The 115343-nt window shown below is 72.9% G+C and carries 70 protein-coding genes and 2 pseudogenes (2 of these 72 cut by a window edge); 28 read left to right on the top strand and 44 right to left on the bottom strand.

Features of this window, described 5'->3' with window-relative positions:
- The 8 genes from ACZ516_RS06535 to ACZ516_RS06500 form a co-directional block, all read left to right on the top strand.
- Positions 1 to 861, top strand: the 3' portion of a protein-coding gene (locus ACZ516_RS06535; protein ID WP_358911873.1) for an NAD(P)/FAD-dependent oxidoreductase. Its footprint begins 252 nt before the window's first position; only the last 861 of its 1113 coding nucleotides appear in the window; its start codon lies beyond the left edge, outside the window; the stop codon is at positions 859 to 861.
- A gap of 62 nt (positions 862 to 923) precedes the next feature.
- On the top strand, positions 924 to 1496 hold the full coding sequence (locus tag ACZ516_RS06530) for an ester cyclase (RefSeq protein ID WP_469008841.1): 573 nt from the start codon (positions 924 to 926) through the stop codon (positions 1494 to 1496).
- Between the two features lie 133 nt (positions 1497 to 1629).
- Positions 1630 to 2196, top strand: a complete 567-nt coding sequence (locus tag ACZ516_RS06525; RefSeq protein ID WP_358578311.1) for an ester cyclase — start codon at positions 1630 to 1632, stop codon at positions 2194 to 2196.
- A gap of 106 nt (positions 2197 to 2302) precedes the next feature.
- Positions 2303 to 3817, top strand: coding sequence for a phytoene desaturase family protein (locus ACZ516_RS06520; protein WP_469008840.1), 1515 nt, complete (start codon positions 2303 to 2305; stop codon positions 3815 to 3817).
- 59 nt (positions 3818 to 3876) lie between these two features.
- The gene (locus tag ACZ516_RS06515; RefSeq protein WP_469008839.1) at positions 3877 to 4425 is read left to right on the top strand and encodes an ester cyclase; all 549 of its coding nucleotides are present in this window, start codon (positions 3877 to 3879) and stop codon (positions 4423 to 4425) included.
- 28 nt (positions 4426 to 4453) lie between these two features.
- The gene (locus tag ACZ516_RS06510; protein ID WP_469008837.1) at positions 4454 to 5848 is read left to right on the top strand and encodes a cytochrome P450; all 1395 of its coding nucleotides are present in this window, start codon (positions 4454 to 4456) and stop codon (positions 5846 to 5848) included.
- Complete coding sequence (locus ACZ516_RS06505; protein WP_469008836.1) at positions 5848 to 7332, top strand: cytochrome P450; 1485 nt, start codon at positions 5848 to 5850, stop codon at positions 7330 to 7332. Before ACZ516_RS06510 ends, ACZ516_RS06505 begins: the two co-directional genes overlap by 1 nt.
- Positions 7333 to 7573: 241 nt before the next feature.
- Positions 7574 to 8248, top strand: a complete 675-nt coding sequence (locus tag ACZ516_RS06500; protein WP_358697270.1) for an RNA polymerase sigma factor — start codon at positions 7574 to 7576, stop codon at positions 8246 to 8248.
- On the opposite strand, the gene ACZ516_RS06495 is transcribed toward ACZ516_RS06500, so the two are convergent.
- The 14 genes from ACZ516_RS06495 to acpS all read right to left on the bottom strand — a co-directional run bounded on the left by ACZ516_RS06495 (position 8213) and on the right by acpS (position 20753).
- Positions 8213 to 8503: a hypothetical protein gene (locus tag ACZ516_RS06495; protein ID WP_469008835.1), complete on the bottom strand. Its 291-nt coding sequence runs from the start codon at positions 8501 to 8503 to the stop codon at positions 8213 to 8215. The genes ACZ516_RS06500 and ACZ516_RS06495 overlap by 36 nt on opposite strands.
- 123 nt (positions 8504 to 8626) lie before the next feature.
- Positions 8627 to 9589, bottom strand: coding sequence for an ACP S-malonyltransferase (gene fabD, locus ACZ516_RS06490; RefSeq protein ID WP_361083043.1), 963 nt, complete (start codon positions 9587 to 9589; stop codon positions 8627 to 8629).
- Between the two features lie 92 nt (positions 9590 to 9681).
- Complete coding sequence (locus ACZ516_RS06485) at positions 9682 to 10215, bottom strand: flavin reductase family protein (RefSeq protein WP_469008833.1); 534 nt, start codon at positions 10213 to 10215, stop codon at positions 9682 to 9684.
- An 11-nt stretch (positions 10216 to 10226) separates the two neighbouring features.
- The gene (locus ACZ516_RS06480) at positions 10227 to 11318 is read right to left on the bottom strand and encodes a 3-oxoacyl-ACP synthase III family protein (RefSeq protein ID WP_469008832.1); all 1092 of its coding nucleotides are present in this window, start codon (positions 11316 to 11318) and stop codon (positions 10227 to 10229) included.
- Between the two features lie 14 nt (positions 11319 to 11332).
- Positions 11333 to 11734 carry an acyl carrier protein gene (locus ACZ516_RS06475; protein ID WP_358578289.1) on the bottom strand — a complete coding sequence of 134 codons (402 nt, stop codon included), beginning with the start codon at positions 11732 to 11734 and terminating at the stop codon, positions 11333 to 11335.
- Positions 11735 to 11839: 105 nt separating this feature from the next.
- A complete protein-coding gene (locus ACZ516_RS06470) occupies positions 11840 to 12034 on the bottom strand; it encodes an acyl-CoA carboxylase epsilon subunit (protein ID WP_358578287.1) in 195 nt (64 codons plus the stop codon).
- The gene (locus ACZ516_RS06465) at positions 12031 to 13635 is read right to left on the bottom strand and encodes an acyl-CoA carboxylase subunit beta (protein ID WP_469008830.1); all 1605 of its coding nucleotides are present in this window, start codon (positions 13633 to 13635) and stop codon (positions 12031 to 12033) included. Before ACZ516_RS06465 ends, ACZ516_RS06470 begins: the two co-directional genes overlap by 4 nt.
- Complete coding sequence (locus tag ACZ516_RS06460) at positions 13632 to 14399, bottom strand: SDR family NAD(P)-dependent oxidoreductase (RefSeq protein ID WP_361083036.1); 768 nt, start codon at positions 14397 to 14399, stop codon at positions 13632 to 13634. Before ACZ516_RS06460 ends, ACZ516_RS06465 begins: the two co-directional genes overlap by 4 nt.
- Positions 14396 to 16813 carry a beta-ketoacyl-[acyl-carrier-protein] synthase family protein gene (locus ACZ516_RS06455; RefSeq protein ID WP_469008829.1) on the bottom strand — a complete coding sequence of 806 codons (2418 nt, stop codon included), beginning with the start codon at positions 16811 to 16813 and terminating at the stop codon, positions 14396 to 14398. Before ACZ516_RS06455 ends, ACZ516_RS06460 begins: the two co-directional genes overlap by 4 nt.
- Before the next feature lie 2 nt (positions 16814 to 16815).
- Positions 16816 to 18111 carry a beta-ketoacyl-[acyl-carrier-protein] synthase family protein gene (locus ACZ516_RS06450; protein WP_361083032.1) on the bottom strand — a complete coding sequence of 432 codons (1296 nt, stop codon included), beginning with the start codon at positions 18109 to 18111 and terminating at the stop codon, positions 16816 to 16818.
- Positions 18108 to 18509, bottom strand: coding sequence for a 3-hydroxyacyl-ACP dehydratase FabZ family protein (locus tag ACZ516_RS06445; RefSeq protein WP_469008827.1), 402 nt, complete (start codon positions 18507 to 18509; stop codon positions 18108 to 18110). The genes ACZ516_RS06450 and ACZ516_RS06445 overlap by 4 nt, the downstream gene beginning before the upstream one ends.
- Positions 18506 to 19840: a beta-ketoacyl-[acyl-carrier-protein] synthase family protein gene (locus tag ACZ516_RS06440; protein ID WP_469008826.1), complete on the bottom strand. Its 1335-nt coding sequence runs from the start codon at positions 19838 to 19840 to the stop codon at positions 18506 to 18508. The genes ACZ516_RS06445 and ACZ516_RS06440 overlap by 4 nt, the downstream gene beginning before the upstream one ends.
- A 59-nt stretch (positions 19841 to 19899) precedes the next feature.
- Positions 19900 to 20361: a hotdog domain-containing protein gene (locus tag ACZ516_RS06435; protein ID WP_361083028.1), complete on the bottom strand. Its 462-nt coding sequence runs from the start codon at positions 20359 to 20361 to the stop codon at positions 19900 to 19902.
- Between the two features lie 2 nt (positions 20362 to 20363).
- The gene (gene acpS, locus ACZ516_RS06430; protein ID WP_358578271.1) at positions 20364 to 20753 is read right to left on the bottom strand and encodes a holo-ACP synthase; all 390 of its coding nucleotides are present in this window, start codon (positions 20751 to 20753) and stop codon (positions 20364 to 20366) included.
- Positions 20754 to 20923: 170 nt separating this feature from the next.
- On the opposite strand from acpS, the gene ACZ516_RS06425 reads away from it, so the two are divergent.
- Together ACZ516_RS06425 and ACZ516_RS06420 are read left to right on the top strand one after the other, a co-directional pair.
- Positions 20924 to 21619, top strand: coding sequence for a MerR family transcriptional regulator (locus ACZ516_RS06425; protein WP_469008823.1), 696 nt, complete (start codon positions 20924 to 20926; stop codon positions 21617 to 21619).
- Positions 21620 to 21754: 135 nt separating this feature from the next.
- The gene (locus ACZ516_RS06420; protein ID WP_469008822.1) at positions 21755 to 22678 is read left to right on the top strand and encodes an APH(6)-I family aminoglycoside O-phosphotransferase; all 924 of its coding nucleotides are present in this window, start codon (positions 21755 to 21757) and stop codon (positions 22676 to 22678) included.
- A gap of 93 nt (positions 22679 to 22771) precedes the next feature.
- Here ACZ516_RS06420 and ACZ516_RS06415 read toward each other — a convergent pair whose 3' ends face one another.
- Positions 22772 to 24376 (bottom strand): peroxidase family protein, encoded by a 1605-nt coding sequence (locus ACZ516_RS06415; RefSeq protein ID WP_469008821.1) that lies wholly within the window; start codon positions 24374 to 24376, stop codon positions 22772 to 22774.
- Between the two features lie 44 nt (positions 24377 to 24420).
- A complete protein-coding gene (locus ACZ516_RS06410; RefSeq protein ID WP_469008819.1) occupies positions 24421 to 25728 on the bottom strand; it encodes a cytochrome P450 in 1308 nt (435 codons plus the stop codon).
- A gap of 302 nt (positions 25729 to 26030) precedes the next feature.
- Here ACZ516_RS06410 and ACZ516_RS06405 point away from each other — a divergent pair, with 302 nt between their 5' ends.
- The gene (locus ACZ516_RS06405; RefSeq protein ID WP_361083020.1) at positions 26031 to 26978 is read left to right on the top strand and encodes an acyl-CoA desaturase; all 948 of its coding nucleotides are present in this window, start codon (positions 26031 to 26033) and stop codon (positions 26976 to 26978) included.
- Positions 26979 to 27182: 204 nt separating this feature from the next.
- Positions 27183 to 28418 carry a beta-ketoacyl-[acyl-carrier-protein] synthase family protein gene (locus ACZ516_RS06400; protein WP_469008817.1) on the top strand — a complete coding sequence of 412 codons (1236 nt, stop codon included), beginning with the start codon at positions 27183 to 27185 and terminating at the stop codon, positions 28416 to 28418.
- 60 nt (positions 28419 to 28478) lie between these two features.
- On the opposite strand, the gene ACZ516_RS06395 is transcribed toward ACZ516_RS06400, so the two are convergent.
- From ACZ516_RS06395 to ACZ516_RS06385, 3 genes are all read right to left on the bottom strand, one after another.
- On the bottom strand, positions 28479 to 28775 hold the full coding sequence (locus tag ACZ516_RS06395) for a hypothetical protein (RefSeq protein ID WP_469008816.1): 297 nt from the start codon (positions 28773 to 28775) through the stop codon (positions 28479 to 28481).
- A gap of 51 nt (positions 28776 to 28826) precedes the next feature.
- The gene (locus tag ACZ516_RS06390) at positions 28827 to 31043 is read right to left on the bottom strand and encodes an acetoacetate decarboxylase family protein (RefSeq protein ID WP_469008814.1); all 2217 of its coding nucleotides are present in this window, start codon (positions 31041 to 31043) and stop codon (positions 28827 to 28829) included.
- Between the two features lie 187 nt (positions 31044 to 31230).
- On the bottom strand, positions 31231 to 31785 hold the full coding sequence (locus ACZ516_RS06385; protein WP_469008813.1) for a helix-turn-helix domain-containing protein: 555 nt from the start codon (positions 31783 to 31785) through the stop codon (positions 31231 to 31233).
- A 177-nt stretch (positions 31786 to 31962) separates the two neighbouring features.
- Between ACZ516_RS06385 and ACZ516_RS06380 the strand changes: the two genes are divergently transcribed.
- The 3 genes and pseudogenes from ACZ516_RS06380 to ACZ516_RS06370 all read left to right on the top strand — a co-directional run.
- Positions 31963 to 33093: an arylsulfotransferase family protein gene (locus ACZ516_RS06380; RefSeq protein WP_469008810.1), complete on the top strand. Its 1131-nt coding sequence runs from the start codon at positions 31963 to 31965 to the stop codon at positions 33091 to 33093.
- Positions 33090 to 34490: a uracil-xanthine permease family protein gene (locus ACZ516_RS06375; protein WP_469008808.1), complete on the top strand. Its 1401-nt coding sequence runs from the start codon at positions 33090 to 33092 to the stop codon at positions 34488 to 34490. The genes ACZ516_RS06380 and ACZ516_RS06375 overlap by 4 nt, the downstream gene beginning before the upstream one ends.
- 37 nt (positions 34491 to 34527) lie before the next feature.
- Positions 34528 to 34804 (top strand): annotated as a pseudogene (locus ACZ516_RS06370) (histidinol-phosphate aminotransferase family protein); the annotation flags it as partial.
- An 83-nt stretch (positions 34805 to 34887) separates the two neighbouring features.
- Here the strand turns inward: ACZ516_RS06370 and ACZ516_RS06365 are convergent.
- From ACZ516_RS06365 to ACZ516_RS06300, 14 genes and pseudogenes are all read right to left on the bottom strand, one after another.
- Entirely contained in the window at positions 34888 to 36138 is a 1251-nt protein-coding gene (locus ACZ516_RS06365) for a lytic transglycosylase domain-containing protein (RefSeq protein WP_469008806.1), read from the bottom strand.
- A gap of 36 nt (positions 36139 to 36174) precedes the next feature.
- Complete coding sequence (locus ACZ516_RS06360; protein ID WP_469008805.1) at positions 36175 to 36927, bottom strand: hypothetical protein; 753 nt, start codon at positions 36925 to 36927, stop codon at positions 36175 to 36177.
- A 25-nt stretch (positions 36928 to 36952) separates the two neighbouring features.
- The gene (locus ACZ516_RS06355; RefSeq protein WP_469008803.1) at positions 36953 to 37501 is read right to left on the bottom strand and encodes a nuclear transport factor 2 family protein; all 549 of its coding nucleotides are present in this window, start codon (positions 37499 to 37501) and stop codon (positions 36953 to 36955) included.
- 34 nt (positions 37502 to 37535) lie between these two features.
- A pseudogene (locus ACZ516_RS06350) lies at positions 37536 to 38174 on the bottom strand (hypothetical protein); the annotation flags it as partial.
- Between the two features lie 440 nt (positions 38175 to 38614).
- Positions 38615 to 39133 (bottom strand): hypothetical protein, encoded by a 519-nt coding sequence (locus ACZ516_RS06345; RefSeq protein ID WP_361083000.1) that lies wholly within the window; start codon positions 39131 to 39133, stop codon positions 38615 to 38617.
- On the bottom strand, positions 39130 to 40425 hold the full coding sequence (locus ACZ516_RS06340; RefSeq protein WP_469008801.1) for an MCE family protein: 1296 nt from the start codon (positions 40423 to 40425) through the stop codon (positions 39130 to 39132). Before ACZ516_RS06340 ends, ACZ516_RS06345 begins: the two co-directional genes overlap by 4 nt.
- Complete coding sequence (locus ACZ516_RS06335; protein ID WP_469009606.1) at positions 40422 to 41591, bottom strand: MCE family protein; 1170 nt, start codon at positions 41589 to 41591, stop codon at positions 40422 to 40424. The genes ACZ516_RS06340 and ACZ516_RS06335 overlap by 4 nt, the downstream gene beginning before the upstream one ends.
- Before the next feature lie 146 nt (positions 41592 to 41737).
- A complete protein-coding gene (locus ACZ516_RS06330; protein WP_469009605.1) occupies positions 41738 to 42784 on the bottom strand; it encodes an MCE family protein in 1047 nt (348 codons plus the stop codon).
- Between the two features lie 110 nt (positions 42785 to 42894).
- Complete coding sequence (locus tag ACZ516_RS06325) at positions 42895 to 43998, bottom strand: MCE family protein (protein ID WP_361082996.1); 1104 nt, start codon at positions 43996 to 43998, stop codon at positions 42895 to 42897.
- Positions 43995 to 45041 (bottom strand): MCE family protein, encoded by a 1047-nt coding sequence (locus tag ACZ516_RS06320; protein ID WP_469008800.1) that lies wholly within the window; start codon positions 45039 to 45041, stop codon positions 43995 to 43997. Before ACZ516_RS06320 ends, ACZ516_RS06325 begins: the two co-directional genes overlap by 4 nt.
- Positions 45038 to 46291: an MCE family protein gene (locus ACZ516_RS06315; RefSeq protein WP_361082992.1), complete on the bottom strand. Its 1254-nt coding sequence runs from the start codon at positions 46289 to 46291 to the stop codon at positions 45038 to 45040. The genes ACZ516_RS06320 and ACZ516_RS06315 overlap by 4 nt, the downstream gene beginning before the upstream one ends.
- Position 46292: 1 nt before the next feature.
- Positions 46293 to 47099 (bottom strand): MlaE family ABC transporter permease, encoded by an 807-nt coding sequence (locus ACZ516_RS06310; protein WP_469008799.1) that lies wholly within the window; start codon positions 47097 to 47099, stop codon positions 46293 to 46295.
- A gap of 5 nt (positions 47100 to 47104) precedes the next feature.
- A complete protein-coding gene (locus tag ACZ516_RS06305) occupies positions 47105 to 47869 on the bottom strand; it encodes an MlaE family ABC transporter permease (protein WP_358698325.1) in 765 nt (254 codons plus the stop codon).
- On the bottom strand, positions 47866 to 48936 hold the full coding sequence (locus tag ACZ516_RS06300) for an ABC transporter ATP-binding protein (protein ID WP_469008797.1): 1071 nt from the start codon (positions 48934 to 48936) through the stop codon (positions 47866 to 47868). Before ACZ516_RS06300 ends, ACZ516_RS06305 begins: the two co-directional genes overlap by 4 nt.
- Positions 48937 to 49498: 562 nt before the next feature.
- On the opposite strand from ACZ516_RS06300, the gene ACZ516_RS06295 reads away from it, so the two are divergent.
- From ACZ516_RS06295 to ACZ516_RS06275, 5 genes are all read left to right on the top strand, one after another.
- Positions 49499 to 50131, top strand: a complete 633-nt coding sequence (locus ACZ516_RS06295) for a hypothetical protein (RefSeq protein ID WP_361082987.1) — start codon at positions 49499 to 49501, stop codon at positions 50129 to 50131.
- Positions 50132 to 50231: 100 nt separating this feature from the next.
- Positions 50232 to 51821, top strand: coding sequence for a DUF6801 domain-containing protein (locus ACZ516_RS06290; RefSeq protein WP_469008796.1), 1590 nt, complete (start codon positions 50232 to 50234; stop codon positions 51819 to 51821).
- Positions 51822 to 51893: 72 nt separating this feature from the next.
- Positions 51894 to 52841, top strand: a complete 948-nt coding sequence (locus tag ACZ516_RS06285) for a hypothetical protein (RefSeq protein ID WP_467466088.1) — start codon at positions 51894 to 51896, stop codon at positions 52839 to 52841.
- Positions 52842 to 53054: 213 nt separating this feature from the next.
- Complete coding sequence (locus ACZ516_RS06280) at positions 53055 to 54263, top strand: PucR-like N-terminal domain-containing protein (protein ID WP_361082981.1); 1209 nt, start codon at positions 53055 to 53057, stop codon at positions 54261 to 54263.
- 47 nt (positions 54264 to 54310) lie between these two features.
- Positions 54311 to 55552: a glycosyltransferase gene (locus ACZ516_RS06275; protein WP_361082979.1), complete on the top strand. Its 1242-nt coding sequence runs from the start codon at positions 54311 to 54313 to the stop codon at positions 55550 to 55552.
- 246 nt (positions 55553 to 55798) lie between these two features.
- On the opposite strand, the gene ACZ516_RS06270 is transcribed toward ACZ516_RS06275, so the two are convergent.
- Positions 55799 to 55942 (bottom strand): hypothetical protein, encoded by a 144-nt coding sequence (locus ACZ516_RS06270; RefSeq protein WP_358587283.1) that lies wholly within the window; start codon positions 55940 to 55942, stop codon positions 55799 to 55801.
- A 207-nt stretch (positions 55943 to 56149) separates the two neighbouring features.
- Entirely contained in the window at positions 56150 to 59332 is a 3183-nt protein-coding gene (locus tag ACZ516_RS06265) for an RHS repeat-associated core domain-containing protein (protein WP_469009603.1), read from the bottom strand.
- A gap of 517 nt (positions 59333 to 59849) precedes the next feature.
- Here ACZ516_RS06265 and tap point away from each other — a divergent pair.
- Together tap and tpg are read left to right on the top strand one after the other, a co-directional pair.
- The gene (gene tap, locus ACZ516_RS06260) at positions 59850 to 62069 is read left to right on the top strand and encodes a telomere-associated protein Tap (RefSeq protein ID WP_469008794.1); all 2220 of its coding nucleotides are present in this window, start codon (positions 59850 to 59852) and stop codon (positions 62067 to 62069) included.
- Positions 62070 to 62075: 6 nt separating this feature from the next.
- The gene (gene tpg / locus ACZ516_RS06255; RefSeq protein WP_469008793.1) at positions 62076 to 62633 is read left to right on the top strand and encodes a telomere-protecting terminal protein Tpg; all 558 of its coding nucleotides are present in this window, start codon (positions 62076 to 62078) and stop codon (positions 62631 to 62633) included.
- Between the two features lie 43 nt (positions 62634 to 62676).
- Here tpg and ACZ516_RS06250 read toward each other — a convergent pair whose 3' ends face one another.
- Positions 62677 to 64128: a serine hydrolase domain-containing protein gene (locus tag ACZ516_RS06250; protein ID WP_469008792.1), complete on the bottom strand. Its 1452-nt coding sequence runs from the start codon at positions 64126 to 64128 to the stop codon at positions 62677 to 62679.
- 214 nt (positions 64129 to 64342) lie between these two features.
- Here ACZ516_RS06250 and ACZ516_RS06245 point away from each other — a divergent pair, with 214 nt between their 5' ends.
- On the top strand, positions 64343 to 65080 hold the full coding sequence (locus tag ACZ516_RS06245; RefSeq protein WP_469008790.1) for a TetR/AcrR family transcriptional regulator: 738 nt from the start codon (positions 64343 to 64345) through the stop codon (positions 65078 to 65080).
- Positions 65081 to 65176: 96 nt separating this feature from the next.
- On the opposite strand, the gene ACZ516_RS06240 is transcribed toward ACZ516_RS06245, so the two are convergent.
- Positions 65177 to 66271 carry a hypothetical protein gene (locus ACZ516_RS06240; RefSeq protein WP_469008789.1) on the bottom strand — a complete coding sequence of 365 codons (1095 nt, stop codon included), beginning with the start codon at positions 66269 to 66271 and terminating at the stop codon, positions 65177 to 65179.
- A gap of 138 nt (positions 66272 to 66409) precedes the next feature.
- The gene (locus ACZ516_RS06235) at positions 66410 to 66607 is read right to left on the bottom strand and encodes a hypothetical protein (protein WP_358585787.1); all 198 of its coding nucleotides are present in this window, start codon (positions 66605 to 66607) and stop codon (positions 66410 to 66412) included.
- Between the two features lie 177 nt (positions 66608 to 66784).
- Between ACZ516_RS06235 and ACZ516_RS06230 the strand changes: the two genes are divergently transcribed.
- A complete protein-coding gene (locus ACZ516_RS06230) occupies positions 66785 to 67390 on the top strand; it encodes a dihydrofolate reductase family protein (protein ID WP_469008788.1) in 606 nt (201 codons plus the stop codon).
- 15 nt (positions 67391 to 67405) lie between these two features.
- Here ACZ516_RS06230 and ACZ516_RS06225 read toward each other — a convergent pair whose 3' ends face one another.
- Genes ACZ516_RS06225 through ACZ516_RS06200 form a run of 6 tightly spaced genes read right to left on the bottom strand, consistent with a single transcriptional unit; the run spans position 67406 to position 72436 of the window.
- Complete coding sequence (locus ACZ516_RS06225) at positions 67406 to 68524, bottom strand: HAD-IIIC family phosphatase (protein WP_361082966.1); 1119 nt, start codon at positions 68522 to 68524, stop codon at positions 67406 to 67408.
- 5 nt (positions 68525 to 68529) lie between these two features.
- Positions 68530 to 69507 carry a 3-oxoacyl-[acyl-carrier-protein] synthase III C-terminal domain-containing protein gene (locus ACZ516_RS06220; RefSeq protein WP_358585791.1) on the bottom strand — a complete coding sequence of 326 codons (978 nt, stop codon included), beginning with the start codon at positions 69505 to 69507 and terminating at the stop codon, positions 68530 to 68532.
- Positions 69504 to 70604, bottom strand: coding sequence for an acyl-CoA dehydrogenase family protein (locus ACZ516_RS06215; RefSeq protein ID WP_469008787.1), 1101 nt, complete (start codon positions 70602 to 70604; stop codon positions 69504 to 69506). The genes ACZ516_RS06220 and ACZ516_RS06215 overlap by 4 nt, the downstream gene beginning before the upstream one ends.
- Positions 70597 to 70878 (bottom strand): acyl carrier protein, encoded by a 282-nt coding sequence (locus ACZ516_RS06210; protein WP_127911399.1) that lies wholly within the window; start codon positions 70876 to 70878, stop codon positions 70597 to 70599. The genes ACZ516_RS06215 and ACZ516_RS06210 overlap by 8 nt, the downstream gene beginning before the upstream one ends.
- 14 nt (positions 70879 to 70892) lie before the next feature.
- Complete coding sequence (locus ACZ516_RS06205; RefSeq protein WP_358585794.1) at positions 70893 to 71558, bottom strand: O-methyltransferase; 666 nt, start codon at positions 71556 to 71558, stop codon at positions 70893 to 70895.
- Positions 71558 to 72436 (bottom strand): 3-hydroxyacyl-CoA dehydrogenase family protein, encoded by an 879-nt coding sequence (locus ACZ516_RS06200; protein ID WP_469008785.1) that lies wholly within the window; start codon positions 72434 to 72436, stop codon positions 71558 to 71560. Before ACZ516_RS06200 ends, ACZ516_RS06205 begins: the two co-directional genes overlap by 1 nt.
- Positions 72437 to 73544: 1108 nt before the next feature.
- On the opposite strand from ACZ516_RS06200, the gene ACZ516_RS06195 reads away from it, so the two are divergent.
- From ACZ516_RS06195 to ACZ516_RS06180, 4 genes are all read left to right on the top strand, one after another.
- Positions 73545 to 96809 carry an amino acid adenylation domain-containing protein gene (locus tag ACZ516_RS06195; RefSeq protein ID WP_469008784.1) on the top strand — a complete coding sequence of 7755 codons (23265 nt, stop codon included), beginning with the start codon at positions 73545 to 73547 and terminating at the stop codon, positions 96807 to 96809.
- A complete protein-coding gene (locus tag ACZ516_RS06190) occupies positions 96806 to 105994 on the top strand; it encodes an SDR family NAD(P)-dependent oxidoreductase (RefSeq protein ID WP_469008783.1) in 9189 nt (3062 codons plus the stop codon). The genes ACZ516_RS06195 and ACZ516_RS06190 overlap by 4 nt, the downstream gene beginning before the upstream one ends.
- Before the next feature lie 16 nt (positions 105995 to 106010).
- Complete coding sequence (locus tag ACZ516_RS06185; protein ID WP_469008781.1) at positions 106011 to 109625, top strand: beta-ketoacyl synthase N-terminal-like domain-containing protein; 3615 nt, start codon at positions 106011 to 106013, stop codon at positions 109623 to 109625.
- Positions 109626 to 109703: 78 nt separating this feature from the next.
- On the top strand, positions 109704 to 115343 hold the 5' portion of the coding sequence (locus ACZ516_RS06180) for an amino acid adenylation domain-containing protein (protein WP_469008780.1). The gene runs 360 nt beyond the window's last position; 5640 of the gene's 6000 nt are visible here — the first part of the coding sequence; the start codon lies at positions 109704 to 109706; its stop codon lies beyond the right edge, outside the window.

Here is a 115343-nt window from a genome sequence, read left to right as displayed (position 1 = left end):
ACCGTCATCGACATGGCGAGCTGGGGGGAGCGCGTCGGATTCCCCGCGCTCAGCGTCACCCGGCCCGAACTGCTCACCGTCCTCGCGGACGCGTGCGGGGCCGACATCCGCTTCCGCTGCGAGGTGGCCTCGGTGACCCCGCAGGGCGGCGTCCGGCTCACCAGCGGGGAGGAGCTGCGAGCCGACGTCGTCGTCGGGGCCGACGGTGTGGGCTCGGCGGTACGCCGCTCCCTGCTCCCCGCCCACCAGAACACGCTGGACCAGCCCATGATCACCGGCTGGCAGGGAGTGGTCCCCAGACCCTGGCCGGGCGGCATCGCACTGGACATGATCTTCGGGCCGACCGGAGCGGCCGGCATCCTGGGCCTTCCCGGCGACCGCACGTACTGGTTCCTGCAGGCCCCGACCGTCCGAATGCCGACCGACGGATCGCCCTACACCGAGGGCTGGTCCCCGGTGATCAAGGAGTTGGTCGCGGCCACCCCTGCGGACTCGTTGTGGCGGGACGACATCCGGGACCGCAAGCCGGTCTCCGACTGGGGGCGCGGAGCGGTCACGCTGCTCGGCGACGCCGCCCACACGATCATGCCGAACCTGGGCCAGGGCGCCTGCCTGGCGATGGAGGACGCGGCAGTACTCGCCGTGCGCCTCGCGGCGGCCGGTGAGGCGACGGCCGCGCTGCGCGACTACGAGAAAGCACGCTTCCCCCGGGTTCGCGGCATGTACGTCAACGCCCGGCGCGCCGCCCGCATGCAGCGCCTCTCTCCGTTCGTACGGGACGGGCTGCTGTCCGTCGCCCCGTTCGCCCTCAGCCGCATGTTCACCGGCCCGGGCAGGCCCATCCCGGGGCTCGCCCCGTAGCCCGCAAGGACCGTGCTCTCCACCCACCCGGTGAAGGAACACCTCATATGAAGGAACACCTCATGGCGAAGCCCGAACAGACCGAACAGACCACGAGCCCCGGACAGACCGCGCAGCCTGAACGGGAGGAACTGAAGGAGCTGGCCGCCCACATCGCGGACCGGGTCTGGAACCACGCCGATCTCGGCGCCATAGACGAGTACTTCCTGCCGCACTTCGTCGGCCACTTCCCGGGCCTTCCCGACGTGTACGGGCCCGCGGACTTCAAGAAGATGGGCGCAGATCTGCGCAAGGCGCTGCCCGACCTCCAGGAGCGGATCCTCGTGCAGGTCCAGGAGCGCGACCGCGTCTTCATGCAGGCCGTGCTCACCGGCACGCACCGGGGCGACCTGATGGGCATCCCGCCCACCGGCGTGGCCACGGTGCTCACCGAGATGATCATTCTCCGTTTCGAGGGCCGGAAGGTCGCCGAGCTGTGGCAGCAGGCCGATTACATGGGCGTGATGGAGCAACTCGGCGTGGTGCCGCCCAGGGACGCGGGTCCGCTCGGCCAGATCGCGCACACCTTCAAGCTCATGGGCCGGTTCGGCGTCCTCAAGGCGAAGGACGCACTGCGGCAGCGGTCCGCCGCGTGAAGCGCCGGCCCCACAGCTGACCCGTGAGCCGCACCGTCGGCCATGGAGACCACGGACATCACGAACATCACGGCATCACGGAGACCACGCAAGCGCACGGGGCGTGAGGCCCCGGCGGAAGGAGCACGCCACCATGACCAGCACCACCTCCTCTTCGGGACAGGCCGCGGCGGCCGAAACCGTCCCCGGCCGCCGCGAGCCGAAGGACGCGGCCCATGAACTCCTCGAGCGCTGCTGGCGCGTCAAGGACGTGACGGTGCTCGACGACATGGCCGACCCCGCGTGCACGTACACCCTGCCCGGCCACCCGCGCCTTGACAACAAGCAGTTCCTCGACCTGATGCAGCAGATATGGCGGGCCAAGCCGGACCTGCGCATCGACCTGCTCGACATGATCGCCGAAGGCGAATGGGTGGCCAGCCGGGTGCGGTTCAGCGGGACCCAGACCGGAGAGCTGCTGGGCATCCCGCCGACCGGCCGCTTCGTGTCCATCGACGAGATGATCCTTGAGCGCTGGGACGAGCATGGACGCCTGCTGGAGTTCCACCAGGAGGCGGACTTCGTCGGCATGCTGACCCAGCTGGGCGTGGTCCCGCCGAAGGAGGCCGGCCCGCTCGGTCAGCTCGCCCACACCTTCACCAGCGCCGCACGGTTCACCTGGCTGCGGCGCAAAGCCCGCCGCACCGGCGGACGTCAGTAGGGCCCGAGGCGTATCCCGGGACGTCCCGCGCGGATCTCTACCTGAGAGACCGGTCGCCGAGCCGGCCGTGAAGACCAGCGAAGCACCTCGATCCCTTGGGAGAGTCATGCCGACGAAGGAACCACCCGCCACCGAGGACGACTACGACGTCATCGTCGTCGGCAGCGGCCTGGGCGGCCTGGCCGCCGCCGCCTTCCTGGCCAAGTTCGGACGGCGCGTCCTGGTGGCCGAGAAGGCACAGGGCATCGGCGGCTACGCACACGCCTTCCGGGCCGGTGAGCGCTACTACGACCCGGCCATCCACGTCGTGCCCGGCGCCGCCGAGGGCGGCACCATCGACGTGCTGCTGCGCTACCTCGACGTGCGCGAGATGTGCGAGTTCGTCGAGTCCGACGCGCTGTACCGGGTGGTGATCGACGACGACGTGCTGGACGCGCCGTTCGGCTCCGAGGCATTCATCGCCGCGCACACCGCGCTCTTCCCGCACGAGGAGGCCGGCATCAGGGGCTTCTTCGGGCTCTGCGAGAAGTTCCTCGAGGAGGCCCACCAGGTGCCCCTCCAGCTCTCCCCGCAGGAACTGGGCGCGGCGGTCGAAAAGTTCCCCACCCTCTTCGGGAACCGGATGTCCACCCTCGGCGACGTCATGGACCGGTTCATCGAGGACCCGCGCTGCAAAGCCTTCTGCAGCGCGGGCTGGCCCTACATGGGACTGCCGCCCTCGCAGCTGTCCTTCGAGCTGTTCGCCCGCTTCCTCTACACCCAGATGCACGGCCTCTACCACTGCAAGGGCGGCTTCCAGCACCTCGTCAAGGCCTTCACCACGGCGATCGAGCGCGACGGCGGCAAGATTGTCACCAACTCCGGCGTCGAGAAGATCGTGGTGCGGGACGGCCGTACGGAGGGCGTGGTCCTGGCCGGCGGGCAGGAACTGCGCGCACCGGTCGTGATCTCCAACGCGGACGCCACGCACACCTTCCACGACCTGGTGGGCCTCGAACACCTGCCGAAGGCGTACCACCGCAGGCTGCGCTCCCTCAAGGGCTCCATGTCGATGTTCGTCGTGTACGCCGCGACGACCTTGGACATCGCCGCCGCCGGCGGCGCGCACGAGACCTTCATCTACGACAGCTACGACCACGACGCCAACTTCGCCGGCTTCTCCGCGGGCGAGGCCCCGGCCACCGTGGTGGTCGTGCCCACGCTCCTCGACCCGAGCCTCGGCCCGCCCGGGGAGCACCTGGTCACCTCGACGGCACTGGCTCCCTACGAAGGCCCCGAGCCCTGGGCCGAGCTGAAGCCGAAGCTGGAGGCGAAGTACCTCGACCTGATCGAGCGGCTCTATCCGGGGTTCAAGGACAAGCTCACCTTCGTCAGCAGTTCGACGCCGCTGACCCTGGAGCGCTTCACGGGCAACCACCGCGGCGCGGCCTACGGCTGGGAGAACACCCCGGCACAGGCCGGCAGCAAGCGGCTCACCTACCACACCCCGATCGAGGGCCTGTATCTCTCCGGTCACTGGGCGCAGGCGGCCAGCGCGCTCCGGGTGATCGTCTCCGGCAGCCACACCGCCCAGCAGATCCTGCGCGCCGACGGTGTCACCGACGTCGGCCCGGAGCTGTGAGCCGCGGGCCATCCGCGGCCCGCACCGCATCGCACCGACTCACCGTCCTGGAGGACCTCATGTCCCGCCCCGCCTTCATCGACACCCAGACCGCCGCCAACTTCGACGGCTCACTCGACAAGGCCTACTACGAGATGGCCCGCCGCTACATCGAGGAGGTCTGGGACAAGAACAACGCCGAGACCGAACGCGAACTGCTCGCGGCCGACTGGCAGGACCACATGCCGCTGCCGGGCTGCCCGCAGGGGCCCGCCGGACACCGCGCCGCCGTCCAGTTGATGCACGACGCCTTCCCCGACCTGCGCTTCTCGCTCGACGACGTGACCATCATGGGCGACAAGGTCGTCGACCGCTGGACCGCGACCGGCACCTTCCGCGGTGAGCTGTACGGCTTCCCCGGCACCGGCAAGCGGATGACGATGACCGGCCTCGACTTCCACGTCGTGCGCGACGGCAAGTTCGCCGAGCTGTGGCACGAGGAGAGCACCGCGTCGATGGTCGAGCAGTGCGGGATGGCGCCCGAGCCGGGCAGCGGCCTCGGCACCATCCTCAAGCTGACCTTCGGCAACATCCTGCACGTCGCCAAGCACAAGATCCGTACCCGTTGACCCCGCCACACCAGCAGAGCGAGGCACCATGAGTCCGACTTCGAGCGGCCGCCCGCGCCAGGCCCCGGGCCCGCCGGGGTATCCGGTGGTCGGCTGCGGCCCCGACCTCGTCCGTGACCTGGTCGGCACCTTCACCCGATCCTGGCGGGAGTACGGCGACATCGTCCGCTTCCGGCTGCCGGGCAAGCGCACCCTCTTCCTGCTCGCGCACCCGGACCACATCAAACACGTCCTCGACGACCGGCAGCCCAACTACCCCAAGGACCCCTTGTCGGTCGGCAAGTTCGAGCCCTGGGTCGGCCAGGGCCTGTTCACCAGCAACGGCGAGTTCCATTTCCGGCAGCGCCGGCTCGCCCAGCCCGCCTTCAAGGGATCCCGGATCTCCGGCTTCGGGCCCGCGATGGTCGAGGCCACCAGCGGTCTGGTGCGGGAGTGGCGGGGGCGCGCCTCCCGCGAGGAGACCTTCGACATCACGCCGGAGATGTTCCGGCTGGCACTGACGATCGTCATGCAGACGCTGTTCAGCACCGATGTCAGCGACCGGGCGGGAGAGCTGGCCCGCGCGGTGCGCATCTGCAACGCCTACACCAATGTGCGGTTGCAGCGCTTCGTGGAGCTTCCGCAGTCACTGCCGAGCAAGGCCCGCACACGGTTCCTGCGGGCGCGCTCCACACTCGACTCCTTCGTCTACGGGCTCATCGCCGACCGGCGCAAGGACCCGGCACCCCCGGACGACCTGCTGACCCGCTTCCTGAACGCGCAGGACGACCAGACCGGCGACCGGATGTCGGACAAGCAACTGCGCGACGAGGTCGTCACGATGTTCCTCGGCGGATACGAGACGACCGCGCTGTCGCTGGTATGGGCGTTCTCGCTGATGTCACGGCACCCGGAGTCGGAGCGCAAGGCGCGCGCCGAGGTCGCCGAGGTGTGCGGGGACCGCGCGCCCGCGGCGTCGGACCTGCCCAAACTGCGCTACCTGCGGGCCTTCTACCAGGAGGTGCTGCGGCTCTACCCGTCGGTGTGGACCATGTCGCGCAGTCCGGTCGAGGACGACGAGATCGGCGGCTACCACATCCCCGCCGGCTCCCAGGTCTTCATCAGTCCCTACCTGATGCACCGTCACCCGAAGTTCTGGGAGAACCCGGAAGGTTTCCGGCCCGAACGGTTCGAGAAGAGCGCGACCGGCGGCGCGCCGCTGTACGCGTACATCCCCTTCTCGCGCGGCCCGCGGCTGTGCCCGGGATCGTCCGTCGCCGTCCTGGAGGCGCCGCTGGTGATCGCCCGGATCCTGCAGGACTACCGGCTGACACTGGCCGGCGGGCACGTCTGCGAGCCCACGTCCAATGTGTTCCTGTATCCGCGCGGCGGCATGCCGATGCGGCTGCAGCACCACAAGGCAGCCGTCGAAGGAGCCGTGTGATGCCGGGGCGAAGCAGTACGGACACGCGGCGGCGCCCGCCGGGTCCGCCGGGCCTGCCCCTGCTCGGCTCCGCGCTCGACTTCCGCCGCAACCCCTTGGAGACCTTCGTCAGAGCCTGGCGGGACCACGGCGACTTGGTGCGGTTCCGGGGACCGGTGCCGGTGGTGCTGGTCACGCACCCCGACGACCTCAAGCACATCCTGGCGGACAACTTCGAGAACTATCCGCACCCCGACGACTTCAACCGCAAGGTCGGGGTCTCGGTCGGCCAGGGCCTGGTCACCACCGAGGGCGAGGTGTGGCGCGCCCAACGGCGCACCGTCGCACCGACGTTCCGCAGGGAGCCGCTGGAGCGGTTCGCCGGCGTGATGGTGGACAGCACGCAGCGGATGCTGGACCGGTGGGACGGACTCGCGCGGCGCGGCGAGTCGATGGACGCCAGGACGCAGATGCAGAGCCTGACGCTGGAGATCCTGGCCCGGTGCCTCTTCCAGGCGGACTGGTCACGTGACGCGCTGGCGCTCGGCTCGGCGGTCGCCGTCCAACTGGAGCACATCAACGCCAAGTTGATCGCCGTCGCGGACATCCCCGAGAAGGTGCCGACCCCGCGCAACCGCCGCTTCACCGCCGCCCGCAAGCTGCTCGACGAGACGGTGTACCGCCTGATCGCCGAGCGCCGTGCCGGACCGGCCGACGGCGAGGCACAGGACCTCCTGTCGATGCTGATGCGCACCCCCGACCCCGAGACGGGCCGGCTGATGACGGACGAGCAGCTGCGCGACCAGGTGATGACGCTGTTCATCGCCGGGCACGAGACGGTGGCCGCAACCCTGTCGTGGATCTGCCATCTGCTCTCCACCCGCCCCGCCGAGACCGACCGGGCCAGGGCCGAGGTCCTCCAGGTACTGGGGGGCCGGCCACCGACGATGGAGGACCTGCCGCAGCTGAAGTACCTGAAGCTGTTCATTCAGGAGGCGCTGCGCCTCTATCCGCCCCTGTGGCAGGTGGCGCGGATGCCGCTGAAGGACGATGTGCTGAGCGGCTATCACATCCCCGCCGGGTCCTTCCTGCTGCTCAGCACGTACATCACGCACCGCAATCCGGAGTTCTGGGACAACCCCGAGGGGTTCGACCCCGAGCGGTTCACCCGCGAGCGCTCGGCGGGCCGGCCCCGATACGCCTACGTGCCCTACGTCGGAGGTCCCCGCAACTGCGTCGGGATGGCCTTCGCCAACATGGAGCTGACCATCGTGGTCGCTTCCCTGCTCCAGCGGTTCCACCTGGACATGGTGCCGGGGCACCCGGTGGTGATGCAGCCGGACATCTCGCTGCGCGCCAAGCACGGCATCCGGATGACGCTCCGTCCGGTGACGGACCGCGCCCCCGGGGCGATCACGGCACCGGACGTCGCACTGCCGGACGTCACCCCGCCCGACACCGCGGCCCGCTGCCCCTACCGAGCAGTGGAGGCGGGGAAGGAATAGCCGGAAGTCTGCGATGCGTCGCGCGCCGGGCCGCCCCAAGGGCGGCCCGGCCAGACGCGTTTGCCGTCTGTTCCCAGCCGCGCGCCGGCCCGCCCTTTCCCAGGTTAAGAGGGAACCATTCCGGGGTGGATTGCGCCTAAGTAAGCGTTGACACTGCGCCTTGTGGCCGCCGTATAGTTGATGCCTGTAGTGGGGAACTGTGGCTTGAACCTGTTCCTCGCGTGAGAATGACGGGGGAGAAATGGAAGGCCTTGCTCTGCATGAACTCGTAGACGATTGTCTGGATGGGAACCAGGAGAGCTGGAACCGCATCGTCGACCGCTACACACCGCTGATTTGGGCCATCGCCCGCGGACACCGGCTGTCCGCTGCCGACTGCGAGGACGTCAGCCAGACCACCTGGATGCGCGTCATCCAGCACCTGGGGAAGCTGAGGGATCCGGAGAAGCTGGCCCACTGGATCTCCGTCTCGGCCCGCAGGGAGAGCCTCAAGCACATCCAGAAGGCCGGCCGGAGCACGCCGATGGAGGACCCGGAGGTGTTCGACCGGCCACGGCCGTCGGCGAACCAGCCGGAGGAGACGGCGCTGGACCGCGAGACCCGTGACGAGGTGCTTCTCGCCTACTGCTCCCTGTCGCCCAAGTGCCAGGCGCTGCTCGGCCTGCTGGTGGCCGAACCACCGATGTCCTACGACGAGGTGAGCGCCACACTGGGGTTGGCCCGAGGCTCCATCGGGCCCATGCGCGGGCGCTGCCTGCAGCATCTGCGGCGCGCCCTGGAGCGCGAGTCAGGCCGCACGGAACAGGCCAGAAAACTCTTCGACTCCATCAAGAAGATGGGCCTGCGGGCATTCGCCGAGGAGAGCGGCTCCGAACTGCGGTCAGCGCCCCGGTGCAGCCGGGTATCGACCGGCTGAGCCGGAAGGCCGGTCGTCGAGTGCGACCGGCGACTCCTCGTCGTCCATCGGGCCGTCGCTCACCGCGCGGTCATCCATCGCACGGTCATCCATCGCACCATCGTCCATCGCGGCTGCAAACGCTATGAAGGGAAAGAGGGCCTTGGCCTTCTCGGCCGCCGCCCGTGAGGGTATCCCGAGGGCATCTGAGAGTTTGCCCAGCGCCGCATCGTCGGCGTTTTCATCGGCGTCGTGCACCCCGGTCACCTCCACCATTTAGTTCGCTCCTTAACTAGATGGAGAGTAAAGGAAAGTCCCGCGAACCACAATACCGACCGGTATTTCGTTCGCGGGACTCGCCCCTTCCGGCCACCCCTCGGTATGCAAGGGCGAAGTCCGTCAGGCTGGTATCCGCAATTCCGGGGCCAGGGCCCGGAGCAACCGCTCGACGCGCCGGATCTCACCCGCCGGATGGCAGACGGCCTCCGGGAGCGTGGTGCGGCAGAAGCCGCTCAGCACCCGCCCGGGGCCCGCTTCGACGAACGTCCGCACACCGCTGCCCTCGATCGCCCGCAAGGTGTCCGACCAGCGCACCGCCCCGGCCAGCTGACGCCGCAGCAGGTGCTTGGCCTCGGCTCCCGAACGTATGCGGGCCGCCGTCACATTCGCCAGCACCGGCAGTACGGGGTCCGAGAACGCGACCTGATCCAGCTCGGCCGTGAACTCCTCCTCCAGCTCCCTCATGAGGCTGCAGTGGAAGGGCGCCCCGACCCTCAAGAGGACCGAGCGCTCCGCACCTTCCGCCTTGGCGGCCGCCATCACCGCGCGGACCGCCTCGCGCCGGCCGGACACGACGTGCTGCGCCGGGTCGTTGTAGTTGGCGACCTCCACGATCGCGCCCTCCCGCTGCCGTATGTGAGCGCAGAGCTCTTCGACCTGCTCCGCCGACAGGCCGATGACGGCCGCCATCGCTCCGGCCGTACGCTCGTTGACGCCGGCCATCAGCTGCCCCCGCCGGCGGACGAGGCGCAGGGCGTCGGTCCACTCCAGCACCCCGGCGCAGACCAGCGCCGCGTACTCGCCCAGGCTGTGCCCGGCCACCACGGACGGGGCGATGCCGTGGCCGCGCAGCACGTCCAGGACGGCGATGCTGGTGAGGAAGACGGCGGGCTGGGTGATGTCGGTGGACACCAGGTCCTCGGCGGAGCCCTCCAGGCACAGCCGCGACAGCTCGAACCCCAACAGGTCGTCCGCGGGGCGGTAGTAGCGCTCCAGCAGCTCCGGGTGGCGTGCGACCAGATCGCTGCCCATGCCGGGCCGCTGGGAGCCCTGCCCGGGGAAGAGGAAGGCGATGTCATTCATGAGTACCTCCGTGGATGTCCGGCGCGCCGTGTGCGACAGGGGGGCCGGCGCGTGGTCCGCGCCGGCCCCCTTTCGACCCGCGGCCGAGCGTGTCATCGCAGGGACAGGAACTGCCCTTGGTGGTAGACGAGCGGATCGGCCCGCTCGGCGAAGCCGATGCCGGTGACCTCTCCGATGAAGACGCTGTGGTCGCCCGCGGCGACCTCCTGGGCCACCCGGCACTCCAGATGGACGACGGCTCCCTCGAGCACCGGGACGCCCTTGTCACCGATGCGGTGCCGTACGCCGGCGAAGCCCGCGGCGCCCAGCGGCCGTCTCGACGAGGCGAACCAACTGGCCAGCTCTGACTGCTCGCGGCCCAGCACGTTCACGGTGAAGACACCGGTGGCGCCGATCGCCCGGGCCCCGCGCGAGGTGTGGGCCAGGCAGACCAGCAGCATCGGCGGTTCCAGGGAGACCGAGGCCAGCGAGGAGACGGTGGTCCCGTGCGGCCCGTCGGGGCCGCACGAGGTCACCACGGCCACACCGGTGAGGAACCTGCCCATGGCCTGCCGGAACCGTCCGGCGACCACCCCGCCGATGGTCGCTTCGGCCACGGTCGGCTGGGGGCCGGTAGGGGACGTCATGGCGATTCCCCTCAGCTCGCCGGAGCGGCCGCGGTCCAGTCCACGACGGCGCCCGCGTAGATCCACTTGGTGGACTCGACGCCGACCAGCATCAGCCGGTCGCCCGGCTTGACGCGGCCGGTGCGCCAGGCGTCGTCGAGGAAGAGCGGCACCGCGGCACAGCCCACGGCCCCCATGGTGGAGAGGCTGTCGAAGACCTTCCCGTCGAGCGCCTTCCACTCGGCGGTGTCCAACCCCAGCTCCTGGAGGGCGTCCAGCATCCAGCCGACATTGCCCTCGGGGATCAGGCACAGGTCGATGGACTCGACGTCCACCTTGCTGCGCCGCAGGGTGGCGCTGATCGCGTCGGTGACCATCACGGGTGTGAAGTCCCCGGCACCGACCACGTCGACCTTCAGGTCGACGAGCCGCTTGGCCTTGAGCTGCTCGTGGATCGGAGCGTGGGTGCCGCCGCCCACCGAGTGGATGCCGGCCTTGCGGTCGCCGCCGATGGCCTCCATCGCCGCGCCGAGCAGACCACCGGACCCGGCGGCCCCCTCGGCGCGCAGCACGATCGCCCCGGCGCCGTCGCCGAACATGTAGACCGGCATCCGGTCCCGCATCCGGATCTTGTACGGGTCCTTGCCGAGGAAGATCGGCGCCAGTACGGGAGAGATGGCCTCGCTCCCGATGACCAGCGCGGTCTTGTAGACGCCCGACTCCAGGTACATCCGGGCGACATCCAGGCCCTGGACGACCCCCGCGCCGCCCGAGCGGATCTCCAGCGTGGCGCAGCGCACCAGGCCCAGACGCTCCTGGACCATGTTGACCAGCGGCGGCAGCGGATAGTCCGGGGTACCGGTGGCCAGGATGATCAGATCGATGTCGCCGGGCTCCAGACCGGCCGAGTCCAGGGCCCGTACGGCGGCCTTGTGGGCCATGTCCGAGTTGTTCTCGCGGTGTTCGCCGGTGGCCGGGTCGATCATCCAGAAGCGGCGCTCGATGGAGAGGCCCTCGCGCACCTCGTCCGGCAGCGGCCCGACGAGGCGTGCGATCTCGTCGGTGGAGATCGGCTCACCGGGCTGATAGCCGCCGGTGCCGATGATGTGGACTGCTGCGGTCATCTGGTGTGTCCCCCTCAGACCGCGGCAAGCGCGGCGCGGTGCTCGACGAGCCCGACCAGGTTCTCGACGGTGAACAGGCCCATGACCTGGGTGGCCTGGAGCTTGCCGGCGAGTTCGTCGGTGTCGATCTGGGGCATGACCTTCTTCAGCTGGGCCAGGCCGACGGCGGAGACGATCTCGTTCTCGTCGCCGAACTCCTCGTCCGGTATGCCGCCCTGGACGTAGGCGGCCAGCTCCGCCGCCTGGATCTTGATGCCGAGCGAGCGCTCCAGGCGGAAGAGGATGTCGAGCAGATCGATCGACTCCGCGCCCAGGTCGTCCAGCAGGGTGGCCTCGGGTACGACCTCGTCGGTCTCGGCGCCCAGGGCGTCGATCACGGCTTCGGTCACGGCTTCGACGATGGTGTTGCGGTCCATGGATGGTCCTCCGGGACTCAGAGATTGCGGAACTGAGAGATGCAGGTGCGGCTTGGTGTTCTCGTACTGTCAGATCCGCCGGCGGGGACCGCGGATACACCGTGATCAGCGGGCCCAGGAAACGGGCGCCGCCGCCGGTGCGGAGCGCGGCACCGGCCAGGGGTCCGTGCGGCGCGCCGGCCTCGGGCGCGCGGGGGGCGCGGCCGGCGCCGTCGCCAGCCGGAGCGCCACCAGCACCGCGCACAGTTCCTCGGGGGTGGGGCGCCCGCTGACCACGGTCAGCTCCACGGGGCCGCTCACTGCGGCTGGTTCCCGTGCTTGCGCTCCACGAGCGGCACGTACTTGGCACGCAGCAGAGTCAGCGAGCGGATCAACACCGCCCGGGTGTCGCGTGGGTCGATGACGTCGTCGACCAGGCCGCGCTCCGCCGCGTAGTAGGGATGCATCAGGGTGCGTCGGTAGTCCTCGATCACCTCGGCACGCTCCGCCCGCGGGTCGTCGGCCGCGGCGATCCGCTTGCGGAAGACGACGTTGGCGGCGCCCTCCGCGCCCATCACCGCGATCTCGTTGGTGGGCCAGGCGAAGGACAGGTCGGTGCCGATGGAGCGGGAGTCCATCACGATGTACGCGCCCCCGTAGGCCTTGCGCACGATGACCTGGATGCGGGGGACGGTGGCATTGCAGTACGCGTACAGCAGTTTGGCGCCGTGCCGGATGATCCCGCCGCGTTCCTGATCGGCCCCCGGCAGAAAGCCCGGCACATCCACCAGCGTGACCAGCGGGATGTTGAAGGCGTCGCAGGTCTGCACGAACCGGGCGCCCTTCTCCGAGGAGTGGATGTCCAGCACGCCGGCCATCCGCATCGGCTGGTTGGCGATGACACCCACCGTGTGCCCGTCCAGCCGTGCCAGGGCGCAGACCAGACTGGTGCCCCAGCCCTCGTGCACCTCGAAGAAGTCGCCGTCGTCGACGATCTCCTCGATCACCCGGCGCATGTCGTACGCGGCCTGCGGGTCGACCGGGACGATGTCGAAGAGCGCGTCGCCCGGGCGGTCCGCCGGATCCTCGGGCACCTCCGCCGGCGGCATCTCCCGGTTGTTGGAGGGCAGTAGGGACAGCAGATGGCGCACGTCCTCGAAGCAGGACTCCTCGTCGTCGTGGGCGAACGCGGCGAGGCCGGAGACCTGGGCGTGCATGTCCGCGCCGCCCAGTTCGTCCTGGGTGAGCTTTTCGCCGGTGACGGCCTGGACCACGTCGGGCCCGGTCAGGAACATCTGCGAGGTGCCGCGCACCATGAAGACGAAGTCGGTCAGCGCGGGGGAGTAGGCGGCACCGCCCGCGCAGGGGCCGAGCACCACACTGATCTGCGGGATGCGTCCGGAGGCCCGGACGTTGCGGCTGAAGATCCCGCCGTATCCCGCGAGCGCGGTCACCCCCTCCTGGATGCGGGCCCCGGCCCCGTCGCACAGCGAGATCAGCGGGACGCCACTGGCCTCGGCCAGATCCATCACCTTGTGGATCTTCTGGGCGTGTGCCTCACCGAGCGCACCGCCGAACACCCTGAAGTCATGGGCGTACACCAGGACTTCCCGGCCGTGCACCCGGCCCCACCCGGCGACGACGCCGTCGCCGTGCGGGCGCCTGCGGTCCATGCCGAAGTCGGTGGCACGGTGTCGGCGCAGCGGCTCGATCTCGGTGAACGACCCCTTGTCCAGCAGGTGTTCGATCCGCTCCCGGACCGTCAGCTTGCCCTTGGCGCGCTGACGTTCGGTGGCGGCCGCGTCACCCGCGTACAGCTCCTCCTTGATGATCCGCAGTTCGTCCGCCCGCTGCTCCATCGTCTCGCGCGGCAGCTCGCCGGGGTCACCGGAGCGCAGCGCGGTCTCTTCGGGGCTGCTCATGGCCGCCCCAGACCCAGCGCGGTCATCGCGCCGCCGTCCACATTGACCAGCGAGCCGGTCATGTACGAGGACTCGGGGCCGCTCAGGAACCGGACCACGTCCGCTATCTGTTCGACCGCGCCGAAGTCGCGCATCGGGATCTGCTTCTTGATGGAGCGGCCGGTGGCGCCCTCCGTCAGGCCCGCGACCAGATCGGTGGGGGCGAAACCGGGCAGCACCGCGTTGACACGGATGCCGAAGCGCGCCGACTCCATGGCGCAGCAGCGGGTGAAGGCGTTCACCGCGCCCTTGGACGCGGCGTAGTTCGACTCGCCGACCCAGCCCCGCTCGCCCATGACGGAGGAGACATTGACGATGACGCCGGTGCCCTTGCTCATGAAGTGCGGCAGCACGGCCTTCGTGCAGTGGAAGACACCACCGAAGTTGACCTTCATGACGTCCAGCCAGTCGTCCATCCCCATGCTGAAGACGAGCGCGTCCTGGGCCACCCCGGCGTTGTTGACGAGGATGTCGAGGCCGCCGAGGTCGTCGATGCTCTGACGGACCATCTCCTCGGCGGCGGCAGGGACCGCCACGTCGCCGTGCACGGTGATCGCGCGCCCACCTCCCGCCTCGATCTCGCGGGCCAGCTCCTTGGCCGGGCCCTCGGAGCTGCGGTAGTTGATGGCGACAGCGGCGCCGTCGGCGGCCAGCCGGCGGCAGACGGCGGCACCGATGCCCCGTGCACCGCCGGTGACCAGGGCGACCTGTCCTTGGAGCTTCATCGGGCTTCTCCAGATGTCGTAGTGGTACGGCGTTCCTCCGCGCCGCAGCGCGCGGCCAGCGACACATGGGAGCCGCCGAGCGAGGAACTGTTCAGCAGCACCGGGCGGCGGTCGAAGCGGCCCTGGTGCAGGGCGAGCGCCAGCGTCAGCGCCCCGCCGACGCCCATCGGCTCGCCGAGGACGGTCTTCGGCGCGTGCAGCCGCGGGACCTTGTAGGGGTGGAACAGCCGCCGCACGGCCCGGCTCTCGGCGGTGTCGGCGGCGCTCAGCCCCGCCGAGGCGAGCCAGACGGCGTCCACCCCGGTCGGGGCCAGACCGGAGTCCTCCAGGGCCGCGCGCATGGCACGCTCCAGACCCCGGCCGCGCGCGTCCCAGAGCCGCGCCCGGCTGGCGTCGGACGCCATGCCGTGCCCCAGCAGCTCGCCGAGAAGGGTGGTGCCGCGCGCGATGGCCGCCGAGCGCCGCTCCAACACGAAGGCGACACTGCCCTCGGCGAGCGTGAACCGCCCGTCGGCCGCCTCGCCCGGCCTGCGCCCGGAGGCCGCGCCGAGGGCCGTGTAGGCCCGGCCCACCTGGTCGGTCAGCGTGTCGGTGACCGTGCACACCAGGGCATCGGCGTGTCCGGCCGCCAGCAGATCGGCGCTATAGGCGAGCGCGGCGGCGCCGGTGGCGTGGCCGACCGAGAGCGTCGACGTCGGGCCGCGCAGCCCGAGATGGAGCGCGACCTGCCCGGCCGCCTGGTTGTAGACGGTGTTCGGGAAGACGGACGGGTCGGCGGCCGCGGGCCCCTCGGCGAGCAGCGGGGCGGTGAACTTCTCCATCGCCTCCATCGGTCCCGTACCGGTGCCGAAGATGACGCCGAGCGCCTCGGCCGCCGCGCTGCCGGGCTCGAAGCCCGCGTCCGCGAGGGCTCTGGCGGTGGCGGCGACGGAGAACTGGGCGAGCCGGTCCATCCGGCGCCGCTCTCGCTTGGTCAGATAGGGGCCGGGGTCGAAGTCGACCCGGCTGCGGCGCAGTCCGTCCTCCCACTCGACCGGGCACTGGCCGCGGGTGTACGCCGACCAGACCTCGGCCGCCGTGGAGCCGGCCGGGTTGAGCAGTCCGACACCGGTGATGACCACGCGGTCGGTGTGCGGCCGCGGCGGGCGGTGGCCGTCCGCCGTCCTGGTCAGCACCAGGGAGGCGTTGGCACCGCCGAAGGCGAAGTTGTTGGAGAGCGCGGCACCGGTGTCCAAAGGCCTGGCGCGGCCCGGGACGTAGTCGAGCGGGCACTGGGGATCCGGCGTGCGGTAGCCGGCGGTGGGCGGCGCCACCTGGTCGGCCAGCGCCCGCGCCGTCACGATGGCCTCGGCCGCCCCGGCGGCGCCGAGCATGTGGCCGATCATGGACTTGGTGCTGGAGACCGGGGTACGGGCCGCCTGCTCCTCGCCGAGCGCGCGCCGGATGGCGTTGGTCTCGGCCGGGTCGTTCTTGGGGGTGCCGGTGCCGTGTCCGTTGACGTAGCCGATCTGCTCCGGGCCGATGCCGGAGAGCCGCAGCGCCGACTCGATGGCCCTGGCCGCGCCCCGGCCCTCGGGGTGCGGGGCGGTGGAGTGGAAGCCGTCGGCGGACAGGCCGTAGCCGGCGATGTCGGCGACGGCGGTCAGCCCGTGCTCACGGGCGAAGCCGGCGCGCACCAGGACGACCATGCCGCTGCCCTCGCCGAGCGAGAGTCCCTGCCGGCCCGCGTCATAAGGCGTGGCGGACTCGGGCGACAGCGACTGGAGCGCGTTGAACCCGGCGAAGCAGACGTCCGAGAAGGCGTCACTGCCGCCGGCGAGCACGGCATCGGCCCGGCCCGCGCGCAGCAGATCGGCGGCCAGCCCGATCGCATTGGCACCCGAGGCGCACGCGGTGTTCACGGCGAGCACCGGGCCCCGCAGCCGGAACGCCGCGCCCACCGACTCGGCCAGCGCCTGCGGCGTCACCAGCAACGCCAGCTCCGGGTCGGGGACTTCACCGTCCCGTACGGCTCTCAGCCACTCCCGTCCCGCGAGCAGCCCGGCATTGCAGGTGCCGAGCACCACACCGAACCGCTCGGGGGCCACCAGCCCGGTGGGCAGCGCCGCCATGGCCTCCTCTGCGGCCACCAGGGCGAGCTCGATCGAGCGCTCGCGGAAGCCCGCCGGATGCCGGTAGCCGCGCGAGGGCTCCACCGGATCGGTCACCTCGCCGCCGAGCTTGGTGTCGAGCCCGTTCATCTCCATGGCCTGTACGGGGCGGATGCCGACCTGCCCCTGCCGCGCACCGTCCCACAGGTGCCGGGCGGTGGGGCCCAGCGCCGAGATCGCGCCCACGCCCACCACGGTCACACCGCTGCTGCCGTGCTGTGGTGTGCTGTCGTGCTGTGGTGTGCTGTCGTGCTGTGGTTCCATCGTCAGTTCCCCCTCTGAGCCTGCTCGGTGGGGGCGCTCAGTACGAGCGCCGTCTGCTGCCCCTCGAGCCCGCGGCCGATCGCCACGGTGTGCCGCACCCGCGCCTCGCGGGCCTGCCTGCTCACCCAGTCCATCCCCGCGCACTGCGGGTCCAGCCGGTCGAGGCCGAGCGTCGGCGGCAGGGCCGAGCCGTCGACGGCCATCGCGCAGACCGCCGCGTTGAGCGCCCCCGCGCCCGCGACGAGGTGCCCGGTCGCCGGCTTGACGCTGCCCGCCGCCGTGGCGGAGCCGTGGCCGAAGACCCGGGTCAGCGCCCGGGCCTCGGTGCGGTCGCCGAGCCGCGTCGCGCACCCGTGGGTGGCCACGTAGTCGACGTCGCCGGCGTCGACCCCGGCCTCACGCAGCGCCCGCCCCACCGCGGCGGCCAGTGGCTCGCCGTCCGGGTGCGGGGTGACCAGGTCGGGGTCCTGGGTCGCGCCGAAGCCGCCGATCTCCGCGTACACATGGGCGCCGCGGCGCCGTGCGGACTCCCGCTCCTCGAGGACCAGGAAGGCCGAGCCCTCACCCAGCACCGAGCCACTGCGCTCCACGTCGTACGGACGGAAGGCGCCCGCCTCATTGCGGGGGGTGAGCACCCCGAGGCCGTCCATCTTGGACATCACCCACCAGGACGCGGCGTCGTCGAAGCCGCCGGCGATCACCACGTCGGACTCCCCGCGGCGGATCGAGCGGAAGCCGCGGGCGAGCGCCGTCACTCCGACGTCGGCGGTGCCGTGGTAGTAGGAGTTGGCGCCCTTGAAGCCGTGGGCATGGGAGAGGTGGAAGAGCGAGGCGGACTGCAGGCCCTCCACGAAGTACAGCGGGTAGAAGGCGGACGAGGCGCGCTCGCCGAGCTGCCGCAGATCCGCCCGGCCGTCCTCGCGGCGGCCCGCCAGGCTGCCGTTCAGCAGATGCTCCGGGTTGGAGATCTCCTTGTTGCCGCCGACGAACACCCCGGCCCGCTCCGGGTCGTACCCCGCCTCCGCGAGATCCAGCCCGGCGTCCTCGACCGCGAGCGCCGCGCCCGCGATGGCGAGCTGGTCGTTGCGCGTGGTCATCCGCAGGGACTTGCGGGGGGCGTACCGCGTGGGCTCGAAGTCCGCCAGTTCGGCGGCGACCCGGGTGGTCAGCGAAGAGGGGTCGTACCCCTGGATCGGTCCGATGCCGCTGCGTCCGTCGAGCAGCGCCTTCCACGTCTCGCCCCGGCCCTCACCGAGGGCGGTGAGCACTCCGATGCCGGTGACGGCCACCCGCCTCATGCCGCCACCTCGCTCTTGTCCGGCTCGGCCAGCTTGTCCAGGCGGAGCCCGCGTACGGTGGTGATGTCCCGGCCGGCCACGCTGACCCGCGCCTTGACGGTGACGGACGACGCGGTCGCCTCGATCACCTCGACGCTGATCTCCAGCCGGTCTCCGGGCTCGGCGAAATGGCGGTAGCGCACCCGCCGCGCCGCGCCGAGCGCCCAGCGGAAACCCTCGGGCAGCTCGGGAGCGGCGAGCCGGGCGGCCCGGACGATGTCGTCCAGGATCAGCACACCGGGCAGGACCGGGAACCGGGGGAAGTGCGTGGCGAACACCTGCAGGGTGCCCGGGACGTTCCGGGCGGCGACGGCGCGCTCGCCCTTCACCACATCGAGGATCTCGTCGAACGCTGTCATGCTGCCCTTCTTTCGCTCGGAGCCGCACTCGGCCCGTCCGCCGGCCGGCCGCTTCGTCCGTCGTCCGCTCCTCGGCCCGCTCCGGACGCGGCCGCGGCCCTGACCACGAAGCAGGCGTTGGTGCCGCCGAACGCGAAGGCGTTGACCAGGGCGGCGCGCACCGGGCGGCGCACGGCCCGGTTCGGCACGTAGTCGAGACGGAGCCGGGGGTCGGGGCGGTCGAGGTTGATGGTCGGCGGCACCAGGCCCTCGCGCAGGGCGCCGAGCGCGGCGATCAGATTGACCCCGGCCGCCGCCGAAGTGAGGTGCCCCGTCATGGACTTGGGGGAACTCACGCACAGCTCGCGGGCGTGTTCCCCGAAGAGCTTCTCGATGGCGAGGGTCTCGCTGGCGTCATTGCCGGGCGTGGAGGTTCCGTGCGCCGCGATGTAGTCGATGCCTTCCGTGCCGAGGCCCGACTGCGCCACCGCGTCGCGCATCGCGGAGATCGCGCCGCCGCCGTCCGGCGGTGAGTCGGTGATCCTGTACGCGTTCAACGACGTTCCGTAGCCGACGATTTCGCCGTGGATGCGGGCACCGCGCGCCACCGCGCTGTCCCAGTCCTCCAGGGCCGCGATGACCGCGCCCTCACCGAGGACGAAGCCCGAACGGTCGGAGTCGAAGGGGCGCGAGGCCCGCTCGGGCCGGTCGTTCCAGCGGTCGGTGATCGCGCCGAGCAGCGAGAAGCCGAGGACGTCCATCCAGGTCGTCAGCGCGTCGAAGCCGCCGGTGAGCATCTGCGCGCACTCGCCCTCCTGGATACGGCGGTACGCCTCGCCGATCGCATGCGCGGCGCCCGCGCAGGCGGTGGAGACGCTCACCATCGGGCCGCGGCAGTTCCCGGCCCCGGCGACCGCGGCGACTCCCACGTTCTGATTGCGCAGCAGCACGTCGCCGGGGGCCTGCCGGTACAGGTCGTGGAAGCCGCTCGTGCTCAACTGGTGCGACATGTCGACCAGTTCCTGGAGCGCGGGCCTGCCGACCGTGCCGGCCACGACCACCCCCCGGTCGTGGGGATCGGTGGCGTCCCAGCCCTCGCCCGCGTCGGCCACCGCTTCCTGGGCCGCGGCGAGTGCGAACAGCGCGGCGCGCGAGAGATGGCGCCGCTGCCTGGCGGGTGCCACCCTCCCCGGGTCGAAGTCCTTGACCTGTCCGGCGATCCGCACCGGGAAGGTCGAGGCGTCGAAGGTCTCCAGAGCACTCACGCCGCTGCGGCCCTCGGCGAGCCCCTGCCAAGTGCTCGCGGCGGTGTTGCCGAGCGGGGTGACGGCGCCGACGCCGGTGATGGCCACCCGCCGCACCGGCTCCGCCCGATTCGTCGTTGCCGCCGGGCCAGCCGGCCGTGTCCGGTTCATCGGCGCTCACCGCCGGCCGGCACCCGGGTGAGCCGCTCCATCGTCCGCCGCGTGTCCTCGGGGTCCTCCAGGTCCTCCGCGGGCAGCAGGGCGCACATCACGGCCTCGGCTTTCATCACCGTCCTGCCGTCCACCGACGCGGTGCCGGTGAGGACCGCCGTCTCGTCGCCCATGGACTCGACCGTCCCCTCCAGGATCAGGGTGTCCCCGGGGCGTACCGGCTCGTGGAAGGAGACCTCGTCGACCGAGAGGAGCGCGGCGCGGCGCCGCACCCCGGTGGTGGCGATGATCAGCCAGGTCCCGGCCTGGCAGAGGGCTTCCAGGATCAGCGGCTCGGGCATCTGGGGGCCCCTGCCCTCGTCCCGCCAGAAGTCCTCCAGCCACGAGGTCACTTTGCGGGCCCGGATGGCGCGCCCCGCATCCCAGGTGTCGATTCGGTCGATCAGATGGAAACGCATCGTCATCCTTCGTCTAGGAACATCACGGCGTGGGCGATGGCGTACGCCCCGCTGTGCGAGAGCGAGACCTCGACCGAGGCGGCCCCGGCCTTCGCCGCCCGGTCCCCGGCGCCGCCGGACAGCCGCACGCGGGGGCGCCCGAGCGGGGTGTTGACCACCTCCACGTCGGTCCAGCGGGTGCCGGGACCGAGCCCGGTGCCGAGCGCCTTCAGGACGGCTTCCTTGGCGGCGAAGCGTGCCGCCAGAGAAGCGAGGCGGTTGCGTTTGCCGGCGCAGTAGGCGCGCTCACGCCCGGTGAAGATGTCCTCTTCCGCGGCGGGATTGTCCGCCAGCAGCCTGCGGATCCGGTCCACTTCGACCAGATCCACCCCGACCGCGATCCGTGTCGCCACGCCACCCATCCCCCGTCAGTTGTTCCGTTCCGGCACTGCCCCTGAGAGATCCGGGCCGGGACGCCGCGGATACATCGGTGTACGGGTGTATCCAGGGCACGTGGTGGGCGATCTGTGGTGCGTGATGTGTGGTGGGGGAGTGAAGTCGCGGACGGGCGGGGGCGGGGTCGATGCGCATCGGCGAATTCAGCAGACGGGTCGGTGTGCCGATTCCGACGATCAAGTACTACCTCCGGCAGGGCCTGCTTCCCCCGGGCGTCCTGACCAGCCCCAACCAGGCCTCGTACGGCCCCCGTCACGAGCACCGGCTCCGGCTCGTACGCGCGCTGAGCGAGCTGGGCGGTGTCCCGCTGGCCCGGGTACGGGCGGTCCTGAAAGCGATGACGGAGCCGGACCCGTCGCCGCTCGGGGTGCTTCGCGCGCTACGGGAGCAGGACAGCGGGCCGGACCGCGAGCGGAAGCCGGTTCCGGGGCATCACCCCGAGCCCGAGCCCGAGCCCGAGCCCGAGCCCGACCCCCACCCCGACGCCGGTCCCGAGCACGACCGGTCCCGGGCGGTGGTCCTGGAGACCTTCACCCGCCGTGGATGGCGTACCTCCCCGGACGCCTCCGACGTACGGAAGCTGACCACCGCCGTCCTTGCCGCCCGGCGGCTGGGGCACGCGGACCTGGCGACGGCGGCCCTGGACGCGTACGCGGACGCCGGTGAGCGGACCGCCCGCGTGGAGGCCCGGTACATAGCCGAGGGCCGCGACCCGCGGCAACGGGCGGAGCGGGCGGTGATGGCCGCGCTCCTCGGCGAGGCCCTCCAAGCCTCGGTCCGCAGACTGGCGCTGGAGGAGGCCGTACGTGCCCCCACCCGGTAACCGCGCAGCACATCTCGCCGGCCACGCCCGACGCCGAGGCCGAGGCCGAGGCCGCCGACGGTCACCCACCCGGCTTCGGCACCGAGATTCGATAGGTTGCGCGGAAAGCACCCGCACCCTCCCGAGGACGTCGAGATGAGCAGGGCAAGACTGGTCGAGATCCCGGAAGCCCTGGCGTCGTCGTACGCCCACGCCTTCGGTGAGGAGGGGCAGGGCTGGACCGCCGCCCTGCCCGCGTTGGTGGCGGACTTACTGGACCGCTGGGCGCTGACGACGGACGGCGCACCCGCGTCGGGGGAGGCCTCGCTGGTGCTGCCGGTGCTGCGCGCCGACGGCACCCGCGCCGTCCTCAAGCTGCAGACACCCCGCGAGGAGACCTCCGCCGCCATCACAGGGCTGCACATCTGGAACGGCCGCGGAATCGTGCGGCTGCTCGACCACGACCCGCAGAGCAGCACCATGCTCCTGGAGCGGCTGGACGCGTCCCGTTCGCTGGCCTCGGTCGAGGACGACGACGCCGCCATGGGCGTACTCGCCGGGCTGCTGGCCCGGTTGGTGTCCGTCCCCGCGCCGCAGGGGCTGCGCTGCCTCGGTGACATCGCCGAGGCCATACTGGAAGAGGCACCGCGCGCGGCGGCGGCGCTGGCCGACCCGACCGACCGGCGGCTCCTGAACCACTGGGCGTCGGCGGTGGCCGAACTGGCCGGCGACCCCGGTGACCGGATGCTGCACTGGGACCTGCACTACGGCAACGTCCTCGCCGCTGAGCGTGAGCCCTGGCTCGCCATTGACCCGGAACCGCTCGCCGGCGACCCCGGCTTCGACCTGTGGCCCGCCCTGGACAGCCGGTGGGACGACATCGCGCCACAAGGGGACATGACGCGCGTCGTGCGCCGCCGCTTCGACCTGCTGACCGAAGCCCTGGGTCTGGACCGGGCGTGCGCGGCCGGCTGGACGTACGGCAGGCTGCTGCAGAACGCCCTGTGGGACATCGAGGACGGCCGCACCGCCCTCGACCCGGCCGCCGTCACCCTCTCCGAGGCGCTGCGGAACCACTGACCCCGGCCGCACCCGGGCCCGTGCACCTCGGATGAACCGGTGTATCAGCGGCCGGCCTGCCCCCCACCGGGCCGGTCCTCCCCCTGACCGCGCCTACCCCCTGACGCCCGGCGCCCGCTTCGTGCCGAGGGACACCAGATACCGCCCGTCGTCCTCCGGCAGGTTGCGGTGGACGACGTCGGAGAGCGAGCGGGTGGCGCGCAGGATCGCCAGGCCCTCCGCGGAGAAGGTCTGCGCGGTGAAGAGCCGCGGTGACAGCAGCGGGTTCGTCAGGGCCTCGGAGAACGAGTCGATGCCGATGATCCGCCCGAGCAGATTGCCGAAGAGGCTGCCGTGCCGGGCGTCCTCGGCGAAGAGGCCGACGTACAGGTCCAGGTCGTCGACACCGCCGTACATCTCGTGCAGCGCCTCGCGCACCACCGGGTCGCCCGACACCTGCCGCAGATCGCTCACGCGGGGAAAGCCGAAGTGCTCGCGGTAGTCGTTGTACGAGGCCACGTCCAGCTCGCGGCCGACCTCGACGCTGCGGGCCTCGATGGGCAGCAGCAGCGGATCGGTGTTGAACAGGCTCATGCGCCCGGCCGGCTGCCGGGAGAGGTCGTCGAACAGGGGGCCCATGCCCCGCTCCTCGACGATCCGGCCGTTGGCGAGCGTATGGAGCAGGGGAACGTCCCGGCCGGCGATGCGGTACGTCGACGGGATCAGGCTGTGCCAGCGGTACACCAGGCTGAACTCGATGGTCGACCAGTTCTCCCGGTGCCAGCTCGAGCGGACCGTCCGTGTCGGGTCCAGGACGAAGCGGAAGTGGAACGGGGTCAGGTGGTTGATGTACTCCTCCAGGACCAGCCGGATCGTCATCACCACCAGGATGTTGCGGGTGGTCTGGAAGACCCGCTCGTCGTCCCAGGCGGGGTACGCGCGCGCCAGCAGCCCCGCGATCCTGTTGTGCTCGCGCAGGAACAGCACGTTGACGAGCATCGGGCCGATGTGGGCGTGCGCCCGGTCCCCACCGGTCGCGAAGACGGTGTCGCGCAACGGCTCCGGCACGTCCTCCCAACGCACCGGCTTGAGGAGTTCGAACTCCTTCTTGATGCGTCCCTGGTCGCACAGCAGCGGCGGGAACTCGCCGCCGCCGACCGTGCGGCTCTTCAGCCGGCCGCCCTCGAACTCCCGCAGACACGCCGTCACCTGCTCGGACGCGCCGTACAGCTGCACCAGGTCGATGGTGTGCGGCGAGTCGGTGCGCCGAGGATCACCGCCCAGACCGTGCCCCCGCAGGAAGCCGTCCGTGAACCACTGGGCGAAGGCGGGCAGCAGGGCGGTCGACCGGGGGCACAGCTGCCCCGGCCCCGCCCTGCGGAAGAGTTCGGCCGCCCGCTGCGGTGCCGGTCGCCCCGGGTGCGGGGAGGTGTCCGGGGGCAGGTGCCGGCCGACGTACGAGCGGTCCGTCAGCGAGGGCCATGACGTGTACGGCGCCATGGTGCTGAGCGGGTTGGGCCGGGGCGGGGCCTTGAGGACGGCGACGTCGGTGAGCAGGGCGTTGGTCTTGAGGTGCAGCCACCGGTTGCCCTGCACCGCCCGCCACAGCGGCGCGTAATGGGTGAGGACGTGGGCCTCGACGCGGTTGCGCAGGCCGTCCCGGGAGGGATCACGGTCGTCTTCGCCCGGCGTTCGGCTCCGGCGCGGGATGGTGGTCATCTGGTGCCTGCTCTCCGGTCGGCGGCTGGGGGACGCCCGCACGGTCAGGACGGGGCCCCCGTGTCCGCCGTCACGGTGTAGTGCTGCGGATAGGGCGTGCCCCCGTAGTCCAGCGCGCGTTCGGCGCCGGGCAGCGGCCGGACACCGGGGCGCAGGAGCACCCGCCGCACCATCTCGGGGAGGATCGCCCGGGCCGGATACCGACCCACGCACGCGTGCGCCCCGTGGCCGAGCACCAGGTTGTGCACGGGCGTCCGGTCGGGCCGGAAGGCGTACGGATCCTCGACGACCGTCTCGTCGAACATCGCCGACGCCAGGTGCGCGTGCACCACGGTGCCGGGTGCGAGGCGGGTCTCGCGCGGGGTGCCGGCGGCCAGCACGTGCTCGCGCACGCAGAGCCGTGGCGTCGACGGGACGAAGGGGTGGAAGCGCAGTGCCTCCCAGACGTAGCCGTCGAAGGCGGTGGTGTCGTCCGCGGCGGCCGACCGCTCGGCGCGGGCCAGCTCCTCCGGACGGATCGCCAGTTCCTTGAGCGCGGTCGCCGCGCACTGGGTGGCGTTCTGCTGGTAGCCGATCAGGTAGCCGACGAGCTGGTGGTTGATCCGTTCCTCGTTCATCGGCCGGTCCGCTCCCGGCGGCAGAACCGTGCGCAGCATCCGGGTGAGGACGTCGTCCGGCACGTCGTGGCCGGGGTCCGCCGACAGCGCGGCGACCCGGCGGCGGATCACCTCGGCCATCAGCTCGTGCAGTTCCTTGCCGGCCGCCACGCCGGCGGCGTGCACCTCGGGGTCCCGGTCGGGGTTGACGAACACCGCGCGCTGCACGCGCTGCGACAGCAGGTGCAGGTCCTCCTCGGCCACGCCGGTGAAGCCCAGGTACTCCTGGGCCACCCGGGCCGCGACCGGGGCGGAGAACTCCTGGATGTAGTCGAACGTCTCCCGCCCCGCGGCACGGGCCGACGCGATCGCCCGGTCCAGGGCGTCGTCGGCGAGGCGCGCCGTGATCCGGCGCACCGGCAGGAAGTCCCGCGCGGGCAGCATGAGCTGGGCGTGCGCGCGGTCGTGCCAGTGGAGGTCGGCGCCGTCCCGGGCCAGCATGAACGGCCCGTGCAGCGCCTCCTCCAGGAGCGGGCCGTACACGCCCACGGTGAAGACGTCGGGCGTCGACAAGACCTCCACCACATCGGTCATCCGGGTGACGAAGACGCCCGCGGGCGTGGCGAACACCGGGCGCGCCGCGCGCAGCTCGCGCAGCACGGCCGGACCGTCCGCCTTCATGCGCTCCCGCAGGAGGGCCACGCGCCGCGCGGCGTCGCTCTGCGGGATGGTGTCGTACGCCGCTAGAAACTCCATGGGTGCACCCAGACGTGGCGGGGCGCCGCGGACCGCGGTCGCCGGCGGATTCGCTCTCAATTACGGCACGGAGTCCCCGAGCCCGCACCACGACCGGGTCACCGGTGTGAATATGCCCGGTGCCTGCCGGGCGGCGCCGCGTGCCGCCGCCCTCCATCCCCGACCGCGCCCCAGCATGGACCAGGACCGAACCCGCGACGGCAGGAGGCCGCACGCATGCTGGGACCAGGGCAACCACCGGGGACGTGCCCCCTGCCGGCGACGCCTGTCGCCCGCGCCCGCCGGAGCGCCGGAGCACCGCGGTGACGGCCACCCACGCCGCCGAGGCGGACGGGCCGGCGCACTCGGGGCCCACGGCCGGCACCGTCGCGGTCACCGGGGCGGAGTACACCGGATATCTGCTGGGCATCATCGTGCTGCCCTTCGTGGTGCTCGCCGCGGCCCTCCCCGTCGCCTGGGGACGCGGGGCGGGCGCCCTCGATCTGACGCTCGCGGCCGTCATGTACGTCATCTCGATCGCGGGCATCTCGACCGGCTACCACCGGCACTTCACCCACCAGTCCTTCAAGGCCGCACGCCCGCTGCGCATCGCCCTCGCGCTGGCCGGCGGCATGGCGATGCAGGGACCGGTCGCCCTGTGGGTGGCCGAGCACCGCCGCCACCACCAGTTCTCCGACCGGCCGGGCGACCCGCACTCGCCGTGGGCGTTCGGCACCGGGCGCCGTGCCCTGCTGAAGGGCCTGTGGCACGCGCAGATCGGCTGGTTCGCCCGGCGCAGGCGCGCGGACCTCGCCCACTACGCGCCGGACATCCTGAACGACCCCGACATCAGCCGGCTGGACCGCTGGTACTGGGTCACCGTCACCGTCTCGTTCGCGCTCCCACCGCTGATCGGCGGCCTGTGGACCATGTCCTGGTCCGGCGCCGCCACCGCCTTCTTCTGGGGCAGCCTGGTGCGCTACGCGGTCGTCCACCACGTCACCTGGTCGGTCAACTCCGTCGCCCACGCCTTCGGACGACAGCACTACCGCAGCAGGGACCAGTCGCGCGACGTCCGCTGGGTGGCGCTGCTGACCTTCGGTGAGGGCTGGCACAACCTCCACCACGCCGACCCGACCAGCGCCCGCCACGGCGCGCTGCGCGGACAGTTCGACGCGACGGCCGCCCTCATCCGGCTCTTCGAGCGCAACGGATGGGCCCACGACGTGCGGTGGCCCGACAAGGAACGGCTCGCCGCACGCCGGCTGTGACCCACGATGGAGTGAACGGCGGGCCCTGCGCGCGTGTCGTGATCACGGGGCGACTCCGGCGCAGCGGTGGGGTGGTAGGCAAGGACCCGTCCCGCACCGCCACGCGCCGCGCACCCGCGCCGTCCACCGGCCCCCGCCCCGGGGGCCGGTGGACGCGCGCTCGCACCGCGTGGGGCCGTGCCCCCTCACGCCCCGGAGGTTCCGTTGCACGCGTACGCGCGCACGCGTGACGTCGCCGTCACCGGCATCGGCCTGCTGTCACCCGCCGGAACCTGCGCCGAGAGCTCTTGGGCCACCCTGGTGCGCGGTGTGTCGGTGGCCCGTACCGACCCCGTCCTCGCCGGGCTGCGGACCGACTTCTCCTGCGCCGTTCCCGACTTCGGGGCCCGCACACGACTCGGCCACGCCACGGCCCGGCGCCTGGACCCGTACGCCCAGATGGCGGTGGTCGCCGCACGCCAGGCGGTGGGCGACGCCGGCCTGGATCCCCGGGAGTGGCACCGCGACCGCGTCGCCGTCGTCCTCGGCGTGGGCAGCAACAGCCTGCACTCGTACGAGAAGCCCTTCCGGCTGCTCCACGAGGACCGCGCCGACCGCGTCTCCCCGTACCAGGTCACCCGCAGCGTGCCCAGCATGGCGGCGGCCGAGGTCGCCCTGGACCTCGGGGCGCACGGCGTGAACTTCACCACCAGCAGCGCCTGCGCGTCCGGGGCGACGGCCCTGGGCACGGCGCTGGACCTGCTGCGGGCGGGGCGCTGCGACATCGTGCTGGCCGGCGGCAGCGAGTCGGCCCGCAGCCGGATGACGACCACGTGCTTCGGCCAGATGCGGGCCATGTCGTCCCGCCGGTCCGATCCCGGCACCGCCTCCCGCCCCTTCGACGTCGAACGCGACGGTTTCGTGCCCGGGGAAGGGGCCGCCGTGCTGATCCTCGAACGTCCCGAGGACGCCCACCGGCGGGGCGCCCGTGTACGCGGCTACCTCGCGGGCTACGGGGCCACCGCCGACGCCCACCACCCGGCCGCGCCGCACCCCGAGGCCAGGGGCGCCGAGGAGGCGGTGCACGCGGCGTTGCGGGACGCGGACTGCGCGTCCGGCGACATCGACCACGTCAACGCGCACGCCACCTCCACGCCGCTCAACGACCTCACCGAGGCACGCATGCTGCGGCGGCTCTTCCGGCACGACCCGCCGGTGACGGCGAACAAGAGCGTCATCGGTCATGCCCTCGGCGCCGCGGGCGCCATCGAGGCGGCGGTGACCGTACTGACCCTCCAGCACGGTCTCGTCCCGCCGACGGCCAACCTGCGCCGCCAGGACGCGGCGGCCGAGCTGGACGTCGTCTCGGGCGTGCCCCGGCCGGTACGCATGCGCACAGCGGTGAGCACGTCGTTCGGCTTCGGAGGCCAGAACACCGCGCTCGTGCTGCGCGCGCCCTGAGCCGGGCACCCGCAGGGGGTCGGCCGTGACCCGGTGGGTGAACAGGCGCAGCGGCGCCCGTCACCTCGGGCGAAGGCGGGCCCCGGGTCCGGCACCGGCCCGGGCGCCCGCGGACCGGGCGGTGTGCCTGCCCACCAGCACCGCGGCCGCCGCCAGGTCGTCGGCGGCCTGCCGGCAGCACGCCGCCTGCCGGTGCAGGGTGGGCACGCACCAGTCGGGCACACCGGGGCGCCCCTCCAACAGAGCCGCCTGCTCCAACAGGCGCGCCCCGGCGCCGGCCAGCCTCTCGGCCTCGGCCCGCAACCGGGCCTCGTACCGGGTGGGTCGGTCCTCGTGGCGTACGGCGTGCACGGCCATGGGCTCCCTCGCTCTCCTCGTCCCTCTCCGTCCCCGCTCCATCCCTCGGCCTCAGCGCGGCAGAGCCGCTCCGGAACCGCGCCGCGCCTGGTACTGCGGCGTGCTCAGTACGCACAGCGGGCGGGCCCCGTCCAGCCCCAGGGACCGCAACTGGCGCACCAGCGGCTCCTGCTGACCGCCCCCGTCCGGCGCGCAGCGCAGCCGCACCCGGGGGGCCGCGTGGAAGCGCTGGCGTCCGACACAGTGCACCAGCGACCGCAAGGTCGCCTCCGCCGTGCGCCCGTAGAGCACCGAGTCCATGTGCGGAGCCGGCACGTGCGGCCCGAGGCTGCCGGTCAGCCGGACCGGTGGCTCCGCCGTGGCCCCGCCGGGCCGCGCCGCCTCGTCCAGGGTGACGTGCAGCCGGTTGCCGGTCAGCCGGACATCGATCTGGGCGCGCGTGACCGGCTGGCCCCACAGCTCCCGGCTCGCCGCCTCGGCCTCCTCGGTGGTGACGGCCAGGGCAGTCACCTGCCGTCCCGTGCGCCGGGTGTCCGCCCGGCGCAGCAACTCGGCCAGCACCTCGTGACTCCGGGGCCGCCACAGGTCGTTCACCAGTACCGCCAGGCTCAGCTCGTTGTACGCGCCGAGGCTCACGCAGCGGTGCTCGTACGCGGAGAGCGCCACCAGAACACGCCGGCCGACCCGGCTCGGGCTCATCCAGGAGGCGTCGGCCAGCAGCCGCGCCGCCCTGTCGGGCTCCACGGCGAAGAAGGCCACCACGCTCGTCGAGTCGTAGTACAGCACCGGGGTCTCGACCGGGCCCGCGGCGGTGGCGGTCCGGGTCACCGGCACCGCCATCAGGGGATAGCCCTGCGGCGGGTTGGCCCGGTCCGTGAGATGGAAGACCTGCGAACGCACCACCGGCCCCTGGTAGGGCGACAACGCCTCGTCGATGTCCCGGCGGGCGTCCGGCAGGTCCTCCTCCAGGTTGGCCATGTACCTGCCCAGCGAATGGCACAGCGGGAACTCGTGGTTGGCGTCGACGTAGTCCACCTCGTACCAGTCCGGGTGCGGCGTGAACACCGCGCCGGAGCCCGCGCCCCGGCCGTCGAGCGTGGGCACGAGGTCATGCTGGTTGGTGACGCTCGCCACCCACGTACGAGGGTCCGCGGGCTTCTTGTTGTCGATGGGGGAGCCCACCGCCACCATGTGCGTCACCCGGAACCGCCGGCAGAAGGCGCTGTTCTGCGCCAGGTTCATCAGGGCGATGCCGCCCTCACTGTGGCCGATGAGGGCGAGCTCGGCGCCGGCGGGCAGCCCGTACTCCTCCACGGCCAGCAAAATGCCGCGCGTGTAGGGCGACTCGGGGTCGAAGAGATTGCTCCAGGCGCCCACGAAGTCCTGGGGCGAGTCGTTGCGCGGCTTGCCCGGCGCCATGCCCGGGGCATGCAGCACGTGCCGCACCACACCGTCCGGGCCCCGGACGTCCTGGATCAGGACCCGGCCATCGGTGCGCAGCAGATCGATGTTGCGGAGGAACCCCATGAAGGAGCCCTCCTCGGCGAGCGACCGGCGGTCCTCCTCGTCCAGCTCCACCGGCACCGCCGCGCCCTCACCGGCGTCGAAGGCCGCCAGATGGCGCGCGGAGATCCCGAACCACGGATCCGCGTGCAGCGCCTCGCCGGTCGCGATCTGCCAGCCGACCTCGTCGTTGAGAGGGTTCTCGTCGAGCAGCGCCCGGATCGCCGACAACTCCGCGAACAGAGGCGCGATCGTCGACATCGCCCGCTCCGCGCCCTTGTCCTTCATCAGCGCCCGCAGGGCGCGCAGCGCCTCCACGTCCCGGTCGCCCGTGACGGCGTCCATCAGGCGCCGCATCCCCGGGTCCCGCCCGAGCTCCGGATGCTCCTCCAGCACCGCGGCGGCACGCAACCGCAGCGACGTCACGGCGACCCGGTTCGCGAGGCTCTCCCCTCCGCACACCTCGCCGGCCTGGCCCATCCGTTTCAGCCACCCGCCCGCGGCCCCGAGCGCGAACCCCAGGCCCGAGGGCCGGGTCAGTGCCCGTACCAGCGCACCCTGCGCCGCGAGGCCACTGCGCGGACGCCGCGCGCTCGACCGGGTGAGCCCCGGATCGGCGAGCACGGCGCAGGCCTCGGCGGCGGCGCCCCGGATGTCCGTGGCGCTCCGCGACACCTCAAGGGCCGCCTCGCGCAGCAGACGCGCGGTGGCGACGGCGTCGGACCCGTCGGGGCGCTCCGCGCCGGCGTGGGGGTGAGTCGCCATGACGGCCCTCGCAGAAACGTGAAAACGGGCCGACCGGCTCGACCCTGTCCTGGGGACGATGATCGTGCCTTCCCCACCCCCGCGCATCCGGGCGACCCGGCGCCCTCCGGTCTCCGCGCCCTCCGGTCTCCGCGCCCTCCGGACTCCGCGGCGTCCGCCGGTGCGCCGGACGCGCGGCCTCGCGTCGTCAGGACTCCAGTACGTCCACGTGGTCGCCGACCGCCACCACCAGGACCCGGGTGTCCGCTCCGGTGGAGCGCCAGCGGTGCCGGACGCCCCCGGACAGCAGCAGCGTGTCCCCGCGCCCCAGCCGGTGGAGCCGGCCGTCGGCCTCCACCTCCACCGAGCCGTCCGCCACGTACATCAGTTCGTCGTTGCGGTGCCGGAACTCCCGGTCGGCCTCGTGCTCGCCGACGAACTCCAGCGCGTGCAGCTGATGGCGGCCGCGCACCACCGGGCGGACCCGCGCCTCCCGGTCGAGGCCGCTGTCCTCGGCGGCCCACACGACGTCGACCGTGCGGGTCTCGTCGGAGGCCGCGAGCAGCTGCACCGCCGTGGTGCCCAGCGCGTCCGCGATCCGTTGCAGGGAACGCATACTGGGCCGCGCCCGGTCGTTCTCGATCTGACTGAGGAACGGGGAGGAGAGCCCACTGCGCCGCGCCACCTCGGCGAGCGTCAGGTCGAGTGCCCGCCGCCGGCGGCGTACGGCGGCACCCACCCGCGGTGTGTTCGCGGCCTCCATGGTCTCCCGTCCTCCTCGCGCGGCGCCGTTCTGCCTGGTCGACGACGCGTACACGCACCTTACGCGGCCCGCGGCCGGCCTCCGGAGGGGGTTTCGCACTGCCGACACATGCCCGTCACACTCCGTCTCTATCGTCAAAGTCAGTTGTTCTCATCAAAGAAACTTTGACGCGAGGAGTTGGACGTGCCACCCGTCGACCAGAATTCACGCCGCCGCCGCCCCACCGGCCTCATCGCCCTCGACGAGAGAGCCGCGTACGACGGATACACCCTCTACGCGCCGCTCACCGGCACCGGAGAGGTCTACCTCATCGACCTCCACGGACGGACCGCCCATCAGTGGCACCTCCCCTGGCGCCCCGGTCGCCACGCCCGGCTCCTCACCGACGGAACACTGGCCTACAACGGCGTGCTGCCGGGCGAGGAGGCGCTCTTCCCGATGTGGCACAAGTACCGGGGAGGCGTCATGGTCCACGCCGCCCCCGACGGGACCGTGCTCCGGGAACACCGCGACCCCCTCCAGCACCACGACGCCCACCACCTCGACGACGGCGGCATCCTGTACACCGCCCTGGAACCCCTGACAGGAGCCGAGGCGGGAGCGGTGCGAGGGGGAGTGCCGGGCTCCGAGGCCACGGGCGGCATCGTCTGGGCCGACACCATCAAGGAGACCGGTCCGGACGGTGAACTCCGGTGGTCCTGGCGGGCGGCCGAGCACCTGGACCGCGAGGAGTTCCCGCTGCACGAGGCCTACGCCCGCGAACACTGGCCCCTGATCAACAGCGTCACCCCACTGCGGGACGGCAACATCCTCGTCAGCCTGCGCAGCGTCTCGGCCGTCGTCGTCATCAGCCGCGACACCGGCGAGGTCCTCTGGCGGAGCCGCCCCGGCACGGTCAGCCAGCAGCACGCCCCCACCGAACTGGACGACGGCCGGCTGCTGGTCTTCGACAACGGCGTCTTCCGGCCCGGCCACGACGTCCCCTACTCCCGCGTCATCGAGATCGACCGGGCCGACGGCGACATCGCGTGGGAGTACCACGACCCGGCCCGCGAGTTCTTCTTCGCACCCTTCATGGGCTCCGCCCAGCGCCTGCCGAACGGCAACACCCTCATCACCGACTCTCCCTCCGGGCGGCTGTTCGAGGTGACGAAGGACGGCTACTTGTGCTGGGAGTACGTCGTCCCGCACTTCGCCGGATACGCCGAGAGCGAGGTCCGGGGGCTGTTCCCGTCCGAGCCCAACGCCGTCTTCCGCGCCTACCGTTACGCCGCGACCGATATCCCCTGGCTGGGGGCGACAGGATGACGGCCACGCCCACCCCCGCCACCGACGCCACCACCGCCCGGTCGGCCGACGTGGTCGACACGGTGGACGCCAGGGTGCCCTTGCGGCGGCTGGTGCCCCTGTCGGTCCAGCACGTCCTGGCGATGATCGCCGCCCCGATATCCACCGTGTTCCTCGTCGCCGGCACCCTGAAGATGCCGCCGGGAGCGACCGCCTCGCTGCTCAGCGCCGTCCTGCTGCTGTGCGGCGCGGGCACCCTGCTCCAGTCCCTCGGCGTGTGGCGGATCGGCGGGCGCCTGCCGTTCGTCATGCTGCCCGGGGGCGCCGCGACCGCGCTGTTCCTCCAGATCGCGCAGGAACACGGCGCCCCCACCGCCGCCGGCGCCGTCCTCCTCGCGGCGGCCCTGCTCCTGGCCGTACTGCCGCTGTACGCCCGTGTCGTCAGGCTCTTCCCGCCACTGGTCATGGGCGTGACCGTGCTGCTCATCGGCATCGCGATGATCCGGGTCGCCGCCGGCCTCGTCACCGGACCGGACGGCACCGGCGAGCCGCGCACGGTGCTCCTCGCCGCGCTCACGGTCGCGGCCACCCTCGCCGCGTACGTTCTCCTGCGCGGTGTCTGGCGGCAGACCTCCGTCCTCATCGGGATGGCGGCGGGGGCCGTCGTGGCAGCGACCACCGGTCTCGGAACCTTTGCCCCCGCGGCCGGAAGCGGCTTCGCGCCGCCCGCGTTCCTGCCCTTCGGAACGCCGCGGTTCGACCTGGTGGCCGCCCTGCCGCTGCTCGTGTTCAGCCTCACCACGCTGGCCGAGATCACCGGACAGACCGTGCTCAACAGCGAGACGGTGGGCCGCACTCCCGCCCCCGAACGGGACGTTCCGCGCGTCGCCCGCGCGGACGCCCTGGTCTCCCTGGCCGGCGGGCTGTTCGGCACGTCCCTCATGGTCACCAGCGCCGAGAACATCGGCATCGGCCGGCTCACCGGGGTCCGCAGCCGCTTCGTGACCGCCGGGGCCGGAGTCCTCCTGGTCGCCCTCGGCCTGGCGACACCCCTCTCCCGGGCGCTGGCCGGCATCCCGGCGGCCGTCGTGGGCGGCTCCGCCCTCGTCGTCTACGCCGTGATCGCCGTGCTGGGCATCGAGATGCTCCGCCGCGCCGACCTGTCCGGCACGGGCACCGGCACCATGACGGCCGCGCTCGCGCTCACCGCGGGGCTGCTGCCGCTGCTCAGCCCGCATCTGTACGCCGGATTCCCCGCCTGGGCCCGTACGGTCCTGGGCAACGGCGTCGTCGCCGGCACCCTGACGGCGGTCCTCCTCTCCGCACTGCTCGGCCGCTTCCGCCCCGGAAAACCCGCCGTTGCGCTGCCGAGCGGGGGCGTTCGAACACCGCTCGACGCCAGCCCGTCGGGCACTTGACGCACACCGCCCCAGCACCCGACCTGGACCGGGCCGCTTCGACTCGGTCGACGAAGGAGTGGCGAACTTTCTCACGGTGACCCTGCCGCCGCGGGGACCGAGCGCGGCGCGACTGGTGGGGGAGTGCCGTGAGCACGACGTGTTCGCGTTACCTGTCGCCGATGCCCCCGCCGTACCAGGGACGGACTGTCCGGATCGCCGGCCGCGACACGGCGGAGAACGCGCGGATCGTGGCGGAGTGCCGAAGCGCCCTGGACGCGCGGAACGCGCCGGCCGCCGTGCCGGCGGGCGCGCCCGGGCCGGCCTCCCGGTGACGACGGTCGCCGCTCTCGTGCCGTACCTGTGCGGGGCGCCCCCGCCAAGGACGCCGACCGGTGGCTGCCCGGGGCCCCCACCCTCACCTCTCGGTAGCGGTCATGGAAGTGCAGGGCGGCTCCTGTTCCGGGGCCTTCGGGGAGGGGGCGGGGGATCTGCCGGGGTCCGGCGGGGGGCTCGTCGAGTCGGAGGGGCAGGGCTGTGTAGGTGATGGGTCGGTGGGCGTGGGGGAGGGGTCCGGGGTCGGGGAGTCGGACGGGGTGGGCTCCGGCGGCCGGGTGGGGTCCGGTTCCGTCGGGGTCGGGGATGGCCGCGGTGAGGGCGAGGACGGTGCCGGGTGCGAGGGTGTGGGGGTCGGGGTGGGCGTGCCGGGGTCCGGGCCGATGATGACGCCGCCGTCGCCATCCTTGCCGTCGCCCCCGCGACCTCCCTTGCCCCCGCGGCCGCCCTTGTCGGCCGGTGACGTGGCCGGCGTGTCGCCGCCGGCCCCGGGTGACGTCGGGATGACGCCCTTGCCGTCGGGCACGGCGTGCGTACCCCTGCGGTAGAACTCCAGCCAGGAGCGGACCAGTTCGAGATAGGGACGCGACTGGTTGTAGCTGAGGACCGCGCGGTCGAGGTCGGCGGGCCGGCTCAGGTCGCGGCTCCCGGCGCACAGGTAGTGCCCGGCGGCCAGGGCCGCGTCGAAGACGTTGTTGGGGTCATCGCGGCCGTCCCCGTTGCCGTCCGCGCCCCACCGCGCCCAAGTCGACGGCAGGAACTGCATCGGCCCCACCGCGCGGTCGTACACCGTGTCGCCGTCGTGGACGCCGCCGTCGCTGTCCCGGATCAGGGCGAAGTTCCGGCCGTCCAGTGCCGGGCCCGTGATCCGGCCGAGCGTGGTGCCGTGCCGGTCGACCGCGCCGCCGCGCGCCTGCCCGGACTCCACTTTGCCGATGGCGGCGAGCAGTTCCCAGGGCAGCGCGCAGCCGGGGTCCGTCCGGGCAACGGACCTCTCCGCGGCGCGGTACGCGCGCAACACCGTCCCGGGGATGCCGGCCGCGGCACGCTCCGGGGTCCTCCGCTCGGTGCGCGGCGGGGCGTCGGAGGACGTGACCTGCGGCGGGAGTTCGGTGTGGTACGAGCCGTCAGCGGGCGGGGCGAGTTCCGCGTACGGCGGGTCGGGGGCCGGGGCGGGCCGGTCGTCGGCGGCCGGACGGGCGCTCACGTGCTGCGGGAGCACTCCGGGGGCCTGGGAGGCGGTGAGCGCCGCCACCGCGCTCACGGCGATGGCGGTGGTCCGCAGACCCCTGCGGGTCCGGACGGGCAGGCGGCGGGCGCGGTGTTCGGGCATGGGCACTCACTCCCTGGTGGTGGGGCACGGGCGGGTTCAGCGGCGGAAGGTGTCGATGCGTGAGACGAGCCAACGGCCGTCGCGCCGCTGGACGTCGACGGCGAACATCGCCCCGGCGTAGGCGCCGTCGTCCCGCGCCTTCTTGTCGCCGGCCGTGCTGACGCTGCTCTGATCGGCGTAGACCAGGACGCGGGCCCGGTCGCCGTCGATGCGTTCGACCGCGCTGTCGGTGACCGTGGTGGTGATCACCGCCTTCTGCTTGTCGGCGCGGGCGCGGACGGCGCCGAGCAGTTCCCGGTGCTGGGCGACGGCACCTCCCGTCAGCCATTTCTTCGCTGCCTTGTCGAAGGCGCCGGGATGGGCGTGGTCGTACGAGAAGAGTGCCGCGACGGCCTTGGTCGACTGGCCCTTGATCTCGCTGGTGCGCGCGGTGTCGGACAGGGCCGTGTTACGGGCGGCCGGGTCGTCGCGGAGCGCCTGTGCGCGGGCGTGAGCCCAGCCGGCGAAGCCGCCGAGGAGCAGGGTCAGCAGGCAGAGGATCGCGAGCGTGCGGCGGGGCGGGGGCGCGGGATCGAGGGGGGACGGCGTTTCGTCGCGGGCTGCCTGCCGGGGGCGGGTGAGCCGCACCTTGTCGCGCCGGTCCTCGCTCCCCTTGGCGGCGCCGGCGGCGACCGGGGCGGGCGGAGTGCGGTCGCGGGAGTGGGAGGCGGCGGTGGGGGCCGGCGGGCGGCGGGCCTCGCGGGTCTGGCGGCGGCGTGCGTTGTTCAGGTGGTGGCGGGTCGTCGGCATCGTGTGTCGTCCTCTCCTCGGCCGGTCAGCCGGTCGGCGTGCCGCCGACCGGGGCCTGGCCCAGGGCGCTCAGCTTCCAGGTGCCGTCGGTGCGGGTCAGTTCGCCGAGCATGCGGCTGTCCTTGTCGGTGCGCTGCGCGCCGGGCGCCTTCACCGTCACCCGCAGCGCGACCAGCACTCGGGCCCGGCCGGCCCGGTCGTCGAGTTCGGTGAGGGCGCCGGAGAGCACCTTCGCCGTGGTCACGGTCTTCGCTTCCCTGACCCGGTCGGCGAACTCCGCGCGGCCGCCCGCCAGTTGCTCGCGCAGCTCGCCGGTGGTGGAGGACTCCCAGAGGTCCAGGCCGCGGTCGAGGCTGCGGTGGTCCAGGGTGTTGAGGTTCTGCACGGCCTGCTCACCGGCGGTGAGGGCGGCGTCGCGCTGCTCGGCGTACCCCGCGGAGCCGGCGTGGGCCGCGTCGTACCAGTCCCGGCCCGCCCACGCGGCGAAGCCGCCCGCGAGCAGAGTGAGCGCGAGGGCGAGCCCCGTGACCGGCAGCGCTCCCGGCCGGGCCGGGCCGCTGGTGCGGCGTCTCATCCGTGGTCCCCTCTCTTCGCGCCTTCGCGCTCGCTCAGCGCGTCTTGATGTCGACGATTCGCCACTGGTCGTCCTCCCGTCGCGCGGTCACCGTGAGCTGGGCCGCCGCGGAGGTGGTGCCGGCCTTGCCGCGGTGCGAGATCTGATCGAGGAAGACCAGCAACCGCGCGCTGTCACCGTCGAGTTCGATCACCCCGGTGCGGACCGCCTGGGTGCTCAGGGTGACGCGCCGCGCGGCGACGTCCGCGCGGATCCGCTCCATCAACTCCGTGTACTGGCGCTGCGCCCGCCCCGCGAGGACGGACCGCGCCGCGCGTTCGGTGGCCTCCAGACCGTCCGGCGTGTACGAGAAGACACGGGCGAGGGCGTTGTCGACGTCACCGGCGACCCGGGTCGTCTCCTCGGCGTCGGTCAGCGCGCGGTTCGCGGCGGACGGGGTGGACCTCGCCTGATGGGCGCCGTAGAAGAAGCCGCAGCCGGCGAGGACGAGCAGCGCGGCGCACACCGCGGGGACCAGCCGTCCGCCGAACCCACGCCAGCGCGCTCGGCCGCCGCGCACGCCCGCGGTCTCCTCCCGCGAGGCACCCCGGCCGGGCTCGGTGCCGGGGGCCGGGGCGGCGTTCGCGGTCGGCTCCCCCTGCCCGCCGGGGGCCGGGGTGGTGCTCGTGGTCGCGTCCCCCTGTCCGCCGGGGGCCGCGGTGGCGTTCGTGGTCGCCTCCCCTTGTCTGCCGGGGGCTGGGGCGGCGTTCGTGGTCGGCTCCCCTTGTCCGCCGGGGGCCGGGGTGGTGCTCGTGGTCGCGTCCCCCTGTCCGCCGGGGGCCGCGGTGGCGTTCGTGGTCGCCTCCCCCTGTCCGTCGGAGGCCGGGGTAGCGCTCGCGGTCGGCTCCCCCTGCGCGCCGGGCGCCGGGGTGGCGTCAGTGGTCGCCTCCTCCTGTCCGCCGGGGGCCGGGGCGGCGTTCGCGGTCGGCTCCCCTTGTCTGCCGGGGGCCGGGGCGGTGCTCGTGGTCGCGTCCTCTTGCCCGCCGGGGCCCACGTCCGGCCCGGTCCGGTCGGTGGGCGGTCCGTCACCCGGGCCCCGGTGGGCCCGGGGCCGTCCGAGGTGCGGCAGCCGTGTCATCGGCCCTCGCCCTCCTTCGCCGTCCGCGCGAGCGGTACCGCGCTCAGTGCCTTGACCTTCCACTCGCCCCCGCCCGTGCGGGCCAGCACCGCCTCCAGGCGCTTGCGGTCGACGGTCGGCCGCTTGCCCGCGCCGGGGGTGACCTCGACGCGCACGGTGGCGACGAGTTTGGCGGTGCCCGCGCGCGTGTCGAGGGCGGTGAGCGCGGCCTCGGTGACCGCGCCCCGCGCGGAGGCCCCCTTCCGAGGGGCGGTGGCGCCCAGTTCCTCCCGCAGCGGACCGGTCGAGGCGGCACGCCAGTCCCGGATGCCCGCCTTGGCCCGCCGCCGGGACGAGGCGTCGAGGGTGTTGAGCACGGCGAGCCGCTCGCGCCCGTCGGCCAGCGCCTCGTCGCGAGCACGGCCGTACGCGAGCGAGTCGTCGCCCCGTGCCTGCGCGTACGTCCACGCCCCGGCGCCGCAGAACGCCAGCGCCAGCGCGAGTCCCGCCCCGGCGACGACCCGCACCCGCCTCATCGGCCCGGCTCCGCGCCGAGCAGCCCCGGCAGCCCGGTCGCTCCGCCGCCGCCCGTGTCCGGCAGGGCCAGCGCGCCCGGCAGGCCCGCGCCCGACCGCGACGACGCCCCACCCCTCGTACCGCCTGCTCCGGGCGAACCGCCCGACGGCAGGGAGCCCGCCCTGGCCGGGTCAGGCACCGCGCCACCCCGTGGGGCGTGGGCGGACCCCCGTACGTTGACGCCGCTGCCGGCCGGAGCCGTGCAGGACGCGCCGGTGTTGAGGGCGGGGGCGGTGCCGAGGTCGAGGCCGGTGCGGTAGCGGGTGCCGCCGTAGCCGTCGGTGCAGGGCAGGGGCTTGAAGAAGGTGACGGCCAGGCCGAGTCTCATCTTTCCTCCGTCGACGGCGGTGGCGCCCGCCGAGACGGCCGCCGGATATCTCACGAGGAGTTCCTCGATGCCGCGCTGCCGGGTGACGGCCACCTCGGAGGTCGTGAGCAGGTTGGCGAGGACGACGCCCAAACTGGGGTCGAGATCCCGGAGCAGCCCGCTGACCTGCGTGGCGGCGTCCGGTGTGACGGTGAGCAGACGGCGCAGGTCGGCGTCGGAACCCTTGAGGGTGCGGGCGAGTTCCGTGGCACCCTCGGCGAAGCCGCGGATCGCCCCCGCCTCCTCTGCCTGGGTGCGCAGCACGGTCTCACCGTCGGTGAGCAGGCGGCTGGTGGTGGGCAGGTTCCGGTCGGCGGCCTCGATGAAGGCGCTGCCGTTGTCGAGGAGCACCCGCAGGTCGTCGCCGCGCCCCTCGAAGGTCTTGCCGAACTCGTCGACCACCGTGCGCAGTTCCTCCAGCGGAACGGACCGGACGAGGCCGTCCACACTGGTGAGCACGTCGGTGACGGGCGCCGGCACCTCTGTCTCGGACCGGGCGATCCGGGTGCCGTCGACGAGGTGGGGGCCGGAGTCGCTCTCGGGCCGCAGGTCGATGTACTGCTCGCCGACCGCGGAGAGCCCGGCCACCACGGCCCGCGTGTCGGCGGGGATGCGGGGGGCGGACTTCTTGATGCGCAGCTGGGCCACCACCCCGTCCGCGGTGAGGTCGATCGGACCGACCCGGCCCACTGAAACGCCCCGGTAGGTGACGTCGGAGTGGGTGAAGAGGCCGCCCGTGCGCGGGAGTTCGACCCGCACCGTGTAGTAGTCGGCGACGCCCACGTACCGGCCGAGGTCCGCGTAGCGGAGGCCGAGGAAGCCGAGGACGAGGACGGCGATGAGCAGGAAGGCGAGGTTCTTCAGACGTATGGCGAGGGTGATCATCTCTGTGCGCCTCCGTCCCCGGGGTCCCGGGTGGGCGTCGGTACGGACGGCAGGGGCAGCGGCGCCGACGGCGAGGGCGATGCCCCGCCGCCGGGCCGTTTGCCGGGCGCGGCGCCCCGGGGCGTGCCGGTGGGCGAGGGGGTGCTCCGCGGCACGAGGGGCGGGATGACCTGGGTGCCGGGGACGGCGGTCATGTGCAGATACACGTTGAGGTAGTCGCCCTTGATTCCGTTGAGCACCTCGTCGGTGAACGGGTAGGTGAGCAGCACCTGGAGGGAGTCGGGCAGGTCGCTGCCCGCGTCGGCGAGGGCCTTGAGGGTGGGGGCGAGCGCCTTGAGGTCGGCGACCATGTCGTTCTTGCTCGCCTTGACGGTGGAGACGGCGACGCCGGACAGCCGGTCCAGGGAGCGCAGCATGGTCAGCAGTGAGCCGCGCTGTTCGTGCAGGGTCTTCAGGCCGGGGGATAGGTCGGTCAGGACGGTGCTCACGTCGTCCTTGCGGCCGGCGAGGGTGGTGGCGAGCCGGTTGACGCCGTCGAGGGCGTCGGTGATGTCACCGCGGTGGTCGTCGAGGTTCCCCACGAGCTCGTCGACCCGCTTCAGCATGGAGCGGACCTCGGGTTCGCGTCCGCCGAGGGCCTTGTTGAGCTCCCGCGTGATGGTCTTGAGCTGGTTGACGCCACCGCCGTTGAGCAGCAGGGACAGCGCGCCGAACACCTCCTCGACCTCGGTGTTGCGGCCGGTGCGGGAGAGGGGGATGACACCGCCGTCGCCGAGGTCGCCCCCGGCGGACGACTTGGCCGGCGCGACGAGACTGACGTACTTCTCGCCGAGCAGACTGGACTGTTCCAGGCGGGCACCCGCGTCGCGCGGCAGCCGGACGTCGCCGTTGATCTCCATGGTGACGCGGGCCGACCATCGGTCGTCGTCGAGGCGGATGGCGGTGACCCGGCCGACGGCGACGTCGTTGACCTTGACCGCGGCGTGCGGCACCAGGCTGAGGGCGTCGGCCAGTTCGGCGGTGACGGTGTAGGGGTGTGAGCCGAGGTCGGCGCCGCCCGGCAGGGGCAGGTCCTCGATGCCGTCGAAGCGGGGAGCGGTGACGGTGAACGCGCCGAGGGCGAGCGCGAAGCCGAGGCCGAGGGCGAGCAGGCCGCCGAGGCCCATGCCGGCGGCGGCCCCGCCGGTGAGCACCCGGCGCCCTGCTGTGCGGTGCGGGGGCTCGACGCGATCCGCCTCGGCGGTCTCCACCTGGTCCGCGCCGCCGGTCTCGACCGGCCCCGACGCCCGTCCCCGGCGCCGTACGACGCGCTTCACCGTTCTCCCTCCCCCGAGGTCGCAGCAGAGGCCGAAGCAGAGGCCGAAGCAGAGGGAGAGGCCGAGGGCGGCTCCGGGGAGCCGCCGCCGGTCGCCGGCAGGGGCAGCAGGGGGCCGCCCATGCTGATCTCATTGAGGTCGGCCCGGCCGTCGATCCTGCCGGTGCCGGTGTCATAGGCGCCGACCAGGTTGCCCGCGGCGAGCGGCGCGACGTCCAAGGCCTCGGCCAGCGAGGCGCGCCGGCGCACCAGGGCCCGGGTGAGGGGCACGAGCCGCTCGACGTTCCCCTTCAGCTCTCCCCGGTTGTCCTTGATGAAGGTCTTCACCCGGCGCAGGGCGGTGCCGAGTTCCTTCAGGGCGCCCGCGAGGTCGTCCTTGTTGTCGGCGAAGTAGCCGACGACGGTGTCCAGCCGCTGCTGTGCCGTGCGTACGTCGGTGTCCTTGCCCTTCAGCATGGTGGTGAACGTCTGGAGGTTGCGCAGGGTGGCGAACAGGTCGTCGCTGGAGCCGTCGAGCGTCCTGGTGGCCTTGCCGAACTCCTCGATGCTCTTGCCGATGGCCGCGCCGTTGCCGTCGAGGTTGGCGGCACCGGTCCTCAGCAGCCCCGACAGGGCGCCCGCGGAGTTGGCCCCCTCCGGCCCCAGTGCCTTGCTGAGGTCGGTGATCGACGCGTAGAGCTGGTCGATCTCGACGGGGGTGCGGTTGCGGGAGGCGGGCAGTACGGCGCCGTCCGCGAGGGCGGGGCCGGCGCGGTAGGCGGGGGTGAGCTGGACGTAGCGGTCGGCGACCACGCTGGGCGCGACGACCAGGGCGCGCGCCGACTTCGGCACGCGTACGCCCTCGTCCAGCGCGAGTTCGACCTGGACCCGGGTGCCCTGGGGGTGGACCGACTCCACCTCACCGACCCGGACGCCGAGGACACGCAGGTCGGAACCGGCGTAGATGCCGACGGCACGGTCGAAGTAGGCGGTGATGCGGGTGCCGGTGGAGTCGAGGACGCGCACCGCGACGAGTCCGGCGGCGACCACGGCGAGGGCGACCACGGCCGCGAGGAGTTTCCTCCGCGTGGCGAGGTGCTTCCCCCGCGTGGTGAGGTGCTTTCCGTGCGCGGCGAGGAGTCTCGGGCGCGCCGCGAGGAGTGTTCCGTGTCTGCTCATCGCTCACCGCTCCTCCGGGCCGCCGCCGACTGCTCGGGCGGCATGCACGACGTCTTGGGCCGGGACCGCGCGGGCAGGTAGTCGCGCGGCACCACCCCGCACAGGTAGCTGTCGAACCAGCGGCCGTTGCCGAGGGTGTTGCCGACGAGCCGGTAGTAGGGGCCGACCAGGGCGAGCGTCTCGTCCAGCCGGCTGCTGTTCTTCTCCAGGACGGTGGTGACCCGGCCCAGCGCCTTCAGGGTGGGGCCGAGCTGCTTGTCGTTGTCGTCCACGAGGCCGGACAGTTCGGTGCCGAGGGCGCGGCTGCCCTTGAGCAGGGCGGTGATGGCCTTGCGCCGGTCCTGAAGTTCGCCGAGCAGGGGACCGGCGTCCTCGATGAGCGTCTCGAAGCTGGACTTGTTGTCCTTGAGCGTCTTGCTGAACTTGGCGCTGCCCTTGAGGAGTCGGGCGAGTTCACGGTCGCGCTTGGAGACGGAACGCGACAGGTCGGACAGGCCGGTCGCGGCCTTGCGGACGTGGGGCGGCGACTTCTCGAAGGTCCGCGAGATGGTCTCGAAGCTCTTGGCGAGCTGGCGGGTGTCGAGGGCGTCGGCGGTGGAGCCGAGGTCCTGGAACGCCTGGGTGACGTCGTACGGAGAGGTGGTCCGGGTCCGCGGGATGCGGCTGCCGGGGTCCTGTGCCGCGCCGCCGAGCGGGTCCAGGGCCAGGTACTTGTCGCCCAGCAGCGTCTTGATGGCGATGGCGGCGGTGGTGCGGTCGCCGAGCCAGGCGTCCTCTACCTCGAAGGTGACCTTCACCCGGTCGCCGTCCAGGGCCACGCCGGTGACCCGGCCGACCTTGACGCCCGCGACCCGCACCTCGTCGCCCTCGTCCAGGCCCGCCGCCTCGGTGAAGTCGGCGCTGTAGGCGGTGCCGCCGCCGGTGAGGGAGAGCCGGTCGGCGTTGTAGGCGAGGACGGTGAGCAGCGCCAGCAGGAGCAGGCCGACGACGGCCACGGCGACGGGGTCGCGGTCCTTGACCGGCTTGAGGCGCGGCGCGCGGGAGCGGCGGGGCGCGGGGGCGGGGGTGTCGCGGCGTCCGGGCCGCAGGAGGAGGGTCATGCGCCGCACCTGGCCTCGGTGACGGCGATGCCGGTCGGCGGCTTCGCGCCGGTGGAGGTGGTGACGCCGTCCACGCGGGCCTCGCAGAGATAGAGGTTGAACCAGGAGCCGTACGAGGAGAGCCGGCCCAGCGCGGTCAGCTTGGCGGGGGTGCGGGCGAGGAAGTCCTCGATCTGCGGGGTGGCGTCGCCGAGGTTGTCCGAGAGCCGGCCCAGTTCGCGGAGGTCCTTCTTCAGCGGGGCGCGTCCCTCCTGGAGGAGGTCGGCGGTCACGGTGGTCAGGTCGCCCATGGCGGTGACGGCCTTGCCCAGGGGCTTGCGGTCGTCGTTGAAGCCGGTGACGAGCTTTTGGAGGGTGCCGACGAGGTCGTCGAAGTCGCTCTCGCGGTCGTTGAGGGTGGTCAGGACGGTGTTGAGGTTCTTCACCACCTTGCCGACGACCTGGTCCTTGGCGGCGAGCGTCGTGCTGAGGGAGCCGACGTGCCGGATGAGGCTGTCGACGGTGCCGCCCTCGCCCTGGAGCACCTGCACGATGGAGCCGGCGAGTTCGTTGACGTCCTTCGGGGAGAGGCCCTCGAAGAGCGGCTTGAAGCCGTTGAAGAGCAGGGTCAGGTCGAGTGCGGGGGTGGTCCTGTCCAGCGGGATGGTGTCGCCGGCGTCGAGCATGCCGGTGAGGTCGCCGCTGCCCCGCTCCAGGGCGATGTAGCGCTGGCCGACCATGTTGAGGTACTTCACGGCGGCGGTGGCCGACGCGGGCAGGGTGCGGTCGTCGCGGACGGTGAAGGTGACCTGCGCGGTGCGCCGGTCGACGACGCGGACGTCGGTGACCTCGCCGACCTCCACCCCGGAGATGCGGACGCTGTCGCCGTCGGTGACCCCGGTGGCGTCGGTGAACAGCGCCTTGTAGGTGAGGCTGTCGTCGCCGACTCCGCTGCCGGCGACGCTCAGCCCGAGGACGGCGGTGGCCAGCGCGGTGACCACCAGGAAGGCGAGAGACTTCAGGACCGGGCCGGTCAGCGGGCGGCGCCGGGTGGGGGACGTCATCGCAGGGTCACCTCCGTGCCGCGCAGGGCGGGGCCCGCGAGCAGACTGCTCCACTCGGGCAGCTCGGTGGGGGCCTTGCCGGCGGCCGGTGCGAGGAGTTCGTTGACGAGGTCGTTCTCCTGCGGGGAGTTGGCGGGCCCGAGGTCCTGCCCGGCCGCCGCGGGGACCTGCACGGCCGGTTTCCCGGCGAGGCCGAGATAGGGCACGGGGTAGCAGCGGGGGCCGCCGTCCGCGTCGTACGAGGGGGTGTCGCGGCCGGGGCGGTAGGCGCCGCGGGAGGGCACGGTGGTGACGTCGACGCGCAGGCCGGGCCGGTCGGTGCCCTTGCCGAGGGCCTTGTCCATGGCGGGCACGAAGTCGGCGAGGGTGCGCAGGGTGCAGGGGAAGGCCGAGGAGTACTCGGCGAGCAGTTCCAGGGTGGGCCGGGAGGAGGCGGAGAGCCGGATGATGTTGTCCTCGTTCTGCCGCAGGAAGGCGGTCAGGTCCTCGGCCGTCCCGGTGGTGGCGCCCAGGGTGGCGGACAGCTCGCTCTCCTTCTCGGCCAGGGTGCCGGTGGTGGTGGTGAAGTCGGCCAGGGCCGTGAGGATGTCCGGTGCGGCATCGGCGTAGACGTGGCTGACCTTCACCAGGTGTTTCAAGTCGCGGTTGAGGGTCGGCAGTTGGGGGTTGAACTCGCGCAGGTGGGAGTCGAGGAGGGTGAGGGTGTCGCCCAGCCGGCCGCCGCGCCCCTCCAGTGCGCGGGAGACGGCGGAGAGGGTGGCGGAGAGCTTCTGCGGCTGGACGGCGGTGAGCATCGGCAGCACGTCGTCGAGGACCTGCTGGAGCTCCACGGCGCTCGTGGAGCGGTCCTGCGGGATGACGGCGCCGGCGGCCAGCGGCCGCGCGGAGGGCGAGGCGGGCGGGACGAGGGCGACGAAGCGCTCCCCGAACAGGGTGGTGGGCAGCATCTGGGCGCGCACGTCGGCCGGGATCCGGGTGCGGGTCCCCGGGCGCAGGGCGAGGGTGAGCCGGGCACCGTCGTCGGTGGCGTCGATCTCACGGACCTCGCCGACGACGACGCCGCGCAGCTTCACCTCGGCGCCCAAGTGCATCTCGTTGCCGACGGCGCCCGTCTCCACGACCACCGGGTCGGAGTCGGTGAACCGCTTGTCGTAGACGGCGACCGAGAGCCACACCAGCAGGGCCGGGACCACCAGGAAGACCACTCCGGCGAGCCGGCGGCGCGCGGTCGCGCCTCGCGCTGCGCTCATGTCAGCCCGCCACCTTCACGGTCGTGGTGGCGCCCCACAGGGCCAGCGACAGGAAGAAGTCGGTGACGCTGATCAGCACGATGGCGTTGCGCACCGACCGCCCGACGGCGACACCGACCCCGGCCGGGCCGCCGGAGGCGCGGTAGCCGTAGTAACAGTGGGCGAGGATCACCATCACGCTGAAGATCAGCACCTTCAGGACGGAGAGCAGCACGTCCGTGGGGGAGAGGAAGAGGTTGAAGTAGTGGTCGTACGTCCCCCGGGACTGGCCGTTGAAGAGGACCGTCACGTAGCGGGAGGCCAGGAAGGAGGAGAGCAGCCCGATTGCGTAGAGGGGGATGATGGCGACAACGCCGGCGATGATGCGGGTGGTGACCAGGTAGGGCAGGGAGCGGATGCCCATGCCTTCGAGGGCGTCGACCTCCTCGTTGATGCGCATGGCGCCGAGCTGCGCGGTGAAGCCGGCGCCGACGGTCGCGGAGAGGGCGAGACCCGCGACCAGAGGGGCGATCTCGCGGGTGTTGAAGTACGCGGAGACGAACCCGGTGAAGGCCGCGGTGCCGATCTGGTCGAGCGCCGCGTACCCCTGGAGTCCCACGACGGTCCCCGTGAACAGGGTCATCGCGATCATCACGCCGATGGTGCCGCCGATGACGCCGAGGCCGCCGGTGCCGAAGGCGACCTCGGCGAGGAGGCGCTGCACCTCTTTGAGGTAGCGGCGCAGGGTGCGCGGGATCCACAGCAGGGAGCGCACGTAGAACAGGAGCTGGTCACCGGAGCGGTCCAGCCAGACGAACGGGGTGGCCACGGTCCTCAACCCCCCTTCGGCGGTACGAGTTGGAGGTAGACGCCGGTCATCACCATGTTCACGAAGAAGAGGAGCAGGAAGGTGATGACCACGGACTGGTTGACGGCGTCGCCGACGCCCTTGGGGCCGCCGCGCGGGTTGAGGCCCCGGTAGGCGGCGACGACGCCCGCGATGAATCCAAAGACCAGCGCCTTGAGTTCGCTGATGTAGAGGTCGGACAGCTGGGCGAGGGCGGAGAAGCTGGAGAGGTAGGCGCCGGGGGTGCCGTCCTGGAGGTAGACGTTGAACGCGTAGCCACCGAGGATGCCGACCACGGAGACCAGGCCGTTGAGCAGGACCGCGACCCCCATCGTCGCGAGGACGCGGGGCACCACCAGGCGCTGCACGGGTGAGACGCCCATGACCTCCATGGCGTCCAGCTCCTCGCGGATGGTGCGCGAGCCGAGGTCGGCGCAGATGGCGGAGCCGGCCGCGCCCGCGATCAGCAGGGCGACGATCAGCGGGCTGGCCTGCTGTACGACGGCCAGCACGCTGGCGCCACCCGTGAAGGACTGGGCGCCGAGCTGCTGGGTGAGCGAGCCGACCTGGAGGGCGATCACGGCGCCGAACGGGATCGAGACCAGGGCGGCGGGCAGGATGGTCACGCCGGCGATGAACCAGAACTGCTCCACGAACTCGCGGAACTGGAACGGCCGCCGGAAGATCGCCCGGGCCACTTCGGCGGCGAGCGCGAAGAGCCGGCCGGTCTGCCGCAGGGCACCGGTGATCATGCGCCGCTCCCGGCGGCCGGCATGGGCAGCGTCGGGGCGGTGGAGCCATGGGTGCCGGGCGCGCCACCGGTGGGGGAGGCCTGGGTGCCGGTCGCGCCACCCGTGGGGGAGGCGGCGTACGTGCGCTCGATGGCGGTGCGGGCGGCGGGCGGCAGCCGGTCGAGCATGCCGAGGACCCGCTCCCGGCGGCGGGCGACGGCGCCGCGCGGCGGAAGACCGGGGGAGGGCTCCAACTGGGGGACGATCTCCCGGGGGCCGTCCGCGCCCCGCGCTCCGGCGGCCTCGGCCGCGAGGGTCGCGGCGTCCTTCTCCTCGGACATCCCGATCGGGCCTTCGCGGCGGCCGGACAAGAACTGCGCCACGACCGGCTCCTCGCTGGTGAGGAGGACTTCGCGCGGGCCGAAGGTGACCAGTTCGCGCCGGAAGAGCATGCCCATGTTGTCGGGGACCGTGGCGGCGATGTCGAGGTTGTGGGTGACGATCAGCATCGTCGCGTCGATCTGCGCGTTCAGGTCGATCAGCAACTGGGAGAGGTAGGCGGTGCGGACGGGGTCGAGCCCCGAGTCGGGTTCGTCGCACAGGATGATCTGCGGATCGAGCACGAGCGCGCGGGCGAGCCCGGCCCGCTTGCGCATGCCGCCGCTGATCTCACCCGGCAGCTTGCCCTCGGCGCCCAGCAGCCCCACCACGTCGATCCGCTCCATGACGATGCGGCGGATCTCCGATTCCTTCTTCCTGGTGTGCTCGCGCAGCGGAAAGGCGATGTTGTCGAAGAGGGACATGGAACCGAAAAGGGCGCCGTCCTGGAACATGAGACCGAACTTCTTCCGGGTCTCGTAGATATCCCGTTCCGGACTGTTCACCATGTCGACGCCATCGATGAGGACGCGGCCGCGCTCTGGCTTCAGCAGCCCGATGAGCGACTTGAGGAACACCGTCTTTCCGGTACCGGAAGGACCGAGCATGACACTGACCTCGCCGGCCGGCAGCGTAAGGCTCACGTCCTGCCAGATCTTCTGCGTGCCGAAGGATTTGGTGAGGCCTTCGACCACCACTTCGATTCCCATGTCACCTCCAAAGCGGCGGACGGCGGCGGAGTTCGGATGAGGGGCGCGGAGCGCGGGATGCGGGACAGGGGCCGTGTGCGGCTTCTGGGGCGGAGCACCGCACGGCCTGGAGATCAGCGCCTGATCCGGCACGCTACGGCTGAGTAACCTGAGCGGGCAAGAGAGGATCCGAATTTCGCCGAGGTTTGAGTCGAGCCACCGCGGTCTTTGTCAGCGCGGCGACAAAGACCCGGCCCGTTCTTGTCACTCGGTGAGCAGTGGCGGCCTCGGCGGGGGAGGGGGAGCAACATCAACTGCTCCCCGAGTGCGTCCGCTGATTTTGGCCACAGCGGCTTTCTTAGCAGCGGATGACTAAGCGGGGGCCCGGACTGCTCACCTGGGGAACAGGCATTTCCCCTTCTCGAAAGAATCATGGTCAACAGCATTGTTCGGCTAAGTTTCCCGCAAGTAACGTCATGGCTCGCGGTCGAGGATTTCCGAGCCGCGGACCGCCTCTTCCTCCGCTTCACCAGCACGGGCGCGGTCCCCCTCTGCCGGTCAATCCACAAGGGAGTCCCCAGTCATGAACAAACCCCTGGCAAGAATCGCCGTCGCGGCGGGCGCGGGCACCGCCGCGTTCGTCATGGCCGTCGCCCCCGCCTCGGCCGTGCCCTCCACGGTCTGGACCGTCACCCCCTCACCGTCCAACTTCGCCGCGGCCAACAGCGGGAACATCGTCCTGACCGCGAACATCCCGATGACGTGTACGACGTCCAGCGCCTCGGGCACCATGGCCAGCGCCACCGGCAACCCGGCGACCGTGGCCAACATCAACGCCATCAACTTCGGCACCAGCGGCTCGCCCTGCACCAGCGTCCTGGGGAACGTCACGACCACCGCGACCACTCCCTGGACCGTCGTCGCCCAGGACTACACCGCGTCCACCGGCGTGACCAAGGGCTACATCGGCAACGTGAAGGCCAAAGTGACCGCCGGCGCCTGCGTGTTCAACGTGCAGGGCAAGGCCACCGCCACCTACACCAACTCCACCGGCATCCTCGCGGTCGCCAGCGTCAGCGGCGACCTGGCCGTCACCTCGGCCTCCGGCTGCGGCACCGTGGTCACCACCGCCACCAAGCCCACCTTCAAGGGCAACTACGCGGTCAAGGTCGCCGGCACGACGACCATCCCGCAGATCGTCGGCTCCAACCCGTAGCCGACGCACGGCCCGCCGCCGCCCGGCCGGGGACCTCGGCCGGGCGTGCGGGCCGCCGCCGGCCATTTCGGACCGTGGGACGACCCGAGCGGAGTGACACATGACAGGCCCCCCGACCGCCGTCCGACGGACGGCCCGCGGTCGCGCCCGCGGCGCGGCGATCGCCGCGTTCGTCGTGCTGGCCGCCACCGTGCCCGCGGCGGCCGGGGCGTCCGGGACCCAGCAGATCGACGCCACCCTGCCCTACGTATGCCTGTTCCCCTCCGGCAAGCATGCCGCGACGGTACGGATCTCGGCGGCCCTGCCCGAGCGGGTGGCTGCCGGCGAGCCGATCGAACCCGCGGACGTGACCACGGCCGTCGTCCTGCCGGAGCCCGCGGTGGCGGACCTCTCGGCGCTGCACGCGGCCGGCGTACGGGCGGCGACCGGGCTCACGGTCGGTGTCACCCAGGGCGAGGCCACCGCCGAGGCGGCCTGGCGCGGCGGCACGGAACCCACACCCCTGCCCCCGACCGGGCCGCTGACGCTGACCGCGACGGGCGACGTCCCCACGGTGACCGGTCAGAGCGCCGGCGAACTGACCCTGACGGCCCGTGACTTCGCGCTGGACCTCACCTTGACCACCGCGGACGGCGGCGCCCCCGACCCTGCCTCGGTGACCGTCGACTGCACCCTCGCCGAGGACGCCCCGGACGGGGGCGCACTGGCCGGAGTGCAGGTCGGCACGGACGAGGACGACGACCCCGGCACCCCGAGCGGATCGCCGTCCGGCTCTCCCTCCGGCACACCGTCCGCCTCCGGCACACCCGGGCAGCCGGGCGAGGAGCCAACCGACCGGCCGGGCGGGCACGCCCCGAAGGTCACCGAGCCGGGCCGGCGCGGTGTCGCCGCCGACCGCCCCGCGCCGACCTGCAAGTACGACGAGAAGTACCCGGCCGGACCGATGTCGTTGAACGCCTACATCACCGGCTACTCCAACGTGAACAAGCTCGACGGCGCCGCGCTGATCCCGCCGTTCTGCACGCTCATCACCCAGGGCGAGCCGCAGTTCGTGTTCTTCCCCGACTACAGCGGCGCCACCATCACCCAGCACTCCACCGCCGACCTCTACCACCGGCAGCGCAAGCAGACCCAGCCCTTCGAGGCGACCTTCCTGACCTTCGACTTCACCCCCACGACGGCCACGATGGTGCTGGAGCAGACGGGCCCGATGACCATCGACTCGCACGGCACCACCGACTTCGTGTTCACCAGCACGGACACCTACGTCCGGGCGCCGCTCGTGCTGCGGGTGACGTCGTTGAAGGTCAACGGCACCCCGCTGGACGTGGGAGAGAAGTGCCGGACCAAGGCGTCCCTCGCCTCCCCGGAGCCGGAACCGGCGAAGTTCCCCGGCGACCACCTGGTCCTGCACGGCCGGGGCGAACAGACCACCGGCCAACCCGCGACCGGCTATCTGCTGCTGTCCGGCGGCCCGCTGACCGGCAAGGTCACCATCCCCGCCTTCACGGGCTGCGGCACCGCCGACGGCGAGGACCTCGACCGTCTGCTCACGGCCGCGGTCTCCGGTCCGGACAACTACGTCAAACAGATCCAGGGGCAGACCTGCTTCGTCTCGGCCGATGTGCTCAACCCCGACGAGTGCACCGACGACGCGCAGCCCCGCAAGATCCCCGTAGCCGAACGGTGATTCCCCCCGCCCCCCGTGTCCCTGACTGCGTGATCCCCACCCCCGCAACTCCCCGACCCGAAAGGCCACATGATGCGGATCTCCCTCGGCGCCAGAGTCGCCACCACCGCCACGGCGCTCGGCACCGCGCTCGGTGTCCTTACCTCCATGGGCACCGCCACCGCGGCCGCCGCCGTGCCGAACGGTGAGTGGGCGCCCTTCACCCGCTGCCCCGTGGACGCCCCGGCGATGCTCGCCGCCGACGGCCTGGACCGCACCCCGCAGTGCGTGGTCTCCACCTCGCCCAACGGCTCCATCAAACTGGGCAGGACCACCGTGCCCACGGGAAAGACCAACCTCCAGATGGGTGTCGTCCAGAACTCCGACGGCACCAGCACCGTGGTGGCCCCGCCCGGCGGCGCCCTCGTGGCCGACCCGGCGACCGTCCCCGGAGGGCTGCTGGGACTGATGTGCCCGAGCGACATCCCCGTGATCACCGCCATCTGCGTGCAGCTCGACAACAGCTCCCTCAACAAGATCACGGCAACGGTGGAGTCCGTCGGCGCCCCCTACGACTTCGACCAGACCGCCGGCATCGTCACCGACAAGCCGATCGTCGCCCTCCCGGTCCGCATCCACCTGGAGAACCCCTTCCTCGGCAGCAAGTGCTACATCGGCACCGCCGCCAAACCCATCGTCCTGCGTCCAAAGAACCTCCAGTTCCCCGAGTTCGGCATGTCGTTCTTCCACGGTGACGGCACCGTCGCCGAGGACGGCGAGATGAGCCGCGTCAACCTCACCGGCGCCCAGCAGAACGACAGCACCTTCGCCGTGCCCGGCGCCGACGGCTGCGGGCTCGGCCTGCTCGGGCTGGTCGACGCGGCGGTCAACGCCAAGACCGGGCTGCCCTCCGCCGCCGGAAAGAACAGCGTGACGCTCAACAACACCCAGACCCACCTCGCCGGCCTGAACGCCCCCGGCACCTTCGCCCCCGACGCCGGCAAGCGCCTCGCGAAGAACTGGCACTCCGCCGTCGACTAATGGCCGCGCGACGGCGATTCTCAGTCGTCCCGGCAACCATGTCCCGCCCCACCGCACCGATGTGTGCACGAACTGTGTACGTCCCACCGAACTTGATTTAGCTTCAACAGCCCAGACACACGTCTCCTCAAGTCCGGTCGCGTGCCCCTCCCGCGAAGGAGCGGAGCACACGACCGGTGCACCGTGGGCACCGAAGAGCAAGGGACGGCACTCATGCCTTCAACCACGCGACCACCCGAAGTCGGTGAGCCGCTGGAACCCCTCCCCAAGGAATTCGCGGCCTTCATGAGACCGGAGTTACCCGGCCTCATGAAGGAGATCGGCGCCGAGGTCACCCGCGCCTACCCCGTGTACGGCCGGCTCCTCAACGGCCCCAACGCCGAACCCATCCGCCAGGGCCTCGAACAGGCCCTGTACGCGTTCGTGGACCGCGTCGCCGACCCCGGCAAGAACGCCGTGCTCCGCGACCAGCTGCTGCGCAAGTTCGGCCGGGTGGAAGCCTACGAGGGGCGCGCGCTGGAGACCCTGCAGGGGGCCTACCGGCTCGGGGCCCGCATCGCACTGCGCCGCGCCAAGGCGCTGGGCCGCCAGTACCGGCTCTCCCCCTCCCTCATCCTCGCCTTCGCCGACGCGCTGTTCGCCTACGTCGACGAACTGGAGCAGATCTCCCGCGAGGGCTACGCCGAGGTGCAGTCCCGGGCCTTCTCCGAGGTGCCGGCGCGGCGCCGACGGCTGCTCCACCTCATCCTCGCCGCCCCTCCGCTGCCCCAAGCGCTCCCCGGGCTCTGCGAGAGCGCTGCCTGGCAGCTGCCCGCCGACGTCACCATGATCGCGCTGCGCCCCCCGGTCCCCGTACACCTGGAGGCGGGGCTGGCCGACGACATCCTCTTCGACCTGGACGTCCCGCAGCCGCACCTGCTGGTGCCCGGCCCCCTCACCCCGGAGCGCCTGGCGATGCTCGACGCGACCCTGGAAGGCGCGCACGCCGTGGTCGGGCCGACCCTGCCGCCGGCCCAGGCCGCCGACTCCATCCGCTGGGCCCGCCGCATGCTCCACCTGATCGACGAAGGCGTCGTGGCCGATGGCCCCCTGGTCCGCTGCGACGACCATCTGGTGACGCTGTGGCTGCTGTCGGACCCGGCCCTCGTGACCCACCTGGCGGCCGCAGAGCTGGCCCCGCTCGAACATGTGCCGGCCAGTCGCCGTGACCGGCTCGTGGAGACCCTGCGCGTGCACGTCTCCACGCGTGCGCCGGCGGAGCAGGTCGGCGAGATGCTGGGCGTGCACGCCCAGACCGTCCGCTACCGCCTGCGGAACCTGGACGTCCTGCTGGGGGAGCGCCTCACCGACCCCGACCACCGCTTCGCCCTTGAGGCCGCCCTGCGCGCCGTGCACCTGCTCTCCCGCAACGCCGAGAAGTAGCGGGCGGGCCATCGGCCGCGGCCCGCTCGCGCTGACATAGTGCTGTTATGCGCGTACTGATCGTCACGGCGGGGAGTTGGGGCGATGTTGCTCCGTACACCGGCTTGGGGGTGCGGCTGCGGGCCGCGGGGCACGACGTGGTGCTCGCCACCCATGAACGGTTCCGGCCGGGGGTGACGGTCCATGGGCTCGGGTTCCGGCCCCTGCCCGTGGACCCGCGCGCGGAACTGGCCTCCGCGGGCGGGCAGGGCCTGGCCAGGGCGATCAGCGCGCCCGTGGCGATCGCGCGGCTGATGCGGATGGCGAAGGCGTTCATGCCGAGGCTCGCGGCGGGCGTGCACGACGCCGTGCGGCAGGGCGCCGACGTGCTGGTGAGTTCCACTGTCACCGACCCGATGTGCGCGGCGCTGGGCGAGGGGCTGCGGCTGCCGAACCTGAGCGCCTACCTGCAGCCGATCCAGCCCACGGCGGCCTTCACGCCCCTGGTCGTCGGGGCCCGCTCGTTCGGCTCGTACGGCAACCGCCTGAGCGCCCAGGCCCTCTGGGCGGCCACCGATCGGATGTTCGCCCCGGCCGTCCATGACCTGCGGCGCGAACTCGGGCTGCCGCGCGGCGGGTTCGCCGGACCGCTGGGCCTGCCCCGCGGGCGCGGCGTCCTGCACGGCTTCAGCCCCCAGGTCGTCCCACGCCCCGGGGACTGGCCCGAGGGACATCGGGTCTGCGGGTACTGGTGGCCCGAGACCCCACCCGGCTGGCAGCCCGAGCCCCGGCTGCTGGACTTCCTCTCCGCGGGCCCGCCGCCCGTCTTCGCGGGCTTCGGCAGCTTCGTCGCCGCGGACGCCGAACGGCTGAGCACCCTGGTCGCCGAGGCGATGCGCCGGGCCAAGGTGCGCGGGGTCCTCCAGGCGGGCTGGAGCGGCCTGCACGCCGAAAGCGACGACCTGATCACCGTGGGGGAGGTCCCGCACACCTGGCTGTTCCCCCGGACTGCCGCCGTCGTCCACCACGCCGGCGCCGGCACCACCGCGGCAGGCATCCGCGCCGGTGTCCCCGCCGTGCCGGTCCCGGTGCAACTGGATCAGCACTTCTGGGCCGCACGCCTGCACGGCCTCGGTGTCTCCCCGCGCCCGCTGCGCTACCAGCACCTGACCGCACGGCGTTTGTCCGACGCGATCACCAGCGCCGTCCACGACTCCGCGCTGCGCGGCCGCGCCCGGCGCCTGGCCGCGTCCATCGCCGAGGAGGACGGCGCGCAGGAGGTTCTCGACGCGGTCGAGCGGCTCGGGTGACGATGCGCGCCGCGCTCCAGCTCACCGCGCCGGTCTCCCGCCGGGAAGCAACCGCACACAAGCACGCCCTCCCAAGCCGTGCAGGGTCAGCCGGTGTAGGTCCATGACCAGAGCGCTGAACCGGTGACCACCGGACACGCCACAACCCCCGTCAGCAGGAGGCGACTCGCCCATGACAGACGGCGGACGCCGGGAGCGAAGCCGCCCCGGCACCGAGGGACCGTCCGGGGGGATTCGTCGGCGGGCCTACTTGCCATGCCGTCGGCGGTCCCGACGGACGTACGCGGTGAGCAGGGCGATGAAGAAGATCGCGGCTGCGGCCGCGAGCCACATGTGCCAGGGCTCGCCTTTCGGCCCTGCCAGGAGAAACGATTCCGAGGTCGACGTCATGGGTGGCTCCTTGCTTGTCACTGGCCCCTGCGGCGGCGCAGGTAGTCCCGGAAGCTCGCCGACTGCATCCAGCCGCCGAGGATCACCACGGCGACGACAACGACGACCAGAATTGCTTGAGCTGGAGTGCTCACAACCGTTTTCCCCTCCGAATGCGGGGAGAGGCTTGTGCAGCACTCTCCCCGCCGCCCGATGTCAGATGATTGCCTACAGGAGACCCTTGACGAGTCCCTTGCCTACGTCGTAGGCGTCCTTCAGCTTGCTCCCCTGATCGAGTTTCTCGCCGAGGCTTTCGCTCACGTAGTCGCTGACGAGCTCGATGCCCACGTCAGTGGCGCAGCCCGAAGCGGCGGCTCCAAGAGCGCCCACTCCCGTCTCCGACACGCCCGTGTAGGCGCCGACCACGACCCCTTGCACCGCGCCTTGCGCGCACGTCTTCCCGTAGTCCCCGATCGACTTGAGGCCTTCGGGGTCGATGCGGTTGACGGGGTCGCCCTCGGCGTAGAGGTAGGGGTTCTCCTCCTGACCCGACGGGTCGGGGCTGTTGAAGCGGCCGACGTTGGGGTCGTAGTAGCGGGCCCGGAAGTGGTACAGGCCGGTGGGGTCCTGGTAGCCGGCGGTGAACCGGTAGGGCTGGGTGACCTTTTCGCTCGTCGACCGGGCGACGCCTCGGGGGCTGTACGAGTAGGTGTTGACCTTCGTACCTGCCTCGTCGGCGACGGCCACGACGGAGCCGAGCGCGTCGGTGAGGTAGAAGTAGGTCTTGCCGTCCCGGGTCATGGAGGTGAGTGTGCCCCCGGGTTCGCGGTTGAAGCCGGTGTCGACGCCGCCCGTGGAGGTGGCGGAGAGGCCGAGCGGCCCGTTGTGGAAGTAGGTGTCGCCGAGCTTGATGCGCTCGCTCTGGTCGGTGGAGCCGTACTGGCCCGCGTACGTCTTGCCGGCGACGGTCAGCGAGGTGAGCTGGCTGTGGTCCGACCACTTCTCGCCGGTCCGGGTGCCCTCCGGGGTGGAGGCGCCGGCCGTCTCGTTGCCCTCGAGGTCGTAGGACCAGTTCGTCGCCGAACCGTCCTTCTCGGTGATCTGCTGGGCGTCGTTGATGGTGTACGTCGTACCGCGCGGGCAGCCCTTGTCGGTGCCCTGGCTGGTGAGGTTGCCGGCGAGGTCGTAGCAGTACTGCCAGGACGCGTTGAGGGTGGTGCCCTTGTTCTCGGCGGCGTAGGAGAAGCGGCCGGCACCGTCATAGGTGTAGTTGGTCTTCGTGCCCGCGATGGCGTCGGTCCTGGTGCGGATCTTGTCGCCGTCGGTGGTGGCGTCCGTGCCGTAGCCGTAGGTGTAGGCCAGGTCGACCAGGGTGCTGCCCTTGGCGGACTTGGCCGTGATCTTCTTCGGGCGGCCGGAGTTGTCGATGTCGACGGTCTGCACGGTGCCGCCCGGGTAGGCGGTCTCGGTGCGCACGTCGTTGCGGTTGTACTTGTAGGAGGTGACCTTGCCCGAGGGGTCCGTCAGCTTGTCGAGCTTGTTGACCTCGTTCCAGGTGTAGTCGACCTTCCCGGCCGGGTCCTGGTAGAAGTCGACGTTGCCCGCGGGGGTGTAGGCGAGCAGGGTCTGGGAGCCGTCCTGGAGGGTGCGGACGGTTTCGCGCTGGAGCGGGTCGAAGGCGTACTTGATGGTGCCGGTGGAGTCGGTGCGCTGGGCGAGGTTGCCGTCGCCGTCGTAGAAGTAGCGGACCGTGTCGTTGGTGGTCGAGACGGTCTTGACCCGGTCGAGGTTGTCGTAGACGAAGACCTTCTTGATGCCCCGGCCATCGGTGAGGGTCTCCGTGCGCCCGAGGCTGTCGTAGGTGTAGGTGGTCTCGCCCAGCGGCTTGGGGGGTGTGACCTTGGTGAGGTTGCCCTTGGCGTCGTAGGTGAAGGACGTCTTGACCGTCTTCGTCGACGACATCTTCGTCTCGGCCGCACACCGCTGGCCCTCGAAGCCGCCGCAGGTGGGGGTGGCGGGGTTGTAGGTGTAGGAGACGCTGCCGCCGCCCGTGCCGGTCTGCGCGACCGACTTGGTGTTGCCGGCACTGTCGTAGGTGAAGGAGGTCTTCTCGCCGTCGGCGTTCGTGGAGTCCTTGGGCACATCCCCGCCGGCGATGGTCTGCCAGCTCGCGACCGCCTTGCCGCCGGTGGGGGACTGCACGCTCTCCAGGTTGTTGCGCGTGTTGAACCCGTAGTCCCGCACGTTGCCGAGGGTGGTGCCGGTGCCCATGGCGTCGGTGGTCGTGTCGATGTTGTGGTTCGCGTCGAACTTGGTGGAACGGCTGCGGATCAAGGCATCAGTGACCTCGGTGACCTGGCCGTCACCGTCGTGCTTGTACTTCGTCGGGTGCTTCTCCGGGTCGGTGACCGTGGTCGTGCCCGCCGCCGTCGGCGAGGTGGTGTCGTAGGCGTAGGTCCAGGTGGGGCCGGTGTGGCCGGTGCCGTTCAACTCGGTGGCGCGCAGCATGGAGGTGACGCGGTTGGCGTCGTCGTAGGTGAAGACGGTGACGCGGCCTTCGGCGGTGGTGATTTTGGTGAGGCGGTTGGAGGTGTCGTAGCCGAAGGTGGTGGTCTTGCCCTCGGCGTCGGTGGTCTTGTGGAGGTTGCCGTCGGCGTCGAGGTCGAAGACGGCGGTGCGGCCGGAGTTGTCCTTGGCCTGCCACTGGGAGGCGTCGGTCTTGAGCAGGTCGATCCAGCGGCCCGAGCGGGTCTCGGTCAGCTTGAAGCCCTTGTGCTCGTCGCCCTCGTCGTGCTGGGTGACGGTGATGGTGCCCTTGTTCTTGTCGGTGACCTTGGTCAGCGTGCCATGCTCGTCGTAGGTGTCCTTCGAGCCGGACTTCCAGTTGGTGAGCGTGTAGGTGCCGTCGGCGTTCTTCTTCAGCTCCTTCGAGTAACCCTTGGGGGTGGTGAAGGAGCCGTCGGTGGCCTTCTTGAACCGCAAGGTGTCACCGGAGGCGTCGTAGAGGACCACCTCGTCACTGAGGACCTGGAGGTAGCGCTCGTACTGCTGCCACCAGCGCTGGGAGACCTTGCCCCACGGCGCTTCCAGCGAGTTGTAGGTGCGGGCCAGGGTCAGCTGCTGGCCGACGCCGGCGACGGAGAAGTCGGTGGCCGCCAGCATCAGGTTGCCGGTGGAGAAGTTGATCCGGGCCGTCAGCGCGTCCGTGATGGCGAAGTCGCTGATCTTGTGCCACGGCACATCGCCCTGACCCTCGGGCACAAGAGCGGGAATCTCCTGCTGGAGGGAGCGCGCCGTACTGCCCTCGGCGCGCTTCTTCTGCTGCGCCCGCCAGGCGGCCACCCGGCGCGAGGGCGCACGTTCGGCTTTCGGCGCGACGGGCTTGTTCGAACCGACCTTCACCGCGGGCATCGAGAACGACGGAGCGTCCTTGCCCCACGCCGAACCCGGCTCATCGGCGGCCACCGCGGCCGTGGCCGGCAGCAGGGAGAGGGTCAGGGCGCCGGTGGCCAGAGCGGCGGCGGTGGCGAGGCTGGTTCTAGTCCGGGCACGCGAAACACGCGCACCGACGGTGCGTTGCGACAAGGATTTCCCCCACAGGAAGACACGTCTCGCCAACCCCAGTGGTCACGAGAGGCCCACAACCTGTCACAGGGCCTCCACAATCGGCCCCTCACTTCCCGCGAACACATGTACTACACGGGAGGGAACCGGCCGCTTCTGTCAGCGGCAGAATCCCTACAAAAGGCGCTGTTCAGCTTCGACTTCGTGCCGTTCCTGCCCTCTGCTCGTTCAGAACACGGCCGAAATTGATCGTGTCGGTCACATGGCAGAACCGGAGCGCTGGGGTGGGGTGAGCGATCCACGTTAAATCCAATGCTGGTTTCAGCGTGCGCTGGGGATAGGGTGCGGTGTGGAGGTGAGCTCTGTGCCTACTGAGGACGAGCTGTTCAGCGCCGTGGACGCGCTGCTGGAGGAGGTCGCGCAGGACGACCTTCCGTCGCCGGAAGAGCGCAAGCGTCTGCGGGAAGCCGCCGGGATAAGCCAGGAACAGATCGCGAAGGCCCTGAAGAGCCGGCGGGAGACCGTCGGGAACTGGGAATCGGGGGTCACCGAGCCCCGGCCACCGAAACGGGCCGCCTACGCCCGGCTCCTGGAAGGCCTCGCCCAGCGCTTCCCCGCCCAGGGCGACAACACACCCGCCGCAGTTGGGGCGTCGGCGGACCCTGCCCCGGCGGTCCCGGAGGCGGTCACCGACCCGGGGGCCGGACCAGAGCCGACGCCCCCGGCGCTCCCCGCCACCCCGCCGGCGCGCCCGGCGCCAAGCCGCTCCGCCAAGCCGGCGACCGCGTCGTCACGGCGCCCGGGTGCGCAGTCGGCGGTGGCGAAGAAGACCACGACGGCCGCCCCCGCCGACCCCCGCTTCGAGAACGGGCCGCTCGCCGTGATCGACTGCGAGGACGGACAGGTGTCGGCGTACTGCGTCGGCGGCCTGGTCCTGGACGTGCCCGCCAAGTCCCTCCCGGCGCTGGTCGACTGGACGCTGGCCGAGGCGAGGCTCGGGCAGGCCCGGCTGCACCGCAACGGCCGTGACGCCGACCCGATCCTCGTCCTGACCGCGTCCGCCCTGGAGCGCTACGGCCTGCCCGCCGACCTGTCGGAGCAGGAGCGGCGCCACGGACGGCTCGCGGACAGCCACAAGGTGGTCAAGCAGATCGCCAGGGCCGGCCTCCAGCTCACGCAGCGCGGACTCGGGCCGTGGGCCCGCGTCTTCCGCGAGCCCGAGGGGTCGCAGCGGCGCTGCGTCCAGCTGTGCGTCCTGCCGTGGAACGCGCTGGACACCCGGGAGTGGGGCAGGAGGGACGACCCGCGGCTGCTGCTGACGATGCACCCGGCCGACCTCGCCCGCTACCTCGGCCTGTACGCGGCGCGGGTGATGACACCGCGCGGCAGCACCGCGACGACCGGCCTGGAGCTGATGGTCGCGCTGCGCCCGCCGACCCGGGCGGAGAAGGACCCGGCCACCGGCGAGTTCAAGCGGGCCTTCAACGACGACGCCCTCACCGCCCGCTACGACGTGGTGGAGTGCGAGGTCCCCGACGAACACCCGGTGCTCCGGGGCAGGTTCGCCCGGCACCATCTGCGCACCCCGGCGGAGATGCTGATGGAGGAGCCCTACGACTGGTGCCGGCCGCTGACCGACGAGGAGTGCGCGAACCAGTTCCTGGTCGCCATCGACATCAACATGTCGTTCGCCGCCGCCGCGAACGGGCTCACCGTCGGGCTCGACGGGCCGACCCACCTGAAGGACGACCCGGCGTTCGACGCGTCGCTGCCCGGCTCGTGGCTGGTCGACCTCTCCCACGTCGACCTGTCCCGCGTCCCCGTGAACGGACGGACCATCGACGGGGACCGCCTCCCCAGCCCGTTCACGCCCAAGGGCGACCGGCCCGAGGGACCGGCCTGGTACGCCACCCCGAGCGTCGCCTACGCGGTGGAGCTGGGTTTCGACGTGGCGCCGGTCGAGGCGTACGTCCGTACGCGGACGGGCCGCTATCTGGACGCCTGGTACAAGCGGCTGCGCGACGCCTACATCGAGACCATGGCGGACATGGGCGTCACCGGCGGTCTGGGGGGCGAGGAGTTCCTGGCGGCGATGGCGCGGCGCAAGCAGGTCGATCCGACGATGGCGTTGCTGGAGACCGCGATCAAGGCGACGGCGAAGGGCGGCATCGGCAAGCTCCGGCAGCGCAGCCGGGGCCAGGTGCCGTACTACGAGGAGTACCCGGCGCTCAAGCGGGAGACGTGGCGGCCCGACATCCGGGCCGCCGTGCTGGCCAATCAGCGGGTGGGCCTGCACCGCAAGCTGATGAAGACGGCGGCCGCCGCCGACCTCTACCCGGTCGCGATCGGCACCGACGCGATCGTCTACCCCTCGCCCGGTCCGACGCCGTTGGACATCCTGCCGCTCACCCCCGAGGGCAAGCCGGCGCCGGGCACGTTCCGGCTGGGGGTCTCGCCCGGGATGGTCAAGCACCAGGGCACCCAGACCGTCCTGTGGGCGGAGCAGCAGTTCGAGGAACACGGCGGGGTGTTCAACATCGCCAATCTCGTCAAGACCGACCAGAGCGCCGGAGAAGGGGAGTAGCAGGTCATGGCCGACTCCGTCGGGGACAGTCTGGACCGCGCGCTGGAGTCGGCGTTCACCCGCCGCATCCCCCAGAGCGCCCAGGCGCAGATGAAGTACCTCGTCAAGCAGCTCAAGGGCACCCAGGCCGCCGCCCGGACGCTCGGGATCTCCCAGCGCACGGTCGAGCGGTACGTCGCGGGCAAGCTCAAGCGGCCTCGCCAGGAGCTGCGCGCCCGCCTGGAACGCGAGGTCAAGAAGCGCTGGCAGCCGCAGATCCGCGCGAAGGCAAGGAAGAAGGCGGCGACCACGGACGGCCTGGTGCTCTCCACCCGTGCCCGCTTCGGCTTCGAGGCCGCCGCGGGCACGACCGACGACGCCCGGATCCGCGACATCACCCAGGCCCTGCCGCCCCAGTGGGCCGACCGCCTCTTCACCGCCCGCGAGCAGGGCGCGAGCGAACGGCAGCTCCAGCAGATCGCCGCCGACGGCCTCGCGCAGATGTACTTCCGCGCGAACGACTCCCGGGCCCAGGGGCTCGGCGTGGAGTTCAGCGACGTGGAGCAGCTCGACATCGAGCTGTGACCCTGGCGGCACCTGGCCCGCACCGCCACGCGGCGCGCGGTCGTCAGGCGACCTTCGGGGCCGCCCGCATGCCGATGTACACGCACGCCGTGCCGTCGGCCAGGGTGGCGAAGACGACCGGCATCCAGTCGGCGCTGTAGGCGCCGCTGCCGGGCCCGGCGAAGACCATCGGGGAGACCGGGGTGAGGTCCATCTCCAGCGGCGGCGAGAAGTCCTTCATGCCGTCGACGAAGGCGTACACCAGGTGGGCCGTGCCGCCCTGTTCGGTGACGGTGATCTCGACGCCCTCGCGCTTGTACGTGCCGCACAGCGGAGCGAGGTCCACCACGGGTGGCTCGGCGGGCGGCGCGAAGGGGGTGGGCATGCGCACCCCGGCGAGCTCGCCGAGCAGCTCGTCGAAGAGGTCCGCGTAGAGCTGGCGGGCGTCGCCGCCGTTGGTGAGCAGGACGAGCGCGACGCCGGCCGAGGGCACCACGCGCAGGAAGCCGTACTGGCCGATGGAGGCGCCGTCGTGCCCGAAGCCCGGGATGCCCGACCAGTCGTACAGCGTCCATCCGAGGCCCCAGCCGTCGGCGCTGACCGTCCACTTGTCGGGGACGTCCACCTCGCGCTGCCGCATCGCGGCGACGCCGCGCGGGCTCAGTACCTGGACCCCTTCGGGGCTCTTGCCGTTCTCCAGGTGCATCCTGGCCAGCCGGGCCACGTCGCCGGCGCTGGCGAGCACCCGGCCGTAGGGGCCGGCGGAGCGCGGCATGAGGTCCCACGCCGGGGCGGGGGTGGGTTCCTCGCCCAGCTCCCCCAGGTGACCCATCGCGGTGCGGTGGGCGAGCGCCTCCTCGGGGAGCGTCATCGTGTGCGTGAGGCCGAGCGGGGCCAGGAGCCGTTCCTTGAGCGCCTCGTCCCAGGTCCGGCCCGTGAGGACCTCGACGATGCGGCCGAGCACGTTGTAGCCGAGGCTGCTGTAGGAGACGGCGGTGCCGGGCGGGCAGTCGAGGCCCACGTCCTTGGCGGCCTCCACGTAGCGGGCCAGGCAGTCGTCGCCCCGGCCCGAGTCGTAAGTGAAGTCGCAGGTGAGTCCGCTGGTGTGGGAGAGCAGTTGCCGCGTGGTGATGGTACGGGTGGCCTCCTCGTCGGCGACGACGAAGTCCGGCAGCACGTCCCGTACCGGGGCGTCGAGGTCAAGCGCGCCCGAGTCCACGAGCTGCATGATCAGGGTGGCGGTGTAGATCTTGGCTAGGGAACCGAGCTGGAACACCGAGTCGGGGGTCGCGTCCACTCCGGTGCCTCGGTGCAGGACACCGCTCGCCAGTTCCTGGACGTCCCCGTCGACAAGGACGGCCAGCGTGGCCCCCGGGACGTGGTGGGCGATGCGGAGTTGGTCGAGCCGCGCCTGCCAGTGACCCAGGTACAGCTTGCGGCCCTCGGAGTCCCGGGTCCCCCAGTCGCCCTTGGCCGACCAGGTGCCCCGCGCGTCCCAGCTCAGGTTCTTCGGCATGACTGCTCCCTCGGTATGCGAATGACGTTCTCCCGCTGCGAACACTGTACGCATAGGGGTGCGGCGTTCTCAATGGTGGGGGCTGTATGCGGGCGCTTCCGGAGTGCGCGCCGGCCCGCGCGGTGCAGGGTTACGCGCGGTGCGTACGGCGTACCCCTTTGCGTACGTCATGAGCTAGGGTGACGGGAAAACGAGAAGAAGGGCGTGGACCCGCATGCAGCAGGCCGGCCAGCAGCCGATCCCCTCCGTATGGACCCGCCCGCGCCGTCGGCGGGAACCGCTGACCCGCGAGCGCATCGTGGCGGAAGCCGTGCAGCTGCTGGACGCCGAAGGAATCGAAGCGCTCAGCATGCGCGGCCTCGGCAACCGGCTGAATGCCGGGGCCACCTCGCTCTACCGCCACGTGGCCAACCGCGACGAGCTCATCGAGCTGGTCGTCGACGAGGTCTACGGCGAACTGCGCATCCCGGCGGCCAGGGATGAGACCGAGTGGCGGGCCGCCGCCGTGGACGCCGCCCACAGCCTGCGGGCCATGGCGCTGCGCCACCCCTGGGTCGCCTCCGTGCTCGGTCAGGTCGGTCTGTCCCACCTCGGCCCCAACGCGATGCGGATGGCGGACCAGCTGCTCGCCCTCTTCGAGACCGCCGGCTTCCCCTCGCACGAGACCGACCGGGCCATGAGCACCCTCGTCTCCTACGTCATCGGCATGGCCACCTCCGAGGCCGCGTACCTGTCGATGATCGCCCGCAGCGGCAGCACCGAGCGGGAGTGGGTGGAGAGCCTGCGCCCGGCCCTCGAAGAAGCCACCCGCGATCATCCGCGCCTGGCGGAAGGCCACGCGGCCCAGCGGGACAAGGACCCCGCGAAGGTGCGCGACGAGAGCTTCGACTACGGACTCCAGTGCACCCTCGACGGGCTGACGGCCCGCCTCGCCCACGACAGGTCCGCCTGACACTCCGCGCCCCTACGGCGGACCGGCCCCTCGGGATCGCCGCTTGTCGATGTCGACCGTCTCGATGCCGTGGTCGACGCCGAAGTGGGGCGCCCGCTAGGACCTCGTCGCCCTCGCGCAGTCGTCCCCGGAGGACCGGACCCGCCCGACCGGCGCGCTGCGGTCGTACGGGTCGACCTCCGCACCGGACTCGTCCGCCCGGCGGTCCTTGCCGAAGGGCGGGACCAAGTAGCCCGTGGGAGCACCGCAGCCGCCGTTGGTCATGTCGTACTTGTACGAGACGATCGAGAACGTGCCCGGCTCGGTGCTGACCTTGGCAGGGTCGTCCCAGCTCAGGACCAGCTCGCGCCGGACGATCGTGCGTACGATCTCGTCGTCGCCACCCGCTTTCGCGCGCATCACCGGGTAGACGAAGGTGACGTCGGCGGTCACCTGGAGCGCGCCGCGCTCACCCTCCCGGTAAGTGAGTCGGCCCCGGGTCTTCACGACGTCACCGACCAGCTGGGTGCGGGAGGGCTGGAAGCGACTGAACAGGAAGAGGGGATCGCTCTTCTCGCTCGGAGTTCGGAAAGCGGTTCTCAGAAGGCGCTGCACGTCCTTTTGGTGCGGATTGATCAGTGAGATCGCCTTCTCGGGGCGCTCGCCCCGCAACACCCCGCGGTCCAGGCCCGACGCGACGAGGAAGTCCCGGCTGCGGGCGAGGGCCCGCTCGACCTCGGCCGCGCCCATCCAGCCGACCGCCTCGGCCTTCGGCACGCTGATCCCCGCCGCTCCACTCGCCCAGCGCGCCGCCGGTGAACCGCGGAACGGCTCCCGCAGCGTGGGGCGCCGGGCCGCCTCCGCCGGGGGCGCCTCGGTCGGTCGGGCGGTCTCGGCCGCCACCTGCGGGGACTCGGCGCCGGCGAACAGGTCCACTGTCCGTCCCGGCGCGAGCGCCACCACCAGCACCACCAGCGACCCCACTACCCCGGCCACGTACCAGCCAGTGCGCCGCTTGGGCCGAGCGGGCGCATGGGTGCGCCAGCCCTCCAGGTCGCGGCTGGGCTCAGCGCGCAGCCGCTTCGCCACGTCCCGGGCCCGCGACGACGGCTCCTTGGGCGCGTCGGCCACCCCCGCCACCGACTCACGCAGGAACCGCGCCCACTCCTCGTCGGACCTCGACGAGCCGTCCGGCTCCGTACCCGCGCCCATCCCCAACCCCTCTGACCATGCGTAGACCGCGACCCACTCGTCTGGGACGCGTCCGCATGATGACACGGAGCGCGGACAACGAAGCGGGCCGGGTGACCGAGCCCTTCACGCAGAGGGCTGACCTCTCCCGGGCCGTCCTTACAGGCGTGCCTCGCGCTCCACCTTGCGTCGATACATGTCACGCGTTGCCGAGGTGACGATCCCGGCGACGAAGGCGGCCGGGCTGCCATAGAGCAAAGGAGGACCCACATCGGTCATCCAGTCCCCGATGGCGAGACACGTGACAACGTCGATATAGCAGAAGAGAAACAGTGCCCCTGCCCCGAGCTTCGTCATCGGCCCCCCTCTGATCACAGCTCTCTCGCTTGCAGCATGCCCGGCCCGTTACCGCCCGACACAGTCCAGGGCGGCCCGCGGAGGACCACGCGGTCACGGCGGCCGCGTCCGCCGCGACCGATGAGTTCGTGGTTCCCGACCGGTCCACGTATGTGAAACCCAGGAAAGGACACCGTCATGTCTGAGCTTCTCGTCGACTTCATCACCTCCCTCGACGGCTACGCGTCGGGAGAGGGGTGGCCCGGCTTCTGGGGCCTCGAAGGCCCGGAGTACCTCGCATGGCTCAGTGAGCAGCCCGAGGCCACCTACCTGATGGGATCGAACACCTACCGCCTGATGTCCGGCTTCGCCGCGGGCGGGGTCCCGAACGGACAGGACGAGTTCAGGCCCGAGGAAGAGGCGTCCGTCGACGGACTCACGCGCGCGTCCAAGGTGGTGTTCTCCTCCTCGCTCAAGGAGCCACTGACCTGGGCCAACTCCACGCTCGTCCGTGACGACGCCGTCGAGGCGGTCCGCGCGATGAAGTCGAGCGGCTCGGGGCTCCTCAGCACCATCGGCAGCCTCAGCCTGTGCCGGTCCCTGCTGCGAGCCGGACTCGTCGACCGCTTCCGGGTCGTGCTGTTCCCGGTGATCACCGGGGCCACGGGCCAGGAACGCATCTACGACGGGTATCCGGACGTCGCCCTCGACATGACCGAGCACCGCACCTTCGACGGCCGTATCCAACTGGTCGAGTACAAGCCCCGCGTACTCGACCACCCGCCGCTCGGCGCCCCTGCGTGACGCGGGCCCCCTACGTCATCGCGCGTGCGCCCACGGGAGCAGCTCGGGCGAGTCACCGAACAGACGGGGGGCTCGTACGTCCAGATGCGCGGGGGCGTCCTGCCTGGCCGGTTCGAGGGCGAGAGTCTGTACACCGTCCTGCTCCGCCGCGACGGCGTCGTCGGTGTGCTCGCGGAAGCCCGCGAAACGGTAGGCCACCTCCATCATGCGGTTGCGTTCGGTGCGCCGGAACCCGGCGGTCAGCAGGACCCCGGCGCGGGCGGCCTCGTCGGAGAGCCAGCGCAGCAGCGCCGCCCCCACGCCGAAGGACACCACGCGGCAGGAGGTCGCGAGCAGCTTGATGTGCCAGGAATCAGGGCGCCGCTCCAGCAGGATCACGCCGATCGCGCCGTGCGGGCCGAAGCGGTCGACGAGCGAGGCGACGAGCACCTCGTGCTCCTCGTCGGCCATCAGGGCGCGCAGGGCCTGATCGGAGTAGTGCACGCCCGTCGCGTTCATCTGGCTGGTGCGCAGGGTCAGCTCCTCGACCCGGGAGATCTCCTCGTCGCCGGCCCGCTCGATGCGCAGCTCCAGGCCGAGCGAGCGCAGGAACTCCTCGTCGGTGCCCGTGTGCTCGGTGCGCTCGGCCTCCCGCCGGACACCGGCCTGGTACATCTGCCGCCGCCTGCGGGCGTCGCCGGTGACGACGGCCGGGGTGAACTCGGGGCGGCCGGGCAGGCCGAGGGCCTCCTCCGCCGGATAGCAGCGCACCTCGGGCAGGTGGAACTCGACCTCGGCGCGCTCGGCGGGCTGGTCGTCGATGAAGGCGATCGTCGACAGCGCGAAGTTCAGCTCCTCGGCGATGGCCCGTACGGAGGCCGACTTGGCGCCCCAGTTGATGTGCGGCAGCACGAAGTACTCCGCGACGCCCAGCTTCTCCAGGCGCGCCCAGGCGTGGTCGTGGTCGTTGCGGCTCGCGACGGCCTGGAGGATGCCGCGCGAGTCCAGTTCGGTGATCACCTCGCGCAGGCCCTCGTGGAGCACGACCTCGCCGTCCTCCACGAGCGTGCCGCGCCACAGGGTGTTGTCCAGGTCCCACACCAGGCATTTGATCGTCGGCCGCGCCTCGTTCGGCTGCCGCGCTTCGGTCGTCACCGGCTTCACACCTCCCACAACGTCACCGTCCACGCGGCGACCGGACTGTTGCTCAGGACGAGGACGTGCCCCCCGGGGCCGACCTCACCGGAGGCGAGGAGGCGGTCCAGGTTCAGGACCACGTCCATCGGGCCGAGATGGCCCAGCTCCGCCAGGTGGGTGGCGCAGACGGGGTGAATCTGGAGCCCCAGCGTGGCCTTGTAGAAGTCGAAGGCGCTGGAGGTGACGTTCTGCATCAGGGTGGCGGCCACGTCGTCCTTGCCGATCCCCGCGTCCGCGAGCACCTGGTCGACGAGCCTGCCGAGCCTGGTGCGGCTGTGCATGGCCAGCTCGAAGGAGTAGCGGTCGTTGTCGTCGCACACCTCGCGCCACTGCGACCAGGGGCTGTTCTTGTACTCGACCTTGAACAGGTCGTGGAAGGAGCTGTCCGCCTCCATGCGGTGCGCCTTGAGCAGCGGCCGGCCGCCGCGCACCAGCGTCATGGCGAACGCCCCGTCCCCGATCACCGTGACGGGGCGGCGCACCCGGTCGGCGGCGGTGGGCCGGCTGCCGTAGGTGAGCAGGACGCTCCGCCGGGACGGGTCGCCGTTGAGCAGGTCCCTGCCGAGCGCCCAGGCCGCCGACGAGCCGGCGCAGCCCAGACCGTCGACGGTGAAGGGGAAAATGCCGGTGAGCCCCGCGAGATGGGCGATCTTGCCCGCGTCCGAGCCGATCAGCACGTCCGGTGCGCGGGAACCGATGTGCAGCATCAGATCGGGGTCGCCGGGGTGTGCGGCGAACAGTTCCCGGCAGGCCCGCGCGGCGAGTTCGGTCGGCTCGGTGTCGGGGAAGACACCGACCGACTTGATGCCGGCCTGCCCGGCGAACCGCAGTTCCTCTTCGGTCAGCCTGGCCAGCTCGGGCAGGTCCTCGACGGCCACGCGCTCCTCGGGCAGCAGGCAGTGGATCGCGCCTATTCCTATGTCTTCGCCGGCCGTCGTCATGCCACACCCTCCAGCGCGCGCTCGGCGAGGATCAGCTGGCAGATCTCGTCGCTGCCCTCGATGATCTGCATCAGCTTGGCGTCCCGGTAGGCCCGGGCCACCGGTTCGCCGTCCACCGACCCCGCCGAGGCGAGTACCTGCACCGCGGTGGCGGCGGCGTGTGCCGCGTGTCCCGCGGCGACGTGCTTGGCGAGCACCGCCTCGCCCGACAGCTCGGGGGAGGCGCTGTCCCAGCGGTCGGAGGCGTGCTCGCACACCCGGGTGGCGGTCTGCTCGGCGACGAACAGCTCCGACAGGTGCCGGGCGATGAGCTGGTGCTCGGCCAGCGGCTTGCCGAACTGCTCGCGGCGGCGGGCGTGGGAGGCGGCGGCCCGCAGGCAGCCGCGGATGATGCCGACGCACCCCCACGCCACCGAGAGGCGGCCGTAGGTGAGGGCGAGGGTGGTCAGCAGGCCGAGCGACTGGCTCGTGCCCGAGAGCACACGGGACGCGGGCAGGCGTACGCCGTCGAGGACCACGTCCGCGTGGCCCGCGGCGCGGCAGCCGAGGGGCTGGGCGACGGGGCGCACCGTGACACCGGGGGTGTCGGTGGGGACGACGACGGCCGCCGCGCCCTCCTGGTAGCGGCCGAAGACGACGACCACGTCGGCGTAGGCGGCGGCGGTCGACCAGACCTTGTGCCCGTTCAGGACCACCTCGTCGCCGTCGTCCGCGATCGTGGTGGCGATCGCGGAGAGGTCGCTGCCGGCCTGCGGTTCGCTGAACGCCACGGCCGCCAGCGAGCCCGAGGTGAGCCGGGGGAGCTCCGCCGAGCGCTGGCGGCGGGTGCCGAAGCGCTGGATGGTCCAGGCGGCCATGCCCTGGGAGGTCATCACCGACCGCAGCGAACTGCACAACGCCCCCGCGTGTGCCGTCAGTTCACCGTTCACCCGGCCCGTCAGACCGTGACCGCCGTACTCGGCGGGCACCTCGGCGCACAGCGCGCCCTTGGCGCCGAGCCCGCGCAGCACCTCCGGGGGGATCGCCCCCGCCAGGTCCCACTCCGCGGCCCGGTCGGCGATCTCCGCACCGATCAGGGCCGCGAGTTCGTCACTCACCGGAGCCCGCTTCGGCGAGCCGGAGCACCAGGTCCGTCATGGCGTTGACCGTACGGAAGTTGTCGATGCGCAGGTCGGGGCCCTCGACGGCGATGCCGAAGGTCTTCTCGACGTGGACCACCAGCTCCATGGCGAACAGGGAGGAGACCCCGCCGGTCGCGAAGAGGTCGGTGTCCGCCGCCCAGTCGGTCTTGGTGCGCTCCTCCAGGAACCGCCGCAGCTCGGTCCTGACGTGCTCCGCCGACAGGGGAGGGGTGGTGGTGGGCTCGCTCATCTCCGTGCTTCCTCTCAGGGCTTCTTGTGGACGAGGGTCAGGCCGTCGGCGACGGCGAGCATGGAGATGTCCACGCGCTCGTCGTCCCGCAGCAGGGCGTTGAGTTCACGGATGGCCAGGGTGTCCGGGTCCTGTGCGGCGGGGTCGACGACCTTGCCGAAGAAGAGGGTGTTGTCCAGGACGAGCAGCCCGCCGGGGCGCACCAGGGTGAGCGCCTGCTCGTAGTAGCGGACGTAGTTGGCCTTGTCGGCGTCGAGGAAGGCCAGGTCGAAGCCGCCGGGGCCGTGCTGCGCACGCAGGTCGTCGAGTGTCCGCGCCGCGTCGCCGAGCCGCAGGTCGATCAGTTCCCCGACCCCGGCCCGCTCCCAGTAGCGCCGGGCGACGGCGGTCCAGCGTTCGCTGATGTCGCAGGTGACGACCTTGCCGCCGGGCGGCAGGGCGCGTGCCATGCACAGGCTGCTGTAGCCGGTGAAGGTGCCCACCTCCAGGACGCGGCGCGCCCCGGTGACCCGTACCAGGAGGGCGAGGAGCTGGGCCTCCTCCGGCAGGACCAGCATCGCCTGGAGCATGGGCATGCCCGCGGTCTCGGCGCGCAGCTCGCGCAGCACGTCGTCGTCGCGCAGCGACATCTGCCGTACGTAGTCGAGAAGCGTCTCGTCGACGGCGAGCTGACCGGCCATCAGGAAAGCACTCCCGTATAGGTGTAGAAACCCTTGCCGCTCTTGCGGCCGTGCTCGCCCGCGGCGACCTTCCGCAGCAGCAGCTCGCACGGGCGGCAGCCTTCGTCGCCAGTGCGCTCGTGCAGTACCCGCAGGGAGTCCACGAGGTTGTCGATGCCGATCAGGTCGGCGGTGCGCAGCGGCCCGGTGCGGTGGCCGAGGCAGTCCTGCATCAGGGTGTCCACGTCCTCGGCGCTCGCCCTGCCCTCCTGCACGACGCGGGCCGCGTCGTTGATCATGCGGTGCAGTACGCGGCTGGTCACGAAGCCGGGGCCGTCGCCGACGAACACACCGCGCCGGCCGAGCGCGGTGAGGAGCCGCCCGACCGAATCCGCGGCCCGGGGCGAGGTGCGCGAGCCGCGGATCACCTCGACGGTGCGGATCAGATACGAGGGGTTCATGAAGTGGACGCCGAGCAGGGCCTCGGGGCGCGGGAGCTTCGCGGCCAGTTCGTCCACCGGGATGGAGGAGGTGTTGGTGATCAGCGCGGTGTCCTGACCGACCGTGTGGCTCACCTCGGTCAGTGCCGCGATCTTCAGGCCGGCGTCCTCGGTGATCGCCTCGATCACCACGTCCGCGTCCGCGCAGTCGGCCGCAGAGGCACCCGTGACCAGTTCGGCGCGGGGCTTCCCGGAGAGGACGCCCATGAGCTGTGCGGTGCGCAGTTCGCGCTCGATCCTGGCCGGGGCGTCCGCCCGCTTCGCCGGATCGGTCTCCACCAGCACCACCGGGACGCCGTGTTCGAGGGCGAGTGTGGTGATGCTGACCCCCATCACGCCGGCGCCGAGAACGGCCAGCCGCGGGGTGGGATCTTCCTCTGTCACCGCGTACCTCCCCATGCCAGGCGGTTGACATACATGAATGGTTCGCTCGGGAAGCGGGTATGGGCGTCCGTCCGGCACGCGCAGAACGCGCGAAGATATCGCCGTGTGGCGCCAGCGCGTGTGGCGCCAGCACGGCGGAATTCTTCATTCCGGAAACTCGGGTACCGGTCGGCGAGACGCTCGAAGGGTCGCAATGCGACGCCGCGTTCCTTCCCCTCGATCCGACGCCGCACGACCGTAGCATGATTGTTCCCCGGTGGCGCCAGGGGCCAATGGCCCCTGAATCCCCCGGACTCCGCCGTGAATGCCGGACGGCCTGCGGCTTCTCTCTTTTTTGCGGCTTCTTCATTCTTCGGTGAATATGTCGGGGGCAGGTGGGGAATAGGTTTCCCGGTTCGGTCCGCACGCCTCGCCGCGGTGCGGATCGTCCGTCTGTCGACGCGCGTGAGGGGGAGGGGAATGTGCGGCAGAGGCCTGCGGCAAAAGCGGTCCAAGCTCCCGCAGTTGGGCGCAATCGGACGGATCGGCGGGCGGGCGCGCGCTACGGACGGTGGGCGCACCGACAGGGCCGGGTCACCCCGGGTCGGCCGGGTCACGATGCGGTTCCTGTCCGGAAACCATCGCCCGGAAGACCCCCGGACACGACGGAACGGAAGCCTCCGGAGACGTGGTTTTCGCTGGCCAACGAGGGTTCGGAACGGTTTAGTTGAATAGCTGATCAGGTGCGGGCGCATAAATGATCACGCGGTTGCCGCTTCTGGATATCAAGTGTTAGATTTCAGTTGACCGATGAAGCTGACGGGGGGTCGAGCGCTGGGCATGCCTACGGACAGTGATGCAAGTGGAGTCGATGGCCGCCGCCTCGCACTTCGCCCGGTCAGTCTCGTGACAATTGGTCCGGACAATCCCATGACTGATGCCTCCCCGCACCGGCAGGCACCCTTTCCGTGCGCACGTGAGTTCCGTCTCATGTAGGCCGACCGCGAGCCGACACTCTTGATCGGTGCTGAATATCTTCAGCCCTCATTGACGAATTGTTCACCTTGGACCGCGCCGCATTGTGGCGCGGTGCTGTGGGCCGCCCTAATTCGAGCCGCAAGGCACCCGGATGAGACGAAGGTCTATGGACGACAAGCGTGCTCTTCTCCTGAAGCTGCTGGCATCCGTGCGGCAACAGGCTGCTCCCGCCACCGCGTCGCGACGCCCCACCGAGGACATCGCGGTCATCGGCCTCGCGGGGCGCTATCCGCGGGCGCGGACACCGGACGAGCTGTGGCGCAACGTCGTCGAGGGCCGCAACTGCGTCGGCGAGGTGCCCGCGGACCGCTGGGACGTGGACGCGCACTACCACCCGGACGCCAAGGACGGGCGCGCCTACAGCAAGTGGGGCGGCTGGCTCGACGACGTCGACAAGTTCGACCCGCTGCTCTTCCAGATCTCTCCCTCCGACGCGCAGGAGATGGACCCGCAGGAACGTCTCTTCCTGGAGACCGCCTGGGCCGGCATCGAGGACGCCGGGTACCGCCCGCGCGGGCTGGGCGAGCACGGCGCGGTGGGTGTGTTCGCCGGGGTGATGAACAACGACTACGAATGGCTGGCGGGGCACAGCAGCGCCTTCGGCGAGCACACGCACGCGCGCTCCGCCCACTGGTCGATCGCCAACCGCGTCTCCTACGTCCTCGACCTGCGCGGGCCGAGCCTGACCGTCGACACCGCCTGCTCCGCGTCGCTGACGGCCATCCACCTGGCCTGCGAGAGCCTGCGCCGCGGCGAGTGCGCCATGGCGCTCGCCGGTGGGGTCAACCTCATCCTGCACCCCATGCACCTGCGGATGCTGGCCGACCGTCAGATGATCTCCCGCGGTGCCGAGTGCCGCAGCTTCGGCGCCCACGCGGACGGCTTCGTCGACGGCGAAGGGGTCGGCGCCGTCCTGCTCAAACCCCTGCGGGCGGCCGAGGCCGACGGCGACCGCGTCTACGCGGTGCTCAAGGGATCGGCGATCAACGCCGGCGGCAAGACCAGCGGGTACACCGTGCCGAACCCCACCGCCCAGGCCGAGGTGATCACCGCGGCCCTGCGCCGGGCGGGCGTCGCGCCGGACACCGTCGGCTACGTCGAGGCACACGGCACCGGCACCCCCCTCGGCGACCCCATCGAGATCGCCGGACTGCGTGCGGCCTTCCGCCCCGACGCCGACGGCAGCGCTGCCCCGGGCGGCTGCGCGATCGGCTCCCTCAAGTCCAACATCGGGCACCTGGAGTCGGCGGCGGGCATCGCGGGCCTGACCAAGGTGCTGATGCAGCTCAAGCACGGCGTCCTGCCGCCGTCCCTGCACTCGGCGGAGCTGAACCCCGACATCGACCTGACCGGCACCCCCTTCCACGTACAGCAGGAGGCCGCGCCCTGGCACCGCCCCGTGCTGCGCGACCAGGACGGGCGAGAGACACACGGGCCGCGCCGGGCCGGCATCAGCTCGTTCGGCGGCGGCGGGGCCAACGCCCACTTGATCGTCGAGGAGTACCTGGCACAGCCGGCCGAGCCCGGCACGTCCGCGCCCGAGAAGTCGCCGGAGGAACTGATCGTCCTGTCCGCGCTGAGCGAGGAGCGGCTGCGGGCCTACGCGCGTGAGCTCGTCGACTTCCTCGACCGGCGGCCGGGCACGGGGCAGCCGCTCGACGAGTGCGTCCGGGTGGCCGCCGACGTCCTGCGGGTCCAGCCGCGGGACCTCGACGCCGATCTCGAACTCGCCGAGTACGGGCTCGGCGCGGCCGAACTGGCCGTGCTCAGTGAACGCCTCGGCCTTCCGACGACCGTCACCGACCGGACCACCCTGCGGGAACTGGCCCGTGCCGGGTCCGACCCCGCGCCGTCCCTCGCCGACGTCGCCCACACGCTGCGAGTCGGCAGGGAGCCGCTCGACGTACGCCTCGCCTTCCCCGCCCGTGAACTGGCCGACGTCCAGGCCGTGTTGCGGGATGTCGCGGACGGCGTGGAGAGCGGCATCGCATTGCACGACGCGGCCCGCGGCCGCCGCGCACTGGCGGCCGACGCGGCCGATCGGCTCGCGCGCGCCCTGAGCGACGGTGACCTGACCGAGGCCGCCCGGCTGTGGACCCAGGGCGCCGAGGCCCGGTGGCCGGACACCGGCGGCCGCCGCATCGGCCTGCCCACGTACCCCTTCGCGCGCAAGCGGTACTGGATACCCGAGCCCCCGCGGGCGGCGGAGCCCCTCCGGGACGCGCTCGCGCGTACGGGCCCCCGGGAGACGCGCACCGAGCCTCAGGAGATACGCGCCGACGCCGCACCCGGCGCTACCACGTCCGCCGTGTCGACGACGCGCGAGGACGCCCCGGAGCTGGGCTTCTACCAGCCGGTCTGGTGCCCGCAGGAACGTCCCGGGCCCGCGCACCGCACCACCACCGCCGAAACCGCCGCCGAGGGCCCCGAGGTGGCCGTCCTCACCGCCGGGGAACCCGGCCCGCTCGCCGAGGCGTTACTCCGCCACCACCCCGGCGCCCGCCTCCTGCGGCTCGACCGCGAGGACCCGGCCACCCTGCTCGCCCGGCCCGTGCGGCACCTGTACCACCTCGGCGGACTGCACCGCCCCGACAGCCTCGAAACCGCGCTGCGTGACGGGGTGCTCGCCCTCTTCCGCAGCCACGGCGCCGGCCCCCGGATCACCGTCGTCACCGCCGGCGCCCACGACGACAACCCCCACGCGGCGGCCATCCTCGGATACGCCCAGGTCCTCGCCGCCGAATGCCCCCACCTCGACCTCACCTGCGTCGACATCGAGGGCACCGACACGGCGGACGTCCTGCCCGCGCTCCTGGCCGAACCCCCGCACCCGGCGGGCCGCGCCGTCCTGCTGCGGGCCGGCCGCCGCCACGTCCGGCAGCTCGTGCGCACCCCCGTACCCGCGCCGAGGCGCCCGCCCTACCGCACCGGCGGCACCTACCTCATGGTCGGCGGCAGCGGAGGCATCGGCCGGGCCCTGTCCGAAGAGCTCGCGCACCGCCACCGGGCCCGCATCGTGTGGATCAGCCGAGGCGAACTCGACGCCGAACAGCGCGCCACCGCCGACCGCGTGCGCGAGGCCGGGGGACAGCTGCTGCACCTGCGGGCGGACGCGTCCGACCCCGCGGCGCTGCGCGACGCCGTCGCCGAGGCCCGACGGCGGTTCGGCGCCCCGCACGGCGTCTTCCACGCGGCCATGACGTTCAACGCCAGCACCATCGCCGAGCTGACCGAACCGGAGCTGCGGGCGGCCCTCGCCGCCAAGGTCGACGGTGCCCTCGCGCTCGTGGCGGCGCTGGGCGACGAGCCCCTGGACTTCCTCGCGCTCTTCAGCTCGGTCGGCTCCTTCGTCAGCGCGGCGGGCAACGCCGCCTACGTGGCGGCCAGTTCCTTCCTCGACTCCTACGGGCGCCACCTCGCGACCCGGCTCCCGTATCCCGTACGGGTGGTGAACTGGGGCTACTGGGGGCGGGTCGGCTCCGGGGCGCAGCCCGGGCTCCAGGAGGTGTTCCGCAGGACGGGCGTCGCCGAGTTCACCGTGCGCGAAGGCCTCGACTGCCTGGAGCGGGTGCTGGCCGAAGGCCCCGTCCAGGTCATGCCGATCCGCGCCGACGCGCGGGCCCTCGCGGCCCTCGGCCACCGCGTCTCGCCGCTCGGCGAGCGGTTCACCGCGCCCGCACCGGCCGGGCCCGGCGCCGACGCCGTCATCGAGGGCTACGACCGCCTCTCCGCGCTCTGCGAATCGGCGCTGCTCGGCGTCTACCGGCGGATGGGCGCCTTCCCGCGCCAGGGCGAGCGGGACACCGTCACGGCGCTCGCCGACCGGCTGGGCATCGTGCCCAAGTACCGCCGGCTGCACGCGGCCCTGCTCAACATCCTCGCCGACGCCGGGCACCTGAGCGTGCGCGGCGACGCCGTGGAGGTCCTCGCGGCCGACGCGGACCCGGACACGGACGGCACCGGTGGCACGAGCGTCGAGCACGCCGAGCGCGAGCTCGACCGGATCGCCGCCGACCATCCGGACATCCGGGCCACGGTGGAGCTGACCCGGCTGTTCCTGCGCAGCTATCCGCAGGTGCTGCGCGGCGAGACCGGTGCCACCGAGATCATGTTCCCGAACGCGTCGATGGACCTCGTCCAGGACTTCTACCGCGGCAATCCGCTCACCGACTCCCTCAACGAACTCGTCGCCGAAGCGGTCACCGACCACGCCCGGCAGCGCGTCGAGGAACTGGGTGCGGGCGAGAGGCTGCGCGTCGTCGAGTTCGGCGCCGGTACCGGAGCGACCACCGAGCGCGTGCTGCCCGCCCTCTCCGGCTGGGCCGACCGGGCGGAGTACGTCTTCACCGACATCTCGCCGCAGTTCCTGGAGAGCGCCGAGCAGCGGTTCGGCACACGCCATCCGTTCACCCGGTTCCGTACGCTCAACCTCGAACGCGACCTCGCGGAACAGGGCCACACCCTTGGCAGCGCCGACATCGTCGTGGCCACCAACGTCGTGCACGCCACCGGCGACCTGCGCGCCACCCTGCGCAAGGCACGGGAGCTGCTGCGTCCCGGCGGCAGACTCGTGCTCAACGAACTGACCGCGATCCGCAGCAGCATCACCGTCACCGGCGGGGTCCTCGACGGCTGGTGGGCCTTCACCGACGAGGAACTGCGCATCAAGGACGCGCCCCTGGCCACCGCGCAGACCTGGCAACGGCTCCTCCTGGAGGAGGGCTTCGCCGACGCCCTCGTCCTGGACCGGGGCGCCCACCTCGGCCAGCACGTGATCATCGGTGTGAACGCGGGCGCCGGCCATCGCGCACCGGTGAGCGCCCCGGACAGGACCGTGCCGCCCGCCGCCTCCTCCTCCGGCCGCGGCCCACTGGACACGCTCCGCGGCATCGTCACGGCCACCCTCAAACTGGACGAGCCCCTCGACCCCGACCGCCTCCTCGCGGACTACGGCTTCGACTCGCTGAGCGGCATGAAGATCGCCGCGGTGATCGAGGAGGACCTGGGCGTCCGGCTACGGCTGAGCGACCTCCTGGAGCACGCCACCCTGCGCGAGCTGAGCGACCACATCGGCGAGCTGACCGGCGCGGTGCCCGAGAGCGTCGCCCCGGCGGCACCCCTCCGCTTCCCCCTGTCGGCCGGCCAGCGCGCCCTGAGCGTCATCGAGCAGACGGCGCCCGGCACGTACGCCTACAACCTGCCGCTCGCGTTCTGGCTGGAACCGGGGACCGACCCGGCCGCCCTCCGCGAGGCGCTGCAGACCATGGTGGACCGCCACCCCCAGCTCCGCGCCCGCCTGGACGGCGACCACCAGATCGTGGAGGCACGACAGCAACTCGCCTTCACGGAGAAGCGGTTGGACACCTCGTCCGTGGACGCCGTGCGCGAGGCGGCCAGGGAGTGCGTCCGCGAACCCTTCGACCTGGGGCGCGGGCCCCTGCTGCGGGTCACGCTCTTCACCCTCGCCGATGCCCGGCACGTGCTGCTGCTCACCTTCCACCACATCGTCTTCGACGGCCTGTCCATCGCCGTCTTCCTGCGCGAGCTGTCCGCGTGCTACCGGGGACAGCCGCCCGCCGTCGAACCCCCCGCCACCTTCGCCGACTTCGTCGACTGGCAGCGGGACCTGCTCGGCTCACCGCGCGGCGAGCAGCTGCGCGCGTACTGGCTGCACCGGCTCTCCGGCGACCTGCCCACCCTGCAACTCCCCTTCGACCGGCCCCGCCCGGCGGTGCCCGGCCACCGAGGAGCCTCCGTCGAAGGGCGCCTGGAGGCGGCAAGCGTCCGGGCGGCACGGGACCTCGCGGGCGAGGAGCGGACCTCCCTCTTCTCGGTGCTCCTCACCGTCTACACGACACTCCTGCACCGCTACTCCCAACAGGACCGCGTCCTCATCGGCACCCCGGTGGCCGGACGGCCCTCCGCCCGCTACGCCGACGTCCTCGGCTACTTCATGAACATGGTCGTCCTCAAGCACGACATCGCGGACGGCCAGGACTTCCGCGGCCTGCTGCGCCAGGTGCGGGACACCACCCTGGAGGCCCTGGAGCACAGCGACTACCCGCTGCTGAGCCTCGCCGAGGAGCTGCGCGCCTCGCGCCTGTTCGACACCGCCTTCTACTTCCAGAACTGGGTCGAGGACGACACCGACGTCCGCCCGGTCGCCGGCGTGTTCCACGGTGTCCATCAGGAGGGCGAGTTCGACCTCACCCTGGAGGTCGTGGAGGAGCGCGAGGGCGCCCGCTACTGCCTCAAGTACGACCCGGACCTCTTCGACGAGGACACCGTGCGCGGGATCGGCGAGCACTTCCGCCTGCTGCTCGACTCCGCCCTCGCCACCCCCGACCGCGAGCTGGGCGCGCTGTCCCTGCGCAGCCCCGCCGACACCGCCCGCGCCCAGGAGCGGCAGCGGCTCACGCGCCGCGACTTCCCTGCCGACCGCGTGCTGCCCACCCTCCTCGCCGAACAGGCCCTGCGCACCCCCGACGCCGTGGCGGTGACCGACCGCCACACGGCGCTGACCTACCGCGAACTGACCGCGCGCGTCACCGCGCTGGCGGCCCGCCTGCGGGGCCGGGGAGTGGCGCCGGGACGCAACGTCGGGGTGCTCGTCGACCGGTCCGCCGACATGCTCGTCGCCCTGCTCGGCGTCCTCGCCGCGGGCGGCGCCTACGTGCCGCTCGACCCCGGCTACCCGGCCGAACGGCTGCGGTACATGGCCGAGGACGCCGGACTGCACCTGCTGATCACCGGCCCGGGGGTCCGCGTCGACCTCGGCGCGCCGATCCTGGCCATCGACGCCGATGACACGCCCACGGGCGTCCCCGAGACGGGTGAACTCCCCGCGCCCGGACCGGACGACACCGCGTACGTGATCTACACCTCGGGCTCCACCGGCCGCCCCAAGGGCGTCCAGGTGCCGCACCGGGCGCTGGCCAACCTGCTCCTGTCCATGGCCGAGGAGCCGGGACTGACGGACAAGGACCATCTGCTCGCCCTCACCACCGTCTGCTTCGACATCGCCGCGCTCGAACTGTTCCTGCCGCTGATCACCGGCGGCCGGGTGGAGATCGTGCCCGCCGAGGTCGCGCGGGACGGCGTCCTCCTGCGCAAACTTCTGGAGTCCAGCCCCGCCACCGTCGTCCAGGCGACCCCCGCCACCTGGAAGATGCTGCTCGCGGCCGGCTGGACGGGAGCACCGGAGCTGAAGGTGCTGTGCGGGGGAGAGGCCCTGGACCAGGACACCGCGGAGCTGTTGCTCGCCCGCGCGGGCCAGGTGTGGAACATGTTCGGACCCACCGAGACCACCATCTGGTCGGCCGTGTGCCGGCTCAACCCCGGCGAGCGCGTCACCATCGGCCGCCCCATCGCCAACACCGGCCTGTACGTCCTCGACGCGCGGGGAAGGGCGGTGCCGCCCGGGATGCCCGGCGAGCTGTACATCGGCGGCGCGGGCCTGGCCACGGGCTACCTGGGCCGCCCCGAACTGACCGCCGAACGGTTCGTCACCCTCGACGGCGAGCGCCGGTACCGCACCGGTGACCTGGTGCGCGAACTGCCCGACGGCCGCATCGAGTACCTGGGCAGGCTCGACGCCCAGGTGAAGGTGCGCGGCTTCCGGATCGAGCCCGGCGAGGTCGAGGCCGCGCTGCGCGCGCAGGACGGCGTCCGTGAGGCCGCCGTCGTGGCCCGGCCGGTGGGCGGCGAGAACGTGCTGCACGCCTTCCTCGTCCTCGACGCGGGAGCCACCGCTCCGCCCCGCGAGGCGCTCGCCGAGCGGCTGCCCGCCCACATGGTCCCCGACGTCCTGGTGGAGCTGGACGCCCTGCCCCGGACGCTCAACGGTAAGGTGGACCGCGGCAGACTGGGCCGGGCACCGCTGGCGGAGTTGCGTGGCGAGGCGTCTGCGCCGGAGCTGCGCGACCGGGCGTCTCTGCCGGAGCTGCGCGGCGGGGCGCCGACGGGCGAGCCAGGGGGCACGGGTGGAGCGGCCGCGCGCCTGACCGAGGCCGCCGCCCGTACTGCCGCCGCCGGTACCGCCGCCCGTACGGCTGCCGCCCGCATCCCCGAGCTGAGCGGCCTCATCGCCGACATCCTCGACACGGACCCCGGGCAGATCCCCGCCGACGTACCGCTCGGCCGGCTCGGCATGAACTCGATCAGCTTCACCGTCCTGAGCACACGCGTCAGCGAGCGGTACGGGATCGAGGTCCTGCCCACGCTGTTCTACCGCCATCCGACCGTCGCCGCCGTCGCCGCGCACCTGAGCGAGGTCCTCGGGGACACCGCCGATGCCACCGCCACCGCCACCGCCACCGCCGCCTCAGCCGCCGAGGAAACCCCCGCCGGAACCGCACCGGCCGAGGCCGTGCCCGACGCAGGCCGTGCCGCCCCCCGCGGCGGCGACGTGGCCATCGTCGGCATGGCCGGACGGTTCCCCGGCTCCGCCGACCTCACGGAGTTCTGGGACCACCTGGAGCAGGGCAGGGACCTCGTCACCGAGATCCCCGGCGACCGCTGGGACTGGCGGGCGCACACCGGCACGTCCCGTTCGCGCTGGGGCGGCTTCCTCCCCGGCGTGGACCGCTTCGACGCCGCCTTCTTCGGCATCTCGCCGCGCGAGGCCGAGCTGATGGACCCCCAGCAGCGGCTGCTCCTCGAAGTGGTGTGGACGGCGATGGAGGACGCCGGGTACCGCGCGAGCGACCTCGCGGGCAAACGCGTCGGCGTCTTCATCGGCACCACCAACTCCGACTACGCCGAAGTGCAGCGCGCAGGCGGCAGGTCGGCCGAGGCGCACACGCTCACCGGCGCCGCGCTGTCGGTCATCCCCAACCGTGTCTCCTACCTCCTCGACCTGCGCGGACCGAGCGTCGCGGTCGACACCGCCTGCTCCAGCTCGCTCACCGCCGTCCACCAGGCCGTCGGCGCGCTGCGCGAGGGCAGCTGCGACCTCGCCGTCGCGGGCGGCGTGAGCCTCATCCTCGACCCCCGCCTCTACGACGCCCTGAGCCGCAACGAGATGCTCAGCGAGGACGGCCGCTGCAAGGCCTTCGACGCCTCCGCCAACGGCTATGTGCGGGGCGAGGGCGTGGGCGTCGTCGTCCTCAAGGACCACGCGCGGGCCCGCCGCGACGGCGACCGCGTCGCCGCGGTGATCAAGGCCGTCGCCGTCAACCACGGCGGCCGCACCACCTCCCTCACCTCGCCCAGCCCGCACGCGCAGGCGGAACTGCTGGTCGAGGCCTACCGCGCGGCCGGCGTCGACCCCCGCACGGTCGGCTACATCGAGGCGCACGGCACCGGCACGGCCCTCGGCGACCCCATCGAGATCAGCGGCCTGACCGAGGCCTTCGAACGGCTCGCCGGGGACGGCGCGGCGACCGGAGCCGAGGGCCCGCGCTGCGGCATCGGCTCGGTGAAGACCAACATCGGCCACCTGGAGGCCGCCGCGGGCATCGCCGGACTGCTCAAGGTGGTCCTCGCGCTGCGCCACCGGACCATCCCGGCCAGCCTGCACTTCCGCGAGCGCAACCCCTATCTCGACCTGGACGGCGGCCCCTTCGAGATCGTGGACACCACCCGGCCGTGGCCCGCGCCGCCCGCCGCGGACGGCGCGCAGCCGCTCCGCCGCGCGGGCGTCAGCTCCTTCGGCTTCGGCGGCGCCAACGCCCACGTGGTGATCGAGGAGGCCCCGGCGGGAGCGGACGCCGCGCCCGCCGACGACAGCACGGACGCGGAGCTGTTCATCCTGTCGGCGCGGACCGAACGGGCCCTGCGGGCACAGGCCGGGCGGCTCGCCGCGCACATACGCGCCGCGCAACCCGCGCCCGCCGACGTCGCCCACACCCTGCGCGTCGGCCGCGAGGCCATGGACGAGCGGCTGGCCTTCGTGGCCCGCGGCCGCGCCGAACTCCTCGCCCGTCTCGACGCCTGCGCCGAGGGCCGGGACCCCGAGGGCGCGCTGCGCGCCCGGGTCGGCGCGGCGCAGCGCCGCACCGCCGCCACGCGGGGCAACGCCTGGCGGGAGTTCGTCCGGGCGCTGTCCGCCGACGGCGACCTCGAATCGCTGGCCCGGCTCTGGACCGACGGCGCCGACGTGGACTGGTCCTGGCTGCCGCGAGGGCGCCGCATCGGGCTGCCGACGTATCCGTTCGAGCCGACCCGGCACTGGGTCGACGCCGCCCCCGGCGCCCCGGCCGCGGCCGCCGCACGCCCCGCGTCGTCGGCGCTGCTCGACGAGAACGTCTCGACCTTCGGCGGGACCGCCTTCGCCAAACACCTCACCGGCGCGGAGTTCTACCTGGCCGACCATCGGGTCGGCGACGAACTCGTGCTGCCCGGCGTGGTCTACCTGGAGATGGCCCGGCTCGCCGGCGAGCGCGCCCACGGCACCGCCCTCGTGCGGCGCGTCGACGAGATCGTCTGGGCCGCGCCCGTCACGCTCCCGCCCGGCGCCTCGCGGGACGTCCGAGTGGTGGTCGCGCCCTCCGGCGCCTTCGAGATCACGGGCGAGCGTCCCCACGCGAGAGGCCGCCTGATGTTCGGCCAGGACGGCACCGGGCAGGACACGGCGCCCGCGCCGATCGACCCGGCCGCCGTACGCGCCCGGTGCGGCGAGCGCAGGACCCGCGAGGACTGCTACGCCTACTTCGCGGACCTCGGCTTCCGGTACGGTCCCGCCTTCCAGGTCATCGAGGAACTGGCCCTCGGCGACGGCGAGGCCCTGGCACGGCTGCGCCGTCCCGAGGTCGGTGACCACCGCTTCCACCCCTCGCTGCTCGACGGAGCCCTGCAGGCCGCGGGCCACCTGGTGCGCGGCACGACGGCACACCTGCCGTACTCGATCGGTTCCGTACGCCTCTTCGGTGAGCTGCCCGCCGACTGCCTCGCCCATGTCGTCGCGGTGGAGGGCAGGACCGACGCCCAGGTCTTCGACATCAGCCTGACCGCGCCCGACGGCACGGTCGTCGCGCGCGTCGAGCGGTTCACACTGCGGGCCGTGCCGGACGCCGGGCGCGACCTGCCCGGGGCCGCCGAGCGCGCCGTGCTCGCCTTCGAGCCGTACTGGCAGGAGGCACCGGCCGCCACCGCGCAGGCCGAGCCGGCCGGGCCGCTGGCCGTCATCGACGCCGGGGACGGCTCCGCCGAGGCCCTGCGCGACGAACTCGCCGTGCTCGCCCCGCGCCTGGACGTCGTGCTCGGCGCCCGCCCGGAGGCCTCGCACCTCGTGCACCTCGCCGCGGGCGGGTCCACCAGCGACCTCGAAGAGGCGCTGCGCGCCGGCTTCCACACCGCCCTCGACGTGTGCCGGACCCGGATCGCGGAGCACGAAGGGCCGCTGCGCTACCTGTTCGTCCACCAGGACCGGGCAGGAGCCGCAGGGGCGGCGCACGCCGCGCTTGACGGGTTCGCCCGCTGCATCGGCCAGGAACACCCCGACATCCGGATGAGCGTGCTCACGCACACCGGCTCGCCCTCCGCCCGCGACCTCGCCGAGCTGGTGCTCGCCGAACTCCCGGCCGACGCGCCGGAGGTACGCCACGACGGGCACCGCAGGCTCGTGCGCGCCTGGCGCGAGAGCACGCTCCCCGAGACGGGCGACGCGGCCTCGCCCCTGGCGGCGACCGGGGCGCACCTCGTCACGGGCGGCACGGGCAAGCTCGGCATGCTGGTCGCGGAGCGGATCGCCCGGCACCCGGGCGCCGGAGTCGTCCTCATCGGCCGGTCCGACCCGGCCGAGCCGCTGCCCGAGGGCTGGCTGCACGTCCGGGCCGACGTGAGTGTGCGCGCGGACGTCGAGCGGGCGGTGGCCGAGGCCAGGCGCCGGTTCGGCCGGATCGCCGGCGTGGTGCACGCGGCCGGTGCGCTCCGTGACGGGCTCGTCCTCCACAAGAGCCGTGCGGACGCCGACGCGGTGCTCGCGCCCAAGGTGCGCGGCCTGGTCCACCTCGACGAGGCGACCCGCGCGCACGCCCCCGAGTACTTCGTGGCGTTCGGCTCGACGGCCGCGGTCTTCGGCAACGTCGGCCAGAGCGACTACGCGTACGCCAACAGCTTCCTCGACCACTACCTGGAGCGGCGCCCCGGCGGCGGCCTCGCCGTCGACTGGTCGCTGTGGCGCGACGGCGGCATGTCCCTCGCCGCCGACGCACGCGAGGCCATGCGCCGCGAGTTCGGCATGGAACCGCTGCCCGCGCAGGCCGCGCTCGACGCCCTGGAGGCGGCCCTGCGCGGCGGCGCCTCCCGCCTCCTGCTGACCGCGGGCGACCGCGCGCGGATCGGCGAGGTGCTGCGCGGCACCGCGCGGCCGCCGCGGCCCGCGGCCGCGCACCCCCGGGCCGAGGACACGGACAGCGGCGACCTGCGCACGCCCATGGTCGCCTACCTCCGCGAACTCCTCGCCGAGGAGCTGAAGATGGCCCTGGAGGACGTCGCCGAGGACGAGGCCTTCGACCACTACGGCGTCGACTCCCTCCTCGTGCTGAGTCTGACGCGGTCACTGGAGGAACGTTTCGGGCCACTCTCCAAGACGCTGTTCTTCGAGTACCTGACCATCGGCGAGCTGGCCGACTTCCTGGTCGCCCAGCACCCGGCCGAGGCGCGCGCCTTCCTCGCGCCCGCCGCCCACGGTGTCGCGCCCGCCGGGGACGACACCTCGGAAACGGCCCTCACCCCCGCGCCCGCCCCGTACGCCGCCCCGCCCGCGCCGCTGCCCGAACGGGACGACGACGACATCGTGATCGTCGGAGTGGCCGGCCGCTACCCCGGGGCCGACGACCTCGGACAGTTCTGGCGCAACCTGCGGGAGGGCAGGGACTGCGTGACGGAGGTCCCCGCGGACCGGTGGGACCACGACCGGTTCTACGACCCCGACCGCGCCACCCCCGGCAAGACGTACGCCAAGTGGGGCGGCTGGCTCTCCGACGTCGCCTCCTTCGACCCGATGTTCTTCCGCATGTCCCAGGTGGAGGCGGAACACATCGACCCGCAGGAGCGGATCTTCCTCCAGACGGTCTGGCACCTCCTGGAGGACGCGGGCACCTCGCGCGCCGCCCTCTCGAAGGTCCGCACCGGCGTCTTCGTCGGCCTGATGTACGGCCACTACCAGCTCTACGGTGTCGACGAGGCGCTGCGCGGCACCGGGGCGGCCACCTCGTCCTCGTACGCGTCGGTGGCCAACCGCGTCTCGTACTTCTTCGACTTCGACGGCCCGAGCATCGCCCTGGACACCATGTGCTCGTCCTCGCTCACCGCCCTGCACCTCGCCTGCCGGGCGATCAGGGACGGCGACTGCGACGTCGCCGTGGCAGGCGGGGTCAACATCTCCAGCCACCCGCTCAAGTACCTCCAGCTCGCCAAGGGCGGCTTCCTCTCCACCGACGGCCGCTGCCGCAGTTTCGGCGAGGGCGGCGACGGCTACGTGCCCGCCGAGGGCTCGGGGGCCGTGCTGCTCAAGCGCCGCTCGGCGGCCGAGGCCGACGGCGACCGCGTCCTCGCGGTGGTCAGGTCGACGGCCGTCAACCACGGCGGGGCGGGCAAGGGCTTCAGCGTGCCCAACCCCAAGGCGCAGGGCGTGCTGATCGGCGAGGCACTCGACCGGGCGGGCCGCACCCCGGCACAGCTCGACTACCTGGAGGCGCACGGCACCGGCACCTCGCTCGGCGACCCGGTGGAGATCACCGGCCTGGTCCGCGCCTTCCAGGGACACGACCTGACGGGCGTACGCATCCCCATCGGCTCGGTCAAGTCCAACATCGGGCACGCCGAGTCGGCCGCGGGCATGGCCGCGCTCACCAAGGTGCTGCTGCAACTGCGCCACCAGGAACTCGTGCCCTCCCTGCACGCCGAACGCCTCAACCCGCACCTCGACCTGGACGCCACCCCCTTCCGCCTCCAGCGCGAGCGGGCGCCCTGGACGCCGCGCGTCGACGCCGCGGGCCGACCCCTGCCCCGTACCGCCGGCATCAGCGCGTTCGGCGCGGGCGGCGGCAACGCCCACGTGATCCTGGAGGAGTACGTGTCCCCGACGCAGCCGCCCGCGCAGGAGCCGCCGTACGTGTGCGTGCTCTCCGCGCGGGACGCCGAGCGGCTCGACGAACACATCGCTCGCACGGCCGACTTCCTGCGCGGCGAGGGACGTGACACCCACCCGGCCGCGATCGCCGCGACGCTGCGCACCCGCGAGCCGATGGCGCACCGCCTCGCCGTGGTCTTCGACGCCGTGGACGACCTCGCGGACGCCCTGGAGGGCCACCTCGCGGGGGCCGACTCGCCGCGCGTCATGACCGGCACCGCGAGCCGGTCGGCCGCACCGGCCACCGGCCGCGGCGCGCCCGAGCTCGCCGCGGCCTGGGTGCGCGGCGCCCACGTCGACTGGCCCGGCGGCGGACCCCGCGTCTCCCTGCCCGGCTACCCCTTCGCCCGGGAGCGCTGCTGGCTGCCCGCCGCCGACGCCGTGCGCCGGCCGCCCGTCACCGAACCGCGCGGTGAGGTGGTGCTCTCCACCGAGACGCCGGTCATCGCCGGCCACCGCGTCCAGGGCCGCGCGCTGCTGCCCGCCCTCGCCTACCCCGACCTCATCGCCAAGGTCTTCCGCGACCACGGGTACGCCGTGGAACGGCTGACGGTGCGCGACCTCACCGCGCTGCGCCCGCTCGACGTCACCGACGGGCCCGTGACCGCCGAGATCCGCTGCGCCCCGGCCGGCGAGGGCCGCTGGCAGGTCACGGTGGGCGACGGCGAGCCCTACGCCACCGCCGAGGTGGTCCTCTCCGATGCCCCCGCCTTCCGCGACCGGCTCGACGGCCATCCGCTCGGCACACCGGCCCCGCTCGCCGAGACCTACGACAGGGACAGCGGCAACGGCCAGCACTACAGCGGCGCCGCGCGCGCCGAGGGCACCGTCCGCGCCGATCAGGAGCGGTTGACCGCGGAACTGCGGGCTCCCGGCGGCGACTTCCTGATCCACCCCGCCCTGCTGCTGGCCGGCGCGGTCGCGGCCGGTTCGCTGCTTGACACCGACGGCCAGGCGTTCCTGCCGCTGCACATCGGTTCCTTCCGCACGGCGGGGCCGCTGACCGGCGCCTGCACGGCGCGGGTGCGGCGTGCCTCGGTGAGCCGCAGGGGCGAGGTCGCCCGGTTCTCCGTGGACTTCTTCGACCCCCGGGGACGCCAGGTGGCCGAACTGACCGAGCTGTCCAGCAAGGCCGTGTCAGGGGTGTCCACCCCGGCCCGGACCGCCGCTTCCGCCCCGGCCGCCGCGCCCGAGGCCGGCCACGTCGAGGACTTCCTGCGCAGGCTGCTCGCCGAACGCCTCGGCACGGACGCGCGGTCGGTGCCCGTCACCGCCGGCTACTACGAACTCGGCCTGGAGTCCGCGCAGGTGCTCGGCCTGGTCGAGGCCGTACGGGAAGTGGTGGGGCAGGAGCTGGAACCCACGCTGCTCTTCGAGTACACCACCGTGCGCGACCTGGCCGCCCACCTCGCGGCACGCTTCCCCGACGCCTTCGGGGACCCTGCCGGGAACCCCGCCGCGAACCCCGTCGGACCCACCGCCCGGAGCACGGCCGCCGACACCGGTACCGACGCAGGCCCAGGGGCCGGCACGAACCCCGAGACCGGCACCGGCACGGGCACCGGCCTCGCCCGTGTCCGGCGGGACGCCGTCATCCCGCCCGCACCCGCGCCCGCCGCCCTCCCGGCCCAGGAACTCGACCGCCTGATCGCCCGCCAGGTGCTGCTCCGCCTGTGCGCGACCGGGCTCTTCACCGACGCCCGCACCGAGTCCGTGGACGGAATCGCGCGACACCTCGGCGTCGTCGACAAGTACCGGCGTTGGCTCGACGAGGCCGCCCGGCTGCTGACCGCCACCGGTCTGACGCGACGGCACGGCGACGTCCTGGAACTCGCGGGGGAACGGCCCCCGGCCCACGACGCCGCGTGGGCGGCCGTGCGCGAGCGCTTCGCGACCGACCCCTACTGGGACGCGCAGCTCTCCCTCGTCCAGGAGTGCGTGGAACGGCTCCCCGAGATCCTGTCCGGCGCGCTGCCCGCGACCGACGTGCTCTTCCCCGGCGGCTCCATGGCCAGGCTCACCGCGGTCTACCAGGGCAACGCCGTCGCCGACCGGCTCAACGACGTGGTGGCCGAGGTCACCGCCACGGCGGTGCGCGAACGCCTCGCGCGGGACGCCTCGGCCACCGTCCGCGTCGCCGAGGTCGGCGCGGGCACCGGGGGCACCACCGCCGCCGTCCTGCCCCGCCTCGACCCGTACGCCGACCACCTGGAGTACTGGTACACCGACCTCTCCCCGGCCTTCCTCGACCAGGCCGAACGCCGCTTCGGACCCGGCAGGGACCATCTGCGCTACGGCCGTTGGGACGTCACCGCGCCCGGCGCCGGCGAACGGCTCACCGGCGGCGACTGCGACGTCATCGTGGCGACCAACGTGCTCCACGCCACCCGCGACATCCGCGCCGTCCTGCGCAACCTCGCGGCGGCCCTGCGCCCCGGCGGCGTCCTCGTCGTCAACGAGGTCACCCGCAAGTCCGCCGTCCTCACCCTCACCTTCGGCCTCCTCGACGGCTGGTGGCTCTACGACGACGAGGACGTACGGCTCCCCGGCGCACCGCTCCTGTCCGCGTCCCGCTGGCAGGAGGTGCTGCGCGACACCGGCTACGGCGAGGTGTGGCGGCCGGTCGCCGAGCCGGACGCCTTCGGCGAGGTCTTCGTCGCCCAGCGGGGCCGGGGCGAGGTGGCACCGCCCGAGGGCACGCGTCTGCTCGTACGGCGGTGGGAGCCCGCTCCCGCCCTCGCGGGCCGCGCGCCGGCCGCCGTGGCCGTCCTCGGGGCGGGGCCGCACGCCGCCCGGCTCGCCGACGCCCTGCCCGGCGCCCGCCTGATCGCCTCCGCGGCCGACGTGGACGACCGCTTCGACGCGCTGGTCGACCTCGGCGGGCTCGGCCTCGACGACTGGCTGCCGGTGCTCCAGCGCATGGCCGGACACGAGGCGCTGCTGCTCGGCGTCGGCCCGGGCGACGCCCGCGCCGGGCTCTACCGGATGCTGCAGAGCGAGTACGGGCGCGTCCGCTCCCGCTACTTGGAGGCCGACCCCGCGGACGCGGAGCTGGCGGACCTCGTGGCGCGCGAACTGGCCGAAGGCGGCGACGACACCGAGGTCACCTACCGCCGGGGAACCCGGCAGCGGGCCGTCCTCGAAGCGCTGCCCGCCGCCGTGGGCGCCCCCGTCGACTTCCCCGCGCACGAGCCGCTGCTCATCACCGGCGGCACCCGCGGCATCGGCCTCGCGCTCGCCGGGCACGCGGTCAGGGAGTGGGGCGCGAGGACCCTCGTCCTCACCGGGCGCGAGCAGCTGCCGCCGCGAGCGGAGTGGGAACGGCACGGCTCGGACACCGCGCTCGGCCGCAAGCTCGCCGGGCTGCGCGCGCTGGAGCGCGACGGGGTCCGCCTGAAGGTCCTCTCGCTGCCGCTGGGCGAGGACGCGGGCGCCGTCCGCACCGCCTTGGACGAGATCCGCGGGGAGTTCGGGCCGATCGGCGGGGTGCTGCACGCCGCCGGACTCGTGGACCGGGACAACCTCGCCTTCGTACGCAAGCCGGTCGAGGCCGTGCGCGCGGTGCTCGGCCCCAAGACGGCCGGGGTCGACGCCCTTCTCGACACGCTGGCCGGCGATCCGCTGCGGTTCTGCGTGCTGTTCTCCTCCGTCGCCTCGATGGTCCCCGCCGCGGCCGTGGGACAGAGCGACTACGCGATGGCCAACGCCCACCTGGACGCCGTCGCCCGCCGCGCGCCCCACGGGCTGCCCGTGGTGAGCGTGGCCTGGCCGAGCTGGCGGGGCGTCGGTATGGGCGGTGAACGCCCGGGACCCGGCTACCGGGCCACCGGTCTCGGCGAACTCTCCGAGGCGCAGGGGCTGCGGCTGCTCGACCACATCCTGTCCACCGGGGCGGGCCCCGTCGTCCTGCCGGCGATCGTCGCCCCGGAGTGGACGCCACGGGAACTGCGGGTCCGCGCGGCCAAGAAGCCGGCCCCCGCGGCCGTGCCCGCCACGAACGGCACGGCGCGCACGGGCGGTGGTACGGACGCCGCCGAGCAGGCCGAGGCGTGGCTGATCGGCCTGCTGGCCGACGAACTCGGTTTCGACCGGCTCCGCTTGGCCGCCGACGTGCCGATCTCCGACTACGGCACCGACTCGATCATGATGGTCCAGATCCTGCGCAAGGTCGGCACCGAACTGGACGTCGACCTCGACCCCTCGGTCCTCGTGGACCACCCCACCGTGGAGTCCTTCGTCGGCTGGCTCACCACCCATCACGGGCGGGCCCTCGCCGCGGCCTTCGGCGACACGGCACCCGAGGCCGCCTTCGCCCCGGCACCCTCGGCCTTCGGCGGCACGACATCCGCCGCCGCCCAGGAGCGCTCCCCGGTCACCGTCACCGTGCCCGCGGAGCGCCACCGGGCGCCCGCCGACGCCCCGTACGACATCGCCGTGGTCGGCATGTCCGGCCGCTTCCCCGGCGCCCCCGACCTCGACGCCTACTGGCGGCTGCTCAGCGAGGGCCGTTCGGCGATCGCCCCCGTGCCCGCGGGGCGCTGGGGCAGCGCCACCGGGTACACTGCGGGCCTGCTCGACCTCGACGGGTTCGACCCCGGCCACTTCCACCTCGCCGACGCCGACGCCGCCGCCATGGACCCGCAGGCGCTGCTGCTCCTCGAAGAGACGCTGTTCGCGCTCTGCGACGCGGGCTACGCCCCCGACGAGGTGAAGGGCCGCGACATCGGCGTGTACGTGGGCGGGCGCACCCGGCACGCCCCGGACGAGACCACCCTCGCCCGCAGCCGCAACCCCGTGGTCGCCGTCGGCCAGAACTACCTGGCCGCCAACCTGTCGCACCACTTCGACCTGCGCGGCCCCAGCACGGTCGTGGACACCGCCTGCTCCTCCGCGCTCGTGGCCCTGCACCACGCCGCCCAGGCACTGCGCTCCGGCGACATCGAGGCCGCCGTGGTCGCCGGCATCACGCTGCTGCCCGACGCCGGCGGGCACCGCCTGTTCGACCGGCGGGGACTGCTCAACACCGGCACGGAGTTCCACGTCTTCGACCGGCGGGCCCACGGCTTCACGCCCGCCGAGGGCGTCGGCGTCCTCCTGCTCAAGCCGCTCGCCGCGGCCGAGGCGGCCGGCGACCGCGTGCACGCGGTGCTCAAGGCGGTGGCCGTCAACAACGACGGCAGGACCGCGGGCCCCGCCACCCCCAACCCGGGCGCCCAGCGCGGCGTCATGGCCCGCGCCCTCGCGAAGTCCGGGGTCACCGCCGACGACGTCACGTACATCGAGACCAACGCGGCCGGCTCCCAGATCCCCGACCTGATCGAGCTGAAGGCCATCGCGGCCGTCTACCGCGACGGTTCCGACAAGCCCTGCTCGCTCGGCTCGGTCAAGCCCAACATCGGCCACCCGCAGTGCGCGGAGGGCATCGCCGGGGTCATCAAGACCGTCCTGATGCTCCGCAACCGCGCCATCGTGCCCTTCCTCAGCGGGCAGCAGCCCCTGGAGCACTTCGACCTCGCCGCGACGCCCCTGCGCTTCGAGCGCACGCTGGTCCCCTGGCCCGACGCCCCGCTCGTCGCCGCCGTCTCCAGCTTCGCCGACGGCGGCACCAACGCCCACGCCGTCCTGGCCGGACGGGAGGCGACAGGGGCCGGGCGCCGCGAGCCGCTGGAGCGCCCGCGCCTCAGGCGGCGCCGCCTGCCCGCCGCCGGCCCCGAGCGCTTCGCGATCATCGGCATGGCCGGGCACTACCCCGGCGCGGACGACCTCGCCGCGTTCTGGACGAACCTGAAGCACGGCAGGGACAGCGTCCGCGAGGTGCCGGCGCGGCGCTGGACGCCGGGGGAGGGGGACGGCTCGCGCTGGGGCGGGTTCCTCGACGACGTCGGCCGTTTCGACGCCGACTTCTTCAGGATCTCCCGTCCCGAGGCGGAGATCACCGACCCGCAGGAACGCTGGTTCCTGCGCACCTGCTGGGAGGCCATCGAGGACTCCGGGTACACCCCCGCCGGGCTCGCCGAGCCCAAGGGGCCGGACCGGCGGCGCGCGGTCGGCGTGTTCGCCGGAGCCATGCACAAGGACTACACGCTGGTCGCCGCCGAGGCGGACGCGCCCGTGCCGCTCAGCCTCAACCAGGGGCAGATCGCCAACCGCGTCTCCTTCGTCTGCGACTTTCACGGCCCGAGCATGACGGTCGACACCCTGTGCTCGTCCTCCCTCACCGCGGTGCACCTCGCCGTGGAGTCACTGCGCCGCGGCGAATGCGAGGTCGCCCTCGCGGGCGGCGTCAACCTCTCCCTGCACCCCGGCAAGTACCGCACCTACGGCGCCGTCGGCATGCACTCCTCCGACGGCCGCTGCCGCTCCTTCGGCGAGGGCGGGGACGGCTACGTGTCCGCCGAGGGCGTCGGCGCGGTCGTCATCAAACCGCTCGCCGCCGCCGAGGCCGACGGCGACCACATCTACGCCGTCATCTCCGGGACCGCCGTCAACCACGTCGGTGCCGTGAGCGGGTTCAGCGTGCCGAGCCCCGTCGGACAGGCCGCCGTCATCTCGGCGGCGTTCGACGCGGCGGGCGTCGACGCCCGCTCCATCGGCTACCTGGAGGCGCACGGCACCGGCACCTCCCTGGGCGACCCCATCGAGATCCGCGGTCTGACCACCGCCTTCGGCCGGCACACCCAGGACCGCGGTTTCTGCGCCCTCGGCTCGGTCAAGTCCAACATCGGGCACGCGGAGTCCGCCGCCGGTGTCGCGGGCCTCACCAAGGCGGTGCTGCAACTGCACCACCGCACCCTGGTGCCCTCCCTGCACGCGGACACCGTGAACCCGCTGCTCGGCCTCGACGAGACGCCCTTCAGGCTCCAGCGCGCCACCGAGGCGTGGCCGGCGCCGCCCGAGGGGCCGCGCCGCGCGGGCCTCAGCTCCTTCGGGGCCACCGGAGCGGGCGCGCACATCGTCCTCGAGGAGTACGTGCCCCTCGCCGACGCCGTGCCGTCCCGCGCCCCCGAAGCACCCGTCCCCGTACCGCTGTCGGCGCGCACCGAGGAGCAGCTGCGGCAGCTCGCCGCGCGGCTGCGGGACGCGCTGACCGACGGCCCGGCCGGGCCGCTGCGCGACATCGCGTACACCCTCCAGGTCGGCCGGGCCGAGTGGCCCGTGCGGGCGGCCTTCGTGGTGCGTGACACGCTCGAACTGGCCCGCCAGCTCGGCGAGTTCGCGGACCACGGGGTGCGTCCGGTGCTCGGTGACGGTGAGCCGCACGAGGTCGCGCGACGGTGGGCGGACGGTTCCGCGGTGGACTGGAACGCCCGCTACGGCGAGGACCGGCCGCGCCGGGTGGCGCTGCCGACGTATCCGTTCGCGGGGGAGTGGCACTGGGTCCCCACGGGCGGGGCCGCCGCCGACGCCCGGGCCGTGGAGGCACCCGTCGAGGCGCCCACCGAGGTGCCCGTCGTGCCGCCGAACGGGCTGCTGAGCGTGGTGCGCTGGACGGAGGCGCCCGTCGCGCCCGCCGCCGGGCCCACGCCCCGCAGGGTCCTGATCGCCGCCGACGATCCGGGGACCGGGCTCGCGGGGGCACTGGCGGCGCACTACAGGCGCGTCGGCGCCACCGAGGTGATCGAACGGCCGCTCGACGACCCCTTCGCCCTGACGGGGACGGCACCCGATCGGGTCTTCCTCGTCAGCGGTCCAGGCCAGGGCGCCGGCGCCGACTCGGCCGGGCCCGAACTGGCCCTGCTGCGGCTGGTCAAGGCCGTCCAGCGACTCGACGGCGCACGCACGGACCTCTGCGTCGTCACCCAGGACACCCAGTTGGTCGCCGGTGAGCCGAGCGCCGCGCACGGCGCGGGCCTGGCCGGTCTCGCCTACTTCGTGGCGCGTGACTCCGGCCGCTTCGCCGTACGCAACCTGGATGTGGCCGGCGCCGACCTGCGCACGCCCGAGGGCCGTGCCGCGGTGGCCGCCCTGGTGGCCGGCGAACCCGCCTCCCCGGCCGCCGACCTGGTGGCGCTGCGGGGCGGGCGGCGCCACCGGCAGCAGACCGCACCGGTGCCCCCGGCCGAGGCCGCCGCACCGGGCCTGCCCGGCATCCGGCCCGGCGGCACCTACGTGGTGGTCGGCGGCAGCGGCTTCGTCGGACGCGTCGTCAGCCGCCACCTCATCGACCGCTACGACGCCAAGGTGGTCTGCGTCGGACGCCGCCCGCAGAGCGACCCCGCGGTGCGCGAGGCGCTCTACGGCGACCGCGTCGGCTATGTGCAGGGCGACGTCACCGACCCGCGCCAGGCACGGCGGGCGATCACCGAGGCCAAGGGGCTGCTCGGCGAGATCCACGGCGTGCTGTTCGCGGGCGCCACCCGCATCACCGGGGCGCCGGGCGCCCTCGCGGACCTCGGCGAGGAGGAGTTCCGGGCCCACTACGAGATCAAGGCGGCGGGCGCGCGGAACGTCTACGAGGCCGTGGCGGACGAACCGCTCGACTTCCTCTGCTACTTCTCCTCGGCCCAGGCCTTCTCCTTCGGCGGCGCGGGCACCCACGCCGCCTACGCGGCCGGCATCACCTCGGCCGACGCCTTCGCCAGGGCCGTCGCCCCCGGCGCCGCCTTCCCGGTCGGCATCGTCAACTGGGGAGCCTGGCGCGCCTCGTTCGGCGAGGCCGCGCGGGACTACCCGACGCTCGGCTTCCTGGACGACGACGAGGGGGCCGCCTGCTTCGACACGGCCGTGCGGCTGCTGCGGGCGGGCCGCCACCGACAGGTCATCGGGATGCGGGCCCCGGCGCCGGTCACGGCTCGGGGCGCGGAGCGGAGCGGGGCCGCCGACGGGCGGCGACCGAGCGGGCCCGTCGCCCACGACCGGCGCCCCGAGCTGCGCGGCCTGCTCGTGGCACGCCTCGCGCGGACCCTGCGGGTGCCGAAGGAGGAGCTGTCGCCCTCGACGGCCTTCGCCGACCTCGGGGTCGACTCGATCACCGGCTCCACCTTCGTCGCGGCCATCGCCGAGGAGCTGGGCATCGAGCTCAACGCGGCCGCCCTGTACGAGTTCTCCTCCGTGGAGCGGCTGGCCGACCACCTGAACGACCTGCTGGCCCCGGCACCCCAGGAGCCACCGGCACCCCACGAACCACCGGCGCCCCAGGAGCCACCGGCGCCATCAGCGCAACCGGAACCGCCGGCGACCGCGCCGGACGACCTGATCGTGAAGTTGGAGGCACGGTTCGCGGCAGGAGAGCTGTCCGCCGCGGAAGTGCTCGACCTGCTCGACGCAGAGCTGGCCACGAGGGAGCAACGATGAGCAGCGCTAACTTCCGCGACATCCTCGACGGGTACGTCAAGGGCGCGGTCGGCGCGGAGCAGGCACGCGGTCTCCTCGACGCGCGCCGCCAGGACCAGGGCGAGGACCGGGACCGGGCGCCGGAGGTGGCGGCCGACGCCGCCGACCGCCCCGACCGTTCGCGGATGCTGGACATCGCCGTGGTCGGCATGGCCGGGCAGTTCCCGGGAGCGCCGGACGTACGCGCGTTCTGGCGCAACCTCACCGAGGGCCGCGTCGGCTACGGCGAGCTTCCCGACCACTACATCGCCCCCGACGACCCGGCGGGCTACCGCTGGGGCGGCGCCCTCACCGAACGCGACCACTTCGACGCGGAGTTCTTCGGCATCCGGGCGCACGAGGCCGATCTGATGAGCCACAACCAGCGGCTGCTGCTCCAGGAGAGCTGGCACGCCCTGGAGGACGCCGCGATCGACCCGACGTCGCTCGCCGGCTCCCGTACGGGCCTGTTCATCGGCGCCGAGCCGACCGGCTACCCGCACGAGTCGTTCACCGGCGCCTCCGACGCCCTGGTGGCCTCCCGACTCTCGTACTTCCTCGACCTGCGCGGCGCCGCCCTCGTGGTCAACACGGCCTGCTCCTCCTCCCTGGCCGCCGTGCACCTGGCCTGCCAGAGCCTGCGGTCGGGCGAGTCGTCCCTGGCGCTGGCCGGCGGCGTCAACGCGGGCCTGGACGCGCGCGGCCTCGACCTGCTCGTGGAGAGCGGCGCGATGTCACCGAGCGGCGAGTGCCGCACCTTCGACGCCGACGCCAACGGCACCGTCTACTCCGAGGCGGTGGCCGTCCTCGTCCTGAAGCGGCTCTCCGACGCGGTGGCCGACGGCGACCACGTCCACGGAATCATCCGCGCCACCGGCATGAACCAGGACGGCGCGAGCAACGGCATCACGGCCCCGAACGGCGCCGCCCAGGAGGAACTGGTCCTCGACGTGTACCGCCGCTTCGGCATCCCCGCCGAGCGCGTCGGATACGTCGAGGCGCACGGCACCGGCACCGCGCTCGGCGACCCGGTGGAGGCCAACGCGCTGGTACGGGCGTTCCGGCGGCTCACCGGTGAGCGCGGGTTCGCCGCCCTCGGCAGCGCCAAGGCGCACATCGGCCACACGGGCGCCCCCGCCGGGGTCGTCGGCATGATCAAGGTGCTGCTCTCGATGCGGTACGGGCGCCTGGTCGGCATGCCGACGCTGCGCGACCTCAACCCGCTGATCGACCTCGCGGACTCCGCGTTCGTCGCCGACGCGGCGGCCGGCCCGTGGCAGCACCCCGACGGCCTTCCGCTGATGGCCGCGGTGAACTCCTTCGGCCACAGCGGGACCAACGCGCATGTCGTCGTCGAGCAGTACGTGCCCGCGCCCGTCGCGGGGCAGGGGCAGGGGCGTCGCGAGGACACGTCGCCGCAGGTCGTGCCGCTGTCGGCGCGTACCCCCGAGCGGCTGCGCGCGTACGCGAAGAACCTCGCCGCGTACCTCGCGGACGCCACCACCTCCGCCTCTGCCGTCGCCGGCCCGTCCGCCGCGCGTGCGGTGGAGCCGGCGCGGGTGTGCGCCGTGGTGGCCGACGTCCTGGGCGTGGACGCCGAGGAGATCGACCCGGACGAGCCCCTCGACTCCTACGGGGTGCGGCCCGAGCAGTTCGGCCGCATCGGCGAGGCACTGGACGCCGGGTTCGGCGGCCACATCGACGGCGATGCCCTGCACGAGGGCAGCACGGCGGCCGAACTGGCGCGGCTGGTCGACGCGGGCCGGCACACCGCCCAGGACGATCGCCCCGAGGGCGCGCCGCCCTCACTGGCCGATGTGGCACGCACCTTGCAGCTCGGACGCGCGGAACTGGCGGCGCGGGCGGCGCTCGTCGTACGGGATCTGGACGAACTCGTCACCGCCCTGCGCGCGCTGGCCGAGGGCACCGAGCTGCCCGACAACTGCTGGCTGGGCGAGGGCGACGGGCGGTCCGACGTCGCGCGGCTGTTCGCCGACGACGAGCTGCGCGAGGCCGTGGGCAAGTGGCTCGAACGCGGCAAGCTGACCCGTGCCGCCGAGCTGTGGGTGCGGGGCGGCCCCGTGGACTGGGCCGTACTGCACCGGGGCGGCACGCCGACGAGGATCCCCCTGCCCGGTTACCCCTTCGCCGAGACCCGCCACGGCATTCCCATGACCCCGGTGGCTCCCGCTTCCCGTCCCGCTCCTGCGCCCACGCCCGCTCCCGCGTCCGTGGCTGCTCCGGTGGCCGTCGCGGCGGCGCCCGTGGAGGAGCCGGTGCCCGCCGGGCGGACGGAGCGGCGTCCCGAGCGGCTGGCGGAGGCGGTGGAGCAGCGGATCGCCCTGATGGCCACGGAGTTGCTGGGCGGCACGGAGGGCGACGGCGAGATCGACCCGGGCGAGCAGCTCGACCGCTACGGCATCGACTCCGTCACCCGCACCCGCCTGAACCAACTCCTGAGCGAGGCGTTCCCGGCAGCGTCCCGCACCCTGTTCTTCGAGTTCGCCAAGGTCGAGGGCGTGGCCGGGCACCTCGTCGAGCGGTTCCCTGATGCCTGCAGGGCGTTCCTGGGGTGGAGCGGGGAGCCGGTGTCCGCGGAAGCGGCCAGCGGGACCGGGCCCGTATCGGCTTCCGGGTCGGACGAAGCCGGCGCGCCCGCGTCGGTCGAGCGCGATGAGGTCACCGCCGCCCCTGCCACCGCTTCGGTGGATGTTGTCGCCGACACCCCCGCCGACGCCGACGCCGACGCCGACACTCCCGCCGACGCCGAGACCGCGACGGTCGTCGATCTCGGCCTCGACGACTTCGACGGTGCCATCGCCGTGATCGGCATGAGCGGCACCTTCCCCGACGCCCCCGACCAGGACAGCTTCTGGCAGCTGCTCATGGAGGGCAGGAGCGCCGTCACCGAGATACCCGGGCGCCGCTGGGACTGGCGCGAGCACTACGACCCGCGGCCCGAGGGCGCCGACGTGGTGCGCAAGAGCCACTCCAAGTGGGGTGCCTTCCTCGACGGGTTCGACGCGTTCGACCCCGCTCTGTTCGGCTTCACCGAGCAGGAGGCCCGCAACACCGACCCGCAGGTGCGCCTCTTCCTCCAGGAGTGCTGGAAGGCCCTGGAGGACGCGGGCCATGCCCCGTCGAAGCTCCCCGCCGACGTCCGGGGCCGCATCGGCGTCTTCGCGGGCGGCGCCAAGCACGGCTTCACGCAGCTCGGCGCCGAGGGGCGCCTGGAGATGCCCCGCACGTCGTTCGGCGACATGGTCAACAGGGTGTCGTTCCAGTTCGACCTCGGCGGCCCGAGCAAGGCCGTGGACACCGCCTGCTCCTCGGCCCACGTCGCCCTGCACGAGGCGGTCGAGAGCCTCCGCTCCGGCCGCTGCGACCTGGCGCTCGCCGGGGCGGTGAACCTCTACCTGCACCCCTCCACGTACGTCGAACTCGCCACGGTGGGGCTGCTGTCCGACCGGGACGACTGCGCGTCCTTCGGCGCCGAGGCCGCCGGGATCGTCCCCGGCGAGGGCGTCGGCGTGGTGCTGCTCAAGCCGCTCCGGCACGCGCTGCGCGACGGCGACCCGGTGCACGCGGTCATCCGCGGCAGCGCCGTCAACCACAACGGCCGCACCATCGGCTTCACCAGCCCCAGTTCCCAGCGGCAGGCCGAGGTGATCCGTGCGGCACTGCGCGACGCCCGCGTGGACCCGCGCACCGTCGCCTACGTGGAGGCCACGGCGAACGGCTCCGAGATCGGCGACGCCGTCGAGATGACCTCCCTCACCCAGGTCTTCGAGGACCGGCGGGACGCGCGCGGGCCGTACCGCATCGGCTCGCTGAAGCCCAACATCGGCCACGGCGAGGCGTCCGCCGGCATGGCGCAGCTCTTCAAGGTCGTCCTCGCCCTGCGGCACCGCACGCTGCCGCCGACCCGGCTGCCCGACGAGTACAACCCGGCCATCGACATCGACCGGCTCCCCTTCGAACTGTCCGACACCCCCGTGCCCTGGGAGCAGGTCACGGTCGACGGCGTCCCCGTACCGCGCCGCGCCGGGATCACCGGCCTCGGCGGGGGCGGCACCAACGCGCACGTCGTCCTGGAAGAGGCGCCCGAGCCGGCCCGCCGCCCCCGGTCCGCCGGGCGCGGTCCCGTCCTCTTCGTCCTCTCGGCGCACACGCGCGAACGCCTCGACGCCTACGCCGACCTCTGGCTCGACTTCCTCGGGCAGCGGCCCGCGGCCGCCCTGGCCGACATCGCGTACACCCTCCAGGTCGGCCGCACGGACCTGACCCACCGTCTCGCCGTCATCGCCTCCGGCGCCGAGGAACTGCGCGGGCACCTGACCCGGTGGCGCCGGGGCCGCCCCGGTGACGCGGTGTTCTCGGCCACGGCCGCCCGGGTGGACGCCTCCGGGCTCGACGCCGCCCTGCGCGAACGCGACCTCGCCCGGGTGGCGGACCTGTGGGTGCGCGGCGCGGTCGTGGACTGGGCCGCACTCCACGCGGACGCGGACGTGGACACGGACGGCGACGCGGCCGGCAGCGGGAGCGGCAATCCCGTACGGGTGCCGGGGCTGCCGACGTATCCGTTCGAGCGCAGGATCTGCTGGGTCGACGCGCCCGCTCCCGCCGCACAGGAGCAGACCCCCGCCCCCGCCGCCACCGAACACCCCTTCGTCACCTCCCGCGTCCAACTGGCCGACGGCAGCAGCGTGTTCAGCGGCGAGGTGTCGCTCACCACGCACCCGTGGATCGCGGACCACGCGGTCTCCGGCACGGTGCTCTTCCCCGGCACCGGCTTCGTCGAGATGGCGCTGCACGCCGGCCGGACGCTGGGCTGCGGACGCCTTGAGGAACTCACCCTCGAGGCCCCGCTCACCCTCACGGAACAGGAACAGGAACAGGAACAGGAACAGGAACAGGAACAGGAATCGGGCGGTGTCCGGCTCCAGCTCGTGGTGGGGGCGCCCGACGCCACGGGCAGCCGGCACCTGGAGGTGCACTCGCGGCCTCTCGCCGACGACGGGGCGGCACAACAGCGGCCATGGACACGGCACGCCGCCGGACTGCTCGCATCGGACGACACCGACGCCGGCGCCTCGGACGACACCGAGGCCGGATTCGCGCGGGAGGCGTGGCCGCCGGCCGGCGCCGAACCGATACCGGTGGACGACTACTACCAGGTGATGGCCGACGCCGGGTACGCCTACGGTCCCGCGTTCCGCGGGCTGCGCGCGGTCTGGCGGCGCGACGACGAGGTCTTCGCCGAAGCCACGCTCGACGACGCCCCCGACGCGGCCCGCTACGGCCTGCACCCCGCGCTGCTCGACTCCGCCCTGCACGCCATGGGCTTCGGCGGCTTCGTCCGGGACGGCGGCGGACTGCTGCCCTTCTCCTGGACCGGCATGCGGTTGTTCGCGGGCGGCGCGGCCTCGGTACGGGTGCGGCTCACCGGCGCCGGTACCGACGCGGTCTCGGCCGCGGTCGCCGACACCGCGGGCAGGCCGCTCGCCGTACTGGAATCGCTGGTGCTGCGCCCGTTCACCGGTACCTCTCGCCAGCCCGAGCCCGTACGAGCCGCCGCCCTGCCCGACGAACTGCTCCGCCTGGAGTGGACGCCGCTCACGCCGGCCGACGCCGCCGAGGGTGCCCTGGCCGTGGCGGGACCGGACGACCTCGGGCTCCGCGAGGCCCTGCGGGACGCGGGCGTCGACGTGGCGGACGAGGCGGAGAACTCGCTGCTCTCCCTGGGCGCCGGACCGGCGGCCGACCTCGCGGCCGGGATGACGGCCGCCACCGCGCGCGCCCTCGACCTCGTGCGGACCTGGCTGAACGACGAGAGCCGGGCCACGGGACGCCTCGTCGTCGCGACCCGGCATGCCGTCTCCACCCACGTCGGCGAGGACGTCGAGGACCTGGCACACGCCCCGGTGTGGGGCCTGCTGCGGGCCGCCCAGGCGGAGAACCCCGAGCGGCTGCTCCTGGTCGACGTGGACGATGATCGGACGTCCGCCGCCGCACTGCCCGCCGCGGTCGCGTCGGCTCTCGCCGCCGGTGAGTCGCAGCTCGCCCTGCGCGCGGGCCGGGCCCTGGTGCCCCGCCTCGTCCCGCTCGGCTCGGACGGCACGCTCGTACCGCCGGGGGACGGCACCGCATGGCGCCTGGACACCAGCGGCGCCGGCACGCTGGAGAACCTCGCCCTGCTGCCCTGGCCCGCCGCCGACGCCCCGCTCGGCCCCGGCCAGGTGCGGATCGAGGTGCGCGCGGCCGGCCTCAACTTCCGTGACGTGCTCGGCGCGCTCGGCATGTACCCCGGCGAGCTGACGCTCGGCGCGGAGGGCGCCGGAGTCGTCCTCGACGTGGGCGCCGACGTGCGTCACCTCGCCGTCGGCGACCGCGTGATGGGCCTCTTCCCCAGCGGCCTCGGCCCGGTCTGCGTGGCCGACGCGCACACGGTCGTGACGATGCCCGACGGCTGGTCCTACGAACAGGCCGCGGCCGTCCCCGTCGCGTTCGCCACCGCCTACTACGGCCTGGTCGACATGGGGGGCCTCAGCTCCGGCGAGTCGGTCCTCGTGCACGCCGCCGCGGGCGGCGTCGGCATGGCCGCCGTGCAGCTCGCCCGCCACCTGGGCGCGGAGGTCTTCGCCACCGCGAGCGAGGGCAAGTGGGACGCCGTACGCGCCCTCGGCGTACCCGAGGACCACCTCGCCTCCTCGCGCGACCTCGGCTTCGAGGAACACTTCCGTGCCGTCACCGCAGGGCGGGGCGTGGACGTCGTACTCGACTCGCTCGCCCGCGAGTTCGTCGACGCCTCACTGCGGCTGCTGCCGCGCGGCGGGCGGTTCGTGGAGATGGGCAAGACCGACATCCGGGACGCGGCGCAGGTCGCGACCGAGCACTTCGCCGTGCGCTACCGGGCGTTCGACATCGTCGACGCCGGGCCGCGCCGCATCGGGGAGATCCTCGCCGAGATCGTCGGCCTCTTCGAGCGGGGCGTCCTGAGCCACCTGCCCCGGCGCGCCTGGGATCTGCGGCGGGCGCCCGAGGCCTTCCGGTTCATGAGCCAGGCCCGGCACGTCGGCAAGATCGTGCTGACCGTGCCGCGCCGCCCGGACCCCGCCCGCACCGTCCTGATCACCGGCGGTACGGGCACCCTGGGCGGCATGCTCGCCCGGCACCTGGTGACCGAGCGCGGCGCCCGGCACCTGCTGCTGCTCGGCCGGCGCGGCCCCGATGCGCCCGGAGCGACCGAGCTGGCCGCCGAACTCCGGGCGGCGGGCGCGGAGGTGTCCGTCGTGGCCTGCGACGTCGCCGACCGGCAGCGGCTCGCGGAGGTGCTCGCCGCCCTCCCCGCCGAGCACCCGCTCGGCACCGTCGTGCACACCGCGGGGGACCTCGACGACGGGGTCTTCGACGCGCTGACCCCCGAGCGGCTCACCCGGGTCCTGCGGCCCAAGGCCGAGGGCGCCCTGAACCTCCACGAGCTGACCCGGGAGGCCGACCTCGCCGAGTTCGTGATGTTCTCCGGCGCGGCCGGCGTCCTCGGCAACCCCGGGCAGTCCAACTACGCCGCCGCCAGCTCGTTCCTGGACGCCCTCGCCCAGCACCGCAGGGCGCAGGGGCTGCCGGGCATGTCACTGGCCTGGGGGTACTGGGAGCAGGCCACGGGCCTCACGAAGCACCTGAGCGAGGGTGACACGGGCCGGATGGCCCGCGGTGGGCTGCTGCCCCTGCCCTCCGCGGATGGTCTCGCCCTGTTCGACCTGGCCCGGGGCGCGGACGAACCCCTCCAGGTCCCCATGCGCCTCGACCTCGCGGCGCTGCGCGCGCAGGCGGAGTCGGGGGAGGGCCACCCGCTCCACCGCGCCCTGCTGCGGGACGCGCCGCGGACGGCCGCGGTCACCGCCGACTCCGCCCGGCCGGACAGGGGCATCGACGGGCTCGCGGATCTCTCCCCGGACGACCAGCTCACGCTGCTCCTCCAGCTGGTGTGCGAGATGGTCGGCTCGGTCCTCGTAACTGACCCGGCCACCATCGGCCCCGACACCGGCTTCGTCGAACTGGGCCTGGACTCCCTGACGGCGGTGGAACTGCGCAACCGCCTCAACCGCGTGACGGGCCTGCGCCTCCCCGTGACCCTCGTCTTCGACCACCCGGCACCGGGACCCCTGGCCGCGTACCTGCGCCGCCGCCTGACGAGCGGGGGCAGGGGCGGCAACCGGCCCAAGCCGACGGGCGAGGCCGCGACCGGGGCGACGGCCGGGGCCGTGGTCGGGGTGACGGCTGAGGAGACGGCCCAGGCACAGCCGGTGGCCGAGCCGGCACCTACCTCGGCACCAACACCCACCTCGGCACCCGCTTCCGCCTCCGCACCGGCCTCCGCCTCTGCCTTCGCACCCGTGCCGCCATCGGCCGAGCCTGCGGCGACGACCCCGGCCCCTGACTCCGCCCTGGCCCCGGCCCCGGACTCCACCCCCGCCCAGGCCCCCGCCCCCGGGCCCGCCCCCACCCCCCTCACCGACCACCCCCTCCTCGCCTCCGCCGGTCTGGAAGACCTCGGCGCCGTGCTCGACTTCGGCTGCCGGGACGTGGCCTCGCTCGTCGGGCTCGCCGGCGCGCACCCCGCGCTCATCGTGCACGGCGTGACCTGCGACAAGGAGCTCACCGACCGGGCCCAGCGGGACCTCGGCCGGCGCGGTCTCGACGGCCGGGTCGGGCTGTTCCACCGGAGCGGGCCGCTGGACCCCTTCCCCGGCCAGTACGACCTGGCGTACGGCATCGACGCCGGCTACCGGGTGCAGGACAAGCAGGCGCTCCTCGCCCGGCTCGACGCGGCCGTCGTGGACGGCGGCCGACTCCTCCTGGCCGACTACCTGTGCACGCTCAGCGGCGACCTCGTCGACCCCGGCGCCGGGATCAGCGTCCCCACCGCCGCCACCTGGGCCGAGGTCTTCGCGCACAACCGCTTCGTGGTCGAGGAGACGCACCCCGACGACTCCGCGGCGCACACCCCCGACCCCGACCTGGCGGAGCCGCTGCGGCGCGGCTGGATCGCACGCCGCCTCTTCCACCTGCGCAAGGCGGCCTCCGGCAGCACGGAGGACCGCCTGCGGACCAACCGGGCACACCTGGCCGAGACCACCGCGCCGCCGCGCGCCCCGCGGAGCTGAAGGAGATACGAAGTCAATGTCGCCCCACGTCAAGCAGGCGCTGTCGGAACTCGCGGCCCGTGTCCTCGACCTCACCCCCGAGCGCGTCTCCGGTACGCCCTTCGATCAGCTGGGCCTCGACCTCGCCGCGGCCGTGGCACTCACCGAGGAGATCAACTCCCGGTTCGGCACCACGCTCCCGACCAGCGCGGTCAGCGAAGCCGGTGACCTCGACGGGCTCGCCGCACGCATCTCGGACCGGCTCGCCCCCGCCACCCCGCCGGAGGCCGTCGCGGTGATCGGCATGCACTGCCGCACCGCGGGCGCGAACAACCCCGACGAACTCTGGCAGGTGATCGCCTCGGGCGAGGACCGCACCACCGAGGTCGACGACCCCGTGGCGCTCGCCCTGCTCGAGGAGCACTTCCCGGACGCCGCCGCGCCGCGCTACGGACGGATGGCCGACAGCGACCGCTTCGACCCGGCGTTCTTCCGCATCGCCCCGCGCGAGGCCGCCGCGATGGACGCCGCCCAGCGCGTGCTGCTCGAATCCTGCTACCACGCGCTGGAGGACGCCGCCCAGGACGCCTCCGCGCTGCGCGGCCGCGCGGTCGCCACCATCGTCGGCAGCACCGGCCTCGCACCCCAATCGGAGTACTCCGCGCACGCCCTGATGGGCGCCGACACCAGCATCATGGCGGCCCGCCTCGCCTACCAGCTCGACCTCAGCGGCCCCGCGATGACGGTCGACACCGCCTGCTCGTCCTCGCTCGTCGCCGTCGACATCGCCCGCAGGCTGCTCCTCGACGGCGAGTCCGACCTCGCGCTCGCCGCGGGCGTGTACGTCGCCAACCATCCCGGGACCTTCGTCACCATGGAGGCCCTCGGCACCGTCTCGCCGGGCCGGGCCTGCCGCCCCTTCGACGCCGACGCGGACGGCATGCTCGTCGGTGAGGGCGTCGGCACCCTCGTCCTCAAGCGCCTCTCCGACGCGGTGCGCGACAACGACCGGATCCTCGGCGTCATCCGGGGCAGCGCCACCAACCAGGACGGCCGCACCTCCGGCATCACCTCGCCCAGCTCCGCCGCCCAGAGCGCGCTGCTGCGCGACGTCTACCGCCGCAGCGGCGTCGACATGGCCCGCCTGCGCTACGTGGAGGCGCACGGCACCGGCACCAGCCTCGGCGACCCGATCGAGGTGCACGGCCTCACCGAGGCGTTCGCGGAGTTCACCGACCGCAGGCGGTTCTGCGCCGTCGGCTCGGTGAAGGCCAACATCGGGCACACCATGGGCGCCGCCGGTGTCCTCGGCGCCATCAAGGTGCTGCTGTGCATGCGGCACGGCAAACTGCCCCCCGCGGCGAACTTCCGCACCGAGAACAAGCACGCCGACTTCGACGAGAGCCCCGTCTACGTCAGCCGCGAACTGGCCGACTGGGACCGCGAGGCCGATCAGCCCCGCGTCGCCGGCGTCAGCTCCTTCGGCTACAGCGGCACCAACGCGCACATCGTCATCGAGGAGCACGTGGACACCCGCCCCGCGGCCCTGCCCACGCCCGAGCGCCGGATGGTCGTACCGCTCTCCGCCAAGAGGGGGGACCAGCTCCGCGAGAAGGCCGCCGCGCTGGCCGCCCACCTGCGCGCGGCCGAGCCGGATCGGCTCGCGCTCCGGGACGTGGCGTACACCCTGCAAGTGGGCCGCGAGGCGTTCGCCGAACGCGTGGCCGTCACCGCCACGTCGACGGACGAACTGCTCACGCGCCTCGACGCGTTCGCCGACGGCGCCGCCGCGGTGCCCGGCACCTACAGCGGCCGGGCCGCCGAACGCCGCCCCGCGACCCGCCCCGCCGGCCGCGACGTCGACGAGTACGCGGCGGCCTGGGTCACCGGAGCCCCGGTGGACTGGCCCCGCCTGCACACCGGCACCGCGCCGCGCCGCGTCGCCCTGCCGGGACACCCCTTCGCCCGCGAGGTCTTCCCGCACGCCTGGGCCGACGGCACCGCCCAGGGCCCGGCGGACCGAGGCGGCGCCCGTGCGGCGGCGGCGGCGAACGCCGTGCCCTCCGTCCTCGCCGACCTCGACGCCGCTGCCGCCGAGCACCTGCGGTCCGACCCGGCCGCCGCGGACCTGGAAGCCGCGCTGCGCTCCGACGTGATGGTGCGCGAGCTGACCGGCGTCTGCCGCAGGATGCTCTTCGCCTCGCTGCGCCGCATGGACGTCTTCGCGGCGGCGGGCGAGCGCTACACCGAGGCGGAACTGGTGAGCCGGCTCGGCGTCGTGGACGAGCACGCGGCGCTCTTCCACGGACTGCTCGGCGTCCTCACCGAAGGCGGCTACCTGCGCGCCGAGGGGGAACACCTGCTCACCACCGACCTCGTCGCCGAACCCGGCCGGCTCACCTGGGACGAGAGCGAACTGGCCCGCCTCAAGGGCGAAGTGACCGCCGAGTACGCCGAGATGGACGGCTACTTCCACCTCCTGACGCTCTGCCTCGAAGAGATGCCCGACGTCCTCACCGGCCGCAAGAAGGCGCACGAGGTGCTCTTCCCCGGCGGCTCCTTCGACGCCGTGGAAGCCGTCTACCACAGCGACGGGGACACCAACGGCCTGGTGGCCGGGCTCGTCGCCCGCTACGTCCGGGCGCGGCGCGAACGCGACCCCGGGGCCACCCTCTCCGTCCTGGAGATCGGCGCCGGCACCGGCGGCACCACCGCCAAGGTGCTGCCCGCGCTCGACGCCTCCGACGGGCGGCTCAGCTACGTCTACACCGACATCTCGCGCGGCTTCACCCAGTACGGGCGCAACCAGTACGGCAAGGACCACCCCTACGTCACCTTCGCGCCGCTGGACATCGAGTCGGCGCCCGTGGAGCAGGGCTTCGAAGCGGGCAGCCAGGACCTCGTCCTCGCCTGCAACGTGCTGCACGCCACCCGCCGCGTCGACGACACCCTGGCCCACGCCCGGCAGCTCCTGCGCCCCGGCGGCGTGCTCATCCTCCTGGAGACCACGCGGGCGCAGGACTTCTTCACCCTCACCTTCGGGCTGATGGGCGGCTGGTGGGCCTACGAGGACGACTGCCGCATCCCGGGCTCCCCGCTGCTCAGCGTCTCCCTGTGGCGCCAGGCCCTGGAGCGCGGCGGCTTCCGCGCGGTCCGCGCCCTGACGCCGGCCCCCGTGCGCGAGGACCAGGCGTACCAGGCCGTCGTCCTCGCGGAACTGGAGGGCGCACGGGAGGCGGGGGAGCCCGTGCGGGCGCTGCCCGACGCCCCGGCCCCGAGCGCCGCGCGCCCCGTGGCGCAACCGCCCGCCGAGGCCGCCGGCGCCGCCGAAGCCGGTGCGGCCGTCGCGGCGGGAGCGGCGGCGGGTGAGCCGTCCGGCGGCCCGCTCCAGGAGCTGGTGGCCGACGCGTGGCGCGACGTGCTCGGTGTCACCTCGGTCCGCCCCGAGGACGACTTCCAGGAAGTGGGCGGCGACTCGATCCTGGCGACCCAGATCATCTCCCGCCTCAAGAGCGGCTTCCCCATCGAACTCGACCTCGGTGAGCTGTTCCAGGCCCGCACCCTGGCCGACATGGTCCAGATGCTGGAGGCCGAGCTGATCGAGCGCATCGACGAGCTGCCCGAGGAGAGTGTGACCACCCTGCTCGCGTGAACCGGACCGTACGCCCGCCGCTCGCGTGAAACGGCGAGAGCCAGGACACCGCCGAGACCACCAAGGAGTTCCCCCGCAATGTCCCGCGAAGATCTCGCCACCTCGCGCAAGGCGCGGCTGTCCCCGCAGAAGCGGGCCCTGCTGGAGAAGCTCAGCGGCGCGGCCCGCACGTCCGGGACCACCCGCATCCCGCGCCGCCCCGCCGACGACCGCCCGCCGCTCTCCTACGCCCAGCGCCGCCTGTGGTTCCTGGACCAGATGGTGCCCGACAGCCCCGCGTACAACGTCCCGATGAGCTTCCGCGTCCGCGGGCCGCTGCGCCGCGAGGTCCTGGAGCGGGCCGCCGAGGAGGTGGTGCGCCGGCACGAGTCGCTGCGCACCCGGCTGCCCAGCGAGAACGGCGAGCCGTGGCAGGAGATCGTGGACGACGTCAAGGTCCCCGTCGAACTCGTCGACCTCACCGACGACCCGGCGCGGCTCGACGCGCTGGTTTTCGAGGCGGGCCGCCGGCCCTTCGACCTCGCCACGGGCCCGCTCCTGCGCGTCACCCTCTACCGGCTCGCCCCCGAGCTGCACGTGGTCCTGCTCAACGCCCACCACGTGGTCGTCGACGGCTGGTCGCTCGGCCTGTTCTGGCAGGAACTCTTCACGCTGTACGAGGCGTTCGCCGCGGGCCGGCCCTCCCCGCTGCCCGAACTGGCCGTGCAGTACGCGGACTTCGCCGTCTGGCAGCGCGAGTACCTCTCCGGCGACCGCCTGGAGAACCAGCTCGCGTACTGGCGGCGTCAGCTGGGCGAGGGCACGGAGAACCTGGAGCTGCCCCTGGACCGGCCCCGGCCGCCCGTCCAGACCTTCGAGGGCGGCGACCTCAGGGACGTCTACCCGGCCGCCCTGCGCGACGAGCTGCAGGCCCTGTGCCGGCGCGAGGGCGTCAGCCTGTTCGTCGTGCTGCTCGGCGCGCTCAACGTCCTGCTGCACCGCTACACGGGCCAGAGCGGCATCCCCGTCGGCTCACCGGTGACCAACCGCACCCACGTCGACATCGAGCCGCTGATCGGCATGTTCGTGAACACCCTCGTCTACCGCACGGACATGGCGGGGGACCCCGACTTCCGCGAGGTGCTGCGGCGGGTCCAGGAGGTCGTCAACGGCGCCCAACAGCACCAGGAAGTGCCCTTCGAGGTCCTGGTCGACGCCCTGCGGCCCGAGCGGTACCTGTCGCAGAACCCGCTGTTCCAGGTCTGCTTCAACTTCCTGCCCGCCCGGGAGCTGAAGCCGGGCGACGAGCTGGTCATCGAGGCCATCGAGGGCGTACGGATCGCCACCTCCAAGTTCGACCTGTGGATCAGCGTCGTCGACTGCGCCGACGAGCTCCTGGTGGAGGTGGAGTACAACCGCGACGTCTTCGAACCGGCCACCGTGCGCCGCCTCATGGACGCCTTCCGTGTCGTGGTTGAGGCCGCGGCGGCCCGGCCCGACGTCGCCGTGTCCCGGCTGCCCGTGCTGCCCGACGCCGACCGCCGCAGGATCGTCGAGGAGTGGAACGACACCGCGCAGGCCTTCGACGGCGCCGAGCGCTGCCTGCACGACCTGATCGCCGACCAGGCCGCCCGCACCCCCGACGCCCCCGCGGTCGTCTTCGGCGGCCAAGAGGTGACGTACGCGGAACTGGACCGCCGCGCCAACCGCCTCGCCCACTGGCTGCGCGGCCGCGGCGCGGGCCCCGAACGCACCGTCGCCGTCTGCGCCGAGCGCTCGATCGAGCTGGTCGTCGCGCTGCTCGGCGTGCTCAAGTCGGGCGCCGCGTACGTCCCGGTCGACCCCGACCACCCCGCCCGGCGCCGCGCCTTCATGCTCGACGACGCCGCCCCCATGCTCGTGCTCACCCAGGAGCACCTGCGGGCCGGGCTGCCGCCCACCGAGGCGGGGGTGTGCGCCCTCGACGCCGACTGGGCCCGCATCGCCGAGGAGCCGGAAGGACCGGTCGCGCACGGGGCCGGCCCCGACACGCTCGCCTACATGATCTACACCTCGGGGTCCACCGGCGAGCCCAAGGGCGTCCTCAACACCCACCGCGGCATCGTCAACCGGCTGCTGTGGATGCAGGACCGCTACCGCCTGGACGCCACCGACCGGGTGCTGCAGAAGACACCGTTCAGCTTCGACGTCTCGGTGTGGGAGTTCTTCTGGCCGCTGCTGGCCGGCGCCACCCTCGTCGTCGCCGGCCCCGACGAGCACAAGGACCCCGCCAGGCTCGCCGAGGTCATCGGCGCCGAGCGGATCACCACCGCCCACTTCGTGCCCTCGATGCTCCAGGTCTTCCTCGGCCAGGAGGAGGGCGCCGACGGCCTCGCCGGACGCTGCGCGGACCTGCGGCGCGTGGTGTGCAGCGGCGAGGCGCTGCCGTTCGCCCTCCAGGAGCGGTTCTTCGCCAAGCTGCCGGGAACCGAGCTGCACAACCTCTACGGACCCACCGAGGCGGCCGTCGACGTCACCGCCTGGCAGTGCGTGCCCGGCGACGAGCGCGGCGTCGTGCCCATCGGCCGCCCCATCGCCAACACCCGCGTCCTCGTCCTGGACGAACGGCTCAACCCCGTACCGGTCGGCGTCGTCGGCGAAGTGCACATCGGCGGCGTCCAGGTGGCCCGCGGCTACCACAACCGGCCCGAACTGACCGAGGAGCGCTTCGTCCCCGACCCGTTCGGCGCGCCCGGCGAGCGGCTGTACAAGACCGGCGACCTGGCCAGGCTGCTGCCCGACGGGGCGATCGAGTACCGCGGCCGCGCCGACTTCCAGGTGAAGGTGCGCGGCATCCGGATCGAACCCGGCGAGGTCGAGGCCGCCCTGACCCGGCACCCCGGCGTCCTGGACGCGGCCGTCGTCACCCGCGAGGACCCGCGCGAGGCGGGGCACAAGCAGCTCGTCGCCTACGTCGTGCCCGACACCGCGCCCGCCGCGCAGGCGCCCGGCGACGACGAGGACCCGATGGCCGAGCGTGTCGCCGAGTGGGCGGAGGTCTTCGACCAGGCCTACGCGCGGGGCACGGGGGCGCGCGAGGCGGACTTCAACATCGTCAGCTGGAACAGCAGCTACACCGGTGAGCCGCTGCCCGCCGAGGAGATGCGGGAGTGGGTCGACGGCACCGTCGAACGCATCCTCGCCCTGCGCCCCCGACGGGTCCTGGAGATCGGCTGCGGCACCGGCCTGCTGCTCTCCCGCATCGCCCCGCACTGCGAGAGCTACCACGGCACCGACATCTCCTCGGCCGCCCTGGACTTCGTGCGCACCCGGCTGCTCGCCGAGCGCCCCGACCTCGCGGGCGTCACCCTCGCGCACCGCGCCGCCGACGAGAGCGCGGGGCTCGACGAGGAGCCGTACGACGTGGTGATCCTCAACTCCGTCGCGCAGTACTTCCCCGACGGCGCCTACCTGCGCAAGGTCCTCGGCCAGGCCCTGGACAGCCTCACCGGGGACGGCGCCGTCTTCGTGGGCGACCTGCGCAACCTCGCCCTGCTCGACACCTTCCACACCGACGTCGAGCTGAGCCGCGCCACGGCGAAGCTCCCCGCCGGCCGCCTCCGCGGACGCATCGCCCGCCGGATCCGCCAGGAGCAGGAACTCCTCGTCCACCCCGCCTTCTTCACCGCCCTGCGCGAGGAGCGGCCCGCCATCGGCGGCGTCGACATACAGCTCCGCCGGGGCCGCCACGACAACGAACTGACCCGCTACCGCTACGACGCCGTCCTGCGCGTCACGGCACGGGACCCCGCCTCCGACACGGACGTCCGCACCCTCGACTGGGCCGACGCCGCCGGCCTCGACGAGGTCCGCCGGCGCCTCGAACAGGAGCGGCCCGACGCGCTCGTCGTACGCGGCGTGCCCAACGCCCGCCTCGCCGCCGTCAACGCCCGGCGAGCCCTGCTGCGCGACAAGGACGCCGAGGAGATCGTCGGCGAACTCGTCCGCGACACCCCGACCGGCACCGCCGGCCACGTGGACCCCGAGGAGTGGTGGCGCCTCGGCGCCGACACCGGCCTCACCGTCACGGTCTCCTGGATGCCCGACACCACCGACGGCAGCTACGCGGTCCTGCTCAGCCGCACCGGCACCCACCACCTGGACCTGCCCGACCCCCGGCGGGCCGGACCCCTCACGAACGACCCCGCCTTCGACCGCGCGGGCGCCGAACTGGTCCGCGACCTGCGCCGCTTCCTCAAGGACAGTGTCCCGGACTACATGGTGCCCGCCGCGTTCCTGCCGCTGCGCACCCTGCCGGTCGGCGTCAACGGCAAACTCGACCGCGACGCGCTGCCGCCGGTGCCGGAACAGGGCGACACCGACGGCGCCGCCGCCGAGCCCACCACCCCCACCGAACACGTCCTCGCCGAACTGTGGGCGGAGGTGCTCGGCGTGGACGACGTGGGCGTGCACACCAACTTCTTCGAGCTGGGCGGCGACTCCATCCACACCATCCACGTCGTCGCCAAGGCCAGGCAGCGCGGCCTGGAGTTCGCCCCGCAGCTCGTCTTCCGGCACGGCACGATCGCCGCCCTGGCCGCCGCCCTCGACGAACGGGCCGCCGCCGACACCACCGCCCCCGAGCAGCGGGCCGCCCCCGGGCAGGACGCCGACGCGGCGCTGCGCGAGCTGTCCGAGGCCCCCGGAGTGGTCGACGTCTACCCGCTCTCGCCCTTCCAGCAGTGGGCGCTCGGCGAGTGGCGCGAGCGCCCCGAGCCCGGCCTCTTCCTGGTGCACCGCATGCAGTTGCTCCAGGTCTCCGCGTTCAGCGAGGACGTCTTCGTCGACTGCTTCCGCCGGCTCATCTGCGAGCACCCGCTGCTGCGCACCACCTTCGCCTGGGACGGCCTCGCCGAGCCGGTGCAGGTGGTGCACGAGGACGCCGCCCCGGAAACGACCTTCGCCGACTGGCGCGGCCTCGCGGGCCCCGAGCAGGACGCCCGCCTGGAGACCTACCTCGCCGCCGACCGGGACCGCGGCGTCGACCTCGGCACCGCCTCCGCACTGCGCTACCTGGTCGCCCTGCTCGACGCGGAGACCGCGCTCGTCGTGGTGAGCCTGAACTACTTCTGCCTGGACGGCTGGAGCTTCGAGATCGTCACCGACCGGCTCCAGGAACTGCTCGACGCGGCGGCCACCGGCCGCACCCCGGCGCCCGCCCCCGCACGCCTGCCCTTCAAGGAGTTCGTCGAAGGCGTACGCGCCCTGCCCGCGCGGCCCGCCGAGGAGTACTGGCGGCGCGCCCTCGCCGGCCTGACCCGGCCGACCGCCCTGTCCGAAGGCGTCCGCGCCCTGCTGCCCGCACAGCCGGCCGAGAAGGGCTGCGCCCGTCAGATCATCACCCTCGACCGGGACACCACCCTCGGCCTGCGCCGCCTCTCCCAGCGCGCCCACCTCCCGCTCAACGCCCTGTTCCAGGGCGCCTGGGCACTGGTCAACGCCGCGTACACCGCCTCCGACGACGTCACGCACGGCGTGCTCCTCGCGGGGCGCTCCTCACCGGTCGCCGACCCCGACGCGCTCTCGACCATGGTGGGCCCCGCCTTCAACATCCTGCCGTTGCGCACCCGCCTCGACCGCGAGCGCGACGCGGGGTCCTTCCTCAAGGACGTCCTCGGCGCCCTCGTGGAGATGGGCGGCCACGAGACGACGCCCCTGGACACCGTCCTCGGCTGGAGCGACCTGCCGCCCGGCACGCTG

The sequence above is a fragment of the Streptomyces sp. NPDC034037 genome (assembly GCF_055575715.1).
This window is presented reverse-complemented; position numbering and strand designations above follow the sequence as displayed.

What these genes read in the sequence shown, in the direction of transcription:
- ACZ516_RS06530 (WP_469008841.1), top strand. Translation starts at nt 924, where the DNA reads ATGGCGAAGCCCGAACAGACCGAACAGACCACGAGCCCCGGACAGACC.
- ACZ516_RS06525 (WP_358578311.1), top strand. Translation starts at nt 1,630, where the DNA reads ATGACCAGCACCACCTCCTCTTCGGGACAGGCCGCGGCGGCCGAAACC.
- ACZ516_RS06520 (WP_469008840.1), top strand. Translation starts at nt 2,303, where the DNA reads ATGCCGACGAAGGAACCACCCGCCACCGAGGACGACTACGACGTCATC.
- ACZ516_RS06515 (WP_469008839.1), top strand. Translation starts at nt 3,877, where the DNA reads ATGTCCCGCCCCGCCTTCATCGACACCCAGACCGCCGCCAACTTCGAC.
- ACZ516_RS06510 (WP_469008837.1), top strand. Translation starts at nt 4,454, where the DNA reads ATGAGTCCGACTTCGAGCGGCCGCCCGCGCCAGGCCCCGGGCCCGCCG.
- ACZ516_RS06505 (WP_469008836.1), top strand. Translation starts at nt 5,848, where the DNA reads ATGCCGGGGCGAAGCAGTACGGACACGCGGCGGCGCCCGCCGGGTCCG.
- ACZ516_RS06500 (WP_358697270.1), top strand. Translation starts at nt 7,574, where the DNA reads ATGGAAGGCCTTGCTCTGCATGAACTCGTAGACGATTGTCTGGATGGG.
- ACZ516_RS06495 (WP_469008835.1), bottom strand. Translation starts at nt 8,503, where the DNA reads ATGGTGGAGGTGACCGGGGTGCACGACGCCGATGAAAACGCCGACGAT.
- fabD (WP_361083043.1), bottom strand. Translation starts at nt 9,589, where the DNA reads ATGAATGACATCGCCTTCCTCTTCCCCGGGCAGGGCTCCCAGCGGCCC.
- ACZ516_RS06485 (WP_469008833.1), bottom strand. Translation starts at nt 10,215, where the DNA reads ATGACGTCCCCTACCGGCCCCCAGCCGACCGTGGCCGAAGCGACCATC.
- ACZ516_RS06480 (WP_469008832.1), bottom strand. Translation starts at nt 11,318, where the DNA reads ATGACCGCAGCAGTCCACATCATCGGCACCGGCGGCTATCAGCCCGGT.
- ACZ516_RS06475 (WP_358578289.1), bottom strand. Translation starts at nt 11,734, where the DNA reads ATGGACCGCAACACCATCGTCGAAGCCGTGACCGAAGCCGTGATCGAC.
- ACZ516_RS06465 (WP_469008830.1), bottom strand. Translation starts at nt 13,635, where the DNA reads ATGAGCAGCCCCGAAGAGACCGCGCTGCGCTCCGGTGACCCCGGCGAG.
- ACZ516_RS06460 (WP_361083036.1), bottom strand. Translation starts at nt 14,399, where the DNA reads ATGAAGCTCCAAGGACAGGTCGCCCTGGTCACCGGCGGTGCACGGGGC.
- ACZ516_RS06455 (WP_469008829.1), bottom strand. Translation starts at nt 16,813, where the DNA reads ATGGAACCACAGCACGACAGCACACCACAGCACGACAGCACACCACAG.
- ACZ516_RS06450 (WP_361083032.1), bottom strand. Translation starts at nt 18,111, where the DNA reads ATGAGGCGGGTGGCCGTCACCGGCATCGGAGTGCTCACCGCCCTCGGT.
- ACZ516_RS06445 (WP_469008827.1), bottom strand. Translation starts at nt 18,509, where the DNA reads ATGACAGCGTTCGACGAGATCCTCGATGTGGTGAAGGGCGAGCGCGCC.
- ACZ516_RS06435 (WP_361083028.1), bottom strand. Translation starts at nt 20,361, where the DNA reads ATGCGTTTCCATCTGATCGACCGAATCGACACCTGGGATGCGGGGCGC.
- ACZ516_RS06425 (WP_469008823.1), top strand. Translation starts at nt 20,924, where the DNA reads ATGCGCATCGGCGAATTCAGCAGACGGGTCGGTGTGCCGATTCCGACG.
- ACZ516_RS06420 (WP_469008822.1), top strand. Translation starts at nt 21,755, where the DNA reads ATGAGCAGGGCAAGACTGGTCGAGATCCCGGAAGCCCTGGCGTCGTCG.
- ACZ516_RS06415 (WP_469008821.1), bottom strand. Translation starts at nt 24,376, where the DNA reads ATGACCACCATCCCGCGCCGGAGCCGAACGCCGGGCGAAGACGACCGT.
- ACZ516_RS06410 (WP_469008819.1), bottom strand. Translation starts at nt 25,728, where the DNA reads ATGGAGTTTCTAGCGGCGTACGACACCATCCCGCAGAGCGACGCCGCG.
- ACZ516_RS06395 (WP_469008816.1), bottom strand. Translation starts at nt 28,775, where the DNA reads ATGGCCGTGCACGCCGTACGCCACGAGGACCGACCCACCCGGTACGAG.
- ACZ516_RS06390 (WP_469008814.1), bottom strand. Translation starts at nt 31,043, where the DNA reads ATGGCGACTCACCCCCACGCCGGCGCGGAGCGCCCCGACGGGTCCGAC.
- ACZ516_RS06385 (WP_469008813.1), bottom strand. Translation starts at nt 31,785, where the DNA reads ATGGAGGCCGCGAACACACCGCGGGTGGGTGCCGCCGTACGCCGCCGG.
- ACZ516_RS06375 (WP_469008808.1), top strand. Translation starts at nt 33,090, where the DNA reads ATGACGGCCACGCCCACCCCCGCCACCGACGCCACCACCGCCCGGTCG.
- ACZ516_RS06365 (WP_469008806.1), bottom strand. Translation starts at nt 36,138, where the DNA reads ATGCCCGAACACCGCGCCCGCCGCCTGCCCGTCCGGACCCGCAGGGGT.
- ACZ516_RS06360 (WP_469008805.1), bottom strand. Translation starts at nt 36,927, where the DNA reads ATGCCGACGACCCGCCACCACCTGAACAACGCACGCCGCCGCCAGACC.
- ACZ516_RS06355 (WP_469008803.1), bottom strand. Translation starts at nt 37,501, where the DNA reads ATGAGACGCCGCACCAGCGGCCCGGCCCGGCCGGGAGCGCTGCCGGTC.
- ACZ516_RS06345 (WP_361083000.1), bottom strand. Translation starts at nt 39,133, where the DNA reads ATGAGGCGGGTGCGGGTCGTCGCCGGGGCGGGACTCGCGCTGGCGCTG.
- ACZ516_RS06340 (WP_469008801.1), bottom strand. Translation starts at nt 40,425, where the DNA reads ATGATCACCCTCGCCATACGTCTGAAGAACCTCGCCTTCCTGCTCATC.
- ACZ516_RS06335 (WP_469009606.1), bottom strand. Translation starts at nt 41,591, where the DNA reads ATGGGCCTCGGCGGCCTGCTCGCCCTCGGCCTCGGCTTCGCGCTCGCC.
- ACZ516_RS06325 (WP_361082996.1), bottom strand. Translation starts at nt 43,998, where the DNA reads ATGACCCTCCTCCTGCGGCCCGGACGCCGCGACACCCCCGCCCCCGCG.
- ACZ516_RS06320 (WP_469008800.1), bottom strand. Translation starts at nt 45,041, where the DNA reads ATGACGTCCCCCACCCGGCGCCGCCCGCTGACCGGCCCGGTCCTGAAG.
- ACZ516_RS06315 (WP_361082992.1), bottom strand. Translation starts at nt 46,291, where the DNA reads ATGAGCGCAGCGCGAGGCGCGACCGCGCGCCGCCGGCTCGCCGGAGTG.
- ACZ516_RS06305 (WP_358698325.1), bottom strand. Translation starts at nt 47,869, where the DNA reads ATGATCACCGGTGCCCTGCGGCAGACCGGCCGGCTCTTCGCGCTCGCC.
- ACZ516_RS06300 (WP_469008797.1), bottom strand. Translation starts at nt 48,936, where the DNA reads ATGGGAATCGAAGTGGTGGTCGAAGGCCTCACCAAATCCTTCGGCACG.
- ACZ516_RS06295 (WP_361082987.1), top strand. Translation starts at nt 49,499, where the DNA reads ATGAACAAACCCCTGGCAAGAATCGCCGTCGCGGCGGGCGCGGGCACC.
- ACZ516_RS06290 (WP_469008796.1), top strand. Translation starts at nt 50,232, where the DNA reads ATGACAGGCCCCCCGACCGCCGTCCGACGGACGGCCCGCGGTCGCGCC.
- ACZ516_RS06285 (WP_467466088.1), top strand. Translation starts at nt 51,894, where the DNA reads ATGCGGATCTCCCTCGGCGCCAGAGTCGCCACCACCGCCACGGCGCTC.
- ACZ516_RS06280 (WP_361082981.1), top strand. Translation starts at nt 53,055, where the DNA reads ATGCCTTCAACCACGCGACCACCCGAAGTCGGTGAGCCGCTGGAACCC.
- ACZ516_RS06275 (WP_361082979.1), top strand. Translation starts at nt 54,311, where the DNA reads ATGCGCGTACTGATCGTCACGGCGGGGAGTTGGGGCGATGTTGCTCCG.
- ACZ516_RS06270 (WP_358587283.1), bottom strand. Translation starts at nt 55,942, where the DNA reads ATGACGTCGACCTCGGAATCGTTTCTCCTGGCAGGGCCGAAAGGCGAG.
- ACZ516_RS06265 (WP_469009603.1), bottom strand. Translation starts at nt 59,332, where the DNA reads ATGCCCGCGGTGAAGGTCGGTTCGAACAAGCCCGTCGCGCCGAAAGCC.
- tpg (WP_469008793.1), top strand. Translation starts at nt 62,076, where the DNA reads ATGGCCGACTCCGTCGGGGACAGTCTGGACCGCGCGCTGGAGTCGGCG.
- ACZ516_RS06250 (WP_469008792.1), bottom strand. Translation starts at nt 64,128, where the DNA reads ATGCCGAAGAACCTGAGCTGGGACGCGCGGGGCACCTGGTCGGCCAAG.
- ACZ516_RS06245 (WP_469008790.1), top strand. Translation starts at nt 64,343, where the DNA reads ATGCAGCAGGCCGGCCAGCAGCCGATCCCCTCCGTATGGACCCGCCCG.
- ACZ516_RS06240 (WP_469008789.1), bottom strand. Translation starts at nt 66,271, where the DNA reads ATGGGCGCGGGTACGGAGCCGGACGGCTCGTCGAGGTCCGACGAGGAG.
- ACZ516_RS06235 (WP_358585787.1), bottom strand. Translation starts at nt 66,607, where the DNA reads ATGACGAAGCTCGGGGCAGGGGCACTGTTTCTCTTCTGCTATATCGAC.
- ACZ516_RS06230 (WP_469008788.1), top strand. Translation starts at nt 66,785, where the DNA reads ATGTCTGAGCTTCTCGTCGACTTCATCACCTCCCTCGACGGCTACGCG.
- ACZ516_RS06220 (WP_358585791.1), bottom strand. Translation starts at nt 69,507, where the DNA reads ATGACGACGGCCGGCGAAGACATAGGAATAGGCGCGATCCACTGCCTG.
- ACZ516_RS06210 (WP_127911399.1), bottom strand. Translation starts at nt 70,878, where the DNA reads ATGAGCGAGCCCACCACCACCCCTCCCCTGTCGGCGGAGCACGTCAGG.
- ACZ516_RS06205 (WP_358585794.1), bottom strand. Translation starts at nt 71,558, where the DNA reads ATGGCCGGTCAGCTCGCCGTCGACGAGACGCTTCTCGACTACGTACGG.
- ACZ516_RS06200 (WP_469008785.1), bottom strand. Translation starts at nt 72,436, where the DNA reads ATGGGGAGGTACGCGGTGACAGAGGAAGATCCCACCCCGCGGCTGGCC.
- ACZ516_RS06195 (WP_469008784.1), top strand. Translation starts at nt 73,545, where the DNA reads ATGGACGACAAGCGTGCTCTTCTCCTGAAGCTGCTGGCATCCGTGCGG.
- ACZ516_RS06190 (WP_469008783.1), top strand. Translation starts at nt 96,806, where the DNA reads ATGAGCAGCGCTAACTTCCGCGACATCCTCGACGGGTACGTCAAGGGC.
- ACZ516_RS06185 (WP_469008781.1), top strand. Translation starts at nt 106,011, where the DNA reads ATGTCGCCCCACGTCAAGCAGGCGCTGTCGGAACTCGCGGCCCGTGTC.